Annotated in this window: 91 protein-coding genes; 43 read left to right on the forward strand and 48 right to left on the reverse strand. The window is 65.8% G+C overall.

Annotation, left to right across the window (positions count from 1 at the left end):
* Positions 1-308 precede the first annotated feature (308 nt).
* Positions 309-1,778, reverse strand: a complete 1,470-nt coding sequence (locus tag FQU96_RS22960; RefSeq protein WP_146543687.1) for a PAS domain S-box protein — start codon at positions 1,776-1,778, stop codon at positions 309-311.
* A 616-nt stretch (positions 1,779-2,394) separates the two neighbouring features.
* Between FQU96_RS22960 and FQU96_RS22965 the strand changes: the two genes are divergently transcribed.
* The 3 genes from FQU96_RS22965 (at position 2,395) to FQU96_RS22975 (ending at position 5,268) form a co-directional block, all read left to right on the forward strand.
* On the forward strand, positions 2,395-3,147 hold the full coding sequence (locus FQU96_RS22965; protein WP_146543688.1) for a Bax inhibitor-1/YccA family protein: 753 nt from the start codon (positions 2,395-2,397) through the stop codon (positions 3,145-3,147).
* A gap of 811 nt (positions 3,148-3,958) precedes the next feature.
* On the forward strand, positions 3,959-4,729 hold the full coding sequence (locus FQU96_RS22970; protein ID WP_146543689.1) for an SDR family oxidoreductase: 771 nt from the start codon (positions 3,959-3,961) through the stop codon (positions 4,727-4,729).
* Positions 4,730-4,749: 20 nt separating this feature from the next.
* On the forward strand, positions 4,750-5,268 hold the full coding sequence (locus FQU96_RS22975) for an SRPBCC family protein (RefSeq protein ID WP_255468444.1): 519 nt from the start codon (positions 4,750-4,752) through the stop codon (positions 5,266-5,268).
* Between the two features lie 105 nt (positions 5,269-5,373).
* Here the strand turns inward: FQU96_RS22975 and FQU96_RS22980 are convergent, their stop codons facing one another.
* Positions 5,374-6,525 (reverse strand): glycosyltransferase family 4 protein, encoded by a 1,152-nt coding sequence (locus tag FQU96_RS22980; RefSeq protein ID WP_146543690.1) that lies wholly within the window; start codon positions 6,523-6,525, stop codon positions 5,374-5,376.
* A 383-nt stretch (positions 6,526-6,908) separates the two neighbouring features.
* Here FQU96_RS22980 and FQU96_RS22985 point away from each other — a divergent pair, with 383 nt between their 5' ends.
* A complete protein-coding gene (locus FQU96_RS22985; protein WP_146543691.1) occupies positions 6,909-7,856 on the forward strand; it encodes a hypothetical protein in 948 nt (315 codons plus the stop codon).
* Positions 7,857-7,958: 102 nt separating this feature from the next.
* On the opposite strand, the gene FQU96_RS22990 is transcribed toward FQU96_RS22985, so the two are convergent.
* Complete coding sequence (locus FQU96_RS22990) at positions 7,959-8,264, reverse strand: hypothetical protein (protein ID WP_146543692.1); 306 nt, start codon at positions 8,262-8,264, stop codon at positions 7,959-7,961.
* 448 nt (positions 8,265-8,712) lie between these two features.
* Here FQU96_RS22990 and FQU96_RS22995 point away from each other — a divergent pair, with 448 nt between their 5' ends.
* The 3 genes from FQU96_RS22995 (at position 8,713) to FQU96_RS23000 (ending at position 10,097) form a co-directional block, all read left to right on the forward strand.
* Entirely contained in the window at positions 8,713-9,366 is a 654-nt protein-coding gene (locus FQU96_RS22995) for a Crp/Fnr family transcriptional regulator (RefSeq protein ID WP_146543906.1), read from the forward strand.
* Between the two features lie 295 nt (positions 9,367-9,661).
* Entirely contained in the window at positions 9,662-9,829 is a 168-nt protein-coding gene (locus FQU96_RS42245) for a hypothetical protein (RefSeq protein WP_178130665.1), read from the forward strand.
* A 13-nt stretch (positions 9,830-9,842) separates the two neighbouring features.
* On the forward strand, positions 9,843-10,097 hold the full coding sequence (locus FQU96_RS23000; RefSeq protein ID WP_146543693.1) for a GlsB/YeaQ/YmgE family stress response membrane protein: 255 nt from the start codon (positions 9,843-9,845) through the stop codon (positions 10,095-10,097).
* Between the two features lie 35 nt (positions 10,098-10,132).
* Here FQU96_RS23000 and FQU96_RS23005 read toward each other — a convergent pair whose 3' ends face one another.
* A complete protein-coding gene (locus FQU96_RS23005) occupies positions 10,133-10,909 on the reverse strand; it encodes a sulfite exporter TauE/SafE family protein (protein ID WP_146543694.1) in 777 nt (258 codons plus the stop codon).
* A gap of 258 nt (positions 10,910-11,167) precedes the next feature.
* Between FQU96_RS23005 and ybaL the strand changes: the two genes are divergently transcribed.
* Positions 11,168-13,006: a YbaL family putative K(+) efflux transporter gene (ybaL, locus tag FQU96_RS23010; RefSeq protein ID WP_146543695.1), complete on the forward strand. Its 1,839-nt coding sequence runs from the start codon at positions 11,168-11,170 to the stop codon at positions 13,004-13,006.
* Between the two features lie 414 nt (positions 13,007-13,420).
* Positions 13,421-13,609 (forward strand): hypothetical protein, encoded by a 189-nt coding sequence (locus tag FQU96_RS23015; RefSeq protein WP_146543696.1) that lies wholly within the window; start codon positions 13,421-13,423, stop codon positions 13,607-13,609.
* Between the two features lie 152 nt (positions 13,610-13,761).
* Here the strand turns inward: FQU96_RS23015 and FQU96_RS23020 are convergent, their stop codons facing one another.
* Positions 13,762-13,992, reverse strand: coding sequence for a hypothetical protein (locus FQU96_RS23020; RefSeq protein ID WP_146543697.1), 231 nt, complete (start codon positions 13,990-13,992; stop codon positions 13,762-13,764).
* A 43-nt stretch (positions 13,993-14,035) separates the two neighbouring features.
* Positions 14,036-15,664 carry a chaperonin GroEL gene (gene groL, locus FQU96_RS23025; RefSeq protein WP_146543698.1) on the reverse strand — a complete coding sequence of 543 codons (1,629 nt, stop codon included), beginning with the start codon at positions 15,662-15,664 and terminating at the stop codon, positions 14,036-14,038.
* A gap of 495 nt (positions 15,665-16,159) precedes the next feature.
* Here groL and FQU96_RS42250 point away from each other — a divergent pair, with 495 nt between their 5' ends.
* Positions 16,160-16,327, forward strand: coding sequence for a hypothetical protein (locus tag FQU96_RS42250; RefSeq protein ID WP_178130666.1), 168 nt, complete (start codon positions 16,160-16,162; stop codon positions 16,325-16,327).
* Between the two features lie 47 nt (positions 16,328-16,374).
* Here the strand turns inward: FQU96_RS42250 and FQU96_RS23030 are convergent, their stop codons facing one another.
* Positions 16,375-24,927, reverse strand: coding sequence for a GH36-type glycosyl hydrolase domain-containing protein (locus FQU96_RS23030; protein WP_146543699.1), 8,553 nt, complete (start codon positions 24,925-24,927; stop codon positions 16,375-16,377).
* A gap of 743 nt (positions 24,928-25,670) precedes the next feature.
* On the opposite strand from FQU96_RS23030, the gene FQU96_RS23035 reads away from it, so the two are divergent.
* Entirely contained in the window at positions 25,671-25,928 is a 258-nt protein-coding gene (locus FQU96_RS23035; protein WP_146543700.1) for a hypothetical protein, read from the forward strand.
* Between the two features lie 392 nt (positions 25,929-26,320).
* Positions 26,321-27,328: a C-terminal binding protein gene (locus tag FQU96_RS23040; RefSeq protein WP_146543701.1), complete on the forward strand. Its 1,008-nt coding sequence runs from the start codon at positions 26,321-26,323 to the stop codon at positions 27,326-27,328.
* On the opposite strand, the gene FQU96_RS23045 is transcribed toward FQU96_RS23040, so the two are convergent.
* Genes FQU96_RS23045 through FQU96_RS23065 form a run of 5 tightly spaced genes read right to left on the reverse strand, consistent with a single transcriptional unit; the run spans position 27,309 to position 32,003 of the window.
* Positions 27,309-28,643: an FAD-dependent oxidoreductase gene (locus FQU96_RS23045; RefSeq protein ID WP_218574832.1), complete on the reverse strand. Its 1,335-nt coding sequence runs from the start codon at positions 28,641-28,643 to the stop codon at positions 27,309-27,311. The genes FQU96_RS23040 and FQU96_RS23045 overlap by 20 nt on opposite strands.
* 3 nt (positions 28,644-28,646) lie before the next feature.
* Positions 28,647-28,955, reverse strand: a complete 309-nt coding sequence (locus FQU96_RS23050) for a ferredoxin family protein (protein WP_146543702.1) — start codon at positions 28,953-28,955, stop codon at positions 28,647-28,649.
* An 11-nt stretch (positions 28,956-28,966) separates the two neighbouring features.
* Positions 28,967-29,488, reverse strand: a complete 522-nt coding sequence (locus FQU96_RS23055; protein ID WP_146543703.1) for a hypothetical protein — start codon at positions 29,486-29,488, stop codon at positions 28,967-28,969.
* Positions 29,485-29,889, reverse strand: coding sequence for a nuclear transport factor 2 family protein (locus FQU96_RS23060; RefSeq protein ID WP_146543704.1), 405 nt, complete (start codon positions 29,887-29,889; stop codon positions 29,485-29,487). The genes FQU96_RS23055 and FQU96_RS23060 overlap by 4 nt, the downstream gene beginning before the upstream one ends.
* Before the next feature lie 8 nt (positions 29,890-29,897).
* Positions 29,898-32,003, reverse strand: a complete 2,106-nt coding sequence (locus FQU96_RS23065; protein WP_146543705.1) for a molybdopterin-dependent oxidoreductase — start codon at positions 32,001-32,003, stop codon at positions 29,898-29,900.
* Between the two features lie 106 nt (positions 32,004-32,109).
* Here FQU96_RS23065 and gcvA point away from each other — a divergent pair, with 106 nt between their 5' ends.
* Positions 32,110-33,021: a transcriptional regulator GcvA gene (gene gcvA, locus FQU96_RS23070; protein ID WP_146543706.1), complete on the forward strand. Its 912-nt coding sequence runs from the start codon at positions 32,110-32,112 to the stop codon at positions 33,019-33,021.
* Positions 33,022-33,037: 16 nt separating this feature from the next.
* On the opposite strand, the gene FQU96_RS23075 is transcribed toward gcvA, so the two are convergent.
* The gene (locus tag FQU96_RS23075; protein ID WP_146543707.1) at positions 33,038-33,952 is read right to left on the reverse strand and encodes a LysR family transcriptional regulator; all 915 of its coding nucleotides are present in this window, start codon (positions 33,950-33,952) and stop codon (positions 33,038-33,040) included.
* Positions 33,953-34,107: 155 nt separating this feature from the next.
* On the opposite strand from FQU96_RS23075, the gene FQU96_RS23080 reads away from it, so the two are divergent.
* Entirely contained in the window at positions 34,108-34,995 is an 888-nt protein-coding gene (locus tag FQU96_RS23080) for an ABC transporter substrate-binding protein (protein ID WP_146543708.1), read from the forward strand.
* 11 nt (positions 34,996-35,006) lie between these two features.
* Here the strand turns inward: FQU96_RS23080 and FQU96_RS23085 are convergent, their stop codons facing one another.
* Positions 35,007-37,028: a transcriptional regulator gene (locus FQU96_RS23085; protein ID WP_255468445.1), complete on the reverse strand. Its 2,022-nt coding sequence runs from the start codon at positions 37,026-37,028 to the stop codon at positions 35,007-35,009.
* A 135-nt stretch (positions 37,029-37,163) separates the two neighbouring features.
* Between FQU96_RS23085 and FQU96_RS23090 the strand changes: the two genes are divergently transcribed.
* Positions 37,164-38,012, forward strand: coding sequence for a class I SAM-dependent methyltransferase (locus FQU96_RS23090; protein WP_178130668.1), 849 nt, complete (start codon positions 37,164-37,166; stop codon positions 38,010-38,012).
* A gap of 94 nt (positions 38,013-38,106) precedes the next feature.
* Positions 38,107-38,937 carry an alpha/beta fold hydrolase gene (locus tag FQU96_RS23095; RefSeq protein ID WP_146543710.1) on the forward strand — a complete coding sequence of 277 codons (831 nt, stop codon included), beginning with the start codon at positions 38,107-38,109 and terminating at the stop codon, positions 38,935-38,937.
* Here the strand turns inward: FQU96_RS23095 and FQU96_RS23100 are convergent, their stop codons facing one another.
* The 5 genes from FQU96_RS23100 to FQU96_RS23120 all read right to left on the reverse strand — a co-directional run bounded on the left by FQU96_RS23100 (position 38,938) and on the right by FQU96_RS23120 (position 46,639).
* Entirely contained in the window at positions 38,938-40,458 is a 1,521-nt protein-coding gene (locus tag FQU96_RS23100) for a YdiU family protein (RefSeq protein WP_146543711.1), read from the reverse strand. It abuts the gene before it with no gap.
* 9 nt (positions 40,459-40,467) lie between these two features.
* Positions 40,468-40,785, reverse strand: coding sequence for a rhodanese-like domain-containing protein (locus FQU96_RS23105; protein ID WP_146543712.1), 318 nt, complete (start codon positions 40,783-40,785; stop codon positions 40,468-40,470).
* Positions 40,785-43,991: an efflux RND transporter permease subunit gene (locus FQU96_RS23110; protein ID WP_146543713.1), complete on the reverse strand. Its 3,207-nt coding sequence runs from the start codon at positions 43,989-43,991 to the stop codon at positions 40,785-40,787. The genes FQU96_RS23105 and FQU96_RS23110 overlap by 1 nt, the downstream gene beginning before the upstream one ends.
* 4 nt (positions 43,992-43,995) lie before the next feature.
* Positions 43,996-45,102, reverse strand: coding sequence for an efflux RND transporter periplasmic adaptor subunit (locus tag FQU96_RS23115; protein WP_255468448.1), 1,107 nt, complete (start codon positions 45,100-45,102; stop codon positions 43,996-43,998).
* Positions 45,103-45,409: 307 nt separating this feature from the next.
* Positions 45,410-46,639 (reverse strand): aminotransferase class V-fold PLP-dependent enzyme, encoded by a 1,230-nt coding sequence (locus FQU96_RS23120; RefSeq protein ID WP_146543715.1) that lies wholly within the window; start codon positions 46,637-46,639, stop codon positions 45,410-45,412.
* Between the two features lie 296 nt (positions 46,640-46,935).
* On the opposite strand from FQU96_RS23120, the gene FQU96_RS23125 reads away from it, so the two are divergent.
* From FQU96_RS23125 to FQU96_RS23135, 3 genes are all read left to right on the forward strand, one after another.
* Positions 46,936-48,180 (forward strand): efflux RND transporter periplasmic adaptor subunit, encoded by a 1,245-nt coding sequence (locus FQU96_RS23125; protein ID WP_146543716.1) that lies wholly within the window; start codon positions 46,936-46,938, stop codon positions 48,178-48,180.
* Entirely contained in the window at positions 48,177-51,284 is a 3,108-nt protein-coding gene (locus tag FQU96_RS23130) for a multidrug efflux RND transporter permease subunit (RefSeq protein ID WP_146543717.1), read from the forward strand. The genes FQU96_RS23125 and FQU96_RS23130 overlap by 4 nt, the downstream gene beginning before the upstream one ends.
* A gap of 192 nt (positions 51,285-51,476) precedes the next feature.
* Positions 51,477-54,584: an efflux RND transporter permease subunit gene (locus FQU96_RS23135; protein WP_146543718.1), complete on the forward strand. Its 3,108-nt coding sequence runs from the start codon at positions 51,477-51,479 to the stop codon at positions 54,582-54,584.
* A gap of 14 nt (positions 54,585-54,598) precedes the next feature.
* Here the strand turns inward: FQU96_RS23135 and FQU96_RS23140 are convergent, their stop codons facing one another.
* Complete coding sequence (locus FQU96_RS23140; RefSeq protein WP_146543719.1) at positions 54,599-55,519, reverse strand: LysR family transcriptional regulator; 921 nt, start codon at positions 55,517-55,519, stop codon at positions 54,599-54,601.
* A gap of 187 nt (positions 55,520-55,706) precedes the next feature.
* Here FQU96_RS23140 and FQU96_RS23145 point away from each other — a divergent pair, with 187 nt between their 5' ends.
* From FQU96_RS23145 to FQU96_RS23160, 4 genes are all read left to right on the forward strand, one after another.
* Positions 55,707-57,989, forward strand: coding sequence for an aconitate hydratase (locus FQU96_RS23145; RefSeq protein ID WP_146543720.1), 2,283 nt, complete (start codon positions 55,707-55,709; stop codon positions 57,987-57,989).
* Positions 57,990-58,193: 204 nt separating this feature from the next.
* Positions 58,194-59,216 (forward strand): sugar ABC transporter substrate-binding protein, encoded by a 1,023-nt coding sequence (locus FQU96_RS23150; protein ID WP_146543721.1) that lies wholly within the window; start codon positions 58,194-58,196, stop codon positions 59,214-59,216.
* A 3-nt stretch (positions 59,217-59,219) separates the two neighbouring features.
* Positions 59,220-60,722 (forward strand): sugar ABC transporter ATP-binding protein, encoded by a 1,503-nt coding sequence (locus FQU96_RS23155; RefSeq protein ID WP_146543722.1) that lies wholly within the window; start codon positions 59,220-59,222, stop codon positions 60,720-60,722.
* Positions 60,723-60,725: 3 nt separating this feature from the next.
* The gene (locus FQU96_RS23160; protein WP_146543723.1) at positions 60,726-61,760 is read left to right on the forward strand and encodes an ABC transporter permease; all 1,035 of its coding nucleotides are present in this window, start codon (positions 60,726-60,728) and stop codon (positions 61,758-61,760) included.
* A 188-nt stretch (positions 61,761-61,948) separates the two neighbouring features.
* Here FQU96_RS23160 and FQU96_RS23165 read toward each other — a convergent pair whose 3' ends face one another.
* The gene (locus tag FQU96_RS23165) at positions 61,949-63,661 is read right to left on the reverse strand and encodes a DUF3987 domain-containing protein (RefSeq protein WP_146543724.1); all 1,713 of its coding nucleotides are present in this window, start codon (positions 63,659-63,661) and stop codon (positions 61,949-61,951) included.
* A 303-nt stretch (positions 63,662-63,964) separates the two neighbouring features.
* On the opposite strand from FQU96_RS23165, the gene FQU96_RS23170 reads away from it, so the two are divergent.
* Complete coding sequence (locus tag FQU96_RS23170; protein WP_255468449.1) at positions 63,965-64,246, forward strand: type II toxin-antitoxin system Phd/YefM family antitoxin; 282 nt, start codon at positions 63,965-63,967, stop codon at positions 64,244-64,246.
* A 240-nt stretch (positions 64,247-64,486) separates the two neighbouring features.
* Here FQU96_RS23170 and nth read toward each other — a convergent pair whose 3' ends face one another.
* The 5 genes from nth to FQU96_RS23195 all read right to left on the reverse strand — a co-directional run bounded on the left by nth (position 64,487) and on the right by FQU96_RS23195 (position 72,802).
* Positions 64,487-65,248, reverse strand: a complete 762-nt coding sequence (gene nth / locus FQU96_RS23175; protein ID WP_146543725.1) for an endonuclease III — start codon at positions 65,246-65,248, stop codon at positions 64,487-64,489.
* 116 nt (positions 65,249-65,364) lie between these two features.
* The gene (locus FQU96_RS23180) at positions 65,365-68,712 is read right to left on the reverse strand and encodes an error-prone DNA polymerase (protein ID WP_146543726.1); all 3,348 of its coding nucleotides are present in this window, start codon (positions 68,710-68,712) and stop codon (positions 65,365-65,367) included.
* Complete coding sequence (locus tag FQU96_RS23185; protein ID WP_146543727.1) at positions 68,709-70,649, reverse strand: DUF6504 family protein; 1,941 nt, start codon at positions 70,647-70,649, stop codon at positions 68,709-68,711. The genes FQU96_RS23180 and FQU96_RS23185 overlap by 4 nt, the downstream gene beginning before the upstream one ends.
* Positions 70,561-71,286 carry an ImuA family protein gene (locus FQU96_RS23190; RefSeq protein ID WP_146543728.1) on the reverse strand — a complete coding sequence of 242 codons (726 nt, stop codon included), beginning with the start codon at positions 71,284-71,286 and terminating at the stop codon, positions 70,561-70,563. The genes FQU96_RS23185 and FQU96_RS23190 overlap by 89 nt, the downstream gene beginning before the upstream one ends.
* A 328-nt stretch (positions 71,287-71,614) precedes the next feature.
* Positions 71,615-72,802, reverse strand: coding sequence for an acyltransferase (locus FQU96_RS23195; protein ID WP_146543729.1), 1,188 nt, complete (start codon positions 72,800-72,802; stop codon positions 71,615-71,617).
* A gap of 160 nt (positions 72,803-72,962) precedes the next feature.
* On the opposite strand from FQU96_RS23195, the gene recQ reads away from it, so the two are divergent.
* Positions 72,963-74,828: a DNA helicase RecQ gene (gene recQ / locus FQU96_RS23200; RefSeq protein ID WP_146543730.1), complete on the forward strand. Its 1,866-nt coding sequence runs from the start codon at positions 72,963-72,965 to the stop codon at positions 74,826-74,828.
* Positions 74,829-74,972: 144 nt separating this feature from the next.
* A complete protein-coding gene (locus tag FQU96_RS23205; RefSeq protein WP_146543731.1) occupies positions 74,973-76,196 on the forward strand; it encodes an LLM class flavin-dependent oxidoreductase in 1,224 nt (407 codons plus the stop codon).
* A 36-nt stretch (positions 76,197-76,232) separates the two neighbouring features.
* On the opposite strand, the gene FQU96_RS23210 is transcribed toward FQU96_RS23205, so the two are convergent.
* Genes FQU96_RS23210 through FQU96_RS23225 form a run of 4 tightly spaced genes read right to left on the reverse strand, consistent with a single transcriptional unit; the run spans position 76,233 to position 79,516 of the window.
* On the reverse strand, positions 76,233-77,210 hold the full coding sequence (locus FQU96_RS23210) for a tripartite tricarboxylate transporter substrate binding protein (protein WP_146543732.1): 978 nt from the start codon (positions 77,208-77,210) through the stop codon (positions 76,233-76,235).
* 3 nt (positions 77,211-77,213) lie between these two features.
* On the reverse strand, positions 77,214-78,146 hold the full coding sequence (locus FQU96_RS23215; RefSeq protein WP_146543733.1) for a 3-keto-5-aminohexanoate cleavage protein: 933 nt from the start codon (positions 78,144-78,146) through the stop codon (positions 77,214-77,216).
* Between the two features lie 21 nt (positions 78,147-78,167).
* On the reverse strand, positions 78,168-79,064 hold the full coding sequence (locus FQU96_RS23220; protein WP_146543734.1) for a CoA ester lyase: 897 nt from the start codon (positions 79,062-79,064) through the stop codon (positions 78,168-78,170).
* On the reverse strand, positions 79,061-79,516 hold the full coding sequence (locus FQU96_RS23225; RefSeq protein ID WP_146543735.1) for a MaoC family dehydratase: 456 nt from the start codon (positions 79,514-79,516) through the stop codon (positions 79,061-79,063). Before FQU96_RS23225 ends, FQU96_RS23220 begins: the two co-directional genes overlap by 4 nt.
* Positions 79,517-79,706: 190 nt before the next feature.
* Between FQU96_RS23225 and FQU96_RS23230 the strand changes: the two genes are divergently transcribed.
* Complete coding sequence (locus FQU96_RS23230; protein ID WP_218574833.1) at positions 79,707-80,159, forward strand: MarR family winged helix-turn-helix transcriptional regulator; 453 nt, start codon at positions 79,707-79,709, stop codon at positions 80,157-80,159.
* Between the two features lie 67 nt (positions 80,160-80,226).
* Complete coding sequence (locus tag FQU96_RS23235; protein WP_146543737.1) at positions 80,227-81,222, forward strand: tripartite tricarboxylate transporter substrate binding protein; 996 nt, start codon at positions 80,227-80,229, stop codon at positions 81,220-81,222.
* Positions 81,223-81,404: 182 nt separating this feature from the next.
* Here the strand turns inward: FQU96_RS23235 and FQU96_RS23240 are convergent, their stop codons facing one another.
* From FQU96_RS23240 to FQU96_RS23270, 7 genes are all read right to left on the reverse strand, one after another.
* Entirely contained in the window at positions 81,405-82,184 is a 780-nt protein-coding gene (locus FQU96_RS23240; protein WP_146543738.1) for an enoyl-CoA hydratase/isomerase family protein, read from the reverse strand.
* A gap of 120 nt (positions 82,185-82,304) precedes the next feature.
* Positions 82,305-83,633: a TRAP transporter large permease gene (locus tag FQU96_RS23245; RefSeq protein ID WP_146543739.1), complete on the reverse strand. Its 1,329-nt coding sequence runs from the start codon at positions 83,631-83,633 to the stop codon at positions 82,305-82,307.
* Between the two features lie 7 nt (positions 83,634-83,640).
* Positions 83,641-84,156 (reverse strand): TRAP transporter small permease, encoded by a 516-nt coding sequence (locus FQU96_RS23250; RefSeq protein WP_146543740.1) that lies wholly within the window; start codon positions 84,154-84,156, stop codon positions 83,641-83,643.
* A gap of 154 nt (positions 84,157-84,310) precedes the next feature.
* Positions 84,311-85,327 (reverse strand): TRAP transporter substrate-binding protein, encoded by a 1,017-nt coding sequence (locus FQU96_RS23255; RefSeq protein WP_146543910.1) that lies wholly within the window; start codon positions 85,325-85,327, stop codon positions 84,311-84,313.
* 74 nt (positions 85,328-85,401) lie between these two features.
* Positions 85,402-86,049, reverse strand: coding sequence for a MarR family winged helix-turn-helix transcriptional regulator (locus FQU96_RS23260; protein ID WP_146543741.1), 648 nt, complete (start codon positions 86,047-86,049; stop codon positions 85,402-85,404).
* 148 nt (positions 86,050-86,197) lie between these two features.
* Positions 86,198-87,133, reverse strand: a complete 936-nt coding sequence (locus tag FQU96_RS23265) for an N-carbamoyl-D-amino-acid hydrolase (RefSeq protein WP_146543742.1) — start codon at positions 87,131-87,133, stop codon at positions 86,198-86,200.
* A gap of 2 nt (positions 87,134-87,135) precedes the next feature.
* Positions 87,136-88,368 (reverse strand): Zn-dependent hydrolase, encoded by a 1,233-nt coding sequence (locus tag FQU96_RS23270; protein ID WP_146543743.1) that lies wholly within the window; start codon positions 88,366-88,368, stop codon positions 87,136-87,138.
* A 51-nt stretch (positions 88,369-88,419) separates the two neighbouring features.
* On the opposite strand from FQU96_RS23270, the gene FQU96_RS23275 reads away from it, so the two are divergent.
* Together FQU96_RS23275 and FQU96_RS42255 are read left to right on the forward strand one after the other, a co-directional pair.
* Positions 88,420-89,172, forward strand: coding sequence for a nitroreductase family protein (locus FQU96_RS23275; protein ID WP_370461386.1), 753 nt, complete (start codon positions 88,420-88,422; stop codon positions 89,170-89,172).
* A gap of 16 nt (positions 89,173-89,188) precedes the next feature.
* Positions 89,189-89,338: a hypothetical protein gene (locus tag FQU96_RS42255; RefSeq protein ID WP_178130669.1), complete on the forward strand. Its 150-nt coding sequence runs from the start codon at positions 89,189-89,191 to the stop codon at positions 89,336-89,338.
* On the opposite strand, the gene FQU96_RS23280 is transcribed toward FQU96_RS42255, so the two are convergent.
* Positions 89,339-92,479 (reverse strand): peptidoglycan-binding protein, encoded by a 3,141-nt coding sequence (locus FQU96_RS23280; protein ID WP_146543744.1) that lies wholly within the window; start codon positions 92,477-92,479, stop codon positions 89,339-89,341.
* A gap of 177 nt (positions 92,480-92,656) precedes the next feature.
* On the reverse strand, positions 92,657-93,517 hold the full coding sequence (gene phhA / locus FQU96_RS23285; protein ID WP_146543745.1) for a phenylalanine 4-monooxygenase: 861 nt from the start codon (positions 93,515-93,517) through the stop codon (positions 92,657-92,659).
* Between the two features lie 138 nt (positions 93,518-93,655).
* On the opposite strand from phhA, the gene FQU96_RS23290 reads away from it, so the two are divergent.
* Positions 93,656-94,153 carry an Lrp/AsnC family transcriptional regulator gene (locus FQU96_RS23290; RefSeq protein ID WP_146543746.1) on the forward strand — a complete coding sequence of 166 codons (498 nt, stop codon included), beginning with the start codon at positions 93,656-93,658 and terminating at the stop codon, positions 94,151-94,153.
* A 41-nt stretch (positions 94,154-94,194) separates the two neighbouring features.
* Here FQU96_RS23290 and FQU96_RS23295 read toward each other — a convergent pair whose 3' ends face one another.
* The 4 genes from FQU96_RS23295 to FQU96_RS23310 form a co-directional block, all read right to left on the reverse strand.
* On the reverse strand, positions 94,195-94,806 hold the full coding sequence (locus FQU96_RS23295) for a gamma carbonic anhydrase family protein (protein ID WP_146543747.1): 612 nt from the start codon (positions 94,804-94,806) through the stop codon (positions 94,195-94,197).
* A gap of 10 nt (positions 94,807-94,816) precedes the next feature.
* Positions 94,817-95,335: a MarR family transcriptional regulator gene (locus FQU96_RS23300; protein WP_178130670.1), complete on the reverse strand. Its 519-nt coding sequence runs from the start codon at positions 95,333-95,335 to the stop codon at positions 94,817-94,819.
* Between the two features lie 271 nt (positions 95,336-95,606).
* Positions 95,607-96,566 (reverse strand): threonine dehydratase, encoded by a 960-nt coding sequence (locus tag FQU96_RS23305; RefSeq protein ID WP_218574842.1) that lies wholly within the window; start codon positions 96,564-96,566, stop codon positions 95,607-95,609.
* Positions 96,567-96,687: 121 nt separating this feature from the next.
* On the reverse strand, positions 96,688-97,692 hold the full coding sequence (locus FQU96_RS23310; RefSeq protein ID WP_146543750.1) for a hypothetical protein: 1,005 nt from the start codon (positions 97,690-97,692) through the stop codon (positions 96,688-96,690).
* A 135-nt stretch (positions 97,693-97,827) separates the two neighbouring features.
* Between FQU96_RS23310 and FQU96_RS23315 the strand changes: the two genes are divergently transcribed.
* Positions 97,828-98,997, forward strand: coding sequence for a M20 aminoacylase family protein (locus FQU96_RS23315; RefSeq protein ID WP_146543751.1), 1,170 nt, complete (start codon positions 97,828-97,830; stop codon positions 98,995-98,997).
* A gap of 51 nt (positions 98,998-99,048) precedes the next feature.
* Positions 99,049-99,807 carry a hypothetical protein gene (locus tag FQU96_RS23320; protein WP_146543752.1) on the forward strand — a complete coding sequence of 253 codons (759 nt, stop codon included), beginning with the start codon at positions 99,049-99,051 and terminating at the stop codon, positions 99,805-99,807.
* Positions 99,808-99,965: 158 nt separating this feature from the next.
* On the opposite strand, the gene FQU96_RS23325 is transcribed toward FQU96_RS23320, so the two are convergent.
* Positions 99,966-100,400, reverse strand: a complete 435-nt coding sequence (locus FQU96_RS23325; RefSeq protein WP_146543753.1) for a VOC family protein — start codon at positions 100,398-100,400, stop codon at positions 99,966-99,968.
* Positions 100,401-100,508: 108 nt separating this feature from the next.
* Entirely contained in the window at positions 100,509-101,321 is an 813-nt protein-coding gene (locus tag FQU96_RS23330) for a helix-turn-helix domain-containing protein (protein ID WP_146543754.1), read from the reverse strand.
* A gap of 670 nt (positions 101,322-101,991) precedes the next feature.
* Between FQU96_RS23330 and FQU96_RS23335 the strand changes: the two genes are divergently transcribed.
* Positions 101,992-103,809 carry a glucan ABC transporter ATP-binding protein/ permease gene (locus FQU96_RS23335; RefSeq protein ID WP_146543755.1) on the forward strand — a complete coding sequence of 606 codons (1,818 nt, stop codon included), beginning with the start codon at positions 101,992-101,994 and terminating at the stop codon, positions 103,807-103,809.
* Positions 103,810-103,869: 60 nt separating this feature from the next.
* On the opposite strand, the gene uraD is transcribed toward FQU96_RS23335, so the two are convergent.
* Positions 103,870-104,418 (reverse strand): 2-oxo-4-hydroxy-4-carboxy-5-ureidoimidazoline decarboxylase, encoded by a 549-nt coding sequence (gene uraD / locus FQU96_RS23340; RefSeq protein ID WP_146543756.1) that lies wholly within the window; start codon positions 104,416-104,418, stop codon positions 103,870-103,872.
* Between the two features lie 152 nt (positions 104,419-104,570).
* On the opposite strand from uraD, the gene FQU96_RS23345 reads away from it, so the two are divergent.
* From FQU96_RS23345 to FQU96_RS23355, 3 genes are all read left to right on the forward strand, one after another.
* Positions 104,571-105,587, forward strand: a complete 1,017-nt coding sequence (locus FQU96_RS23345) for an ABC transporter substrate-binding protein (RefSeq protein WP_146543757.1) — start codon at positions 104,571-104,573, stop codon at positions 105,585-105,587.
* Between the two features lie 95 nt (positions 105,588-105,682).
* A complete protein-coding gene (locus tag FQU96_RS23350; RefSeq protein ID WP_146543758.1) occupies positions 105,683-106,486 on the forward strand; it encodes an ABC transporter ATP-binding protein in 804 nt (267 codons plus the stop codon).
* A gap of 166 nt (positions 106,487-106,652) precedes the next feature.
* On the forward strand, positions 106,653-107,429 hold the full coding sequence (locus tag FQU96_RS23355) for an ABC transporter permease (RefSeq protein WP_146543759.1): 777 nt from the start codon (positions 106,653-106,655) through the stop codon (positions 107,427-107,429).
* A gap of 21 nt (positions 107,430-107,450) precedes the next feature.
* On the opposite strand, the gene FQU96_RS23360 is transcribed toward FQU96_RS23355, so the two are convergent.
* Positions 107,451-107,678, reverse strand: coding sequence for a hypothetical protein (locus FQU96_RS23360; protein WP_146543760.1), 228 nt, complete (start codon positions 107,676-107,678; stop codon positions 107,451-107,453).
* Positions 107,679-107,742: 64 nt separating this feature from the next.
* Positions 107,743-110,136 carry a transketolase gene (locus FQU96_RS23365; RefSeq protein ID WP_146543761.1) on the reverse strand — a complete coding sequence of 798 codons (2,394 nt, stop codon included), beginning with the start codon at positions 110,134-110,136 and terminating at the stop codon, positions 107,743-107,745.
* Between the two features lie 122 nt (positions 110,137-110,258).
* Between FQU96_RS23365 and FQU96_RS23370 the strand changes: the two genes are divergently transcribed.
* From FQU96_RS23370 to FQU96_RS23395, 6 genes are all read left to right on the forward strand, one after another.
* Complete coding sequence (locus FQU96_RS23370; protein WP_146543762.1) at positions 110,259-110,741, forward strand: Lrp/AsnC family transcriptional regulator; 483 nt, start codon at positions 110,259-110,261, stop codon at positions 110,739-110,741.
* A gap of 136 nt (positions 110,742-110,877) precedes the next feature.
* Complete coding sequence (locus tag FQU96_RS23375) at positions 110,878-111,966, forward strand: helix-turn-helix domain-containing protein (protein WP_146543763.1); 1,089 nt, start codon at positions 110,878-110,880, stop codon at positions 111,964-111,966.
* A gap of 87 nt (positions 111,967-112,053) precedes the next feature.
* Positions 112,054-113,691 carry a mucoidy inhibitor MuiA family protein gene (locus tag FQU96_RS23380; RefSeq protein ID WP_146543764.1) on the forward strand — a complete coding sequence of 546 codons (1,638 nt, stop codon included), beginning with the start codon at positions 112,054-112,056 and terminating at the stop codon, positions 113,689-113,691.
* 8 nt (positions 113,692-113,699) lie between these two features.
* The gene (locus FQU96_RS23385) at positions 113,700-114,176 is read left to right on the forward strand and encodes a DUF3592 domain-containing protein (protein ID WP_146543765.1); all 477 of its coding nucleotides are present in this window, start codon (positions 113,700-113,702) and stop codon (positions 114,174-114,176) included.
* A gap of 188 nt (positions 114,177-114,364) precedes the next feature.
* Positions 114,365-114,616, forward strand: coding sequence for a hypothetical protein (locus tag FQU96_RS23390; protein WP_146543766.1), 252 nt, complete (start codon positions 114,365-114,367; stop codon positions 114,614-114,616).
* Between the two features lie 149 nt (positions 114,617-114,765).
* Positions 114,766-115,218 (forward strand): hypothetical protein, encoded by a 453-nt coding sequence (locus tag FQU96_RS23395; RefSeq protein WP_146543767.1) that lies wholly within the window; start codon positions 114,766-114,768, stop codon positions 115,216-115,218.
* Positions 115,219-115,343: the final 125 nt, after the last annotated feature.

The raw sequence follows: 115,343 nt of genomic DNA on the forward strand, positions 1-115,343 counted from the left end.
CCGGTAGCTCGTCAGGCTCATAACCTGAAGGCCGCAGGTTCAAATCCTGCCCCCGCAACCATTCCACTCCCGCATCCGCAAAAGCCGTTCCCCACAAAGGAACGGCTTTCTTGCGTCCGCTGATTTGCGCTCGAAGCCGGTGGCCCCCCGGGAACATTTACGTTTCGCCGCTTTGCGGCGATCGTCACCGGCAGCACCTCTCATCGATAAGTCCGCAACATGGCGAAGCCGCAGCGGACAAGAGCGTCAAACTAATTTCTCGTTGCCTATGCTCGGCGGAAATCTGCTGCCTTGTCGAAGCGCCTCATTCACGCAAGCACGCAGAGCGGCACGATGATGTTGATACTCAAGCCACTCGGCGTCCATTCACGCGCAATTTTGCCTCTGAGCTGGCCGGCAACGGTGGCTTGTATCAAGCGGCTCCCAAACCCTTCGTTGTGCAATGTTGAGTCAGGTGACGGACCGCCATGTTCTCGCCATACAAGGTCTAGCTTGCCGTCCTCGATAGACCATTCAACATCAATGCGCCCATTCGGCGATGACAGTGCGCCATACTTGGTTGCGTTGGTCGCGAACTCGTGCAGAAGGAGGGCAAATGCCGTCACGGCACTACCACGGATTTGTACGTCAGGCCCCTTTGCGGCAAAGCGATGAGGTACGTTCCCCGGAAGGGCGTAGGGCGAAGCATTTATGTCGACGAGGGCATGCAGCGTCGTCGCTTTGTCGGCTGTCGAAGCACGGGATAGATCATGTAGTGTAAGGTCATGGGCGCGCGACAATGCCCCGAGGCGGGACTGAAGCGCTGCCGCCATATCTGCAGGCGTCTTCGCGTAACGCGCGGCCAGCGTCGCGAGGCTGCTCGAAAGCGCGAATACATTCTTGACGCGGTGATTGATCTCTCGCAGCAGCAGCGTTTGCCTCTCCTGAGCGCGTTTGCGTTCGGTAACATCCCGGGCGATTATCGAAGCACCCACAACTCGGCCAAAGGCGTCTCTGACAGAGGAAACCGTCAACGAAATCTCGACCAAACTTCCATCCCGGCGGCGACGGATCGTATCGAAGTTGCTGACATGCTCACCGAGCCGCAATTTCTCGAGGATGGTCTCCTCCTCGCCAAGGCGATCCGACGGAATGAGAATTGTCACGGGCTTGCCGATCACGTCGTCAGCCACATAGCCGAATAAACGCTCGGCGCCCGCATTCCAACTTACGACGATGCCATTCGTATCGTTGCTGATGATGGCGTCGTCGGATGACGTGATAATCGCAGCGAGTTGCTGCGCGGCGTGTTCGGGAAGGGGGTGCTGTCCTGGAGCTGGAATCGCCAGTTGGAGATCCGATCTCTCGTCTCTGCGGTCTGTGACGTCCGTGAAACAGTTGATGGCCCCTTGGACCTTTCCGAGATTGTCCACTATCGCTTCGATATTTACGAGAATCACGATGCGCGAACCATCGGGCCGTTCGACGACGACCTTCTGATCGATCACGGGTTCGCCTGAGCGCAGAACATCCGCCATCGGACATTCCGCGTGCGGAAGCTGACCACCATCGGGGCGATAGAGACCATAGGATCCGCAGAAGCGCTCCTCTGGGTTGTCGAGGTTCGGTCTGCGACCCCACAGTTCGGCCGCTCTCCGGTTGAAACGGATAAGTCGGCCCTCCCTGTTGCAAACGTAGATTGCTGCGTCGAGAAGGTCGAGAATACGGTCAGGTACGTCGAGACCATGCTCGACGCCGACCACACGCAAACGCGGAGGACCTGCGATAGAAGTCGTCATCGATGTTCTCCTGGGCAAATCCGCACAGTCGGCAGAATGCCGTTCGCAACCTATGGCTTCTTGTGTCGGGGCCGGCTGCTGCCGCGCGCGGCTTCGCGCACCACCGGCGACTGCTTGAGTCGCGCCGCTCAGAATCCATACATGCACGAATTGCCGCGGCGCACGAGTCTTCATTAGTGAGGTGGTGCAGTCGAGTGTTCAAGAGCGAACAGGACAGGTTCGTTACAGAAAATACCCGTCGCACGCATGGGCGTTGCGACGGGTGTGAGTGGGACCACGTCAGGGGAGAACCTGACGCACTTCTATTAGTGCTTGGCGTTATCTTGCGCTGTCCAATTTTGGACAAGTCACGTCAAAGCGCAGAGCGAGTCCGCAAGAACGCGCGTTGCTGTCGAGCTCAACTATGGTTCTCGATACTCATCGACAAATGCCGCGATCTCCGGCAGCTCCAAGCCGTAGTTGTAGATGCCCCGGGATCAGCCTGGCCACACCTCAACCAGGATGACGTCGCTATGTCTGATTCCGACAGGCATGCTTGATTAAGTTGCCGTGGGTGCCCACGTGTGAGTGTCCTCGTCGAGGTTCCCCTGAACGAGGCCCCCCCGGAGGCGAGCACATGGCGGACGAAAGTATCAAGATCGCCCACCGCGGTGGATCGGTCGCGGCTGATCAGGCTGCATTCGATGCGGGCCTGCGTGGCCACATGGTGCGGGTCTACAATTACTTGGCTTCGGGGCTTGCCCTCTCGGGCATTGTAGCTTTCGCACTCTTCAGTTCGCCCGATTTGGCGGGTATTTTTTTCGAGGTGGCGCCAGACAATCGCGTCACCGGCCTTAATATACTGGGCTGGATCGCAATCTTCGCCCCTCTTGGCCTTCTTCTGCTGACCTCGTTCCGCGCCGCGCAAATGGGGGTGACGTCGCTCCTGGCGATCTACTGGTCAATCACGGCGCTGATGGGCGTTAGCCTATCGTTGCTTTTGTTCACCTACACGGGGGCATCGGTTGCGCGGGCGTTCTTCGTGACGGCAGCTGCGTTCGCGGCACTCAGTCTCTATGGCTACACCACCAAGCGCGATCTCACGGCCGTAGGTAAGTTCCTCTTCATGGGCCTGATTGGGCTGGTTCTGGCCAGTATCGTCAACCTGATCTGGCCGTCCGGTGTAGTGAGTTTTGTCATCTCTGCCGCTGGTGTCCTGATTTTTTCCGGCTTGATTGCCTTCGACACGCAGAAGATCAGGCAGCAGTATTCCGAGGCTTTGGGCGGCGAAGCGATGCGCAAGGTCGCGATCTTCGGCGCGCTGAGCCTCTATCTCGATTTCGTGAACCTGTTCCAGTTCCTCATGAGTTTCATCGGCCAACGACGCTGACCGACGTTCGATGGCGCTCCGCGTGTCCCACCAGACTCATCTGCGGATGAGGATCGGCTGCTGACGCGGGTCCGGCCATCGTGCGGCTGTTTGTTCGGCCAGGTACAAGCCCAGAAAGCCGGATCCCAGCATCAGCCCCAATATGACTATGATCGTCAGTCGCTGTGTGCTCATCGGATAGCTCGCCGTCACCCGGGAACGGTACGCTCGCAACCTTCTGCGAGAATGGACGGTCGGCAGCACCGGCGCTGTCCGGTTTTGAACAGTGTCGATTGCAGCGGCTTTCACGATCTTCGTCTGGAAGCTGGCGATCAGAAAACAAGGCCACGCGGGGATTCTCGCCAAAAGCACATCACTATCGGAGCGCGCAGCGCACGTTGCTGCGAGCTGTCATCCGCGATCGGGGGGGCGGCCCCGACGTTCCGAGTATCAGCTGTGTGTGCGGTTTTGAACTGCTCATCGCGACCGGAGCCAATAGTGTGCAGCTGGCAAATCCGATCCGAGACGTTGCGGCGTCGACATAAGTCTCCGCATTCGACTGACCGGCAATAGAGGTTAAGACGGATCCGGTCGCAGAGCGAATCACCCGCGTTCTTGCTTCCTGCGTAACCGCTTTTTGACCGCTGAACGTGTCCGATCGTATGTGCTGCATTGAACGGCCGGTCGCCCTCGGATCCGACAATCGTGTGGATTACCGGTTTACGGTTTTCGGTGATTACGAACTCTCGCCCGAACCGGAAGGAGTGAGGTACGCCATGACGTGCATATCTATTGCCGCGATGGCCATTCGGTGTGCTCAGGAGGATTTGTGATGACGGCACTTGCCAACAAGATCGCCATTGTTACGGGAGCAAGCTCCGGAATTGGGCGCGCGACCGCGCTGTTATTCGCGCAAGAAGGCGCGAAGTTGATCGTGAGTGCGCGACGTCAGTCTGAATTGAAGACGCTGGTCACCGAGATCGAGGCAGCTGGGGGCCGTGCCATTGCCGTCGCCGGCGATGTGAAGGACGAAACATTGGCGGAAGAACTGGTTCGCACCGCCACCAGTCGTTTCGGGGGCCTCGATATTGCATTCAATAATGCCGGCATTATCGGTGATATTGGGCCGATTTCTGATTTGTCCTTGGCAGGTTGGCACGAAACGCTCGACACCAACCTCACCAGCGCGTTTCTGAGCGCGAAGTACCAAATACCCGCGATGATGGCGCGAGGTGGTGGCTCGCTCATCTTCACGTCCTCGTTCGTCGGCTACACGGTCGGTATGCCCGGCATGTCGGCGTACGCGGCCAGCAAAGCGGGATTGATCGGTCTCACGATAGCCCTCGCCGCTGAATTCGGCCCTCAGGCAATTCGGGTAAACGCGATCCTGCCCGGCGGCACGGATACGCCGGCGAGCATTACGAACGCACCGGGAGCCGGTCCAGAAGTGCTGGCGTTCGTCGAGGGTTTACATGCCCTGAAGCGCATGGCGAAGCCCGAAGAAATTGCGCGGTCAGTTCTTCACCTCGCGTCGGACGCCTCGAGCTTCATTACGGGCACGGCCCTTCTGGTCGACGGCGGCGCGTCGATCAGCCGGAGCTGATCGCGGTAACCGAATGGCGCATGCGCCGGGAAACGGCGGATGCGCCACCCACCCAAGGCACGCCAATGTACAGAGCTTACTACAGCAGCGTCCTGGATCACCCGGCAACCGAAGTCTGGAGTCTGGTCCGAGACTTTGACAACTATCCGCGCTACATCCAAGGCGTCACCGAGAGCGTCATCGAAGATCACAAGCGTGGTGACGAAGTTGGCGCCGTGCGGTGCTTCCGCTATGGCGGTATCTGGATACGTCAACGCCTGACGGCTCATTCCGACGCCGACCGCTCCTTCACTTATGCCGGCATGGAGCAGTTTCACTTTCCGATCAAGGAATTTGCCGACGCTCCTGCTGCTGTCGATTACCAGGGCACGCTGCGGTGCACGCCGATCGTCGATGGCGATCGCACGTTCGTGGAATGGTTCGTGGAGTTCAAGAGCGCGCCCAGCGGTGCCGTGCCATGGACCAATCTCCTCGTGGAGCTTATTGCACAATGGGTCGATTCCCTGCGTCGTGCGCTTGCCGGTGCTCATCATCACTAAAGGATGAGTCGCGATCGTCTGTCATCGAGAACGCAGCGAGGGATGACGGCTATGGTCCGTAACAGGGACTGAGCGAGGTTGGTGCCGATCGCATGAAGAGTTCTTTCATCTGGCGATGCTACCGCCGTCAAGGTTGGCGCTGTTTCGCGGCTCCTGCAGGAGCATCGGCGATCGGGGGCTCTTGGTGGTGAGGAACGGCGTGGATCTCCGTGCACCAAGCTGTCGCTCATAGACGGTAACGTAGTCCGTCGCCATTCGCCGGCTGGTGAACCGCCGTTCGAAGCACCGTCGAACGGCCGTGCGATCCAGACGCACTATGTCCGGCAGCGCCGCGACAGCCTGGTCGACCGTCTCGACGATCAGGCCCGTGACACCGTGATCGACAACCTCTGGCACTGAGCCGGCATGAAACGCCAAGACCGGCGTGCCGCAAGCCATGGCTTCGATCATCACCAGGCCGAAAGGCTCCGGCCAAGATATGGGAAACAGCAGCGCTGCGGCTTCGCCGAGAAAGCGCTCCTTCTCCCGCTCGTTGATCTCGCCGATGAATTCGATGTCCGGTTGTTTCAGCAGGGGCGCTATGCAGTCGCAGAAATAGGCACGGTCGGCTTTATCGACCTTCGCCGCAAGTTTTAAGGGCAGGCCTGCCTTACGCGCAATTTCGATCGCCAGATCAGGACGCTTCTCAGGCGCCATGCGACCCAGGAAAGCGAGGTACCCTCGGCCACGCCCATGCCGATCCTCCCCAGATGAAAAAGTTGGCCGATACAGATCCACCGGCAGGCCGTGATGAACAGTAGCGACAAAATGGGCGGTCGGTATCGGCCGCCGTTGGGCATTCGAGATCGATACGAGCGGCAGGTCCGGGAACGCGCTGTACAATGGCGGTAGTTCGGGCAAGTCCTGCCGTCCATGCAGCGTCGTGAGCACGCGATCCGCGTGCGACCGCATCAGAGGGTAGTGCATGGCATCGATATGGAAATGCAAGATATCGAATTCGCCTAGACGCTGCCGTACCCGGTCTAGCATGATCATGTAATAAGGAAGTGGGTCATGCATGTCCGGCCTGAGGCGCAGAGCTTCGGAAACAACTGGCACCAGTTCGGCTGTGGTGATCGACGTGCCGCTGGCGAAGAGCGTCACGTCGTGGCCCAAGGCGACCAACTCCTCCGTAAGATACGAGACGATGCGCTCTGTTCCCCCGTACAGCCGCGGCGGCACGTCCTCAATGATCGGAGCAATTTGCGCAATACGCATCCTCTTCCCTTTCGCGTTCAGCACCGACTATTGCCACTGGTTTCAAAGAATCCCGAAGTAAAAAAGGTGGCGTCCGCCGTCGAATTAGCTGATGGCGCGGCTGGCGATAACACCATCGCCCCTCAGTGGGAATCGTGACCCCTCCGGTGAGCGGGATGTGCCTTCAATGTCGTGGGACCTGTCCAGCGCCGGCTGAACTTGTAGCGGGACACAGGGCAACGGACTGTCCGGAATAGGACAGTTCGAAGCACGTCGATCCGCTACGAATACCATCCGATCGATCTCAGTCGCACGCGTTCCGACGAATGGGCTGCAGGCCTTGGCTGGTATCGGTTTTGATTTCCCCGTCGTTACGCGCAATGCACCTCTATGGAGCAGACACCATGTATGCGGTCGTGATCCGCGTTACTCTGGTTACGCTGCTCGGAGCGACGAGCGCACCGTCTGTGGCAGCATCGGTCCATCTTCCGGTCGACTCGATGTCGGGCCTGCCGGAAACCAGCAAGACGCACCTCGATCCTGGCAGTGTGCGTGTGCAGGTGGAAATGCAGGATGGCCGAATCCGCTTGTTGACCGCGGCGATCGAGGCTGCGGTCCTTGCCAGGCGGTTTGAAGATGCCGACCGCCTTATGATCGAGGGTTTGACGCGCTATCCCGCGTATGAGGGATGGGCCGACTATCGGCACCGGTTGGCTGCCGCGCGTCAGCGCGATGAGCAACAGGAGCGCGAACAGAGCAATCGGCGTGAACAGGCCAAAGCGCTGGTGAGCGAGGCGTATCGGATGGCAGCGCAGGGCAACTACAATCGCGCTGCCGCTATTTTAACCGATGCCAATGAATTGGCACCGGGTTTGCCGGGCATTGCTGTCGCGCGGGCGGATATCATACGCCAACGCATCGATAGCCAACGCCAAGGCGACCGTCTACGCCAAGACGGCGAAATCCGCGATATTGCTACCGCCATCGAGGTGGCGATTGCAGGTAACCGTATCGCTGACGCAGAGCGCATTGTGGCCGAGGCGTCCCGGCACCATACCACCCATCCGGGCTGGGACAGCCTGCAGCGTCGGGTGGCCAATGCCAGGCAGGCGGCAGATACCGAAGCGACCGCTACCAAGCCGATTGACGAGCTGGCTAAAGAAAATCGACAGCTCACGGCGCGGGCTTGGGAGTTACTGACACAATACCGCGAGGCGATGGCCCGCAACGATCTCGACACTGCTGAAAGGGCCGTCATTGAGGCGGAGGGCATCGGCGGCGGGTCAAGCGAGGTGGTTGCTGCGCGCGCTGAATGGGCGGCGGCCAAACGCAGGGAACACGGCAAGGACTGAGCAGGACCACTGCTGCACGCTGCCCCCGAGATGGTTGGCGATCGAGACTGAAGTTGGCGCTCGCCACAGAACACATCTGGCTTTGGTCGCGAAACGTTCCCTCTATTGGGCGGCTGCTGCTGTCTTTGCGCGGCCGGCGTTCACTAACCAGCCAAGGGCCGCTTGTGCGTGGCGGAGATCAGCAACGGCGGTTCGCAAAGCTTCCGACAAGCTCTGGAGGTCGTCATCCAGCTTGAACGTATCGAGGTTCGCCGCCTCGACACGTTCCTGCAAGGAAGCTAACTCGGTCGTCAGCTTTCTCAGCAGTGTGCGCTGTTTCAGCGGGAATGTACGCAAGCATCGGTTCGCGCCGGGCAGAGCGGTCATCGTGCCCCGACTTTCCTCGTCTGGCCGGAACTGCACGGACACGACAGATCCTCCCTTAGATTAGGTCCACCGGTACGCCACCGGACGAAACTGATACGTTAGAGGTCATGATTTTCATATCTGACTGGAGCGCTATCGACTGTCCAGTTTGAGACACTTGGCGTCGGCCGCGTCGATGCCGGCGCTTGCGGATCGCTGCGATGGCGAAACTCCGGCAGGTGCAACCAAAGTAGTGTGCCTGATCGCGGTAACCGCAAGGAGTGGTATGGTCTCGATCCGGGGGACCGACAGGCGTTATGGAACGGAATAGCGGTGCAAGCTAGGATACGCAACGCCAAGGCCACTGCCCTGACCAGTGGAAAGGTGGACTCCAGAGAATCGAGGGAGGCTGATCATGCCCCGCAAGGCGTCCGGCAAGGCCCGGCCACCTCGGAACACCGGGATAGCAGTGGTGGGAAGTGCCGCAAGGGCAGCGAGTACCGGTATGCCCATGGCCGCGGCGAAAGCCGGTGGTTTTGACGCACAGCAATTCCTGGCATCGGTTGGATCCGGGCGGTCCAGCATGAGCCACAAGGCTAAGGACATCGTCTTCCAGCAGGGTGATCCCGCCGATGCTGTTTTCTATATTCAGAAGGGCAGGATCCAGCTCACTGTCGTGTCTGAGCATGGCAAGGAGGGAATAGTCGCGATTCTAGGCCCAGGAGATTTCTTCGGCGAGGGATGCCTGGCCGGCCAGCCTCTGCACATGGCGTCAGCCGGTGCGATGGCGGCCTCGACGATAGTCAGGATCGAGAAGGAAACGATGATCCGCATGCTTCATGAACAGCCGGCCCTGTCGGAGATGTTCATGGCGTTCCTGTTATCGCGCAACATCCAGATCGAGGCCGACCTGGTCGATCAACTGTTCAATTCAAGCGAAAGGCGACTCGCCCGCCTTCTTCTGCTATTGGCGAATTTTGGCAAGGAAGGAAAGCTGGAGACGGTAATACCGAGGATCAGCCAGGAGATACTGGCATCCCGCATTGGAACGACGCGTTCGCGGATCAACTATTTCATGAACAAGTTCCGCAAGCTCGGCTTCATCGAGTACAATGGCACCTTGAAGGTGCATTCCTCGCTATTGCGCGTCGTCGTGCACGACTAGCTGCACATCGCTTGCCCCGATCGAGTGACACCGGGCAAACGTCACGCAGGTTGCCGTGGCATCCGTCGGACAGGCCGCGTTGGAACACAGTTCGCCGACGACGGGCGTACCACCGTCAACCGTGCTCAAATGCAACGATCTGTTCATAATTGAACAGTGAGCGGTATGTCCTGCTGATACATCTATGGTCCGAGGGTAGGCACTTCGTTTGACTTCGGCATCGGGTTGTACAACCAGCCGTGAAGGTCGCCTCCTGCGTAGATAGCGGAATGCCGCAGCACCACCGGAGATTGTCATGGTCGAGATCACGCAAGGTAGGCGTAACCGCAGCCTGTACTTTGTCGCCGGCGTCGTGGCAGTGGTTGTCGGAATCCTCACATTCCTTTTCTTCAACGGCCCGCTCGGTAGCCCACAAGAGCGCGGAAGCACCATAGGTGTGCCGAAGGCGCAATTGCCGTCATAAGGAGGCAACCGCCATGTCTGTAGAAAGCCTTTTCGTCATGCTGATCGTCGGCCTTGTTGCCGGCTGGGTGGCCGCGACCTTCATCAAGGGTGGCACTCTCAACCTCGTCGGCAACGTGGTTGTTGGGGTTGTGGGTGCGTTCATCGGCGGCTTGTTGCTGCCCACATCGGAGACCCGCATTGGTACTGGTTTGGTCGCCGCGATCGTCAGCGCCACCATTGGCGCCATGGTGCTTCTAACTCTTGTGAGATACTTCAGGCGGACCTGACAGGTTTCCGCATTGCCATCGGGATGGCCGCCTGGCTACGAAGCGATGAGCCGCAAACCAATCAGGGTCAACATGCTGGCCAGCACGGGGAACAAGAAACGCTCGGAAATGCGATTCGCAAAATGGCTACCGATAATGATACCGGGCAAAGATCCAAGCAATAAGGCGCCGACAATGTACCACTCCACGTTACCGATCAGCCAGTGGCCGAAACCCGCCACCAGGGTCAGGGGCACAGCATGTGCGAGATCGGAACCGACAATACGAATGGATGGCAGGCGTGGGTAAAGAAAGAAAAGAATGGCCACACCGAGGGCGCCGGCACCGACCGAGCATAGCGATACGAGCCCTCCCAGGATCGCGCCGAGGATGACTGTGATGGTGCCGGCATAGCGTGTTTGCGTCGGGTTATCGGCACGGGCCAGAGCATAGTCACGAATACGGCGGCGGAAAAAGATCGCCATGCCCGCGATGATCAGGGCGATCCCGATCGTGATCGAGATGATCGCAGCCATCATCGGACTTTGCTTCGGTATTTGGGACAGAGTCCAGATCGTAAGCACGGTGGCGGGAACAGATCCGGCCGCCAGGAGTCCAGCGACTCCCCAGTCCACATTTCCCTTTCTGGAATGAATCGCCGTGCCTGCGGATTTCGTCATCGCAGCGAACAGCAGGTCCGTTCCCACGGCCGTGAGGGCAGGGACGCCGAAGACCAGCATGAGCAGTGGGGTCATCAATGAACCACCCCCCATGCCGGTCATGCCGACAATGACGCCGACGCCAAACCCGGAGAGTGGATAGAGCCAGTCCATGATCGCTATCCTCGTGTGGTGTTCCGATCGTGCCTGAGTTTGGCGATTCAGGCCCGATACCTGATGCCGGCGCATTCTTCGTGATCTTGCTTGCGTTCGTGCGGCGAGTTCAGCGAAGACGTAGGACACCAAGCCGGTAGACGTCGGTCGGATAGAAGTATTGATGCATGGCGTCATCGCTTCTGCCACAAGAGCGCACACGATTGCCCGCCGCGAGCGCACATTAACAATTGCGGTCACGACGACGCCTGGAGGCTCATGCCGCACGACACGTCACTGCTTGCCACCGTCGTATTGGGGCTCGCGCTTGCGGCCTGTGGCGGTTTCTTGGCGCGCAAGCTGCGCCTTCCGCCCCTTGTGGGATATCTCCTGGCCGGTGTCGCCATTGGTCCTTTCACACCCGGTTTCGTCGGGGAGGTGAATCTGGCGGGTCAGCTTGCCGAGATTGGCATCATTCTTCTCATGTTTGGCGTCGGCCTCCATTTCTCGATCGAGGATTTGCTGGCGGTGCGACGGATCGCTCTGCCGGGTGCGCTTGCACAGGTCATGGTGGCAACAGCCATTGGTACCGGCGTCGCGCTGATCTGGGGCTGGAGCCCAGCCGCGGGCGTCGTGCTCGGATTGGCGTTGTCATGCGCAAGCACGGTCGTCCTCCTGCGGGCTTTGGAGGATCGCAGTGCGCTCGACTCGGTCAACGGCCACATTGCGGTAGGCTGGCTAGTTGTCGAAGACCTGGTGATGGTCCTTGCCCTGGTGCTCCTGCCCGCGATAGCAGGTCCATTGGGCGCCGATGCCCATGGCCTGGCCGCACGGCTGGCTGGTGGTAGCATTGGGTTGGCGTTTTTATTCACGATCGGCAAGGTGGCAGCGTTCATCGCGCTCGTATTCCTGGTGGGAACGCGAGTTGTTCCCTGGGCATTGGCGCAAGTCGCCCGAACTGGCTCACGGGAACTCTTTACGCTTTCTGTCCTAGCGCTCGCGCTGGGTATTGCTTTTGGCTCGGCAGAACTCTTCGGAGTATCTTTCGCGCTTGGAGCGTTCTTCGCGGGCGTGGTCCTCAGCGAATCGGACTTCAGCCATCAAGCGGCGGCAGACTCGTTGCCTCTCAAGGACGCTTTCGCGGTGCTGTTCTTCGTTTCGGTCGGCATGTTGTTTGATCCAACGGTATTGGTGCGCGATCCCCTGTCGGTCGCCGCCATCGTGCTTGTGATCGTATTCGGCAAATCGCTGGCAGCCTTCGCCATCGTGCTCGCCTTCGGTTATCCGCTGACGACAGCTCTGACCGTCTCGGCAAGCCTAGCCCAAATCGGGGAGTTCTCGTTCATTCTGGCCGGGGTGGGCATTGCACTCGGTGTCCTTCCCCCGGCGGGCCGCGATTTGATTCTAGCAGGCGCTCTACTCTCAATCACCGTCAATCCGATCGTGTTTGCAGCCATTGATCCTCTCACGGCGTGGCTTCGCAGGCGGCCGCGCTTGCTTGCGCGTCTCGAGCGACGCGGGAGTAGGTTAGCCACCCTGTCCGAAGGGAAGCGTGGCTCAGACCAGCAGGACCATGCTGTGATTGTTGGGTATGGTCGGGTAGGCGGCGTTCTTGGCGAGGCACTCAAGGCGCAAGGTTTGCCGTTCGTGGTGGTGGACGAGAACCGGCGACGTGTCGAAGAACTCCGACGTCGAGATATCGCTGCCGTGTATGGAGATGCGACGGCAGCGGGTGTACTGGAAGCTGCCGGCGTTGATCGTGCGCGTTTGCTCGTCATCGCCGCTCCCAGAGGATTTCAAACACAGCGTATTATTGAACTTGCGCGACAAATAAACCCGCAAATCCGGACGGCAGTTCGCACTCACAGCGTGGGTGAACTCGCGCACTTCGAGCGACAGGGCGTGGGTATTGCCATCATGGGCGAGCGCGAGATCGGGTTGGGACTCCTTGACTATGCACTCCAGAGCTTCGGTTTCTCCGAAGAGAGAACTCATTCTGTTGTGCAGCAAGCCCGAAAGACCGGTGAAGGAGGAGCGTTCGAACGACGTCCAGCCGCGGGACTGTCAAGTACATCTCCCGAATTGCAACCGCGTCAGGAAAAGAGCGACATTCAGTGAATTCTTTGAGTGAGGCTAGCGGTAGTTCGGCGCAAGCCGCCGAGTGCGGGTACTCATCTAACCGAACAGCGGTTTCCACCAATCTGCGCTCATCATCACCAGCAACACGATCGCCCCAATTGCGAACATTGCTGCGATGATCAATCCCTGGAGATTTCTGGACATGGCTTCGCCTTCATGAGGACCAACGTGGAAGGGCTGTGTAAGTTTCCCAGCGGCCGCGGAACATAAATGGCGTCTTTCTGAAGTGTTCAGAAAGGGACAGCGCGGTGCCGGTGGATGGGACTAAAGGGTGAGTATCCATGCCATCTGTGGCTCAGAGCCTTCACGAGGAAGCCCTTGCTCCTCCATTGCCGCGATATGGGCCCTCACACATCTCGATCTCACCTGTAGGTAAATCGAAGGAGATCGCAAATGGCGAAGATTGATAAGCGCGAACTTCTGATCGTCGACGCATACGTCGAAAAGTACCGGCTCTCGCCGGCCGAGATGGGAGAGATGTGGCTTTCCATCGGCCAGCTCTCCAGAACCCTCGGTGAAGTTATCGACGAGTTGAACTCGCAACATCGAGCGGAGAAGTCGAAAAAGCTATTCGGTGACTGAGCCATCGAGGTGATATGTCTGTTTGAGGAAAACCCCTGTCCCAGCAGCTCTGATTCCTCCACCGTCGCGATCGCGCTTGCCAGATCGATCGTCAGATCGTGATCGTCGCTTTATGGTAAGGACGAGTCTCCTTGCGAAGGAAACCAGCTTCGCTACATATCTGTCCCGATTGCGCCTTGCTGCAGGAGTACTTTGTCGCCTGCCTCCGTCAGGCGTATCGCGCCAGTGTCCTCGTCGATCTCGATGAGGTGCCGCTTCTGAAGATCGCCGACAATTTTCACGAAGGTGCGGCGGTCCATGCGCAACCGTTTCAGACAGTCCTCTGCCTGGGCGACAAATGGGTCCGCAGCGTCGCGGATCGTTTCGAGGACGCGGCGTTCCATGGTGAGGCCTTTCTTGATGTGTCCGGACAATTCGCCGATGGGTCTAGTGGTAACCCGCGTGGCCGCCTGGCATGGCCGGAGCTGCGTCGTTCTGCGGCCGCTCGGCAATCATGACTTCAGTGGTGATCAGTAAGCCGGCGACCGACGCCGCGTCCTGAAGGGCGACACGAACAACCTTGGCCGGGTCGATGATGCCAGCTTCGATCATGTTCACATAGCGCTCGGTCTGGGCATCGAAGCCGCTGTTCGGGTCTTTCGCTTCCAGCAGCTTGCCGACGACGACAGATCCATCGACCCCGGCATTTTCAACGATCTGACGTAGCGGCGCCTCGAGGGCGCGCAGCACGATGGTGATGCCGGCGCGCACATCTGGATTGTCGCTGGTGAGCTTGGTGAGGGCAGCCTTGGCGCGCAGCAGTGCGACACCACCGCCCGCGACAATGCCTTCCTCGACTGCCGCGCGCGTGGCGTTCAATGCATCGTCAACGCGATCCTTCCGCTCCTTGACCTCGATCTCGCTGCCGCCGCCGACACTGATCACGGCAACACCGCCAGCGAGCCGCGCAAGACGCTCCTGAAGTTTCTCCTTGTCATAGTCCGAAGTCGTCTCCTCGATCTGCGCTTTGATCTGAGTGATCCGGGCCTCGATGCTCTTCTTCGTGCCGGCGCCATCGACGATGACCGTGTTGTCCTTGGAAACGGTCACCTTCTTGGCTTGGCCAAGCATGTCCAGGGTGACGTTTTCAAGTTTGGTTCCGAGATCCTCGGAGATGACCTGGCCACCGGTCAACACCGCGACATCCTCCAGCATGTCCTTGCGCCGATCGCCGAAGCCTGGCGCCTTGACGGCGGTGACCTTCAGGCCACCGCGCAGCTTGTTGACGACAAGCGCGGCGAGCGCTTCACCTTCGATGTCCTCGGAGACGACAAGCAACGGCTTGCCAGCCTGGACGATTGCTTCGAGTACGGGCAGGAATGTCTGGAGATTGGCGATCTTCTTCTCATGGAGAAGAATGTAAGGGCCCTCGAGTTCGCTCACCATTTTCTCGGCATTGGTGATGAAGTAGGGCGAGAGGTAGCCACGGTCGAACTGCATCCCCTCGACGACCTCGAGTTCGGACTCGATTGATTTCGCCTCCTCGACGGTAATCACACCCTCGTTGCCGACCTTCTTCATCGCTTTTGCGATCATGTCGCCGATCTCGCGTTCGCCGTTGGCAGCGACGGTGCCCACTTGCGCGATTTCCTCCGAGGAGCGGACTTTCTTGGCACGCCTGGCGATGTCCTTCACCACCTCGATGACGGCGAGATCGATGCCGCGCTTGAGGTCCATCGGGTTCATGCCGGCGGCCACCAGCCTGGCGCCTTCCCGCACGATCGCCTGCGTCAAGATGGTGGCAGTCGTGGTACCGTCACCGGCGGCATCGTTCGTCTTGCTGGCGACCTCGCGCACCAGCTGGGCGCCCATGTTCTCGAATCTGTCCTCGAACTCGATCTCCCGGGCGACGGTGACGCCGTCCTTTGTGATGCGCGGGGCGCCATAGCTCTTGTTGAGAACGACGTTACGGCCCTTGGGGCCAAGCGTCACGCGGACCGCATTGGCGAGGATCTCGACGCCGCGCATCATCTTCTCGCGGGCATCGGAGGAAAAGCGTACGTCCTTGGCTGCCATGACATCATATCCTTGTGTTGAGAATCGACGGCGCCGAGCGTCGGACTGTGCGGAATTTCATCAGGACGCACGTTCAACTGCCATGGCCGGACCGACGGGTTGCTTTGGCAACCCGTCGCGCTTGGCACTCTTCGTGGGAGACTGCTGATTTGGGACGGCCGCTGCAGCGTTTCAAGGCGGTGCTACGGAATGGCAGTGGTTTTCTCACGTGTGTCCAATGCTCACTGATCGATTCCTGGATGTCGCGCAACGCCGCCGTTGATGGATGCCTCCATGCCCCGCACAACAGGCAACACTAGAGGTTGTGACAGATCGCGACTGTTCTGTTTGGGACACTGGTTCTCGACGCTGCGGCGTCACATAGCATTCAGGGCGCGCCGTGATGACCGCTCACGGTGACGTCGTCGTTGGCTCGGAACAGTGAGTTTCGGCTGATGGCACGCTTGGCCAGAGTACCGATGACGCCGGCCTTCAATCCATCAAGAGGAGTATCCCATGCTTGAATTCGACAAACGACAGATGGAACAGCTTGTCGCCGCCATTCTGGCGAGTGGCACGTCCGATCCGGACGGGTCGAGCTGGAATATGCTGGTGGAGCGCTATCGCAACATCTTGTCGCAGGTTCGTCAGCATCCGCAGGGAGCCGACGGAGATACCCCTTAGCGCGCCGGTTCACCTGCAGTGGCCGCTTGCGATGCAAGGCCTGCCGATCAGCCCAGTGTGATCCGGACAACGTGTGAGATGCCGTCGTCGCTGAGCGGTAGGCGCAAGGGTCTATCCGCGATCAAGCGGCCGTCCTGGCTGGCTGCAACGATACCCCGGCTGACATGATCGGGGTTATCGACCCGGATTTCGTAGTACGCAGAGCCGTGTCGTAGCATGATCTCGAAACTCGGCCAGAGCTGCGGAATGCAGGGGTCGATGCGCAGCGTCGCATCCTCCATGCGCAAGCCGAGGATGCTCTCGATTCCGGCACGCTGCATCCAGCCGGCCGAGCCGGTGTACCAGGTCCAGCCGCCACGCCCGACATGGGGTAGAGTGCTATAGATGTCGGCGGCAACCACGTACGGCTCCACCTTGTAGCGATGAACGTCCGTGCGCGTGCGGGCATGATTGATGGGGTTGAGCAGCGAGAAGAGACGCAGCGCCTTGTCCCCTTCGCCGAGCGCTGCGAATGCCATCACTGACCACAGCGCGGCGTGGGTGTACTGCCCACCGTTCTCGCGGATTCCCGGCGGATAGCCTTTGATGTAGCCGGGATCGACCGCGGCCTTGTCAAAGGGAGGCGCAAAGAGCAGCGCCAGTCTTTCTTCGGCGTGGATCAGTTCGTGCTCGACGGCCGCCATGGCATCGGCGGCGCGCGTAGCTTCCGCGGCGCCCGAGATCACAGCCCAGGACTGCGCGATGGAATCGATGCGGCATTCCTCGTTCTTCGACGAACCGAGCGATGTTCCGTCGTCGAACCAGCCTCGCCGGTACCAACCGCCATCCCATGCTTCGCTCTCGAGTGAGGCACTGAGGGCACAAGCGTGAACCCGCCATGCGCTCGCGCGCGCAGTCTCGTCGCGCCGATCGGCAAGGGGTGCGAAACCCGTCAGCACCGTGTGCAGGAACCAGCCCAGCCAGACGCTTTCCCCTTCTCCCTTAGCGCCGACACGATTCATGCCGTCATTCCAGTCGCCGGTGCCGATCAGGGGCAGGCCGTGCCTGCCCCTTGCAAGGCTCTGATCGATGGCGCGGGCACAGTGCTCGAACAGGGTAACCTTGTGGTCGGAAGTCGTCGGCTGGAAGAAGCTGTCGTGTTCATGTGCCGCGAGCTTCTGACCTTCCAGGAACGGGACCAGTTCGTCGAGTATGGCCGCATCGCCTGTCACGAGAACATATTGCGCAACCGCGCAGGCGAGCCACGCCCGGTCGTCCGAGATTCGCGTGCGTACCCCCTGGCCGGAATGCGGTAGCCACCAGTGCTGCACGTCGCCTTCCACGAACTGGCGCTCGGCGGCGCGCAAGAGGTGCTCGCGCGTCACTGCCGGGCGTGAGGAGGCAAGCGCCATGCCGTCCTGAAGTTGATCACGGAAACCGTAAGCCCCGCTCGCCTGATAAAACGCAGAGCGAGCCCAGATGCGGCAGGCGAGTGTCTGATAGAGCAGCCAACCGTTCAGCATGATATCCATTGACCGCTCGGGCGTCTTCACCTGGACCGCGCCCAGGACGTCATTCCAGTACCGGTTGACCTCGGACAACACTGCACCGAGATCGGCCGCGCGATAGCGAGTGATCAGGTCCCGAGCGGCCTCCGTACTTGCGGCGTCGCCCAGCAGGAAGACGAGCTCGACGGCGCCGCCAGGAGGCAGTTCGATCGGCCCTCGCAGCGCGGCGCAAGGGTCGAGACCGGCTCCAACGTTCTTGGATAGCGGTGCTGTGCCGGCCAGTGCCGCCGGGTTGGCCAGTGCTCCGTTGCGGCCAATGAACTCGCGCCGATCGCCCGTCCAGTCCATTTGGTGTCCGCCGAAATCCGCAAAGGCGACGCGCGACCCGAAGGCGGGATTCCACGGATTGCGCCCGAACATCGCGCCTGTGGCAGGATCGATTTCGGTCATCACAAAGGGAACTGACGCCGCCCGCGACGGCCCCAGACTCCATTCCGCGTAAGCGGTCACCGAAAGGCGCCGGGCGCGGGCCGACGTATTGCGCAGTTGTAGACGCGAAATCTTTACCGAGTCGTTGATCGGGACATACTGGAGGAGATCCGTTGCGATTTCGTGTGCAGCATACTCGAAGCGGCTATACCCGCGGCCATGCCGCGCGACATAGGTCCCGGTCTCGTTGCGGATCGGTAGTGCCGTCGGGCTCCACAAGTCGCCGGTGTCATCGTCGCGCACATAGAACGCCTCACCTGGGCGATCGGTCACGGGGTCGTTCGACCACGGCGTAAGCTGACGTTCGCGGCTGTTGACCGACCATGTATAGCCGCTGCCCTCGGTCGCTACCTGGAACCCGAAGCTGGGATTGGCGACGACGTTGATCCAGGGCATCGGCGTTGACTGCCCAGGGCCGAGGATCGTTACATATTCCCGTCCGTCATCTGCGAAACCGCCGAGACCATTGAAAAACTCGAGCGTCGGCACAGGCGGTACGACCGGGGACGAAACGGCTGGAACGTGTTTCGGTACGAAACGGTCGGACGGAGAGGCGGGCGACACCCGTTCCAGCTGATCGGAGAGGCGACCCCGTGCGCCGACGAGCACCACCCGCGCGACGGATGCGAGCAGGGCTCGGCTTTCCACTGACATCAGATCGGCCCGCAGCACGAAGACGCGGCCAGGCGGCAGTTCGACGCCGGTCTGGGGCCGTGACCGGCTGGTGCGAACCAGGGTTTCGATCGCAATCTGCAGGTCCTGGACGTAGGAGGATGCGCGCTCGTTCAGGATTACGAGATCGACAGCCAACTGCTTCATGCGCCAGTACTCGTGCGCCTGAAGCAGTTGGCGTGCGATGGTGAGTTCCTCCGTGTCGGCAATGCGCAGGAGCATGATCGGCAAATCACCGGAAATCCCGTGCGGCCATAGTCCTGGCTGCGCGCCGATGCCGCGTCGGATCGTATCGGAGGACGGCCGCAACGCCGACGTGGCGTAGAGAAGGTGTCCCGCCAGCTGTTGGAACAGGGCGGCTTCCCCCTGGGCAATACCGAGGTGATGGAGCTGAACCTGTGCCTGGCTCCAGGCCAGCGTGGCGGCACGTCCGAAAGCGGTGACGTCGCGGTGCTTGTCGACAGCATCGAGGAGAGCCTCGCGCGACGCGGCGATGAGCGTCCAGAAGGTGATGCGCACGGTGGCGCCCGCTGCGATCAGCAGGCGGCGGCGCAAGGCGAACACGGGGTCGAGTACAATGCCGACCGTATTGGAGAGCGGCCGTCCGTCGAGCAGCGCGTTGGGCATGTGGACCCCGCAGCCGCGGCCGAGGAAGCGGGCCCTGTCGGTCTCGACCTCCATCTTGCCGACGGTTTCACCATCGACGACGGCAAGGTGCGCGGCCCAAATTTCCGGTTCATTCGGCGCACGCCGCCGCCGGGTCGCCAGTATAGCGCCGACATCGGCGAGATACTCGGTCTGGACGAACAGCTTGGAAAAGGCCGGATGCGCTACGTCGGCGGCCTGCGGCGCCAGCACGAGTTCGGCATAGGACGTGACCTCAACCTCGCGTACGCCAATGCCGGAATTCGAGATCGAAACACGACGGACCTCACCGTCTTCTTCCGGCGATACCAGCACTTCGAGTGTTGTCGTCAGCGTGGCATCGCGGCGCACGAACTCGGCTCGGCCCTCACTGAATACGACATTGTAGTCATCTGGTTTGGCACCGATCGGCTGAGCGGTCGCCGACCACACGTCTTCGCTGCGAACGTCCCTGAGAAAGATATATGAGCCGCTGTCGTCGCACGTGGCATCGTCGCGCCACCGGGTCACGGACAGATCCTGCCAGCGGCTGTAGCCCGAGCCAGCGGCCGTGAGCATCACCGCATAGCGTCCATTCGAGAGCAGGTGCGTCGTGGGGGTAGCGCCATGCGCGCTGGTCAGACGTCGGCCGCCGGGTTGCTCGATCTCGTGGGCTCGGACGGTGGACTTCGCCTCCGCAGCCCACGGACGGACCACCGCCACGTCGCGTGGCGTGCGCTCCTGCAACAGCAATTCTGTTGCTTGAATCATGGGGTCGCCGTGGAAGCGCGCCCGCATGGCGCCATCGAGCAGGGTGTCCGCGATAGCGACGATCGACATGCCCTGATGATGGGCCATGAAAGCACGTACGATCGCGACCTTGTCGCCCCCCGGAACCCGGATCGGGGTGTAGTCCAGTGCCTCGTAGAAACCGTAGCGACCGCGCGCGCCAATACCGGTGAGCCGCTCGAGGTTTCGTGCCGCCGCCCGCGGATCGACCATGCTCGCGAGCGCTGTAGCATATGGCGCGATGACGATGTTCTCTCCCAAGCCGCGCTTCAGTCCGAGATCGGGGACGCCGAAGTTCGAGTACTGGTAGGTAAACTCCAGATCGCGGGCGTTGTAGGCGGATTCCGACATTCCCCAAGGGACACCGAGCTTGGCTGCATGATCGATCTGCCGTCGCACGATCAGGCGGCTTGTTCGCTCAAGCAGGCTGCCGGCCGGCGCGCGCATGACGAGCGATGGCATCAGGTACTCGAACATCGATCCGGACCACGAAATCAAGGCCGCACCGTAGGCAACCGGCATAGCGGCACGACCGAGATGGAACCAGTGACGGGCTGGCACATCGCCCTTGGCGATCGCCATGAAGCTTGCAAGGCGCGCCTCGGAGGCGAGGAGATCATAGCAGTTCGTGTCGAGGGCCCCCTCCGGCACCCGGTAGCCGATCGACAGCAGTTTGCGGTCACGGTCGAGCAGGAAGCCGAACTCCATTTCCAGTGCGGTCGCTCGGGCGGTCTCTTCAAGAACCGACAGCCGTACTGTTGCGGCGCCATCTGGATCGACTGAAGAATCAAGATCCTGACAGTGAGTCTGGATCGCTTTGCGGACGGCTTCGGCCCAGAACATCATGTCCGCACCGGCGTCGTCTCCGCGTTCGGCCGCCAGCGTGCGGGCAATATCGGCCAAGGTCTCGGCCTGGGGGCTCAATCTCGCAAGCCGTCCCGCAATGTCTTCGCCGGCCGCGGACGTGCGGCGGAGGTCGTCGGCAAACCTGGCGTGCGCATCGTCGAACTGATGCCAAGTTACTGTCTGCGTTCGCCGTCCGTCGCGCAGAAGATCTGCTTCCGCGCTAAAAAGGTCGAGAGCATCCTGGATACCAGCAAGGCGCAGCGTGGGGGTGGCAGGCGCCAGGCGCCACGCCTGGCATGCATTGGCGAGCGCGATCAGATGCCCGGCCAAATTACCGCTGTCCACGGATGAGATGTACGGAGGGTCGAGCGGCCGCAGATCACGCGTATCATACCAATTGTAGAAATGGCCGCGGAAACGCGCCAGGCCGCTCATGGTTGAAAGCGTTGCCTCCAGTCGCTCGATCGCCTCTATGGTACCGATCCAGCCAAAGTCACGGGCGCTCGCAACCGAGAGGAGATAAAGGCCGATATTCGTCGGCGAGGTGCGATGCGCGAGCACAGGAGCCGGGTCCTCCTGGAAATTGTCAGGCGGCAGCATGTGATCCGTCGCCGTCACAAAGGTCTCGAAGAACCGCCAGGTGCGGCGAGCGGTCAGCCGCAAGGCGCGGGCGTCGCCGGCCGACACGCTGAGCCTGCCCGCGACCATCGGAGACAGGCTCGTCCAGCGCGCGATGGCCGGCGAGGCGATCCACAGTGCGGCGAGCGGTGCAGCCAGGGACCATGTACCCTGTTCCGACAGGCCGGCGACGACCACCGCCAGAGAACCGATAAACGGCGCGCCGGCCATCCTCCGGTAGAAGGCAGCGAGGTTGAGTTGCGGGCCGACCGTCGCCTGCGCTGCCGGAAGCCATTCAAGCAAGTGCCTGCCGGTGACCCACAAGCGGACCAGCGTTCGTGCGATCGCATCGCCCATCAACCACGCCTGGTGCGCGAGAAAGACGACCGTGAGAGCGGACAAGGTAAGGGCAAGCCAGAGATCACTACCGAGTGCGCGGAGGTGGCTGCGCACCGTGATCCCGGCATGGCGCGGCACAACGGCGCCAATGACGGGAATGAGGGTTGGCAGCATGATTGTCGTGAGGACGAACGTGGTCCAGACAAATGCGACGTCGAACCGCACGGTCCATCCCGCGAGCAGTGCGAGGACGGCGGCGGGTGCCGACAGCGTGCGCCGGAGATTGTCGAGCATCTTCCAGCGGCCAAGCGCTGAGAGGGCGCCATTCGCCGGGTCCGTACGTGAGCCCCGTCCAAGGATCCACGGCAGCAGCTGCCAGTCACCGCGGGCCCAGCGATGGTGCCGCAGCGCGGCGACGTCGTAACGGGCGGGGAACTCCTCGACGACCTCGACATCGGAGGCCAGCCCGGCGCGGGCAAATACACCCTCGAACAGGTCATGGCTCAGCAGCGTCGATTCCGGCACGCGACCAGCGAGGGCAGCCTCGAAGGCGTCGATGTCGTAGATGCCCTTGCCGGCATACGAACCTTCGCCGAACAGATCCTGATACACATCGGAAACGGCGGCGGCGTATGGATCGATGCCGCTTGTGCTGGAGAAGATACGCTGGAACAGCGATCCTTCGCGGCCGACCGGCAGCGAGGGCGTAACTCGCGGCTGCAGCACGGCATACCCTTCAATGACCCTGCCGCCGCCGGCGTCGAGCCGAGGTCGGTTGAGCGGGTGCGCCATCTTGCCGATCAGTCTGCGTACTGTGTCGCGCGGCAGCCGGGTGTCAGCGTCCAGCGTGACGACATAACGGACACCCGTGGGCACTGCGGGCGGCTGCCCGCCTGGGCTTAGGAACGTCGTATCAATCGCGCCACGCAGCAGCCGGTTGAGTTCGTGCAGCTTGCCGCGCTTGCGCTCCCAGCCGATCCATCGTGCTTCGCCGTCGTTTCGCATCCGCCGGCGATGGAGCAGCAGGAAGCGGACGCCACCGGGTGCCGGGCCGTGACGCCGGTTGAGGCGAGCGATACCGTCCACGGCTGCTGCGAGAAGAGGTTCGTCGTTCGGTGTGCGTTCGGTGGTGGCATCAACCCAGTCGGACAGCAGTGCGAAATGGAGATCGCCCTCCGGACTCGCGAGGTAGTGGATCTCCAACCGCTCGATCTGCTCCTCGATAGCCTCCGACGTGGTCAGCAATGTTGGTACCGCCACGAGAGTACGCAGGTGCGCAGGGATGCCATTGCGCAGCTCCAGTGCCGGCAGAAGTGATGCGCCGACGCCTCGCGTCACGCCCCGATTCACCAGCGCGATCGCCGCATCGATGGCGGGGATCGCCCCAAGCGCACCGAGCAAGGCGACCCATGGGCCCGCCACCCCCATCACAGCGAGCACGAACAGCGGCAGGGCGAGGAGGACGGCGGCCACAAGGGCAATGGCGGTCACGTATCCGCCGACGCCGAAAGCCCGGTACAGGCGGCCCGGCCATGTGTACCACGGCGGCCGAAAGCCGATCTTTGCCTCGAAAGCGCGACGTCCTCCCGCCAGAAGATAGAAGCCAGGATCACCCCGGCGAGCGTCTGTCATGCCCGATGTTTCGGCTGAGACATCCTTTGCCGCCAGAACGGCACCGTGCGCAATGTCGAGTTCCGTGCTGTTCGAATACCGAGCCAGCGCCTCGATGGCTTTGCGGTAAAGATCGCGCGTTGGGAAATCCATCGTCTGAAAGGCGCTGCCGGCGGCGAGCACGCCATCGACGAGGCTGGTGCGTTCGAATAGCTCTGTCCAGTCGACATCCGAGATCAGGCGCATGCTCGTGATGATGTTCCGCACCGTAACAGTCGCGGCACTCTGCCTTTGGTGCTCGTCACGTACGATTGCATCGGCCGTCACGCCTTGCATTGCCAATCGCTGGTCAAGCCAGGTCAGGGCAGGGGTGATCGTTGGATCCTGGTCGCGCAGCCTGTGAACGAGTTGAACGGCGAACGCGTCCACCAATGGTGTGCGATCGTGGTCCGCGAGTACGGCTGGCGCCGCTTCGGCGTCGCGTCCGCCGGTGCCCAGCAACCGGTCGGCCCGGTTGTCCGCCTCCTGACGTGCGCCGCCGCTCTGTACGATCCGTTCGGCGATGCGCCTGAGGTTCTCGACCAGTACGATCCTCAAGGTGATCGAGGCGGCCCAGAGCTCACCAATCGTCAGCGGCTGGATCTCCTGGTAGGCGCGCACAAAGCGGCAAAACATGTCAGGGTCAAAGCGGCTGTCGGTGTGGGCGACAAAGGCCCAAGCGATGCCGAACACGCGAGGGTATCCAGCGAAAGGTCCAGCCGCCAACTTCGGCAGCTGCCGATAGTAACCCGGCGCCAAATCAGACCGGATCTTGCGGATCTGCTTCTCGACGAGATGATAGTTGTCGATCAGCCACTCCGCGGCGGACGTCGTGGCGCGTCCAGCGTCCACTGCCATGGCGATACTGTGGTAGCAGTCGAGCAGCACGACGCCGTTGTCAGCCAACCGTTCCGCTAGCGGACGACGCTTGGCCGGCTTCGAACCGACGGCCTGAGCGATCGCCAGACTCCGGGCGTGTTCCTCGAGACGCTCAATGCTGAAAAGCTCCTCGCGGATCGCCTCGGCGCTGTCCCAGGGCGACGCCGAGGACACGCGACCGAAGGCGCGGGCAAAAAAACCTGTCAAAGCAACCCTTCTGTCGCGCCTTGCGCGTGCTGAGCCTGCCGGCTCGCGGCGTCGCACGCTTGACTATTCAAGGTCGACGTCTTCGCGCGGCACCGTAGCATCAACAGACGTCGGCGGCCACACGCGATCGGCGTGCCAGGTGTTGCCGGGACTATGGATCGCGCGAGACGGTGCGAGTGGCCGCGCGAGATGTGGAATGGCCGGGCCAATGCGAGAAATACACAGAACTTTCGAAGGGGCCTCGCAATGTGTAGTTCAGTCCCCATGTATGTTGGTGCAATCGCCGTCCCGGCTGTACCTGGCCAGCCAGCCTGTCGTTAGATTCCTCTCCCGGCGCTTCGAGCGGCGATTGTTGTAGCCGGGACCGCTGGTAACCGGGGGACCCACACTGGCGAACGTGCCTGCAATTGATCTGACGGGACGCTTGTCTTGACATTGTGATTGGTTGCCGCCCGCCGTGCGCTTCGGCCGGGTTCCCGCGGCAGCGGGATACCCTCATCAACGATGGAAACAGGTCGTGGCGGAAAGGCCATGCGCTCTCACCCTCAGCACGGACGGGAAAACACATGCGACTTCCACTCGGTATTACTCCAATCCGCCCCGCCTGCGGGCGGTGCGGCGCCAAAACGATGTTCACTGGCCGGCATACCCATCCCAGGAGAGGGATGCCGTGGGAGTTGCAGACCTTTGTTTGCACGGCATGCTCCGCAGAAACCGTGCGACATGGCAGCGACGATGCGAACATGCTGGCATCAATCGATAGCAGCAATATCGCTCAGGCCCCCATCGCCTGGACTGTCGCGTATGATGCACACACGGCGGTGGTAAGTGGCGAAACCTACCGGATCATCGCATATCCGAGCGCTTCTCCCCTTGCAGGCAAGTATGGTTGCTACTGCGACGGGCGATACGTCGGCCTGAGAGAAGATCTGGTGGAGGCCAAAGCATGGTGTAGTGGGCTGTCCGGGATCCGCGACAGCACGAGCGTCCAGCCGGCCTGACAAGCACACCGTAGCCAAGACTCAAGGTCTGCTGGCATCCGGCCAGCGAACGCACCAGCAAACATCGCGATCGGATATGACCATACCGGTGCGACACCCTCGTAACACCACCATCGTCCTGAAAAATGCAACTGCTGTAGTAAGTTGAGATCGCCGTATGGCGACGGTTCGGGCCACGTGATTGCGTGTTCTCGCAACCAATCAAAAGCCGTTCCTGAAATGGAACGGCTTTTTGTGCCGGCAGATCTTGCGCCCCCTGCTACAGTTGAGCTGCGGCCCCGTTGGGCGACGCGCGCGACGACCGACCTGTTTCTCTTGGCGTTGGCCAGAGGCAGCGAATCCCGCCGGACGTTCAGCGCGCCAGGCCGCGTCACAGGGGAGATGCTCAAGCCATGGTCAAGACGGTGCTCTACGCGGAGAAGCTGTACGACAACGACAAGGTCGAGCGCGAGGTGTTTGGCGCCGACGTGCGCGTGGTGTGGCACAACGTTGCCAACCTGTCGCAGCTCGAGGCGCGCGATTGCGCCGACATCGACGGTTTGATGGTGATGCGCCATGCCGTCACCGCCGAACATTTCGCCAAGTTCCCCAAGCTCGCCTGCGTCGTGCGCATGGGTGTCGGCTACGACAAGATCGATCGTAAGGCGGCCGCCGCGCGCCAGGTGATGGTGTGCAACGTGCCGGACTACGGCACCACCGAGGTGGCCGACCATGCGCTCGCACTGGCTCTGTCGCTTCGCCGCGGCATCGCGCTGCATCTCGAAGCGCAGCGCCGGCCGCAGCCCGCGCCGTGGAGCTACGTGCGCGATCCGCTGCTTCGCCGCAACGGCGTGCAGACCTTCGGTATCGTCGGTCTGGGCCGCATCGGCACAGCGGCGGCGTTGCGAGCGAAGGCTTTCCAGTTCCGCGTCATCGCCTATGACCCGTACATGCCGAACGGCACCGAGCTCGGCGTCGGCGTCGAGCGCGTGCGATCGCTCGAGGCGCTGATGGAGCAGACCGACACGCTGTCGATCCACGCGCCGCTGACACCGGAAACACGCGGCATGATCTCGCGCGCCATGCTGGAGCGCATGCCGAAGGGCAGTATCGTGGTGAATACCGCACGCGGGCCGATCGTCGACGTCGAGGCGCTCGCCGACCTCCTGAAGCGCGGGCATCTCGCCGGCGTCGGGCTCGACGTCCTTCCCGTGGAGCCGCCGGTCGAACCTATTCCCGAGCTCCTGCGTGCCTACCGTGCGCGCGAAGCATGGTGCGAGGGGCGTCTGATCATCACCCCGCACTCTGCCTTCTTCACGCCCGAGGCCTGGGAGGACACCAGGCGCAAGGCGGCTGAAACCATGCGCGCGGCGCTGGTCGGGCCACGGCCGCAGAACGTCATCACGCCGGAGATGTTCTGACACCAGGCGCGTGGCGGGACAGGGCGCAGTCGAGCATCTCTCGGACTCGCGTGAACTTTTCGCGCGGCTTGCCGTGCCGTGTACCCTGAGTCCTTTCGGCAGCATCGATGTGGAGCCAGTCGTCGAACCCGACGACCTGCGTGCGGGCGCTTAGAAGGCGCATGAGCGCCCCGCTCGGCAGGAGGTCGCGTCGCATCAGCGCCGGGCGATCCGCCAGCACGGCGTCGATCGTGGCATTGCTGTCGCCGCGATTCGTTCCGATGGTGCCGCTTGCCCCGCGTTTGATCCATCCGACCACATAGCGGCCGGGAACTGTCGCGCCATCTTCCGCGATCACGCGTCCGTCTCGATGGGGAATGACCCCGGTCGCGCGGCAGAACGGAACCCCCGGCACGGCGACACCACCAAAGCCCGCACTGTACAGCAGGAGATCGCACGGTTCCAGGTAAGGCTCTCCGACGAGGTGTGGTCGGCGCAAGTGCACCGCCTCCAGGCGGTCGGTGCCGATCAGAGCGACAGGCGCTTCAAGGAAGCGGATGACGATTCGTCGTCCGTTGGCCGGCGAAGCCTTGGCCTGCAGCTTATGCAGGCTTTCGACGATTCGGCGCTGATTTTCTGATAAGGCCTGTGATTCGCCAGCGATGGCCTCAAGCTCCTTGACCTCGATCGCCCAGCCTTCGAGATCACCCAACGCCTTCAACTCGGGCAGAGAGAACTTCGCCTGGGCTGGACCACGGCGACCGATCAGGGAAATCTGCCGCAGACGCGAATCCTTGATCGCCTCGAGAGCGTGGTGGGCAATATCGGTGCCGCGGAGACGATCGGCAGGGGAGGCCAGGATCCGGCAGACATCGAGGGCGACGTTGCCATGGCCGATGATAGCCGCGTTCTCGCCGGAGAAGTCGAAGGCGAGATCGCGCTGGTCCGGGTTGCCGTTGTACCAGGCCACGAAATCGAAGGCGCTGTAAACGCCGTGCAGTGTCTCGCCCGGGATGCCGAGCGGCCGTGGCTGCGCGGCCCCGGTGGCCAGCACGATGCCATGGTAGTGGCGCGACAGCTCCTCGACCGTGACGTCGACGCCGATCGCGACATTGCCCAGGAAGCTCACGCGATCTGACCGGGCAATGCCCTCGAAGACGAGTTGGACACGCTTGGTCTTCTGGTGATCGGGCGCGACGCCCGATCTCACCAGGCCATAGGGCGCCGGCATCCTGTCGAACAGATCGACAACGGCTGTCGGATCACGCTCCAACAGGGCCTCGGCAGCGTAGAATCCGCTGGGCCCGCTGCCGACGACGGCGATCCTGAGACTCATTCCTTACGCGAGTCCCAGGTCTCGACGCCGGATCTCAGCGTCCGGCAGCGGGTCGATCTTGAAGCGAATGACCGGCAGTGTCTTCGCCTTGTCCTCGTTGATCGCAATCCAATGCCGCTTGTCATCAGGCAGGTCGTCCTCGTCGTAGATCGCCAGGACCGGGCATGCCGAAAGGCATGCCCGGCAATCGATGCAGGCGGCGGCGTCGACGAACACCATGTCGTCGTCGACATGGAAGCAGGCGACGGGGCATACCGCGACACACTCGGTGAAGCGGCACCGGCGGCAGTTGTCGGTAACGACGACAGGCATCCCGCGGCCGCCTAGTAGCGGCCCGGCTGCAGCCAGGTACCGAGATAGGAGTCGAAGTCCCCGCCGCGCTTCAGGACGAGGTCGATCCAGGCTCGTTTCTCGTGCTCGATCACGACCATCTCCCAGATGCAGGCCATCGCCTTGCCGTCATAGATCTCGAATTTCGTCGGGTCGTCGACGGGCGCGCGCGCCAATGCCTCGCAGCAGATGACGCCATAGGCCCACCAGTTGAACACCAGCCAGTTGGCCTGAAGTCCCTGGTGAATGATCGCAAAGCCGCAGCTGTAGTGGTTGCCCTCCGTCTCTGCCTCGGCCAGCCGGACCAGCACATGACGCTGCGCCGCTTCCGCAACGCCCGTGTCCAGCACGTCGGTCTCCGGCCTGGCGAGATCGTGGGTGATACCGTAGGCCTTGATGCGCCATTGATCGCTGCGCCAGAGCCCCACGGGAGAAAACAGGCGCTGCCGGTACTCGGGAAGCGCCGGTGCGGCCGGCCGCTCGGCGGCGAGGGATGGGGAAGCGAGCGCGTTCATGGGGTTACCTCCGTTGATGCCGTTTTGGGCCAGGCCGAGAAGCTTGCGCGCCATGCCGTGAAGAGCCCGTCGCGCACTTCCAGGATCTCGATGCCGAAACCCTCCATCTCGGCGCCGGTGGTGGCGTCGCGCCACGCGGCGGTCCAGGAGGAGGCGAACCGGTCGGGCCCGAGCACCTCGAGTTTCTTCGACAGGCGGTAGTCACGCAGATTGGCAAAGCGACGCTCGAGCAGCGCTTTCAGTGCCGCCTTGCCGTGGACGCGCCCGACGCCGGCGTAGAAGACGTCGGCATCCTCGGCGAAGCCGCGGACGATCGCGTCGACATCGCGATTGCCGAAGAGGATCTCGTAGCGCTTGAGATCGGCGACGACGTCGGTGTGTGTGAGAGACTTGGCATCCATCGTGGTTGTCACTCCGCTGCAACAGGGCTGGGCAAAGGGTTGATCGGCAGGACGTCGACGCGGTTGTCATGGAACACGGCGCCGTGCCCCATATCTGAATCGCGCTCTTCCACCGTGGCGTTGACGTTGGTGCCGCCGGACACGAGCTTGGGCCAGTATCCCTTCGGCGTGACGGCAACACCCCGACGGACCGTGTCGGTGATCTCGGCCTGGGCGACGAAGGCACCACGGTCGTTGAAAACCCGCACCGGACTGCCGTTGGCGATCCCGCGTGCGGCCGCATCGTCGGCGTGGAGCGAAACCTTGATCGGTCCGGCCTTGCGCAGCAGGTCCGGCTTGTTGGCGAACATGCTGTTCAGGAAGAAGTGCGACGCCGGGCTGATCAGGACCAACGGGAAGCGTGCGGCGGTGCTTTCCGAGGTGACCTCGCGCGGCGGCGTGTAGGCCGGCAGGGGATCGAGGCCGTCGGCGGCGGCGCGCTCGGAGAGAAACTCGATCTTCCCGGATGGCGTCGGAAAGCCGAACGGATAGGCCTTCGCCGGGCGGGGATAGTTGAGCCGCAGCCAGCCCTGCTCGCGCAGGCGTTCGAGCGTGATGCCCTCGACGGAGGGATGACCGGAGTCGAGGATGCTGCGGACCAGCTCCTCGTCGGTCGCGAACAAGGCAGGATCGGTCAACCCCAGCGCCGCAGCCAGGCGCCGGAAGATTTCCGTGCTCGGCAGGCACTCACCCTGCGGGCGTACCGCAGGCTCGTTCAGGTGGAGATAGAGATGGCCGTAGGCGTTGTGCAGATCGGTGTGCTCCGGCTGCATGGTCGTCGGCAGCACGAGATCGGCGAAGTCGGCCGTGTCGGTCTTGAAGTGATCGATGACGACCGTGAACAGATCGTCGCGCGCCAGACCCTTGCGCACACGGCCCTGGTCGGGGTTGCTGGCCGCCGGATTGGCACCCAGCACCACCAGCGCTTTCACCGGTGGATCATCGAGATCGAGCAGGCCTTCGCCCAGGCGGGTCATGATCAGCGTGCGGGCCGGTTTCGCCCGCAGGTCAGGCCTGAGGAACGCCTTGATGTTTCCGCCGAAATACGCGCCCGTCGAGTAGACCGCGCCACCACCCAGATGCCGCCAGTCGCCCGTAACGCCAGGGATCGTCATGATCGTCCGCAACGCCATGCCGCCGCCGGCGTGACGCTGGATGCCCATCCGCGTGAGGATGGCGGTCGGCCGTGTCCGGGCGAGGCGCTCGCCGAGGCTGCGGATCTGCGCCGCCGGAATGCCCGTGACCTGGGCGACGCGCTCCGGCGGGAAGGCGAGGATGCGCTCGCGATAGGCGGACCATCCGATGGTGTTCTCGGCGATGAACGCCTGGTCCTCCGCCCCCATCGTGACGACGACGTTGAGGAGGCCGAGCGCCAGGGCGGCATCGGTGCCGGGCACGATCGAGATATGCTCGTCGGCCCGCGCTGCGGTACGCGATCGAACGGGGTCGATGACGACGAGGTGGGCGCCGGCCTCGCGTGCCTGCGAAATGAAGCGCCAGACGTGATTGTGCGTCGTCAGCGGATTGGCACCCCAGATCACGATGAGCCGGGCGTGTGCGAACGCTTCGGGATCGAGGCCGTGGCGCGATCCCATAGTGTAGGCTGTACCGTGGCTTCCGGCGTGGTGGCAGATCGTCGGTTCGTGGTGGGACGCCCCCAGCGCATTCCACAGGCGACCGCCGACGCCGACGATGCCCTGCAGGAAACCCATGGAACCGCAACCGGCGTACGGCCAGATCGCCTCGCCGCCATGATCCTCCTTGATCGTGGCCAGGCGATCGGCGAACGTCGCAATGGCTTCATCCCAACTAATGCGCTCGAACGCTCCGCTTCCCTTCGGTCCGACCCGCTTGAGGGGGTGGAGGAGCCGGTCCGGCGCATGCATGTGCTCGATGTAACGGTCGACCTTGGCGCACAGATTGCCGCGCGTGAAAGGGTGGTCGGCGGTACCTCGGATGCCCACCGCAACGCCGTTTTCAACGATAATTTCCCAACTGCACGTGTCGGGGCAGTCGAGGGGGCAGGTTCCGCGGGCGATGGAGCGGTCGTGTGTCGGACGTTCTGAGCGGGTCATTGCCGGGCACCGGGTCCTTGTGGCTGGCGCCGTGAATAGATACAAACGGGCAGAACCCGACAAACGACAAATTGACAGTGACAAGTTTAGCTGAACTAAACTCCCTATGGCTTACGATCTCCCTGCGCTGAGCGCGCTGCGCGCCTTTGAGGCGGCGGCGCGGAATCTCAGTTTCAAGCATGCCGCCGAGGAACTCCACGTCACGGCGGGCGCGATCAGTCAGCAGATCAAACGCCTGGAGCAGGAACTCGGTGTCGCGCTGTTCGTGCGAACGCCGTCGACGATGCTGACGCCGCAGGGACAGGCCTATCTCGCGGTGATACGACGTGCCTTCGAACGCATCTCCGAAGTCACGACGGGTTTGCGCGACGAAAGAAGCCGGCGCGCCCAGTCGGTCACGGTCAATCTGCTGCCGGGACTGGCGACGAAGTGGCTGATCCCGCGGCTCGGCCGGCTGCGCAACCTTCATCCCGATCTCGATGTTCGCATATCGACGTCACGCGAGCTGGTCGACTTCACCCGGGATGATGTCGACATCGCCATCCGGCATGGGCTCGGCATCTATCCGGGTCTGAAGAGCTGGAAGCTGTTCATCGAGGACATGGTGCCGGTGTGCAGTCCGTCGCTGTTGAAGACGGCGCCGCTTCGCGCGCCATCAGACCTGCGACAGCACACCCTGCTGCATGATCAGGACTGCCGCGATTGGGAATTGTGGCTGCGTGCCAACAAGGTCGAGGGAATCGATGCGACCCGCGGCCTGCGCTTCAGCGACGACGTCATGATGCTCGCTGCCGCAGCCGAGGGCCATGGCGTGGCGCTTGGACGATCGTCGCTGATCGCCGCCGATGTCGCCTCGGGGCAACTCGTGCGGCCGCTGAAGCTGAAACTCACGAGCAGCTTCGCCTACTATGTCGTCTGCCCGGAAAGGAATGCGAACATCCGAAAGATCGCGCTCGTACGCGATTGGCTGCTGTCGGAGGCGAAGACCTTCCAGATCCGCGCGCAAAAGGAACAATGACGTATCCCGGATCGCGTTACGAAGCGCCGAACAGGTCGTGGATGGCGGCGCGGAACCAACGGTGGCCGCGATCGTGGTGGAAGCGTTCATGCCAGAACTGGCTGATGTCGAGGCGTGGCAGGTCGATGGGCGTGCGGAAAACCGCGAGATCGAGGTCCTTCATCAGGTAATCCGCCAGCCGCGCCGGCATGCTGGCGACAGCGTCGGTTCGGCTGGCCACGAAAGCGGCGGTGATGAAGCTCGGCATGCGCACCAGCACGCGATCGGCGTCGAGTGCGTCGGCAAAGGCCTGCTCGATCATGCGATGGGCTGCGTGCCCGGTATGAGACGACGTCACCATGACGTGACGCTCACGGAGAAACGCATCGGCCCGCACGAGCTTTTCCCGGCGCGGATGGCCCCCGCGAACGACGCTCACATACTTGTCGATGTAAAGGCGCTGGCGCCGGATGGTCGGCGCCGCGGCGGGAAACACGCCAATGGCGACATCCGCCTCGCCCGCTTCGAGACGGGCACCGAACTCCCGCGAGTCGAGCGGGACGGCCCTGAGCCGCAATCCGTGACCTGTCCGTTCAAGGTGGCTGATCAGAGGCGGCACAAATCGCACCATCCCGACCTCCGTCACCAGCAGCGAGAACTCACGGCGTGCTGACGCCGGATCGAAGGCCCGCGCCGTGGATCGCATGGTGTCTGATGTGGCCAGCAGCGCCTGCAACGGCTGGACAAGTGCGATCGCCTTGGGAGTCGGCTGCATGGCCAGGCCGACGCGCACCAGAAGCGGGTCGCTGAAGTGGGCTCGCAGCTTGCCCAGGGTCTTGCTGATCGACGACTGGGTGGTGCCGAGGATGATCGCAGCACGGGTCAGGCTGCGCACCTCGAGCAGCAAGGCGAGAATGCGCAGGTGTCGAAGCCCGATGTCGTCGTCATTCATGACGTCATGTCGAGGGTCCGGTTGCCCACCATATATATTCCATACTGGAATTGAGTCTATTCCGGCAAGCCGATGGCGTCGAGCGCTCACCGCGCCCAGAGTCCCATTGCTCACGATGTCAGGTGATCGATCGTCCTGATAGGAAGGAGATCCTCGTGAAGAATCAGAAATTCGTCATCCAGCCGCACTTCCGGCTCCAGGAATGGGTCGCCCAGGAGAAGGGGTACTTCAGCGACGAAGGCCTCGACTACGTCTTCCAGGAAACGATCCGCTCGACCGACGGCAAGCTGCACGACCAGGCCGGCCAGAAGTCGGGTGCCTACCAGGAATTCGAGAAGGGCCGTACATCCGATGTGAACTGTGCCTGCCATTGGACCGTGAACGTCGCGGCGTCGAACGGTCACGGCAAGCTGTGGGGTGACGTCTATTCCGTCGCTCCAGCCGGCATCTTCGTGCCAGCCGACTCGGCTATCCGCCGTCCGGAGGATCTTGCCGGCGTGCCGGTTTCCGTCGGCTACCAGTCCGGCAGCCACTACGCGACCATCCAGGCACTGGAACAGTATCTGGCGCCCGACAAAATCAACCTGTCGTTCACGGAAGGCATGCTGTTCAAGCGGCTGGACAACCTGCTTGACGGCAAATCGCAGGCCTCGACGCTGTTCAGCGGCCCGTACTATCTCGCCGAGCAGCTTGGCTATCGCAAGGTCATCGACACCACCTTCATGATCGCGTCGATGATCACCGGCAATCCGGATGAAGAAGACCTCAAGCGGTTCCTTCGTGCCCTCAAGCGCGCGCAACGCGACATCGATCTGCGGCCCGAACGCTACACGCGCTATTACAAGAACGAGTTCCCCGACCGCTATCACGCCATCATGGACACGCGCCGCTGGGGGGCCGGCGAGCGGATCGTATTCGAGCCTTACACCGAGGAAGCGTTCGCCCAGTCACGCGACTGGATTGCCGAGCGCCAGATCTTCGATGGCGGCAGACTGCACATGGGCTCGGATCGCTACGACGAAGCCGTCGTCCGGCTGACCTGATCGTCGCGGAGTCATCCCATGCCGATGCGCCGGGCGCCGGCGCGGAACAGGGCCGCGTCGTCCGGTGCAAACCGCATCGCGGTGAGGAAGTCGCTCACATGGTAGGCGGGCGCCATCTTGCGGATGGCGACCGCGTAGGCACGCGCTTCCTCGATACGGTCGGCCAGCGCCAGGCAGTAAGCGGCAATCGCCAGGATATGCGCATGGGCGTTGGGCCGTGCCGCGGCCTTGACGCCCCAGCCGGCGGCGTCCTCGAACTGGCCCAGGCGCACCAGCGCCATCGCGCGGGCGCCGAGCATGCCGAACAGCAGAGGGTCGAACGGGCTCAGATACCGCGAATGGTCGGCGGAGCGGATGGCCGACTGCGGATCACCGGCCTGCGCCTGAACGAAAGCCAGCGTGTAGTGGCCCATCGCGAAATTCGGGCTCAGCTCGAGCGCGCTTTCCAGCTCGGCGACGGCGTGATCATGGCGACCTTGCAGCCATAGAGCGCGTCCCATCGCCCAGTGGGCCGTCGGATCGCGATCGTCGACCAGGAGACTCTGCCCCGCCATGGCCATCGCCCGGTCGATTTCCGGGGCCCGGTCCGTCCAGCCCTGGAACGCGTTCTGGAAGTGCGTAAAGGAGAGCGCCGCGTACGCCCGCGCGAACGTGGGGTCCAGCCGCACCGCGGTCTCGAAGAAGTGCTGGGCGCTGTCGTTGTCGGCCTTGTTGAAACGGTACATGTGCCACAGGCCGCGGTGATGCGCTTCCCAGGCATTGAGCGAGTTGGGCGGCCGCAGGATGGCGCGGTTGCGCTCCAGGGTCTCGATTTCATGAGCGATGGAGGCCACGATCCGGTTGCCGATTTCGTCGAAGACCCGGAGCGAGTCGTCGGCCGCGTGGTCAAAGACCTCCGCCCAGACGATGCGTGCCGTACGGGTTTCGGCAAGTTCGACGGCGATGATGACTCGTCTGCCGTCGTGCCGTAGCCAGCCGCTCGCGACATAGTCGACGGTCAACAGCCGGCCGACGTCCTGCGACGCGACGCTGCGGTCCCGCAACGCAAAGACGGTGCCCTGCGCGATCACGAACAGGCTTCGCAGCTTGGCCAGTCGCGTGATCACATCATGGGCCAGGCCATCGCCGGGGCCGCCGGGTACCGCCGTTGCCACGTCGCGGTCCACGAAAGGCAAAACGGCGATCGATGCCTGACGCCGGGTAGACTGCTCGACGTCTTCTTGGTCATGAGCCGCCGTGGTCGCGTGCACGGAGGCAACCCGCGGCGCGTCGTTCTGTGCTCTGGCAGCACGCCACGCCCGGCGAACGGGCGCGGGATCGAGACCTTCCGATTCAAACAGGCGGACGGTCGCGGCCACGTGCTCGTCGCCCTCGCGCAAGCGTCGGCATCGCGCCAGGGTGTTCAAAAGGGCCTCGTGCACGCGGCGATCGAAGGGCGCGCGTTGTCGCCACGCTTCGAGGTGCTCGAAGGCTTCGTCATCGGGAACACACCCGACCAAACATTCCAGGACCGCGGCGTGGCAACTGCGAAACCGATGGCGCTGTGCCACGAGCCAGCCGGTGAAAGCCGGGCTGCGGTCGATCTCCAGCCCTTCAAGGAAGTCCTGGGCCAGCTGTGCGGACAGCGCCCGCAACCGCTGCGGCGCCAGCGTCTCAAGGCCGGCCTGGACGGCTTTGTTCACGCCGATCGCATCGATTGAGCAGCCCGCGAGGTCGAGCCTCACGGTGTCGGCATGGGTGGTCACCCTGCATCGGCCCGGCGTGTCGATGAGCCCCCTCAGTTTGCTGAGGCACCAGCGCAGTTCGCCGCGCGGATCGTTGGGGGCGTCCCACAGGAGGTCGCAGAGCTGGCTGCGTGTGACCGCGTGGGGAGCGAGTAACAAATAGGCGAGCAAGGCACGCACCTTGCGCGATGCCGGCAGTGCCAGCGGGGCGCCGTCACGGCTGACGGTCAGGGGGCCCAGGAGACGGACCTGCAAGGACGCGCCGCCGTCGATGTGGTCGGACGGATGCGAATCCACGGGGACTTCCATGCTGCCTCCCACGCTCGCTTCCATGGGGGCCCGCCATGCTGGGAGCAAGGTCATGGCACGGCTGCCATGCCGGCTGTCGTTTGCACGGGCAAGGCGACAGCATAGCAGGAACCCTTGCCCGGACGGAGTGCGATCATGGTGTCATCCGCCGCCGCAACAGTGCCAAGCCATCCAGCCGGCTCGATCGATCTGGAGGCGCTCAAGGCCCGCCAGCAGGGGGCATGGTCGTCCGGCGACTACGCGATCGTCGGCACGACCCTGCAGATCGTCGGCGAGGCTTTGTGCGAGGCCCTTGATGTCCGTGCCGGGCAGACAGTGCTCGACGTGGCGGCCGGCAACGGCAATGTCTCGCTCGCCGCGGCACGCCGGGGGTGCGATGTGATCGCCACCGACTACGTGCCGGCGCTGCTCGACCGCGCCCGCGAACGGGCCCAGGCCGAACGGCTCAACATCCAGTTCCGCGAGGCTGATGCCGAGGCGTTGCCGTTCCCGACGGGCAGCTTCGATGCCGTCGTCTCGACCTTCGGGGTCATGTTCACGGCCGATCATGACCGCGCTGCCGCCGAGCTGGTCCGCGTCTGCAAGCCCGGCGGCAAGATCGGCATGGCCAACTGGACGCCGGAGGGCTTCATCGGCCAGCTGTTCAAGACGATCGGCAAGCACCTGCCGCCGCCACCCGGCGCCAAGTCGCCGGCGTTGTGGGGAACGCCCGCACGGCTTGCCGAGATGTTCGAGCCGCAGGCGGCATCGATCAAGGCGGAGCGCCGGCATTTCGTGTTCCGGTATCGCTCGCCGGAGCAGTGGCTGGACGTATTCAGGAACTACTACGGACCGGTCCTGAAGACGTTTGCGGCCCTGCAGCCGCCGGCACAGGCAGCACTTCAACAGGATCTCCTGTCGCTGGTTGGGCAGTTCAACCGCTCCGGAGACGCAACCATGGTGGTCCCGGGTGAATACCTCGAGGTCGTCGTCACGCGTCGGTGACGCTGTCGCACGGCCGTCAGTACCCGACTATTGCCAAATGGGAGTATCGCCGCGGGCATGCCGCGGCGATCTTCCCCCCGTACAGGGACGCATCATGATCGACGATGAACGGGGTCGTATCGACTACGACGAAGGTGGCGAGGGACCGACGATCGTCCTGGTGCCCGGCTCCTGCAGCACCGGTGCGGCGTGGCGACCCATCGTCGCGCAGTGGCAGGGCGGCTTTCGCTGCGTGACAACCAGCCTGCTTGGCTACGGTGGCACGACCGAGCGCCGAACGCCCCAGGACAGCGATATCGCCCGCGAAGCCGAGATCGTTGAAACGGTCATCCGACAGGCAGCGCGCCCGGTGCATCTCGTCGGTCATTCGTTCGGCGGCCTGGTTGCGCTCGCCGTCGCGCTGCGCAAGCGGGTGGCGCTACGGAGCCTGGTGATCGTCGAGGCGCCGGCTGCCGAACTGTTGCGGCATGCGGGACAGCACGAGGACTATCGTGCGTTTCGCACGATGACCGATGCCTATTTCGAGGCGTTCGGCGCCGGCGACAGCGCGGCGATCGAGACCATGATCGATTTCTACGGCGGCGCCGGCACCTTTGCCGCCTGGCCGCCACGGGTTCGCCGCTACGCCATCGAAACGACGGCGGTCAACATCCTGGACTGGGCCAGCGCCTATGGTTTCGAACTGACACCGGCAGCTCTGGCAAAGGTCGATGCGCCCGCCCTGGTCTTGTGGGGCGCTATCAGCCACCCGTCCGTGCAGCGCGCCAACGCGTTGTTGAGTCGATATATACCCAATGCGTCGGGTATTCCGATCGCGGGGGCGGCGCACTTCATGACGTCCACGCATGCCCCTGACGTGGCCGGTGTCATCGCGCAGCACGTGGCGCGCATGGAACCGGCGCACCGTCCGATGGTCGATGCGTGATCAGGTGCCGCAGAACGTCTGCTGCACCACCTCGTGCGGCTCTGGCGGCTGTGCGTAGTGCGCCAAGCGTGGCTGGTCGTCGTACGGCTGCGCGAGAACCGTGAGCAGTTCTTCCAGCGGCTTAAAATCCTGGTTGGTCTGCGCCGCGGCGATCACCGCCTCGACCCGATGGTTGCGTGGGATGAAAGCCGGATTGGCGGCGCGCATGTCGGCCTGGATGGCGGCGGCCGCGCGGCCTTCCCTGGCCAGCCGCTGTCGCCATTGCACTGCCCACGCATCGAACGCCGCCGGATCGGCGAACAAGCTGCGCACGGCTGCCATGGCGGTCGGGTCATCATCGACACAATCGCCCAGGCGCCGGAACGTCAGCGTGAAGTCAGTCGACTGTGCGGCCATCACGGTCAGGAGCTCCTGGGCCAGCGCCATGTCGCCATCGTGCGCCTGCGCCAGGCCAAGCTTGCGCCGCAAGCCGGCCAGCCAGGCCGACTCGAACCGGGCCGGGTACGTGTCGATCGCCGCCTGCGCCGTGGCGACAGCGGCGTCCTCGCTGTCGCCCAGCAGCGGCAGCAGCGCTTGCGCCAGGCGCACGAGGTTCCAGTGCGCAATGCGTGGCTGGTTGCCATAGGCATAGCGGCCACCGGCGTCGATCGAGCTGTAGACGGTCCCCGGGTGGTAGGTGTCCATGAAGGCACAGGGGCCGTAGTCGATGGTTTCACCCGCGATCGACATGTTGTCGGTGTTCATCACGCCATGGATGAAGCCGATCAACTGCCAGCTGGCGACGAGTGCCGCCGTGCGCTCGATCACGGCATCGAGCAGGGCGCGATACGGTTGCGCTGCCTGCGGATAGAGCCTGTCGATCACATAGTCGGCCAGCAGGCGAACGCCGTCCACGTCGCCGCGGCTGGCGAAGAACTGGAACGTGCCGATCCGGACGTGACTGCGGGCCACGCGCGTGAGCACGGCGCCCGGCAGCAATCCCTGGCGGAAGATCTGCTCGCCCGTGGTCACGGCCGCCAGCGAGCGGGTGGTCGCGACCCCGAGGGCAGCCATCGCCTCGCTGATGATGTACTCGCGCAGCACCGGGCCCAGCACGGCACGGCCGTCGCCCGAGCGAGAGAAGGGGGTGCGTCCGGCACCCTTGAGCTGGATGTCATAGCGTACGCCCTGACGATCGATCACTTCGCCCAGCAGCAATGCGCGGCCATCACCGAGCTGCGGCACCCAGTTGCCGAACTGATGCCCGGCATAGGCCATGGCCAGCGGGTCGGCACCCAGCGGCAGCCGGTTGCCCGCGAGGATCTCGACACCCGATGGTGCCGCGAGCGCCTCCGGGTCAAGGCTCAGCGCCTGGGCCAGCACGCGGTTCAGTTTGACGAGCTGCGGTTGGGGGACCGGCGTCGGCGCCAGCCGTGCGAAGAACCGGTCCGGCAGGCGCGCATAGCTGTTGTCGAACGGGAACAGCGCGACGGGCGATGATCCAGCCGGATTCGTGGGCGCAAGGGCAGGGGCGTCAACCATAGGAAAGACCTAGTACCGCGGCATGTCGGAATCAACCAGCCGGGCCCACGCGTCGATGCCGCCGGCGAGGTTCACGGCGTTGTCGAAGCCGTTGCGCTGCAGGAATGCCGTCACAGTGGCGCTGCGCACACCATGGTGGCAGAGGACGACCAGCGGCTGGTCCTGTGGCAGTGTCTCCAGCTGTCCCGGGATCTGCTGCATGGGGATGCACAGGCTCCCCGTGATGACGCAGATCGCCACTTCCGGCGGCTCGCGCACGTCGAGGACGACGTGCGGCGTGCCGTCATGGCGCAGTCGTGCCAGGGTGGCGACATCGATCTCCGACATCACGGGCCGCTCGGCTGAGGTTGGGGTGCGTCCGCGTCAGGTGGTGGCGGCGGTGCATCGTCGGATGCTGCAGCCTTCGGCGGCCGTTTGGCGAACAGGCCGCGCACCACGACGTAGAAGACCGGAGTGAAGACGAGGCCAAAGAACGTCACGCCCAGCATGCCGAAGAACACCGCGGTGCCTAGCGACTGACGCATCTCGGCGCCGGCACCCGTGGCGATCGCCAGCGGCACGACGCCGAGGATGAAGGCGAAGGACGTCATCAGGATCGGCCGCAACCGGGTGCGGGCGGCCTCGACGGCGGCCGTGAAGCGGTCCTGTCCCTCGGCTTCAGCCTGGCGTGCGAACTCGACGATGAGAATGGCGTTCTTAGCCGCCAGGCCCACCAGCACGACAAAGCCGACCTGAACCAGGATGTTGACGTCCATGCCGCGCAGGAGAATGCCGCTAACGGCCGCCAACAGGCACATTGGTACGATCAGGATCACCGCCAGCGGCAAGGACCAGCTTTCGTACTGCGCTGCCAGCAGCAGAAAGACGAAGACCGCGGCGGCCACGAAAACCAGCAGGCCGGAATTGCCCGCGAGCTTTTCCTGCAGGGCGAGTTCGGTCCACTCGAAGCTGAAACCGTCGGGCAGTTCACTGGCGGCCAGGCGCTCCATGGTTGCCAGTGACTGGCCGGTCGAGCGGCCAGGCGCCGCAGTGCCCTGCAACTCGGCGGCGGGATAAAGATTGTAGCGCGGCACCCGGTAGGCACCGGTCAAATCGCGGAACGTGGCGACGGCGCCGATCGGCACCATCTCACCGGCGTCGTTGCGCGTCTTGAGGTTGGCGATGGCGTGCAGATCCTGGCGGAACTGGCCATCGGCCTGGGCCGTAACGCGATAGGTGCGGCCCAACAGATTGAACTCGTTGACGAAAGATGAGCCGACATAGATCTCCAGGGTCTCGAATACACGGCTGGCCGGTACGCCCAGGATCTCGGATTGGACTCGGTCGATATCTGCGTAGATCTTGGGTGTCCGCGTGTTGAAGAGCGAGAACAGCCCCGCCACGTCGCCCGACTGCGCAGCCGCCTGGCTGAGGGCCTGCACCGCCGCGGCCAGCGCCTCCGGTCCGCGGCCGCGCTGATCCTGGACCATCATCTTGAAACCGCCGGCGTTGCCGATGCCGCGCACCGACGGCGGTTTGATGACGATGATGAACGCCTCCTGGAAGGCGCCCAGCCGCCGCTGCAACTCGGCCATGATCTGATCTTGGGTGATGCCGGTCTTGGCTCGTTCCTCGAAGCTCTTCTCCACCACGAAGATCGCGCCGGCATTGGAGGCGTTGGTGAAGGTGGCACCGTCGAAGCCGGCGAAGGCGGCCAGCGACTCCACCCCGGGGATCTGCATGATCTCCTTGGCGGCGCGGCGCACCACCTCGTCGGTGCGGCCCAGCGACGCGCCCGGCGGCAGCTGGAACACAGTGATCAGGTAGCCCTGGTCCTGTTGCGGGATGAACCCGGTCGGTGCCCGCCCGAACTGCCAACCCGTCAGACCCAGCAGACCGACATAGACGGCGAGCACAACCGCGGTGAGCCGGACCAGCCGCGCCGTCGTGCGGCCGTAGAATGATGCGAGGCGATCGAAGCCGCGGTTGAACCAGTCGAAGAAGGCGATGAACGGCCGCGTCAGGGGTGACGGCGTCGCATGGGCCTGGTGCGGCTTGAACAGGATGGCGCACAGCGCCGGGCTCAGGGTCAACGAAACAAAGCACGAGATCAGAGTGGCGGCCGCGATGGTAACGGCGAACTGGCGGAAGAACTGGCCGGAGATGCCGGGGATGAAGGCGGCCGGGATGAACACCGCCGACAGCACGATGGCGATGGCGATCAGCGCGCCCCCGACCTCGTCCATGGTTTCGTGCGCCGCGTCGCGCGGGCTCATGCCGTTGCGCAGGTTGCGCTCGACGTTCTCGACCACGACGATGGCGTCGTCGACCACGATGCCGATCGCCAGCACCAGGCCGAACAGTGACAGGTTGTTGAGCGAGAAGCCCATCGCCGCCATCACCGCGAAGGTGCCGATCAGCGAGATCGGGATGGCGATGATCGGGATCAGCGAGGCGCGCCAGGTCTGCAGGAACAGGATCACCACCAGCACGACCAGCACCACGGCCTCGAAGATGGTGTGCACCACGGCGTCGACCGATTGCTGGATGAACTCGGTCGGGTTGTACTTGATGTCGTAATGGAGGCCGGGCGGGAACGACTTCGCGAGCCGCTCCATCGTCGCCTTCAGGCGGCCGGCGGTCTCGAGCGCGTTGGAGCCGGGGCGCTGGAAGACCAGGAGCGGCAGAGCCTCGCGCTGCTCCAGGTAGCCGTTGGTCGTGTAGTCCTGGGCGCCCAGCTCAACCCGCCCGATGTCGCGCACACGGGTCACGCGGCCATCGGGATCGTTGCGCACGATGATGTTCTCGAACTGCCGCGGATCCTGCAGACGGCCCAGCGCCTCGATGTTGAATTGGAACGCCGAAGGCCGCGGTATGGGCGGCTGGTTCAGCACGCCGGCCGAGACCTGCACGTTCTGGGCCCGCAACGCCGCTACCACTTCGCTCGCCGTCAGGCCGCGCGCGGCGATGCGATCGGGGTCGAGCCAGATCCGCATGGCGTAGTCGCGGGCGCTGAACACGCGCACGTCGCCGACGCCGTCGAGGCGGGCTAGCACGTCCTTGATCTGCAGGGTGGCGTAGTTCGAGATGTAGAGCAGATCGCGGCTGGCATCGGGCGAGCTGAGATGGATCACCATCATCAGGTCGGGCGAGCTCTTGCGCACCGTCACGCCGATGCGGCGCACCTCCTCGGGCAGGCGCGGCTCGGCGATGGCGACGCGGTTCTGCACCAGCACCTGCGCGGTGTCGAGGTTGGTGCCCAGCGTGAAAGTGATCTGGATCACGAGCTGGCCATCGCCGGTCGCCTGGCTCGAGACATAGAGCATGTTCTCGACGCCGTTGATCTCCTGCTCGATCGGTGTTGCCACCGTGTCGCTGATCACCTGGGCGGAGGCGCCGGGGTAGGAGGTGCGCACCTCGATCGTCGGCGGGGCGATATCGGGGAACTGCGCGACCGGCAGCGTGAAATACGCCGCACCACCGATGATGGTGATGAGGACGGAGAGAACGGTAGCGAAGATCGGATGGTCGATGAAAAAGTGCGTGAACCGCATGACGTCATCCCGGCCGACGTTCGCCGGCACCTTTGATTTCGCCCGGCTGCGTCGTGACCTTGGCGCCGGGGCGTGCCCTTATCAGGCCGTTGATGATCACGCGATCCTCGGGCGTGAGGCCGGAGCGGATGATGCGCAGGCCGTCGTAGATCGGACCCTGGCGCACCATCTTCGGCGACACCACGCCTTCGGCGTTCACCGTCATGACGATCTTCTGGGACTGGTCGGTCAGGATGGCGCTGTCGGGAATCAGGAGCGCCTTGTAGGGCTCGGAGCCCGGCAGGCGAATGCGGCCGAACTGTCCCGGTGTCAGGAAGCCATCGGCATTCGGAAAGACGGCGCGGGCACGGATGGTGCCGGCGCTGCGGTTCACCTGGTTGTCGATGAAGTTCAACTTGCCTTCGCGTGGCCAGTCGGGCTCATCGCGCAGGCGGGCGAAGACGGGGATGGAATCGCGGGTCGATTGCAGTTTGCCGGACTGCACCGCGCGCTGATAGGCGATGAAGTCGCCTTCGCTCATGTCGAACACGAAATAGATCGGATCGATCGACACGATGGTGGTGAGCAGCGTGTTGCCGCTGCCCGAGCCGCCGCTGACCAGATTGCCGTCGCTGACCTCGCGGCGGCCGATGCGGCCGCTGACCGGCGCCAGGATGCGGCTGAATTCGAGGTCCAGCTCGGCGGTGCGTACGGCTGCCTTGGCGATCTCGACCGCCGCGGTGGCCACGCGCTGCTCCTGCTGGCGTTCGTCGTAGGTGCTGGCGGCGACGAAATCGCGCCCGCGCAGTTCCGCGGCACGCGCCAGCTGCCGGGTCGCCAGGTCGACACGCGCTTCGGCCTGGGCGAGTTGGGCACGCGTCGAGGCCAGGGTCGCTTCGAAGGGGCGTGGATCGATGACGAAGAGCAGGTCGCCCTTCTTCACGATCTGTCCTTCCTCAAAATGATGCGACTGCAGATAGCCGCTGACCCGCGAGCGCAATTCGACCTGTTCGACAGCCGCAAATTGGCCGGTGAATTCGTCGTATTCGACGACCTCGCGCTGCAGGGGGACTGCCACCGTGACGGCCGGCGGCGTTTGCGGTGCCTGGGCGCCCGCGCTGCCGGGAAGCATCGCTCCCAGCAGCAGGCCTAGCGCGCCGAATGTGGATCGCCATGCGGTACGGCGTGGCTGTGGGGAAACCCTTGGGTCGCGTCGCGCCATCAAGGTTGCCTCGCTATCTGCCCAAAAGATCATCGGGGCACGGCGCAATGCGACAGCGGCGTTACGACAGGCATCGACGTCAGGCTTCGCGGCATACCACCTCCATTTGCGGCAAGCAACAAACCGGGGTGGGGCATCTGGCGGCCATGGCGGGCCTCGGTCATGTCGTCGTTCCTTGGATCGTGCCGGACGCAGGTAAGTTGCGTCCATGCGCCGTTCAATAGGTGGCTGCATGAGCAGTGGTAATGGGCTTGTCGGCTGTCCTTATCGCCCAGGCGACGTCGGCGAGATAGGCATCGACCACCGGCTCATGGGTCAGGTTCAACATCAGGTGAATGCCCATCGGCTCGGTCAGGTAGCCGACCAGCCAGCCTTTACTGGCCAGTCGCTCACCGATCGCCCGGATGTCGTGGGTCTCGGAGCCGTAGGCGAGGATGCCCAGTTCGGGGCGGCCCCAGATCGTGAGTCCCAGTTTGCGCAAGCCTTCTTCGTGGGCGCGCCGGGTGGCCAGGATGCGCTCGGTGACGCGCAGATATCCCGCTTCGCCGAGATAGTTCATCACGGCCCAGGCGGCGGCGATCGCACCGCCGGGGCGGGTGCCGACCAACGTGTTGGTGAGGTAGCGGCCGCGCGGCCAGTTGTCGAAGTCGTAGGCCATGAAACCGAAGGCGTCGGCGTCGCGGAAGAACAGGGTCGAGGCGCCCTTGGCCGTGTAGCCGTACTTGTGCAGGTCGGCCGAGATCGAGGTGACGCCTGACACGGCGAAATCGAAGTCGGCGATCGGCGCGCCGAGCTTCTTGGCGAACGGCGCGATGTAACCGCCGACGCAGGCATCGACGTGCATCCACAGGTTCTTCTCGGTCGCCAGCGCGGCGAGCGCTGCAATCGGATCGACGACGCCATGCGGATAGGCCGGCGCCGAGCCCACGACCATCACGGTCTGCGGCGTGACGGCGCCACGCATGGCCTCGACGTCAGCGGTGAAGTCGGCCCCGACCGGCACGCGCACGGTGTGCAGACCCAGGAAGTGCGCCGCTTTGTCGAAAGCGGGGTGGGCGGTGCGCGCCAGCAGGATCTCCGGCGTGCCGGTGACGGGCCTGGCCTGGCGGGCCCAGTCGCGCGCGGCCTTCACCGCCAGGAAGATGCTTTCCGTGCCGCCGGTGGTCATCGCGCCGCGGCCGGCATTGCCGCCGTTCAGGAGGCTGAGCCCCATGCCGACGACCTCGCTTTCGAACTTGGCCAGGCTGTGGAAGGCGCGCAGGCCCAGGCCGTTCTCCGAGAAGAACATCTGGTAGGCCTTTTTCGCCACCTCCAGGACGTCGTCGCCGGCGTAGTGGATGTAGACGGCGGCGCGACCGTTCACCCAGTCGACATCCTTCGCCTTGGCGGCCTGCATCTGCTGTTCGAGTTCCGCCCAGCCCACACCCTGTTCCGGCAACCGATGCATGGTCGATCTTCCTTTTCACACCAGTGACGGCCAATGCCGCGACAAAGTCATCATCTGCGCGTCCCCTGCGCAGGGCATGCGGGGATGGACCGGCCGGTCCGTCCGTACTGTGCCATAGAGGGCGAGATCGGGGACATCACCTTGAAACCCATACGATTTGTAGGCCTAGTTCCCAGCCGCCCGATCCTGGCTGGTCCAAATCCCAGTGCCGCCGCAGGGCGATTCTCGGCTATGAAGAACCAAAGGTCGGGCCTCGACGCGGTCGAGGGGAGGGGCGGTCGAAACGCTTTGCACTCATGATCAAAAAGCTTGTTCGCCCCCTGGTCCTGGTCACCGTCCTGGTGGTCGCCGCCGGCGCGGTGGCCATCGCGGTCATGCCGCGTTCGCAACAGCAATCCCAGCGTCCGACCGGGCGGCCAGGCGGTGACAGGCCGGTGCCGGTGCTGGCGGCGGCTGCCAGCGTCGCCGACGTGCCGGTGTACCTGGACGGCGTCGGGACAACCAAGGCGCTCAATACAGTCACCGTCCGGCCCCAGGTCGAGGGCAAGCTGATCAAGGTGCTCTTCAAGGAGGGTCAGGACGTCCAGCGCGGCTATGTGCTGGCCGAGATCGACCCGACCACCTACCAGGCCCAGCTCGACCAGGCGGTTGCTCTGAAGGCCCAGCATCAGGCCCAGCTCGCCAATGCCAGGATGGACGTCGAACGGTATGGGCAGCTGGCAAAACTGAACGCCGGCTCGCAACAGCAGGCCGACGCGGCGCGTGCCCAGGTGGCGCAGCTGGAAGCGCAGATCAAATCGGACGACGGGGCGATCGACAACGCCCGCGCCATCCTGGCCTACACCAAGATCGTGGCGCCCATCGACGGCCGCACCGGCATCCGCCAGGTCGACGAAGGCAACATCGTGCGCGCCTCCGACACGACCGGTATCGTCGTGATCACACAGATCAAGCCGATCTCGGTGTTGTTCAGCCTGCCGCAGCAGGTCCTGGGCCAAGTCAACAAGGCGTTCGGCCAAGGTGCCTTGACCGTCGAGGCACTGGGTGCCGACGGCCGCACGGTCATCGACCGCGGCATCCTGCAGGTGGTCGACAACCAGGTCGACCAGACGACCGGCACGGTTCGCCTCAAGGCCGAATTTCCCAACCCCGACCTGCAGCTGTGGCCGGGCCAGTTCGTTGCCGTCCGCCTCCTGGTCTCGACCCTGAAGCAGGTGGTGGTCGTGCCCACGGCCGCCGTGCAGCGGGGTCCCAACGGCACGTTCGCGTTCGTCATTCAGCAAGACAGCACCATCGCGCAACGGCCGGTGAACGTATCGCAGCAGGATGAAGCCCGGGCCGTCGTCACGAGCGGCCTGCAGCCCGGCGAGCAGGTTGTGACCAGCGGCTTCTCACGGCTGACCACCGGCGCGCGCGTATCCGTCTCGCAATCCAACGATGATGCCGCGCGACCGGTCGAACCGCGCCGACCCGGCATCGGACAGTCCGAGGGTGGCGACGGACGCCGGCGCTCCGGCGGTAGCGGTGGCGCCAAGCCATGAGCGTCTCGGCGCCGTTCATTCGACGGCCCATCGCCACATCGCTGCTGGGCATTGCCATCATGCTGGGCGGTGCCCTGGGGTACTGGTGGCTGCCGGTGTCGGCGCTGCCACAGGTCGATTTCCCGACGATCCAGGTGACGACCCAGCTGCCGGGTGCCAATCCCGACACCATGGCAGCCCTGGTGACGGCGCCATTGGAACGCCAGTTCGGGCAGATCTCCTCGCTCACGATGATGACGTCGTCGAGTTCCTACGGCGTCAGCCAGATTACGCTGCAGTTCGACCTCGGGCGTGACATCGACGCGGCGGCTCAGGATGTGCAGGCCGCCATCAATGCCGCCGGCTCGACACTGCCCCGCAACCTGCCGTATCCGCCCACCTACCAGAAGGTGAACCCGGCCGATGCGCCGATCATCACCCTGGCGCTGACGTCCGAGACGCTGCCGTTGCGCCAGCTCAGCGACATGGCCGACACCTTGCTGGCGCAGCGCCTGAGTGAAATCACCGGTGTCGGTAACGTGTCGATCCAGGGCGGCGTGCGGCCGGCGGTCCGCATCCAGGCCGACCTGACGCGCCTGGCCGGCTACGGCCTGGGCATGGAGGATCTGCGCGCGGCCATCACCGGCGCCAATGTCGCCGGCCCGAAGGGCGCGCTCGACGGCGCCCATCAGTCCTATACCATCGCCGCCAACGACCAGATCGCGGCGGCGCAGGCCTACCGTTCGGTGATCGTTGCCTATCGCAACGGGGCGCCGGTGATGCTGTCGGACGTTGCCGACGTCATCGATGGCCTGGAGAACAGCAAGGTCGCCGGCTGGTATCAGGGCACGCCGGCTGTCGTGATCGCCATCCAGCGCCAGCCCGGCGCCAACGTCATCGCCACCATCCAGGGTATCCTGCACGAGCTGCCGCGCATGGAGCGGGCCATGCCGGCCGGCATCCGGCTCGCCGTCGTGCAGGACCGCACGCACACCATCCGCGCCTCGGTGCACGATGTGCAGTTCACACTGATGCTGAGCGTCGGGCTGGTCGTGCTGGTGGTCTTCATTTTCCTGCGCACCGTGCGTGCCACCATCATCGCCGGCGTCACCCTGCCGCTGTCGCTGGTCGCGACGTTCGGCGTGATGTGGTTTTGCGGCTTCAGTCTCGACAATCTGTCCCTGATGGCGCTGACGATCGGCACCGGCTTCGTCGTCGATGATGCCATCGTGATGATCGAGAACATCGTGCGCCACCGGGAGGATGGCAAATCGCCGTTCGACGCTGCGCTGCGCGGTGCGCGTGAGATCGGCTTCACGGTGATTTCGCTCACCGTGTCGCTGATAGCGGTCTTCATTCCGTTGCTGTTCATGACCGGCATCGTGGGACGCATGTTCCGCGAGTTCGCATTGACACTGACCATCGCCGTGGTGGTCTCTGCCATCGTCTCGCTCACCCTGACGCCAATGATGTGCAGCCGCCTGTTGTCGGCCGGGCATGGCGTGGCGTCGCAACAGGCTCCCGGGGCGATCGGGCGCTGGATCGAGCGCGTCGTCGATTTCTATCATCGCAGCCTGATGTGGGTGTTGCGACACAGCGCGCTCACGCTGCTGGTGACTTTGGCCACGCTGGTGGCGACCGTCTGGCTTTATCTCGTGGTGCCCAAGGGCTTCCTGCCGCAGCAGGACACCGGCCTGATCACGGCGGTGGTCGAGGGCGGCTCGCACGTGTCGTTCACCGAAATGCAGCGTCTGCAGGCGACGGTCGAGGAAGTTGTCCGCAAGGATCCGGACGTCACCGGCGTCGTGTCGGTGGTGGGTGTGAGCCCGGTCAACCCGGCGCCCAATGCCGGCTCGCTGACCATCGCCCTGAAGCCGCGCAATGAACGGCGGGCGGTGGCCAGCGAGATCGTCGAGCGCCTGCAGCGGGTGGTCGCCGCGATTCCGGGTGTCACGGTGTATTTCCAGCCGGCTCAGGACATCCAGATCAGCACCCGATCGAGCCGGGCGCAGTTCCAGTATACGCTGGTGGGTACCAACCGCAGCGACGTCACCACGTGGTCGCAGCGGCTGGCCGAACGGTTGCGCGCGGCACCGATCCTGCGTGACGTCGCGCTGGAGGCGCAGGACGGCGGCTTGCGCGCGTTCGTCCAGGTCGACCGCGAGATGGCCGGCCGCCTGGGCGTGTCGATGCAGGCCATCGGCGACACGCTGTATGACGCGTTCGGCCAGCGCCAGATCTCGACCATCTACGGCCAGGCCAACCAGTACCGCGTGATCCTCGAAGCCATGCCGCGCTTCCAGCAGGATCCCACGGCGCTGGCCAGCCTGTACGTCACCTCGTCGGCCGGAACCCAGGTGCCGCTGGGTGCCTTCGCACGCGTTGAGCGCATCACGGCGCCGCTGGTGATCAGCCACCAGGAGCAGTTCCCTTCGGTGACGATCAGCTTCAATCTGGCACCCGATGCCTCGCTCAGTGAGGCGGTGGCGCTGCTGACGGCGGCCGGGCGCGAGGTCGGGCTGCCGGAGACGGTGACCGGCAGCTATTCCGGCGACGCGGCGGAGTTCGCCAAATCGCTGGCCGGCGAGCCCTGGCTGATCCTCGCCGCGCTGGTGACGATCTATATCGTGCTGGGCTTCCTGTACGAGAGCTTCATCCATCCGTTCACCATCCTCACGACGCTGCCGTCGGCCGGTGTCGGCGCGCTGCTGGCGCTGATCGTGTGCGGGCAGGACCTGTCGATCATCGCCCTGATCGGCATCGTGCTGCTGATGGGCATCGTGAAGAAGAACGCGATCATGATGATCGACTTCGCACTGGAAGCCGAGCGCAAGGAACGGATGTCGCCGCACGACGCCATCGTGCAGGCCTGCCTGCTGCGCTTCCGGCCGATCATGATGACGACCCTGGCCGCCCTGTTCGGCGCTCTGCCCATGGTGTTCGAAAACGGCACCGGCTCGGAGCTGCGCTTTCCGCTGGGCATCACCATCGTCGGCGGCCTGCTGCTGAGTCAGGTCCTGACGCTCTACACGACGCCCGTCGTCTACCTGGCGATGGAGTCGCTGCGGGTCCGCCTGGGCGGCCGCCCGCCGATGGTGGCGCCGGTGCGCCAGAGCGCGGAGTAGGGCCGTGGGACGGTCTCCATCACCTACCTTCCCCCGCTCGCGGGGGAAGGTGCCCGTTTCGGTACTTCGACGCTTTGCGTCGAAGTACCTGAGGCGGATGGGGGGCGTTTCCCCGCACTCGGTCGTTGGGAAGCAACCCCCATCCGGCGCTGCGCGCCACCTTCCCCCGCGAGCGGGGGAAGGTATCAAGTCATGAACATCTCCGGGCCGTTCATCCGCCGGCCGGTCGGCACGACGCTGCTGGCGATCGGACTGATGCTGATCGGCATCGTCGCCTACCGGTTCCTGCCGGTCGCCAGCCTGCCGACCATCGACCTGCCGGCCATCCGGGTGTTCGCCTCGCAGCCCGGCGCCGACCCCATGGTGATGGCATCGACGGTGGCGGCGCCATTGGAGCGGCGGCTGGGCAAGATCGCGGGCGTTACCGAAATCACGTCCTACAGCATCCTGGGATCGACCTCGATCACGGTGCTGTTCGACCTCAACCGCAACGTCGACAAGGCGGCGCGTGACGTGCAGGCGGCGCTGAACGCCGCTCTCACCGATCTGCCCAGCACGTTGCCCAATCTGCCCACCTTCCGTAAGTCCAACCCCAATGCGACGCCGATTCTGATCCTGGCGCTGACGTCCGACACACTGTCGCCGAACGCCGTCTTTGATGCCGCCGACTCGGTGATCGTCCAGCGCATTTCCCAGGTCGCCGGTGTCGCCGACGTCACGGTGAGCGGCGCCGATCAGCCCGCCATCCGCGTGCGGCTCGATCCGGGCAAGCTCGCCGCGATGGGATTGGCGGCAGAGGACGTCCGTACCGCCATCGTGAACGCCAACGTCGTCGTCCCGGTCGGCGTCTTCGACGGCCCCGAGCGGGCCGAGACTTTGGGGCTGAACGACCAACTGCGCTCGCCGGCGGCCTACGGCAATATCGTGGTGCGCACCGCCAACGGCGCCATCGTGCGGCTGTCCGATGTCGCCACGATCGAGCAGTCGACGCGCAACAGCCGTTCGGCGGCATGGTTCAACAAGCAGCCGGCGATCCTCCTCAACATCACCAAGCAGGCCGACGCCAATGTCATCGAGACCGTCGATAGCATCCGCGCGCTGCTGCCCGAGCTGCAGCGCTGGGTGCCGGCCGGCATCAAGATCTCGATTCTCTCGGACCGCACCACGACCATCCGCGCCAGCGTCGATGACATGCAGCTCACCCTGGCCGCCGCGGTTGCCCTGGTGATGATGGTCGTCTTCCTGTTCCTGCGCCGCGCCGCGGCGACGATCGCGGCCGGCATCACCGTGCCGCTGTCGCTGGCCGGCACCCTGGCGGCGATGTGGCTGGTCGGCTTTTCGATCGACAACCTGTCGCTGATGGCGCTGGCCGTGTCGGTCGGTTTCGTGGTCGACGACGCCATCGTCATGATCGAGAATGTCTTCCGCAATCTCGAGAAGGGGATGTCGCCGCTGCGCGCGGCGCTGGCGGGCGCCCGACAGATCGGCTTCACGGTCGTGTCGATCAGCGTGTCGCTGGTCGCCGCCTTCATCCCGCTGCTGTTCATGGGCGGCCTTCTGGGTGTGCTGTTCCGCGAGTTCTCCGTCACGTTGATCTTCGCCATTGCCATGTCCGCGCTGGTGTCGCTGTCGGTCACGCCGATGGTCTGCGCCCATTTCGTGCGGGCTGGGCCCAGCAAGACGGCGACCTGGCTGGACCGTGCCGTCGAACGCGTTCTGTCGGCGATGGTCGACGTCTACGCTGGCAGCCTGAAGTTCTTCCTGCGCCACCGCATGATCGCCCTGCTGGTGGTGTTCGGCACGCTGGCATTGACCGTCCAGCTCTACATCAAGACACCCAAAGGCTTCTTCCCGCAGGACGATACCGGCCTGATGTTCGGGTTCACCGAGGCGTCGACCGACGTCTCGTTCGGCACCATGGTCGATCTGCAGCAACGCGTCGTCGATGTCATATCGGCCGATCCCGCCGTCGACGGCGTCGGCTCGTGGCTGGGTGGCTCGGCGTATGGTGCGTCGAACAACCAGGGACGGCTGTACATCAGCCTGAAGCCCTTGGCACAACGCAGCAACCTGCCGGCCGCCCGGGTCGCCGATCGCCTGCGGGGCAGGCTGGAAAGAATCGCCGGTGTCCGGACGTTCATGTTTCCCATCCAGGACTTGCGGGCCGGCGGCCGCAGCTCCAAGTCGCAGTACCAGTTCACCTTGTGGAGCGACGATATCGACGCCCTGTCGCAGTGGGTGCCGCGTGTCGTCGATCGGGTCTCGCAGGTCCCCGGCCTCACCGACGTCACCACGGATCGCCAGGCCGCCGGCCTGCAGGCCAACATCGTGATCGATCGTGCCACGGCCTCGCGCCTGGGTGTGCGCATCCAGGACATCAACAACGCGCTGAACAACGCGTTCGCCCAGCGCCAGGTGTCGACGATCTACACGCAGCGCAACCAATACCGGGTGGTGCTCGAAGTCGGTGCCCAGTTCCAGCGCGACCCCGCCGATCTGGAGCGCGTCTACGTGGCGGCAGCCGGCGGCATCCAGGTGCCGCTGTCGAGCGTGGCGCGGTTCGAGCGCGCGCTGGCGCCGCTGGTGGTCAACCATCAGGGCCAGTATCCCGCCGTCACGATCAGCTACAATCTGGCGGCCGACACCAAGCTGGAGCCGGCGACGGCCGCCATCCAGCAAGCGGTTGCCGAGATGCATTTGCCGTCGGCGATCCGCACCGAGTTCGCGGGCGACATCAAGAATTTCGCGGCCAGCGCCAGCGCGCAGCCGCTGCTTCTCCTGGCGGCCTTGATCGCGGTCTATATCGTGCTGGGCGTACTCTACGAGAGCCTGGCGCATCCCCTGACCATCATCTCGACCTTGCCGTCGGCGGGATTGGGCGCGCTGCTGGCGTTGCAGATAGCCAACGCCGAGCTGACGGTGATCGCCTTGATCGGCATCATCCTGCTGATCGGCATCGTGAAGAAGAACGGCATCATGCTGGTCGACTTCGCGCTCGACGCCGAGCGCCGCCGCGGACTGAGCGCCGAGCAGGCGATCTTCGAGGCCTGCCTGGAACGCTTCCGGCCGATCCTGATGACGACCATGGCCTCGCTGTTGGGCGCGGTGCCGCTGCTCGTCGCCAGCGGTCCGGGTTCGGAGATACGCCGGCCCCTGGGCCTGACGATCATCGGTGGCCTGATCCTGTCGCAGATCCTGACGCTCTACACCACGCCCGTCATCTACCTCTGGCTCGACAAGCTGCACCGCCGCCTGTGGGGCGCCCGCCAGCCACCGATGCGGACGAGAGCGGCGTCGTAGCCGACGCTTTCCCACTACCTGGCAGAGGGCGCATCGAACGTCCGCGCCGTCTGGCGGACCAGGTCGAGGAAGCGGCGCACCGGTGGCGCGGTGTCGTGGCGGCGTAGCGCCAGTCTCAGCGGAGCGCTGGGCGCCGAGCCCTTGAGGCGGCGATAGGCGACGCCGTCCATCTGCATGCGCTGCAGCGAGGCCGGCACGATCGACACGCCGAGGCCGGCGGCGACCAGGTTCAGCGTCGAGACGATCCGCGGCGCCTCCTGGCCGACACGCGGGCTGAAGCCGCTGGCGTGGCAGGCGGCGATGATCGCATCGTAGAGTCCCGGCCCGGTGGGGCGGCGATAGACGATGAAGGTTTCCGCCGCCAGGGTCTTGAGCGCCAGTGCCTCGGTCTTGCTGCCGCGCGCCAGCGCATGGCCCTGCGGCAGCGCCACCAGCATCGGCTCCTCCAGCAGCGGCGTGACGGCGATTCCCTCCGGATTGGCGACCGGTGTGCGGATGAAGGCGGCATCCACCCGCTCGCCGCGCAGGCCCTCGATCAGCTCCGTGGTGCCGCTCTCTTCCAGGGTCAGCGACACCAGCGGATAGCGATCGCGGAAGGCACGGATCACGCGCGGCACGAAGGGGTGGAAGGGCGCCGAACTGGTGAAGCCGACGCAGATCCGGCCCTGCTCGCCGCGCGCCGTGCGTCGGGTGGTGGCCAAGGCGTGATCGATGTGGGCCAGGATGGCGCGTGCATCGGCCAGCAGGGCATGACCCGCCGCCGTGGGTTCGACGCCGCGCGGCTTGCGCCGGAACAGCTGCACGTCCAGTTCGCGCTCCAGCGCGCGGATCTGCTGGCTGAGCGGCGGCTGCTGCATGCCCAGCTTTTCCGCCGCCCGCGTGACATGCCCCTCCTCGGCGACGGCGATGAAATACCGGAGGTGACGCAGTTCCATGTGCCATATCCATTCGATATCGATTTTGCATTAACCATATTATGGATCGACTGCTGTGGGAAGCATACGAGTCCTGGGAGCGCGGGCGTCCCGCCCGCATCTTCGGCGAAAGCTTGCTTTCGCCAGGCGCGCACGGCGCCGAGACATGAGCGGGCGAGACGCCCGCGCTCCCAGGAGGAGGCAGGTGATGGTCGAGATCGAGGCGACGCCGCGGATGGCGGCGAGGCTCTATGCGGCGATGGCGGAAAGGTTGGCGGTGGTGTGCCGGCGGTTGGGCCGGCCGCTGACCCTGGCCGACAAGGTGCTGCTGGGTCACCTCGATGATCCCGAAGCGCAGGACCTGGAGGCTGGCCGCAGCTACCTGTCGCTGCGGCCCGATCGCGTCATCTTCCAGGACGTGCTGGGCCAGAGCGCCATGCTGCAGTTCATGCAGACGGGGCGCGATCGGGTCGCGGTGCCGACCACGATCCATTGCGACCACCTGATCCAGGCCCGCACCGATGGGGCGGGCGATCTGCGCGCATCGCTGGACGAGAACCAGGAGATCTACGACTTCCTGCGCTCGGCCGCCGCACGCTACGGCTGCGGCTTCTGGGGACCCGGCGCCGGCATCATGCACCAGGTGGTGCTGGAGAATTACGCCTTCCCCGGCCAGCTCATCATCGGCACCGACTCGCACACGACCAATGCCGGCGGTCTGGGTGCCTGCGCGGTGGGTGTCGGCGGTGCCGATGCTGTCGAGGTGATCGCCGGTCTGCCGTGGGAGGTGCTGTATCCGCGCCGCATCGCCGTGCACCTGACCGGCAGCCTGAGCGGCTGGGCGGCGCCCAAGGACGTCATCCTCCATGTTGCGGGCCAGCTGACGGTCGCCGGCGGCACCAACGCCATCGTCGAATACATCGGACCGGGCGCGCGCAGCATCAGCGCGACCGGCAAGGCCACGATCACCAACATGGGCGCCGAACTCGGCGCCACGACCTCGATGTTTCCGGCCGATGCGCGCATGGCGCGCTATCTGCGCGCCACCGGCCGCGCCGCACTGGTGCCGCTGATGGAGCAGTACCAGGACATGCTGGCACCCGATCCCGCGGTCGAGGCCAATCCCGAAAAGTACTACGACCGCGTGATCGCGCTCGACCTGTCGACCTTGGAGCCGCATGTCGTGGGTCCGCACACGCCCGACCGCGCGCGGCCGATCTCGCAGCTGGCAGCCGAACTGCGCGATCCCGCCAATGCCTTCGTCGATCGCATCACCACGGCGCTGATCGGCAGCTGCACCAACTCGTCCTACGAGGACATGAGCCGCGCCGCCGATGTCGCGGCGCAGGCGCGCCGGCATGGCATCGCTGCCGCGGCGCCGCTGCTGGTCACGCCGGGCTCGGAACGGGTGCGCGCCACCATTGAACGCGACGGGCAGATGCAGGCGCTCAAGGACTTCGATGCCACCGTGCTCGCCAACGCCTGCGGTCCCTGCATCGGGCAGTGGCGGCGGGCGGCGACCGATAGCGCCCAGCCCAACACCATCGTCACCTCGTTCAATCGCAACTTTCCGCGGCGCAACGACGGGCAGGCGACGACCATGAACTTCATCGCCAGTCCCGAGGTCGTCACGGCGCTTGCCGTGGCTGGTCGCCTGTCGTTCAACCCGCTCACCGACACGCTGGTCGGGGCCGACGGCAAGCCCTTCTTGCTGGCGCCACCGCGGCCGGCGCCCGATGTGCCACCCGGCGATTTCAGTGGCGGCCATGCGGCCTACGTGCCGCCGCCGCGTGATGGCACGGCCGTGACGCTGAGGATCGCCGCCGACAGCGAGCGGCTGCAGCGCCTGCAGCCGTGGCCGGCGTGGGACGGTCGCGACTTCCGCGACATGCCGGTGCTGGTGAAGACCCGCGGCAAGACCACCACGGACCACATCTCGCCGGCCGGTTCCTGGTTGCGGTTCCGGGGTCACCTCGATCGCTTCAGCGACAACATGTTCTCGGGCGCCATCAATGCGTTCAGCGGCGCGGCCGGCAGGGGACGCAATGTCATGACCGGCGAGACCGACCAGCCATTTGCCGCGATCGCCCGCGCCTACAAGGCGGCAGGCATCAAGTGGGTCGTGATCGGCGATCACAACTACGGCGAAGGCAGCAGCCGCGAACATGCTGCGCTCTCGCCGCGCCTGCTGGGCGGCGTGGCGGTGATCGCGCGCAGCTTCGCGCGCATCCACGAGTCGAACCTGAAGAAGCAAGGCCTGCTGGCGCTGACGTTCGACAATCCGGCGGACTACGATTTCATCCGGGAAGATGACCGCATCAGTCTCGTCGGACTCGACACGCTGACGCCCGGCCGCGCTGTGCGGTGCGAAGTGGCGCGCGCCGATGGAACCGCGATGGTGATTGCGCTGCGCCACTCCTTCAGTGCGCCGCAGGTGCGGTGGTTCCGCGCCGGCGCGGCGTTGAACCTGGTCGGCAACAGGGCGGCGTAGATCAGTCATGCCTGGGAGCGCGGGCGTCCCGCCCGCTTCTTTCTTGATGATCGGCGCTGACGCGCCGAGGCGGGCGGGACGCCCGCGCTCCCAGGCAAAGTCTGCTTTCGCGTGCAAATACGCCTGCCGATACCCGCTTCGTTGACTTTGCTCCGGTCGCGGTGAACGATCCTCCCTCAACGAACGCCAAAAGGGAGAGAAACAATGTCGACCGACGACTCCTTGCCCACGACGCGGCGCGACTTCATGCAGATAGCGGCCACGGCCGGGCTCGCGACTGCCCTGATCGGCGGTGTCGATGTCGCGCAGGCGCTGGCGCAGGTGGTCGGCCGTTCGGAGAAGCCGCTGAAGGCGGCCTTTTCCAACGCCGGCTTGCAGGCGACGTGGTGCGCCCAGGGCAAGCAGGCGGCTGAGTGGTGGGGCAAGCTGTTCAACGTCGAGGTGACGTGGTTCGACGGCCAGCTCGATGCCGTCAAGCAGCGCGCGGCGGTCGACAACATGGCGTCGCGGAAATGGGACTTCGTCGCCATCCAGGCCTTCGGCATCGGCACGCTGACGCAGCCGGTGCAGAAGATGATCGACGCCGGCATTCCCGTGATCGACATGGATACGCTGATCGCGCCGCTGGAGCAGATCAACGTCCATTCGTTCCTGGCGCCCGACAACGAGTTCATGGGCGGCGCCGTGACACAGGCGCTGGCCACGGCCATGGGCGGCAAGGGCAAGATCATCATGACCCAGGGCGCGCTCGGCCATACCGGTGCGCAGGGCCGCGCGCGCGGCTTCCAGTCGGTGATCAAGCAGTATCCCAACATCGAGGTGCTCGACACGCAGCCCGCCGACTGGGACGTGACCAAGACGGCGCGGCTGTGGGAGACCTACCTGACGAAGTACCCGCAGATCGACGCGGCGTTCTTCCACAACGACGACATGGCGCTGGCGGCCTACAACATCATGAAGGCGCGCAATCGCACCAACATCCTGATCGGCGGCGTCGATGCCATGCCGCCGGCCATCCAGGCGGTCAGCGACGGGCGCATGTTCGCCACCGTGCGCAACCCGTCCTGCCGCATCCATGGCGGCGCCATCGTCGCCGGCGTGGCCGCCGTCACGGGCGGCGAGAAGACGGGCAAGGGCATTCCCAAGCATGTCATCACCGACGGGCCCGTCGTCACCAAGGCGAACGCGGCGGGCATGCAGTGGATGCAGGATCATTTCCTGATCTGAGCCGTGCCTGATCCGAATACGCCGCTGCTGGAGCTCATCGGCGTTTCCAAGTCGTTCGGCGGCGTGCAGGCCCTGCGCGACGTCGACTTCACCTTGCGCGCCGGTGAGATCCACGGCCTGGTCGGCGAGAACGGCGCCGGCAAGAGCACGATGATGAAGATCATCGCCGGCGTGCACGCCGACTACGCCGGCCGCTTCCTGCTCGACGGGCGCGCTGTGCACTTCCGCTCGGCACGCGATGCGCATACGGCCGGCATCGCCATGGTGCATCAGGAGCTCAGCGTCGCGCCCGACCTGTCGGTGGCCGAGAACGTCTTTCTCGGCACCCAGCTCACCAACCGGCTGGGCATCGTGCAGTGGCGACGCATGGCGGAGGAGGCCCGTGCGCAACTGGCGCGGCTGGGCGTCGATGTCGATCCGCGCCAGCAGATGGGCGCCCTGCCGATCGGCGTGCAGCAGCTGATCGAGATTTCCCGCGTGCTGTTCTCGGGCGCCCGCATCATCATCCTGGACGAGCCGACCTCGGCGCTGTCGCCACCCGAGATCGCACGGCTGTTCACGGCCCTGCGCGGCCTGCGCGCGAGCGGTGCTAGCATCGTGTTCATCTCGCACTTCATCGACGACATCCTGAACGTGTCCGATACCGTCACCGTGTTCCGCAACGGCCAGAAGATCATGACGGCGCCGGCAGCCACCTCGACCAAGAACGGGCTGATCCAGAGCATGATCGGCCGCGGCCATGCCGAGCTGGAGGACACCTATACCAGCGACATCCGCCTGGCGCCGCCGATCGACAGGCCGGTCATGCTCGAAGCGGCCAACCTGCGCCTGGGCCGCAGCCTGCGCGACGTGTCGCTTGCGGTGCGTGCCGGCGAGGTGCTGGGCATCTATGGCTTCATGGGCTGCGGCCAAGCCGAGCTGGCCCGGGTCCTGTTCGGCAAGACGAAACCCGAGCGCGGCACGATTCGTGTCGATGGCCGCCGATTGCGCGGGGGCGGCACGGCGAGCGCCCGGCGCGCCGGCATGGCGTTCGTGCCTGACAGCCGCCGCTCGATGCTGTTCCACCAGGAGCCGGTCTACAAGAATACCTCGATCAGTATCCTGGGCCGCCTGTCGCGGCTGTTCCTGAAGCCGGCGCAGGAGCGCGCCCTGGCGGCGCGCCAGATCGAGGCCCTGCGGATCCGGCCGCCGCGCGTGGATGCCCTGCTGGGCGGGCTGTCGGGCGGCAACCAGCAGAAGGTCGGGTTGGCCAAGTGGCTGACCTATCCGCCCAAGGTGCTGGTGCTGTGCGAGCCGACGCGCGGCATGGATGTCGGCGCCAAGGACGAGGTGGTGAAGATCGTGCGCGGCCTCAAGGAAAAAGGGCTCGCGATCATCATCGTGTCCAGCGAGCCCGAGACGGTGCTCTCCATGGCGGACCGCATCGTGGTGCTGCGCAAGGGCGAGCTGGTGCGCGAGTTCTGCGATGAAAACGTCAGCAAGGACCGATTGCTGGAGGCGGCGTAAGCCATGACCGACGATGCCAAGGGCGCTTCGGTGCCGCCGCCGCGGGCGCGACAGGGGCTTGCCGCCATCCTGCGCAACCAGATGCGCAACATCGCGCCGTTCCTGACCCTGATCGTGCTGACGGCGTTCTTCGCGATCGTGAGCCCGTCGTTCGCGACCTGGGGCAATTTCGGCAACATCCTGACCCAGGTCTCGGTGACCGGCATCATCGCCGCCGGGCTCACGTTCGTGATCCTGTGCGCCGAGATCGACCTGTCGGTGGCCAGCATCGCCAACGCCACCGGCATCGCGGTGGCGTATTTCACGCTGCAGGACTCCTACGTGAACATCGCCAACGTGCCGGTGCCGGGGTGGCTCGCGATCATCTTCGCGCTGATCGCCTGCAGCCTGCTGGGGGCCGTGAACGCCGCCGGGCTGGTGATGATCGGCATCCCGTCGTTCATCATGACCCTGGCCATGATGCAGATCGCGGCCGGCATCTCGGCGCTGCTGGTGCGCGGCCAGATCGCCTACAAGGTGCCCAGCCTGATCACGTTCCTGGGCTCGGGATCGGTGGCGGGCATACCCTGCATCGTGCTGGTTGCCGCTTTCATCCTGCTGCTGAGCCATGTCGTGCTGACCTACACGCGGTTCGGCCGCTATGTGTACCTGGTGGGCAGCAACCGCGAGGCGGCCGAGAATGCCGGCCTGAACGTGAAGCTGATCCTGGGCGCCGTGATGGTGATCTCGGCGATGTGCGCCGGCATCGCCGGCATGCTGGGCGTGGCCCACTTCGGCAGCGCCCAGCAGAACGAGTTCGACACCTACCTGCTGGACTCGATCGCCGCCGTCGTGGTCGGCGGCACCAGCCTGTTCGGCGGCCGCGGCGGCATCGGCAACACCGTCGTCGGCCTGTTCGTGCTGGGCGTGCTGAACAACGGTCTCGACCACGTCAACATCGACAGCTTCCTGAAGATCCTGATCCGCGGCCTGATCCTGCTGATCGCGCTGATCATCAACGTCTACGCCCAGCGCCTGCGCGAGGCGGCGGCCGATTGAGCGGCCGCCGTCCACAAAGCGTCCACGAGGAAGGGCCGGCAGAAAGGGCAGATACGGCCAGAAAGTCGGATCGTGACGTGATCCCAGGGCCTTGGACGCCAGAACTCAGCATGGCCAACCGGCGGCAGAAAGCGGCCAGTTACGGCCAGAAAGTCGCCCGCGCATGACGGCACCTGTGTTTCCGTCTTTCATGTCCGTCTCTTTGACGCTTTCTGTGCAGGCTCGTCATCGGGCGTTGCGGGAATTGCGGAAAGGGCCTCGGCGCGCGGAAGGCCTGTGTCGTCGTCACGCGTGCGGATCGCCGGATTGACGATCCAGCGCACGGCCGGACGTCCAACACCGTCGGGTTTGGTTTTGACCTGACGCAGCCATCCCGAAGCCACCAGCGCCAGGGCGGTGCGCTCGGTTTGCGCTGCTTTGCGTGATCCTCCCAATGCCTTGCGGCGCAACGTCTCGGGCGATACGGCCAGGAGCTGCTCGTGCCGCAGCCAGCGCAGCATGCGCCGGGCGTCCTGCCGATGGTCGTTGCCACCATCGCGACCGCCGACGGCGCGCGCGTGCGGCCACAGATAACCCCACCAGAGATCGGCGGCGCACTGGATGGACCACGCCGACACCTGAGCCGGTTCCGCCGTGACGGCCGGCCGTGCCGCCCAGTCGAGGAAATCCAGCACGCCCGCCAGTCGCAGGACGACGCTGGCACCCTTGCCCCACCAGGCGGCATCCCAGCCGCTGAGATTGCCGGCCTCGGCATGATGCTGGTGCCTGAAATCGTCGAACGATGTCAGCGCCGCCGCGGCGAGCGGCACCTCGCGCGGCACATCCGGCAGGTCGCGCAGCCGGGCCAGCGCCTGCAGCGCCGCATCGTTGATCGTTTGCGGCACGGCGGCTAGCGGCTGGAACGGCGGCGGCTCGGGCCAGGTGAACAGGAACCGCGACGTCAGGTCGTGGCTGTCCACCAGCGCCGGTGTGATCTGGTCAGGCCGCAACGTGCCCAGGATCGAGACGGCAGGGTTCGCAATGTGGGCGGTCGCTTCGCCATTGTGGCGCAGGGTCCAGTCCGCGCCCGACCAGGCCGACTGCCAGAACGCCTGGATGTCCGCCGCCGCGCGCGCGATGTCGTCCAGCCAGCCGCCGCCTGTGTCGCACGCCAGCAGCATGCCGCGCGGCGTGCCGCGCAGGACATCGGCCATCGCATCGAGGCGGGCGTCGCTGGCAAGAAGCTGGCGCCGTCGCGGCGCGTCATAGACCGGCTTCGCCGGCGGCGTGCGATCGCTGCGCCGGGCGGCGAGCACGGCGCTCGGCCAGCGGTACTGAGCGGCAGCGAAATCGGCGTTGTATTGATGCACGGCTGTCGTATGCGCGACGGCCAGCGCCGTATCCAACGCGCGGAGCAGGCGCAATGCCGTGTTCATGGCCGGTGTCTTGCCTGACGACGCCGGCCCGACCAGCGCCGTCCACAGCACGCAGGGCTCCGACCAGACCGGCGACGGCGCCACCCGCCGCGCGCTGCCGATCAGGCTCGCCGCCGCGCTCAGCAGCGACAGCGCCACGTGATCGGTCGATGCGCAGGCGCCACGCGCGGTGGTCGGCACCCACTGTCCCCAGAACGGCGGCAGCACGTCGAGGGGAAAGTCCGGCAGATCCTGGCGTCCTTCGTGCAGCAGGGACATATCGGGCGTCGGCCAGATGCCGGGGCGAAGGGGTACCTTGATGCCGCGGGCCTTGTGGCAGGCATCATCCGGGATGGCCGGATCAGCCGGTGCGGGGCCGGGCGGTGAATTCTGATCGATGGGCTCGGACCCGGTATCGGGCGGCGGCGTCGCAGACGTATTCGCCGCCGCCGGCGGTGGGTCGTCGCGGAGCTGAAGAGTCGGTTCGGCGAAGTCGTGCGCGGTCATGGGCGGCCACCCAGGTCTGTGGAAGCGATGTGCTTGACGACAGAAACCGGCGATCCCGCCAGCACCGCCGAAGCGGCGTCTTCCGTCATGCCCGGGAAAGACCCTCTGAGCATGTCCCAGCGGCGGGAACGCTATCGCAGCGTAGATATGTCGAAAGGTGCGACACGCGCAACGGAACGAAACTCGACACGTGAAAAAGATTCTGCCGCCGGTTTCGGTGGCGCGGGGCGAAATTCGAGGGTGTGCCGCGGTGCACCCGCACCGCTCGTGAGTTGCTGCTGAGTCGTGTCACAGCTTGTATAAATGAACCCGAAAGCCGAACTGACGCGATTGGGCGGGGCGACGAACATGACGGCGAGCACCTGGACGATTACTCAAGCGAAAGCGGCGTTTGGCGACGTCGTCGACAAGGCTCAGAAGGATGGCCCCCAAACCATTACGAAGAATGGTCGGGCCGTCGTTATCGTCGTCCCTGCCGATACGTGGGAGAGACGGGCTTCTCGTCGAGGAAATCTGGCCGAATTCTTCGCAGCATCCCCTCTGCGTGGTTCCGGTCTGAAAGTCGCGCGGATGACCAGTCGATAGCTGAGAGCTTGGAATTTTTATCCTTCTCCTGGAGGCAGGGCGATCGCATATGCCCCCGCACGACCTCATCCTGAGGAGCCGGCGTCTCGAAGGATGAGCTGCAGTCTCGATCGGTCGTTCCAGCTGTTGTCGCAACATATGTGCGGTTGCCCACCCTTCGAGACGCGGCCCTGCGGGCCGCTCCTCAGGGTGAGGTTGGTGGCATATGCGATAGCTCTACCCTCGCTCCCGCATACGCATTCAATGCCGCGTCGCGTTGTGGGGGCAGTGGTCGCGCAGCGGGCAGCGGAAGCAGGCGGGGTGTTCGTAGGCGCAGATCCGCTGGCTGTGCAGCTTCATCAGCCAATGGAACTCGAAGAGATCGTCGGCGTCCCAGTCGGCGGGCACCAGCCGCATGAAAGCCTCGAAGCCGCTGTTGTAGTCGGCATTCGCCGGTACCAGGCCCAGCCGCTGGCCGACGCGCAGCAGGTGCGTGTCGACCGCCAGTACGCGCTTGCGCAGAAGGCTCCAGTTCAAGGTCGTGGCGGCGACCTTGGGCCCGGCGCCGGGCAGGGTCATCAGCCAGGCCATGGCCGTATCCTCGGGCCAGCCCTGCAGGAACATGAGATCGAGGCTGCCGGTCTGCGCCACGATCGTGTGCAGAGCGCCCGGGATGTATTCGGCCTTGCGCTCGTGGTGCGTGACGGCGCGGATGGTCCTGGCGATTTCGGCGATGGGGGCGTCGATGACCGCGGTCCAGGATTTGTAGCGGTAGAGGAGGCGTCTGAAAGCGGGAAACGAAACCTCATCGCGCGTCTTGGTGCTGAGGATCGCGTTGATGAGCTGGTCGATGGGATCCGGCCGTTCGATGGGGCGCTGCGGTCCGTAGAGCGCGAGCAATCGGCGGCGGATGAGCACGAGCGGGGAGCGCGGGCCTGCGGCCCGCTCATGAGGCGGGCGGGATGACCGCGCCTCCAGGGCATGGTGATCGAAGCTGAAGGCAAGCTGGCTGGCGGGAATCATGTCGAGTCTCCTGAATGCGATGCGGTTGTCATTCCGAGCGCAGCGAGGAATCTTTGGCGATCCGGGGTTTCTGTGGCGGAAAGATCCCTCGCTGCGCTCGGGATGACAGAGATGGTTCAATGGAAGTCGCGGCTTCGCAGCAGCCGGGTTGATGACGGGTCGATCGGGAGTGCCGCCGGCATGTCGCCGACGCGCAGCAGGGCGAGGCGATCGCTGAGGTCGACGAATCGCTCGGCGACGACATGGATCACGATGCCCTCGCGCTGGATCTTCCCGCGCACCAGCAGCAACTGCGCATTCATCACGATCCGGCGGTTGGCCTCGAAGACATCCGGCCAGACCACGGCGTTCACGATGCCGGTCTCGTCCTCCAAGGTGAGAAAGATCACGCCCTTGGCGGTGCCCGGCCGCTGGCGCACCAGCACCAGGCCGGCCACCGACACACGCTGTTCCTTCAGCCGCTCGTCCCAGTGCTGGCGACTGGTGATGACACCCATGCGTTCGAGTTCGGGGCGGAAGAAGCTGCAGGGATGCGCCTTCAGCGACAGGCCGATCGTGCCGTAGTCCTCCACCACATGTTCGCCCGGGGTCATGGTCGGCAGGGCCACCGGCGCCTCGTCGAACAGATCGCCGGTGCGCGACCAGGTGAGCAGCGGCCGGGTCGACGACGTCGCCTTGGCCGCCTGGTTCTGCAGGGTGCCGCCGTCCAGGCCCTTGACCGCCCACAGTGCCTGGCGCCGATCCAGTCCCAGCGAGCGGAAGGCGTCGGCCTCGGCCAGGCGCTGCAAGGTGGCGATCGATACGCCGCTGCGGATCCAGAATGCCCGCAGGCTGTCATAGCCCTGGCCGCGGTTGGCCATGATGGCCTCGGCCTGCTTGTCCGACATGCCGTCGACCAGGCTGAAGCCCAGGCGCAGGGCGCAGCGTTTCACCTCTCCCTGCCGGGGAGAGGTCGGCGCGTTAGCGCCGGGTGAGGGGGCCGTGGTGCGCTCAAGGTGCATCGCCTGCGGCTTCGACGCCCCCTCACCCGGCACGCTGTCGCGTGCCGACCCTTCGGCTGCCCTCAGGGCAGGCCTCTCCCCGGTGGGGAGAGGTTCATCGGCCGGCTCCAGCGTGCAGTCCCAGTCGCTGAAGTTGATGTCGGGATGGCGCACCTCGACGCCGTGGTCGCGCGCATCGCGCACGAGCTGGGCCGGCTGGTAGAAGCCCATGGGCTGGCTGTTCAGCAGCGCGGCGCAGAAGACGTCGGGGTGATAATGTTTGAGCCACGACGAGACGTAGGCCAGCAGCGCGAAGCTGGCGGCGTGGCTTTCGGGGAAGCCGTATTCGCCGAAGCCCTCGATCTGGCTGAAGCAGCGCGCGGCGAATTCATGCTCGTAGCCGTTGCGGACCATGCCGTCGATGAACTTGTCGCGGAACGTATAGATCGTGCCGTTGTGGCGGAACGTCGCCATCGCCTTGCGCAGCCCGTTGGCCTCGTCGGCCGTGAAGCCGGCGGCGACGATGGCGATTTCCATCGCCTGTTCCTGGAAGAGGGGGACGCCCAGGGTCCTGCCGAGAACGCCTTCCAATTCTTTCGACGGAAATTCCACCGGTTCAAGCTTGTCGCGTCGGCGCAGATAGGGATGCACCATGTCGCCCTGGATCGGGCCGGGGCGCACGATCGCGATCTCGATGACGAGGTCGTAGAACTCCTTTGGCTTCAGCCGCGGCAGCATCGACATCTGCGCCCGGCTCTCGATCTGGAACACGCCGATCGTGTCGGCTTTCGACATCATCGCGTAGACATCAGGGTCATCGGGCGGCATGGCGAGCGTCAGCGTCTTGCCGTAATGGCGTTCGACGAGATCGAAGCTCTTGCGGATGCAGGTCAGCATGCCCAGCGCCAGCACGTCGACCTTCATCATGCCGAGCTCGTCGATGTCGTCCTTGTCCCACTCGATGATGGTGCGGTCGTCCATCGCGGCGTTGAGGATCGGCACGCTCTCGTCGAGCCGCTCGCGGGTCAGCACGAAGCCGCCGACATGCTGCGAGAGATGGCGCGGGAAATCGAGCAGGGTGCGTGCGATCCCGATGGCCAGCCGCAGCTGCGGGTTGGCCGGGTCGAGGCCGACCTCGCGGATGTGGCTGTCGGGGATGTCCTCGCCGCTGCCCCACATGGTGTTGGATAGCGCCGCGGTGACGTCGTCCTTCAGGCCCATGGCCTTGCCAACATCGCGGATCGCCATGCGCGGGCGGTAGTGGATCACGGTCGAGCAGATCGCGGCACGCTCGCGGCCGTAGCGCGTATAGAGATACTGGATCACCTCCTCGCGCCGTTCGTGCTCGAAGTCGACGTCGATATCGGGCGGCTCCCTGCGCTCGGCCGAGAGGAAGCGCTCGAACAGGACCTGGGTCTCGTTGGGATTGACCGAGGTGATACCCAGGCAATAGCAGACGGCGCTGTTGGCGGCCGAGCCGCGGCCCTGGCAGAGGATTTCCTGGCTGCGGGCGTATTTCACGACGTCATAGACGGTCAGGAAGTAGCGCGCATAATCGAGATGGCGGATCAGCGCCAGCTCCTTGAACAGCAGCGCGCGCACCTTGGCCGGCACGCCCTCGGGATAACGTTCCGCCGCCTTCTCCCAGGTCAGTTCCTCGAGATACTGCTGCGGTGTCTTGCCCGCCGGCACCGGCTCCTCGGGGTATTCGTAGCGCAGCGAGTCGAGCGTGAAGTCGATGCGGTCGGCGATGTCGAGAGTGCGCGCAACGGCGTCGGGATACTGCGCGAACAGGCGCGCCATCTCGAAGCCGTTCTTGAGATGACGTTCGGCATTGGCCTCCACCCGAAAGCCGGCCTCGACGATGGTGCATTTCTCGCGGATGCAGGTCAGCACGTCGGCCAGCGCCCGCCGATCGGCGGCGTGGTAGAGCACGTCGTTGGTGGCCGCCAGCGGCGTGCCGCAGTCGGCGGCCAGCGCGGCGAGCATGCCCAGGCGGCGGCGCTCATCGCCGCGATAGAGGAAGCTGGCGCCGAGATAGACGCAATCGGGTGCCGCGGCGGCCAGTGTCGCCAGGCGCTCAGTGAAATCAGGCGACAGCTCCCGCGGCGGCATGACGATGAAGATCTGGCCTTCCTGGGTGTCGCAGACCTCCTCGAACGACAGGTGGCATTCGCCCTTCGGCGCGCGCCGGTTGCCGGTCGTCAACAGGCGGCACAGACGCCCATAGGCAGCGCGGTCGGTCGGATAGCAGACCGCCTCGAAGCCCTCGACCGTGACCAGACGGGTGCCGACCAGCAGCTTGATGTTTTCCTTCCGGGCCTGGGCATGGGCGCGCACGACGCCGGCCATGGTGTTGCGGTCGGCGATGCCGATCGCCTTCAGCCCCAGCGCCTTGGCGCACATCACGATCTCCTGCGGATGCGAGGCGCCGCGCCGGAAGGAGAAGTTGGTCGTGGCGGCGAGTTCTGCGAAGCCGGTCATGGGAAGACTCCGTGGATGAACCAGGTGGGTGACGCTTGGCTTGACGTGGGCGCGGGACTGTCATCCCGAGCGGAGCGAGGGATCTCCTGGGCGGTCCGCACGCTGCCGAAAGATTCCTCGCTGCGCTCGGAATGACAGCCTGCGGCGGTGGTGCTGGATGGTTCCACCGCAAGGTCCTTCGCTCCGCTCAGGACGACGAGAGGGCCTGGCACGGGCCTCGGAGACTCTGCTCCCTGGCCATAACGTCCGGCGCGGTAGAGCCAGAAGCGGCGGCCGGCGGTGTCCTCGACGACGTAGTAGTCGCGCTCCGGCGCGTCCTGGCCGGGGTGCCACCATTCCGGCGCGATGCGCTCGGGACCATCGACATGCGCCACGTCGTGCTGCACGCCGCGCCAGCGGAAGCGCCGCGGGGGTCCATCCGGCACGCTGGCCAGGACGTCGTCGTCGGTCTGTTCCGGCACCGCCAGCAGCAGGGGCGGCCGGGTGCCGAAGGGCGCCTTGTGCCGCCAGTCCGCGGCGGGATGCTCGGCGGCGGGCAGCGCCACGACGGCGCGTTCGGGAATGTAGCTCTGGCGGGGGTGCAGGCGGCGCACGGTGCCGGCGCCCAGACGATGTTCCAGCCTGTCGATCAATGCGGACAGACCCGTGGGTTCGCCGGCATCGTCGGCGATGCCCAGCGTCGCCTGCCGTTCGGTGATGCGATCGGCCGTCAGCACGTGCAGGGCGGCGGCCTCGAAACCGAAATCCGCCTCCAGTCCCATCGGCAGACGTTCCAGGCGCATCGCGATCAGGCGGATGATGTGCTGTACGGAGCGGCTGGGTGCGGCCAGTCCGATCTCCAGCGCCAGCACGTCGCCATCGAGGCGGAACAGCATCAGGCGCAGGACGCGCACGCCGACGGCATCGCGCTCGAGATCCGGGATCAGCGTGTGCAGCAGGCGGGTCGTCGCTTCGACGACATGCGATTGGGTCATGATCGCCTCGGCGAACACCGCGTGTGCGCGATAGCAGGGCGGTGGTTCCAGCGGTGACAGCGGTTCGGGTGCACGCCCCAGTGCCTGGTCGAGGCGCGTCAGCAGCGCCGTGCCGAAGCGCGCCGTGAACGGCGCGCGCGGCTGGCGCATCAGTTCGCCGATGCGGCGGAAGCCCAGGCGGCTGAGCGTGGCCTGCGCCTCGTCATCCAGGCGCAGCGCCGCCAGCGGCAGGTCACGCAGCGCATCGCCCTGTTCGCCGGGCGGGACGATGATATGGCCGCGCACAACCTCATCCTGAGGAGCCGGCGCAGCCGGCGTCTCGAAGGATGGGCTATAGTCTCGATCCGTGGTTCCTGCTGTTGTCGCATGTGTGCGGTTGCCCACCCTTCGAGACGCTCGCTGCGCTCGCTCCTCAGGGTGAGGTTGATGCCCTATGCGATCGCTCCACTGCGTGGAGGAGAGAGAAAACCGGGCCATGGCCCAGGCGGTGCCGGCGGTGTCGGCGACAGCCAGGCGCGGATGCAGTCCGAAGCGGTGCAGGCGGCGCGCGAGATCGGTCAACAGACCAGGCTCGCCGCCGAACAGGTGGGCGCAGCCGGTGATGTCGAGGAACAGGCTATGGCCGCCGTGACCGCTCCACGGCATCACGACCGGCGTGTAGCGCAGGCACCACAGCGCGAGCCGGCGCAGGGCGGTGTCATCGGCGGCGGGATCGGCATCGCGCGACTGCAGGTCCAGCACCTTGGAGCGGGCGTTGGACAGCAGGTCGCCCACCGCCAGGCCGCCGCGCCAGGCCGCCCCATTGAGCGCGACGATGCGGGCGCCACCGGCGCCTGAAGATACGAGAACGAGGGGGCGTCCCGGATCGACGGTGTCAGACGGCGCGGCGGACGGCTTGGCGGCGGCCCGCAGCAGGCGTGCGATCGGCCACGACTTCAGCCAGACGCAAACGATGCGCGACATGATCCCACTCCAAGGTCCAGTGGCCGGGGCGGCCGTTGCGGCAGCGTTCGAGCGATGCCTGCCAGCGCCAGTGCGCGAAGGCATCGAAGCGGTCGCGGCTGGCCGGCGCGGCGGCGATGCGCCAGCGCGTCGTGGCGGCGCTGGTGGCGGTCGCCGACGGCGGCCGCTGCAACAGCAGCGGCGTGCCGGCGGTGGCCGCGGCCAGGTTCAGCCGGCGGCTCATGGTGAGGTCGAGGTTGCTTTCGACGGCGCCGGCGACGACGGCTGCGCCCGCGTCCGACCGCAGGATCTCTTCCACCGCCCATAGCGCATCCTTGCCGGCGCGCGTGCGCACCAGCAGCAGGCGGCCGACATCGAGGCCGAACGCCTGCAGACCGTGGCCGTAGGGCAGGCCGAAATCGGCGGCCTGGCGCGACACGACGAGCACGGCAGGGCCACGGCGCGCCTGCACGGCGCCAGCCATCAGGGCGAGGATGAAACCGAACGATGCCGGCGTGTCGCCATGCGCCGCCGCCAGCACCTCGTGCAAGGCGCCGCAGGGCAGGCCGGGGCCGGACAGGTGGCGGTGAATCTCAGGCAGGCCCAGCGGCAGGTACGACGGCGGTGCGCCGTGCCAGGACGTCTCCAGTCGCGCCATCGCCTGGCGCAGGGTGTCGACGTTCCTACCCTCCCCAGCTCTGCTGGGAAGGTGCCCCGCTTCGGCGTCGAAACGTCGGTGGGCGGAGGGGAGGCGACGTGGTCCTTGTAATGAAGACTCCGTCAGTTCCCCTTCCGGCCCTCGGCCACCTCCCCCGCCTGCGGTGGGGGAGGGAGCAAAAAGGGAAAGGACGTTGTTCCGAGGAGCCATGACTCCTTCTTAAGAACAAAACATGAACAAGTCAATCGACAAGAATCCATTTCTTCTTATTTATCAAAGACTTATCAATATATCGTTAGTCGGAGGCCCTCGATCCCCAATCTGTAGTTCAGGCCCGGCCCAACCGTCGGGCCCAGCGGCGGCTGGGGGCTTCGACGCCGTAGTAGGCGAGGCCTGCGATCAACAGCAGCGCGGCGTAGATCGTGGGGATGGTGGCGGCATGGGCCCAGGCCGCCGGAATACGTGCCTGCAGCCAGTCGAACAGCCCATCGCGCGGTCCGATCAGGTAATCGTGCAGCAGGTAGAGCGAATACGATACGACGCCCAGCCAGTAGATCGGGAAACTGCCCAGCACCTGTCCGATGCGGCCGCGGTTGCCGTAGAGGCCCAGCACCAGCGGTGCGAACAGGGGATAGACGACGAGGTCGTGCACACCCAGCGCGAAGCCGCTCACCAGCAGGACGATGACGATGCCCAACGTCACATCGTGCGAAACCCAGGCCAGTACGCGCGGCAGGCGGACGAGGCGATAGGTCAGCAGGCCCAGCACGAAGCCGCCGAAGCAGCGCAACAGCGGCTGGATGGTGGTGCCGTCATAGGCATCGAGCGGACCGCTGTGATAGGCGCCGTCCAGCGTCGTCAGTCCGACCGTACCCAGCATGAGAGCCGCCACGCCCAGGGTCGCGATCAACGCGGTGCCGGCGCGGCTGAACAGCGCCACGCCCACAAGGACGGGGAAGGCCAGGTATGCCGCCCACTCGGTGCTGATCGACCACGATGGCCCGTTGATGCTGCGCGTGATGCCCCATGACTGCATCATCAGCAGATTGGCCAGCAGGTCGCGGGCCGGCGTGGGCAAGCCGACGGCAGGCGCCGGATTGTCCGGCCGCAGATGGCCGTAGGCCAGCAAGGTCATCAGCACGGCACCGGCGACCAGCACGAGATAGAGCGGATAGATGCGCGCCAGGCGTCGCATCAGGAATCCCAACCAGCGGCGAACATTCCAGCCGCCGGCAAAAAGATGCGCGTAGTTCAGCGCCAGCACGAAGCCGCTCAGGATGAAGAAGACATCGACCCACAGATAGCCCTTGCCGATGAAGCGGCTCAGCGCCGGCTGCGCGATGGCTGACGGTGGATAGTAGTGATAGGTCGTCACCAGCACCGCCGCGACGCCGCGCAGGCCGGTCATCGCCTTGATCTCGGCGCCGTCGGGGCGTGACGAACGATCGTGCGTCGCCGGAAGAGATTGCGCAGGCTCTGCGGCGGCTTGACCGCGCGACACGGCGTCAAACGTCATGATGAATGCAGGTGCTTTCAAGTAGAGGGGAGATTTTCGGCACAGCCGGTTCAACGCTGGATGTCGCGGCGCGGTGCCATGGCGTCAACGCCCGGGCTGTGACCATGTTGCGGCGGCTTTCAGTTGCGATTTCTGCTGAACGCCTGCACAACCGGGCGCCATGGATGATGCCGTTGCCAAACTCGCAGTGCCGATTCCGATCGACGCGGCGCGAGCGCTGCTCAAGAGCGTGTTCGGCTTCGACGCCTTCCGTCCCGGTCAGGAGGAGATCATCCAGGCCGTGCTGGGTGGCGAGGACGTGCTGGCGGTGATGCCCACCGGCAGCGGCAAGTCGCTGTGCTATCAGCTGCCGGCGCTGGTGATGGGCGGTCTTACGGTGGTGGTCTCGCCGCTGATCGCGCTGATGCGCGACCAGGTGCGCCAGCTGCGCGAATACGGCATCGCGGCGGCCAGCCTGAATTCGAGCAACGACATGGAGCAGAATCGTCAGATCCACGACCAGCTGATGGAAGGTTCGCTACGCCTGCTCTATGTGGCACCTGAGCGCCTGATGCGGGCCGACACGATCGGCTGGCTGCGCGACGCCGGCGTGCGCCTGCTGGCCATCGACGAGGCGCATTGCGTCTCGCAATGGGGGCACGATTTCCGGCCCGAGTACCTGGCGCTGGGCCGCATCCGCGCCGACCTCGACGGCGTGCGCACCGTGGCGCTAACGGCGACGGCCGATGCGCCGACGCGCAGCGACATCATCGAGAAGCTGTTCGCGACCGGGCCGCGCACCTTCGTGCGCAGCTTCGATCGCCCCAACCTGCGCCTGGCGATGGCGCCCAAGGGCCATACGTCGCGCCAGGTGCTGGATTTCGTCGCCGCCCACAAGGGCATGAGCGGCATCGTTTACTGCGTGTCGCGCAAACGCACTGAGGAATTCGCCGAACTGCTGACCGGCGCCGGCTATCGCGCGCTGCCCTATCACGCCGGCATGGAGAAGCTGCAGCGCGAGGCGAGCCAGGACGCCTTCCTGCAGGAAGATGGTGTCATCATCGCCGCCACCGTCGCCTTCGGCATGGGCATCGACAAGCCCGACGTGCGCTTTGTCTGCCATGCCGACCTGCCGCAGAATGTCGAGGGCTATTACCAGGAGATCGGCCGCGCCGGCCGCGACGGTTTGCCGGCCGACACGCTCACCCTCTACGGGCTCGACGACATGCGCCTGCGCCGCGAGTGGATCGAGCAGGCCGAGGTTTCCGACGAGCGCAAGCGCATCGACCGCCAGCGGCTCAATGCGCTGATCGCGCTGTGCGAGGCACCGCGCTGCCGGCGCCAGACCCTGCTGGCCTATTTCGGCGAGACGTCGCAGCCGTGCGGCAACTGCGATCTCTGCATTCATGGCGTCGAGAGCTTCGACGGCACCGTCGATGCGCAGAAGGCGATGTCAGCGATCGTGCGTACCGGCGAGCGTTTCGGCACCGAGCATCTGGTCAACATCCTGACCGGCAATGCCACCGAGGCGGTGCTGCGCTACCGGCACGAGATATTGCCGACATTCGGCGTCGGCAGCGTCCGCAAGGCGGCGGAATGGCGCTCGATCTTCCGTCAGATCTACGCCGCCGGCCTGATCGCACTGGATATCGTCGAACATGGCCGCTGGACGGTCACCGACGCCGGCTGGCGCGTGCTGCGCGGCCAGGACCGCATCGAACTGCGCCAGGACGTGCTGGCGCCAGGCAAGGGAAAGCGCGGCAAGAAGGCAGCGATGGCGGCGGCGGCCGACAGCGCCGACGCCGATCCGCAGCTGCTGGCGGCGCTCAAGAAGCTGCGCACCGCGCTGGCGCGCCAGCAGCAGGTGCCGGCCTACGTGATCTTCCCCGACCGTACCCTGATCGACATGGCGGTCCGCCGCCCGACCTCGATGGCCCAGATGCTGGAGGTCGACGGCATCGGCCAGGTCAAGCTCGAACGCTACGGCGCGATGTTCTTCGACGTCGTGCAGCAGCACGCGCGGGGTGGCCAGGGCGAGTCTTCATAGACACCTGGGAGCGCGGGCGTCCCGCCCGCTCATGCCTTGGCGCTGCGCGCTCCCAGGTGATGCATGTCAGGTTGGCGTGGCGTGCACAGCGCTGGGGCCGCGCCTTCTCTATCGTGATCCGGTGGAACCGACGGAGCACCGGGTATGAAGTTCGGCATCTTCTATGAGCTGCAGCTGCCGCGGCCCTGGCAGGCGGGCGATGAACACCAGCTCTATCTGAACGCGCTGGAGCAGATCGAGCTGGCCGACCGGCTGGGCTACGACCATGCCTGGCAGGTCGAGCATCATTTCCTCGAGGAGTACTCGCACTCGCCGGCGCCGGAGTCGTTCCTGGCGGCGGCCAGCCAGCGCACCCGGCAGATCCGGCTGGGCCACGGCATCGTGCAGCTCACCACCAACCACCCGGCGCGGGTCGCCGAGCGCATCGCCACCCTGGACCTGCTGTCCAGCGGCCGGTGCGAACTCGGCATGGGCGAAAGCGCCTCCATCACCGAGCTCGAGCCGTTCGGTGTGTCCATGGAAAACAAGCGGGAGATCTTCGAGGAGGCGGTGCGGGCCCTGATCCCGATGTTCAGGGACGGCCCCAGCGAGCACCACGGCAAGCACTTCGACATGCCGCTGCGCATGGTGGTCCCCAAGCCGCTGCAGAAACCGCATCCGCCGCTGTGGGTCGCCTGTTCGCAGCTGGAGACGCTGGCCAAATGCGGCGAATGGGGCATGGGCGCGCTGGGCTTCCAGTTCGTTTCCGCCGACGCCGCGCATGCCTGGGTGCACGCCTACTACAACGCCTTCGTGAAGCGGCAGAAGAAGCTCGCCGACTACCAAGCCAATCCCAACATCGCCCTGGTGTCGTTCTTCATGTGCGCCAAGACCGATGAGGAGGCGCGCGAACGCGCCGACGGCGATACCTTCTTCCAGTTCGCCCTGCGCTTCTACGGCCAGTCGGCCGACCGCAGGCGGCCGCCGGCCGGTACGGTCAACATGTGGGACGAGTACAACAAGTGGAAGAAGGCCAACCCTGAGGCGCACGCGGCGGCGTTGCGCGGCGGCCTGATCGGCTCGCCCGACACGATCCGCCGCAAGCTGCGCCGCTTCCAGTCGTCCAACATCGATCAGGTCGTGCTGCTGAACCAGGCCGGCCGCAACACCCACGAGCACATCTGCGAGTCGCTGGAGCTTTTCGCCCAGGAAGTGATGCCGGAATTCCAGGCGGCGCATCCGCAGCTGCTGCAGTGGAAGGCGCAGGTGCTGAACCGCGAGATCGCGCTGGAAGAGATCGACACGACGGCGTTCACCGACCGCTACGGCGGCACGATGACGTCGATCTCGCCGGCAGCCGACGCACGGCGGACACAGGCGGCAGAGTAGGGTTAATACCTCCCCCAACGGAGTTGGGGGAGGGAGTCACTCCTTCTCGATCTTGGCGACCTCGACGATCTTCGCCCATTTCTGGGTTTCGCTGGTCACGAAGCGGGCGAGTTCATCGGGGCTGCTGGGCCAGGGCACGCCGCCGATCTTGCTGAAGTAGTCGGTGGCGGTCTGTCCCGAAATCGCGGCCAGCGCCTCGCGGTTGAGGCGGGCGACGATATCGGCCGGCGTGCGCGCCGGCGCGAAGGCGCCGATCCAGGCCGAGAGCTCATAGCCCTGCACGCCGGTCTCGGCGACGGTCGGCACGTCGGGCAGTGCCGCGACACGCTCGGCACTGGTCACCGCCAGCGGTCGCACCGTGCCGGCCTGGATCATGCCCAGCGCCGATGACGGGTCGGCCGGCACGACATCGACCTGTCCGGCCAGCAGATCGGCCAGGGCCTGCGGCGTGCCGCGATAGGGCACGTGCAGCATGTCGAACGCCATCATCGCCTTCAGCAGTTCGCCGGTGCCGCGGCCGATCGTGTTGCCGGTACCGAACGTGAGCTTGCCCGGCCGGCTGCGCGCCGCCGCGGCGAGATCGGCCACGCTGCGGATCGGACTGTCGGTGCGCACCACGAACACCACCGGGATGCGCATCAGGCGCGCCACGGGCGTGAAGTCGCCGACGGGATCGTACGGCAGCTTCTTGTAGAGATTGACGTTGGCCGAGTGCGTGGAGTTGGTGGTGATGAAAACGGTGTAACCATCGGGCGCGGCCTGGGCCACGGCCTGGGCGGCGACGATGCCGTTGGCGCCGGGACGGTTGTCGACCACGACCGGCTGGCCCATGGCCTCGGCCATGCGCTGGCCGACGAAACGCGCCAGCCCGTCGCTGGCGCTGCCAGCGGGAAACGCCACGACGAAGCGCAGCGGCCGCGACGGATAGGATTGCGCGGTCGCGCCGACCGGGACGAGGCCGCTGCCGGCCAGCAGGCCGGCCAACACCTGGCGCCGCCGCGCGGTCGCGCTCATGACTCAGAATCCGACATCGTGTGCACCCTTGGTCTGCAGGATCGCGCGTGCCTCGGCGGGATTGGCGACCTCCAGCGACAGCTCTTCGATGATACGGCGGATCTTGGCGACCTGTTCGGCGTTGGAGGTGGCGAGCCTGCCGCGCCCGGCATAGAGGCTGTCCTCCAGGCCCACGCGCACGTTGCCGCCCAGGATCGCGCTCATGGTCACGAACGGCATCTGATGCCGGCCCGCGGCCAGGACGGAGAGGTAGTAGTCGTTGCCGAACAACCGGTCGGCGATGGTCCGCATGTGCAAGAGATTCTCCGGATCGGCACCGATGCCGCCCAAGATGCCGAAGATACATTGCAGAAAGAACGGCGGCCGCGCCAGACCGCGATCGGCGAAATGCGCCAGGTTGTACAAGTGTCCAACGTCGTAGCACTCGAACTCGAAGCGGGTGCCGAGATCGCCCAGCTCCTTCAGGCCACGCTCGATCTGCGCGAAGGTGTTCGACAGGATGAAGTCCTTGGTCATCTCGAGATAGGGCTTCTCCCAGGCGTGCTTGAACGTCTCGACGCGCCCGCCGGCGCCCGAGATGTTGAAGTTCAGCGAGCCCATGTTCATGGACGCGACCTCGGGCTTGGCCCATTTCGCCGCCGCCAGCCGCTCGTCGAGCGACATGCCGAGCCCGCCGCCGGTCGTGATGTTGATGATGGCGTCCGACTGCTGCTTGATGCGCGGCAGGAACTGCGCGAACAGCGCCGGGTTCTGGTCCGGCTTGCCGGTCTGCGGATCGCGCGCATGCAGGTGCAGCATCGATGCGCCAGCCTCGGCCGCCGCCACGGCATCGCGCGCGATCTCGTCGGGCGTGATCGGCAGATGCGGCGACATGCTGGGCGTGTGGATCGAGCCCGTCACGGCACAGGTGATGATGACCTTGTTGGAGCGTCGCATGTCGGGTCCTCCGTGCGGTCTTCAGCGATCGGCGTAGATACGATGCAGGGCCAGCACGTGCTGCGCCTGCGTCAGGTGCGGAATGTCGAGCATCTTGCCGTCCAGCCCGATGGTGCCGGCGCCCGGCGCGGCGGCAAAGGCGGCGATCACCCGCTCGGCGAAGGCGACGTCCTGCGGGCTCGGCTTGAAGCTCTCGTTGATGGGCGCGACCTGGTCGGGATGGATCGCGATGCGGCCGGTGAAGCCCTCGTGCCGGGCCGCGATCGAACTGGCGCGCAGGCCGTCGCTGTCGCGGAAGTCGACATGCAGCGTCTCGATCGGCTGCACGCCCGCGGCCTTGGCCGCCAGCAGGCAGAGCGAGCGCGAGAGCCGGTAGGTCAGCGCCCAGTTGCCGGCGGCGTCGAGGTTGGTGCTGGCGCCCAGCGCCGCGGCGAGATCCTCGGCACCCCAGGTCAGGCCGAACAGCCGCGTCAGGTTGGCGTCGGCATAGGCACCGAGCGCGAAGGGTGCGCGGGCCGTCTCGGTAGCGACCGGCAGGATGCGGATGGTTCCCGCCGCGATGCCGCTGCGCGCCTCCAGCGCATCGAGGTAATGCGACAGGCGCTGCACGACGGCAGGTCCGTCGGCCTTGGGGATCATGATGCCATCCAGGCCACCGGCCACCACGGCGGCCACATCGGGCAGCCCCTCCGGTGTGGTGAGCGGGTTGATGCGCACCCAGAACTGCGGGCGCCGCTCGGCGCGCGGCTGGCTGAGGACGTTCGCCACCGCCTCGCGCGCCAGCGGTTTGCGCGCCGGCGCCACGGAGTCCTCCAGGTCGAGGATCAGGGCGTCGGCGCCGGACTGCAGGCCCTTGGCGAGCTTGCGCTCGCTGTCGCCGGGCACGAACAGGAAGGAGCGGATCGGGGCTGCGGTCACTTTGGTGCCTTCATCATCAGGCCGGAGCGCTTGCAATGGGCCACCAGCTCGTTCTTCTGATTGTAGGCCCGGTGCGCGAAGATCACGATGCCCTGGGTCGGCCGCGATTTGCTCTCGCGCATCTCGAGCACTTCCGTCTCGACCCGGATCGTGTCGCCGTGGAACAGCGGCTTGGGAAACCGCACCTCGTCCCAACCCAGATTGGCGATGGTGGTGCCCAGCGTGGTCTCGCCGACCGTGATGCCCACCATCAGCCCCAACGTAAAGCCGCTGTTGACGATGCGCTGGCCGAACTCGCTCTGGGTCCGGCAATACTCCTCGTCGATGTGCAGGTAGGCGGGATTGTGCGTCAGCGCGCTGAACCACACGTTGTCGGACTCAGTGATCGTGCGCCGGATCGCGTGCTTGAAGATCTGGCCGACGTGGAACTGATCGTAATAAAGACCTGCCATGGCGTTACCCTCTTTCAGTCGTCCATCTAGTATGGTTCCATACCATTATGCCGAAAGGAAGCGCGAGTTGAGCCCCACCCGTCCCGCCATCCGAAATGATGGTTCCGGTTCGGAGCCCGCTGTCGAGCCTGTTGCCGCGACGCGGCACCGGGATGTGCGGCTGGGGTTTCTCATTCATGACGTATCGCGGATGCGGCGCAGCGCCTTCGACCGCCTGATGCGGCCGCTGGGCGTCACGCGGGCGCAATGGTGGGTGATCGCGCACCTCTCGCGGCAGGACGGCATGACGCAAATCCAGCTTGCCGACATCATGGATGTCGGCAAGGCCAGTCTCGGCACGATTGTCGATCGCCTCGAGACGGCTGGCCTGGTGGAGCGGCGGCCCGATCCGGTCGACGGGCGCGCCAAGCGCGTCTTCATGACCCGCAAGTCGCGGCAGCTGCTGAAGACGATGCAGGACTTCGAACGGGTCTTCAACGCCCGCATCCTGCGCCGTCTCTCGGACGCGGAGCGCAACGCGCTGGTGCGCATGCTGTCGCTGATCCGGGCCGACCTGGTCGGCTTCGCCGAGGAGGGTACCGGCAGCGGCCCGGGCCGGCCGGCTGGTGGTGAGCCCCGGCCGCGGTCGCGCCGTCGCCGGTAGTCACCGGCCGGGCAGGCACATCCGTGCGCATTTGGTATGGTATGATACTATCTCAAGGGAGGCATTCATGGTGACGCGGGCGAGAGGACGGCGGGCGGTTCTGCGGGCTGCCGGCGGGATGGCGGCGGCATTCCTGGGCGGGACAGGCGCACGGGCCCAGGCGCCCTGGCCGAGCAAGCCGATCCGTGTCCTGTCGGGCGGCGCACCCGGCGGCGGCAGCGACATCTTCGTGCGCATCCTGGAGGGCCGGTTGCGCGACAAGCTGGGCCAGCAGCTGTGGATCGACAACAAGCCCGGCGCCGGCGGCATGGTGGCGGCGGAGATCGCGGCGCGCGCCGCACCGGACGGCCACACGTTCTTCGTCAGCAACCTGGCCACCAACGGCATCGGCGTGTCGCTGTACAAGCGCGTGCCGTTCGATCCGGCGACCGATCTGCCCGGCGTGGCGCGGATCGCGACGCTGTCCAACGTGCTGGTCGTGCGTGCCGACAGCGGCATCGCCTCCGTGGCCGACCTTGTCGCCCACATCCGCAAGCATCCCGACAAGGCGTATTTCGGTTCGGCCGGCGCCGGCACCTCGGCGCATCTGTCGGGCCTGCTGTTCGCCCAGCGCCTGGGCCTTGCCGTCACGCATGTGCCCTATCGCGGCACGGCCGCCAACCTCGCCGCCCTGCTGGCGGGCGAGGTGCTGTTCTGCCTCGACAACCTGCCGGTCTATGCCCAGCACGCGCGGCAGGGCACGCTGAAGCTGCTGGCGGTGAGCGTCGCCAAGCGCCTGGCGGATCTGCCCGACGTGCCGACCCTGCAGGAGGCGGGCGTGCCGGATTTCGATGTCTCGTCGTGGTACGGCCTGTCGGCCGCGACCGGCACGCCACGGCCCATCATCGAACGCATGAGTGCCGAGATCGTGGCGGCGCTGGGCGAGCCCGACATCATCAAGCGGATCCGCGACGTGAGTGCCGAGCCGGCGCCGCTGGGGCCGCAGGCCTACGATGCCTTCATCCGCGCCGAGGTCGAAAAATGGAAGCCGGTGGTGCAGGCCTCGGGTGCCATGGTGGAATAGTACCCGGAATCACGAGTCCTGATACAGCTGTCATCCCGAGCGCCCCTTCGACAGGCCCAGGAGAGGGATCTTCTGCAAGGGACGCACGGGTGCGCCTGCATCGAAAGATCCCTCGCTGCGCTCGGGATGACGATCCTGAATCACACTCTAGCGACAGGCGGTAGTAGGCGCGACGGCGCGGCTCACCGCCCGCTCCATTGCGGTGCGCGCTTTTCGAGGAACGCCGCCATGCCTTCGCGGAAATCGGCGCTGGTGTAGCACATGACCACGAGGTCATCGCCGGCGCCGGGCGACATCTTTTCGCCGATACGGCGCAAGGCTTCCTTGGTGGCGCGCAGGGTGAGCGGCGCATGGCTCGCCAAGGTCCGCGCCAGCGCATCGGCGCGCGCCATTAGCGTGGCGTGATCGGGCAGCACTTCGCCGACCAGGCCGATCGCCAGCGCTTCGGGGGCCTCGACCAGGCGGGCGGTGAAGATCACTTCCTTGGTCCGCGCCAGGCCCATCAGCGCCACCAGCCGTGCATAGTTGGCCATCGACAGGCAGTTGCCCAAGGTGCGCGCGATGGGAAAGCCGAAGCGGGCGCCGGCGGCCGCGATGCGCAGATCGCAGGCGGCGGCGATCGCGGCACCGCCGCCGGTGCAGGCGCCCGAGATCGCCGCGATGATCGGCACCCGGCAGCGCTCCAGCGTGTCGATCACGCGGTCGATGCGCGCCTCGTAGGCGAGCCCATCCTCGGCGGTCTTGAAATCGCGGAACTGCGCAATGTCGGTGCCGGCGGCGAAGGCCTTGTCGCCGGCGCCCGTCAAGACCAGCGCCTTCACCGCCGAGTCGGTCTCGATCTCGCCGCAGATCGCCGCCAGCCGCTCGTACATGGCGAAGGTGAGCGCATTGCGGGCCTGCGGCCGGTTGAAGGTGATGCGGCCGATCCCGTCGCGGACGTCGTACAGCAGTTCGTCAGTCATATTTGTCCTCGCGTGGTGGGTCGGCCGCTTCATGGTGAGCTTGTCGAACCATGAAGCGTTCGCACGACCGATGGTGCGAAGCCTTCATGGTTCGACAAGCTCACCATGAAGGCTTCTCTATCACATGTGCGAGGGCAGGTAGGTGGCGATGATCGGGAAGATGATGAGGATGACCAGCCGCAGCAGGTCGGTGATCACGAAGGGGATGACGCCCTTGAAGATGGTCGCGAAGGACACGTCGGGTATGACGCTCTTGATCACGAACACGACCATGCCGACCGGCGGGTGGATCAGGCCCAGCTCGACCGTCATGACGATGATGACGCCGAACCAGATGGGATCGAAGCCCAGGGCCATGATCACGGGAAAGATGATCGGGATGGTGAGGATGATCATGGCCATGGCGTCCATGAGGCATCCCAGGATCAGGTACATGACCATGATCAGCGCCAGCACGCCGTAGCGGCCCAGTCCCAGGCTGGTGAGGAAGGCCGTCACCTTCTGCGGCGTCTGCGTCACGGTCAGGAAATAGCCGAACAGCAGGGCGCCGATCAGCACCGTGAAGACGGCGGCCGCGGTGCGCGTGGCCTGCAGCAGCGAGTGACGGATATTCTTGCGGTTCAGCCGGCGGCGCACCACGCCGATCAGGAAGGCGCCGCCGGCGCCCACGCCGCCGGCCTCGGTGGGGGTGAACAGGCCGCCATAGAGGCCGCCGATCACGAAAATGAACAGCAGGACGGGCGCCCAGATGTCGCGCAGCGCCGCGAGGCGCTCGGACCACGACGCGCGCTGGCCGGTCGGCAGGAAGTCCGGCCGCACGAAACCGATCAGCGACACGGTGGCGATGTACATCAGGATGGCGAGGATGCCGGGCAGGATGCCGGCGATGAACAGCTTGCCGATGTCCTGTTCGGTGATGATGCCGTAGACCGCCAGCACGGTCGATGGCGGCAGCATGGCGCCGAGCGTGCCGCCGGCGGCGATGACGCCGGTGGCGAACGACTGCGGGTAGCCGTAGCGGCGCATCTCGGGATAGGCGACCGTCGAGAAGGTGGCCGCCGTCGCCACCGATGAGCCGGAGATCGCCGCGAAGCCGCCGCACGACACGATGGTGGCGATGCCCAGGCCGCCGCGCAGATGGCCGAGCATGGAATTGGCGGCGCGGAACAATTCGCGGCTCATGCCCGAGGTCGACACGAAGGCGCCCATCAGCAGGAACATGGGGATGACGCCGAACGTGTAGTCGGTCACCGTCCGCATCGAGGTCTGGCCGACCAGCTTGAAGGCCGCGGTCGAGTTCACCAGGTAGCCGAAGCCGGCAACGCCGACGAGGCCCATGGCCATGCCGACCGGCACGCGCAGCAGCATCAGCACGAACAGGACGATGAAACCGATGATCGCGACCGTATCGCTGCTGAGCGTCGGAAGCCCTTGCCACCACTCGATCATGTGACTCTCACTCGGCGGATTTGGTCGACGCTTCTTCTTCCGCGATCGCGTCGGGCTGGAACACCAGGCGATAGGTGCGCACGGCGATCAGCAGCACGGCGGCCGCGTCGCCCAGCCAGGCGACGGCGAAGAACGGCCAGTTCGGCAGCCGCAGGTCGAACGTCAGCACGTTGTCGTTGTAGGTGCTCGTCACCTTGTCGAACAAGGTGATGGTCTGGACGGTGACGACGAACAGCAGGACCAGGGTGGCGAAGACGTCGATGACGCGCTGCCACCTGGGGCTGGCATTGGCCCACACCAAATCGACCGTGATGTGCGTGCCGCGATAGCTGGTGGCGGCGATGCCCCAGAAGATCAGGATGCCCAGCAGCAGACGACCGAAGTCGTAGCTGTCGGGGATCGACACGGCGAAGAAGTAGCGCAGCATGACGGAGATGAAGATGTCGGCCGCAACGATGCCGACAAAGATCGCCGCCAGCAGCTCGATGGTATCGATGAATCGATCCATGTGCTTGCGATGCACGTCCGGCCTCCGTCGGTAGTGGCACGAGGGCTTGTGGTTCCACCACGGCTGTCATCCCGAGCGTAGCGAGGGATCTTTCAGCGGCTTCGGATCATCCGCCGATAAAAGATTCCTCGCTGCGCTCGGAATGACAGTTCCTCGCGGAAGAAGCGGCTCAGTAGGCGGCCTTGAACTTGGCCAGCGCTTCCTTCAGTTCCTTCATGGCCGCGTCGGGGTCGACACGAGCCTTGCGGACGCCGTCGGACCAGTTCTTGTGCAGCGGCTCGGCCGCCTTGCGCCACTCGGCGAGCTGCTCGGCGCTGATGCCATAGACCTCGTGGCCGGCCTCGGCCTTGATCTTGCCGCGGCCGGCGGCCTCGAACTCGGCCCAGGGGGCGGCCACCTTCAGGGCCCATTCGTTGGTGCAGTGATCGTCGATCACCTTCTTCTGGGCGACCGACATCGAGTCGTAGCGCGACTTGTTGATCACCCAGGCGAACGTGGTCACGTAGAGCGGCACGTCCATGTGGTACTTCACCACCTTGTCGATGCCGAACAGCGGCACCGAGCCCCACGGGAAGGTGACGGCGTCGGCGACGCCCTTCTCCAGCACGTCGCGCACCTCGGGGGCGCCGGCCTGCACGTTGGTGCCACCCAGCTGGGTGACGAACGCGGCGATGGTGGCGTGCGCCGGGCGGATCTTCATGCCCTTGATGTCGCCCGGCACCATCACCTTCTTGGTGCGCGAATGCACGGCGCCGGGATCGTGCACGAAGCCCAGGCAGAACTTCACGTCCTTCATCTCGGCCGCGGCATACTTGCGGTACCAGGCGTCGAGCGCCTGCGAGCCGCCCTTGGCGTCGGCCATCAGGAACGGCAGTTCGCCGGCGCCGATCACCGGGAAGCGGCCGGGCTGGTAGCCGGGATTGATGTAGGTGACGTCGGCGATGCCGTCGCGCGCCATGTCGTAGTGGTCAAAGGCCTTGCCGAGCTGCTGCGCCGGGTAGACTTTCGACTTGATGCTGCCATTGGAGGCCTTCTCGATCGAGGCGCCCCAATCTTCCATCGCCTTGTGCAGCGGGTGCGATGGCGGCACCCAGTGCGAGAGCCGCAGTTCGATCGGCTTGTCCTGTGCCGCCGCGCTGCTGGCGAAACCCAGCGCCGCCAGGGCGCAGAGCGTGATTGTCCGCATCTTCATCCTTGTTTCCCTCCCATGCGTCGCCCGGCGTTGCGTTGCCGGCCGATCGTCCCTTGGCCAGATGTCGTCTACACCCTCACCCGCGGCCGTCTGCCGCCACTGGTTGTGGAGCCCCTATCCCCGGCGCCCGGTTTCGACCGGGCGCGCGCGGGGGTCCGTGCCGTCCGGACGGACGGCAGCACATCTTCGTCGGCCGTGTCACCGACCAGTTCGGTGGCGATCCGCCGCAGCAGCCGGATCAGGCGCGGTTTTTCGGCGGCGCCCACGATGCGGTCGAGGCTGCGGTCATGTGCCTGGGCGTGGCGGGCCAGCTCGGCCAGCACGGTTTCACCCGCCGGCGTCAGGTTCAGCGCGTAGGTCCGGCGGTTGGCGGGCAGCCGTTGGCGCAGGATCAGGCCGTGCCGTTCCAGCGCGTTGAGCGCCGGCGTGAGGCTCGACTTGTCGCGGCCATCGGCGCGGCTGAGCGCCGTCTGGCTGATGCCGGGGTTGTGCTGGATCAGCGTCAGCACGGCAAACGTGCCGGGGCTGAGCTCGGTCTGGCCGACGCGCCGGGCGAACGCCTGAAACGACGCGTTCTGCGCCTTGCGCAGGTGGAAGCCGATGAAGTCGGCCATCGGCCCGATGCTGACGGCGTCCACTGTCCGCGGCCGATCGGCCGGCGGCGGTCCGGATTTGCCCGGGCCGGCGCGCCGCGGCAGGCCGTTTGCTTTCGCCATCTCGCGTCCTCTGACAAGGCGGACAGGGTCCGATAGTGACCAGAAGATAGTTTTATGTCCAACAATTTCCTGGGAGCGCGGACGTCCCGCCCGCTCATGTCAGGCAAAGCTTTCGCCTGAGCGGGCCAGAGGCCCGCGCTCCCGGGAGTCACGGTGGCGGCACGGCGCCCGTGCGCTCGACGATCAGGCCGTAGGCCTCGGGCCGGCGGTGCTGGGCGAAGTTGAAGATGCCGCTGGTGTAGCTCTTGCCGGCATCGAGATCGCAGCGGTGCGCGATCAGTTCGTCGCCGCTGGCGGCGGCGCGGGCCACCACCTTGCCCGAGGGCGCGATGATCTGGCTGTCGGCCAGGCTCGGCACGCCTTCCTCGGTGCCGCCCTTGGCGACGCCGATCACCCAGGTGCCGTTCTGGTAGGCGCCGGCCTGCATGGAGAGCTGGTTGTGGAACCAGGTGTGTTCGTCCTGATCCGGTGCCGGCGGGTTGTGCAGCGGCGTGTTGTAGCCCAGCATCACCATCTCGACGCCCTGCAGGCCCATGACGCGATAGGTTTCCGGCCACCGCCGGTCGTTGCAGATGCACATGCCCATGATGCCGCCAAAGGCGCGGAACACCGGGAAGCCGAGATTGCCGGGCTCGAAATAGCGCTTCTCCAGGTGCTGGAACTTCCGCTGCGGCTCGTGCTCGGCATGGCCCGGCAGGTGCACCTTGCGGTACTTGCCGACGATGCGCCCGTCACGCTCGACCAGGATCGCGGTGTTGAAATGCCTGATGCGGCCATCCTCGTGCGCGAGCTCGGCGTAGCCCAGGCAGAAGCCCAGCCCCAGCCGCTTGGCCTCGGTGAACAGCGGCGCCGTTTCGTTGCCGGGCATCTCGCGCTCGAAGAAGGCGTCGATCTCGGCCTGGTCTTCCATCCACCAGCGCGGGAAGAACGTGGTGAGCGCCAGTTCGGGGAACACCACCAGCTCGCAGCCCATGCGGCTGGCGTCGCGCAGCAGCGCGATCAGCCGCTCGACGACGTCGCGCCGGGTGTGGCGGCGCTCGATCGGCCCGAGCTGGGCGGCACCGACGGTGAGATGGCGCGGCATGGTCAATCCTCGGCCAGTTCCAGCATGACGTCGAGCAGCACGGCGGCGCCGGCCTCGAGGTCGGCCGGCGTGGTGTATTCGGCGACGTTGTGGCTGAGCCCCTTCACGCTGGGCACGAAGATCATGCTGGTGGGGCACAGCCGCGCCATCATCTGCGCATCATGGCCGGCGCCCGACGGCAGGCGCAGGGTGCTGCGCCCATGCGCCTGCGCGATGCGCTCGACCCGGTCGACCATCGTGGTGTCGAACACGACCGGCTCGAGGCGCGCCAGCCGGCGGCGCTCGATGGTGACGCCCTCGGCCTGGGCAGTATCGTCGATGAAGGCAAAGACGCGGCGCTCGGCTTCCTGCAGCAGCGCCTCGTCGGTGTTGCGCAGATCGACGGTGAAGCGCGCGTGGTTGGCGATCACGTTGATCAGGTTGGGGCGCAGTTCGGCGACACCGACCGTGCCGACCTGGGCGCCACCCATGTCGCGCGCGACCTGGCGCACGAAGCTTGCGGCGGCGGCGGCAACATAGCCCGCGTCGTGACGCAGGCGCATCGGCGTGGTGCCGGCATGGGCCGAGACGCCGGTGACGATGAACTCGTACCAGGAGATGCCCTGCACGCCGGTGACGGCGCCGATGGTGATGGCGGCGTCCTCGAGGATCGGCCCTTGTTCGATGTGCAACTCGATGAAGGCGCGCGGCCGGATCGCACCGGTCGGCGCCGGACCGCGATAGCCGATGCGTTCCAGCTCGTCGCCCAGGCGCACGCCCGCGGTATCGGTCGCGGCATAGGCCTCCTGCAGGCTGAACCCGCCGGCATGCACCAGGCTGCCCATCATGTCGGGCTGGAAGCGGGCGCCTTCCTCGTTGGTGAAAAAGGCGACGCACAGCGGATGACGCGTTCGCACACCGACCGTATCGAGCGCCCGGCAAACCTCCAGGCCGGCCAGCACGCCATAGTTGCCGTCGAAGCGGCCGCCGGTGCGCACGGTGTCGATGTGCGAGCCGGTCATGACCGGCGGTCCGTCCTCGCGGCCGCGGCGGACGCCGAAGACGTTGCCGATGGCATCGACGGTGATCGCGAGATCCAGCGCGCGCATCCAGGAAACGACAAGGTCGCGCCCGTGCTTGTCCTCGTCGGTCAGGGCCAGGCGGGCGCAGCCGCCGCCGTCGATGGCGCCGATGCGCGCCAACGCGGCCAGTCGCGCGTGCAGGTGGAGGCCGTCGATGGCGGGTCGTGCCGTCATCGGTCGATGGGGGTGGGAATGAGCATGGCAGCGACGCTAGCGAGGCGCGCCGTGGGGCGCAACCGTGTGCTTGGTGGCGGCGCTGATCTTCGCCTTGCCGACGACCGGGCCGCGGGCCATAAGCAGCGCATGAAGCGTGACTTTCCCCACCAGCCTCTGCAGTTTCGCGAATATCCGCTCGAGGAGATGCGCCGTCGCGCCCGCGCGTTCGCCGACGACCTCAACCACCGACGCACGGTGCGGGATTTCAGCGACCGGCCGGTACCGCGCGACCTCATCGAGACGGCGATCGAGACGGCCCGCCACGCGCCCAACGGGGCCAACCACCAGCCCTGGCATTTCGTGGCGGTGTCCGATCCGACGCTCAAGCGCAAGATCCGCGCCGCCGCCGAAGCGGAAGAGAAAGCGTTCTATGGCGGCCGCGCGTCGGAAGAGTGGTTGGAGGCGCTGAAACCGCTGGGCACCGACTGGGAAAAACCGTTTCTGGAGATCGCGCCCTGGCTGATCGTGGTCTTCGCCGAGCAATGGGGTCATTGGCCCGACGGGCGGCGGCGCAAGAACTACTACGTGCCGGAATCCACCGGCATCGCGTCGGGCTTCCTGCTGGCCTGCCTGCACCACGCCGGGCTCGCGACGCTGACCCACACGCCCAACCCGATGAGCTTCCTGGGCGAGAACCTGGGCCGGCCCAAGAACGAAAAACCGATCATGATCGTGGTCGCGGGCTATCCGGCGGCGGACGCCGTCGTGCCGATCCACGCGGTGCAGAAGAAGCCTGCCCGCGACGTGGTGACGTTCCTATGAACGCCGTCGTGGCACGATGAGCAAGAACGCCTTCATCGTCATCGTCGGACTGACGATGCTGGCCTCGGCCATTACGGTCTACTACCTCTACGGCGCCATCCCCGGCGTGATCGTGCTGGTCGCCAATTCCTTCCTGCTGCGCTGGATCCGGCACAACGTGAAGTGACTACTGCGTGGCGGGCGGTTTCATGGTCTTGGCCTGCGCCACCGAGACATCGTCGAACAGCGCGGAGTCGATGGCGCCGGTAACGGCAAGGCCGTGCGCGGCCTGGAACTCCCGCGCTGCCGTGACGGTGCGTGGACCGATGACCCCATCGGCGGGGCCGGGATTGAATCCCAGCGCGCGCAGGCGACCCTGCAACTGGACGATCTCGTTGCCCGACAACGGCCGCGCATCGCGCGGTGCCGGCCGCGGCGGGGCCGGTATCTCGGCCTTGGGTTGCACCGCCGCCGATGGTGCGGCGGGTGGCGGCGTCGGCGCGGAGACCGGTGCCGTGGCCGTCGTCGGCAGCGCGGGCGCGACGGACGGCGTCGACGCCAGCCACTGATCGCTGTACTGGCGCCACAGCCAGGGTGATGTCGCCGCGATGGCCATGGCGATCACCGTCAGCGCGGCAGCCCAGCGCCATGCCCGTCCGCTCAGCACGCTCGCGACCGAGGGCGGTACCGACAAGAGGGACGGCCGCACGCGCACCGATACGGTTTCGGCCGGCGCGGCATGGCGTTGATGGCGCCGGGTCGCGACCGACGTGCGCACGTCGCCGATATACGTGGTGACCGCCGCCAGCCCCGCCGCGCCGAGCCGTGCCGACGTGTGCAGGCCGGTGCGGGTGCCGGCGGCCAGCGCGCCGACCGTGCGCGTGGACGTGTGCAGGCCAGCCCGACCGCCGGTGACGAGCGCGTCGAGCGTGGAGCGCGCGGCGGCCGACAGCTTCACAGACGCACGGGACGCCGCTGACGGCGTCGCGCCGGCAGCGCCGATCGGCGGCCACGCCGGAACCTGGATCAGCGAGACCGGTTCCGACCAGTGCTGCGCAGCCTCGTCGTCGGGCGACAGGCGACGCGTTGCCGGCGGCTGTTCGATCGGCGGCCAAACGGGAATATGCAGTTGCGACAGCGGCTCGGACCAATGCGCGGCATCGTCATCGACGATCGGTTCACGCCGGTGTGCTGTCGGCGCCGCGGACGCCGGCGCTTGCGGTGGCATCACCGGTGCGCGCGGCGTGTTGCCGAGCTGGGTGGGCGCCACCATCGGCATGACCGGTGATGCAGCGGCGTCCGAACGGACCGCTGGCGGCGAGGGTGTCGCGGGGGCCGGTGCCGGATCGTGCACCGGCTTCGGTGCGTCTTCCGGCGCCGGGCCGACAGCGCCATCGACGGGCGCGAGGGCGGCCGGCGACGGATCGATCAGAATCGGCGCCGGCATCACGTCGTCTTGCCCGGTCACGGGTGCCGCTGTCGGTTCGTCCGGCACGGTCCGTCCGGCGTCCTGGTCCCAGATTGGATCGTGGTCCGGGGCGCGTGCAGATGGCGCCTCGGCCAATCCCTCCGGCGGTATGGCGTGCTCGGCAACCGGTGGACCCGTGTCGGGGGTCAGTTGCGATGCGTCCAGTGGTATCGGTGGACTGGCTTCAGCTGCCGGTGCAATCGGTGCGACCGGCGTCAGGGCCGTTTCTGCAGTAGCATCAGGTTGCGGCCGCGGCTCTTCCAGGGCTTGTTCCGCGTCCAAGACTGGTGTGGTCTGCTCTGAAGGCGCTACGGCTGGCTCGACGGGTGCCGTGATCGGCGGCGCCGTGATCGAGGGTGTAACCGGCACCGCGTCCACCGTCGAGCGCGGTGCATCCTGTGGAACCGGTGGGCCGGCATCCGGCGGCGGCGCGGCGTCGGCGGCCGTTGGCGCCAGTGCGGTGGGGTGGGGCTGCTGCGGTTCTGGCGCCGGGACCGGCGGGGCAACCACGCGCTCGATGGCGTCCGGCGCGGCCTGCGCCGGCGACGCGGGCTGGTCGACAGGTCTGGCAGCAGAGGGCTCGGGTGCGGTGAAGGGGTCCTCGGTGGTGACCGACAGTCCGCGGGGGAGCGGCACCAGCCGGACGTCGGCGCGCACGGGGCGTCCGCCGGACGGCGGCACCATCGGCGAGACCGACGCCAGCTTCAACTCGGGCGGCGCCGGGCGAACGGGATCCGATGCCGGCGGCTTGTCGGCAACCGCGGACACGCGGGGGCCCGACGCTGGGGCAGGCACCGGTTGTGGCGTGGGTGGCGGTGACGGCGCAGCCACAATGGTCGGTGGCGGCAGGGTGTCGAGGTAGGCATCGAACGCGTCGACGAAGGCCTGGCACGCGGCAGCGTTCTTGAACCGATAGGCCTGGTCGAAGCCCGTCGGCAGGGTGACCACCAACTCGCCGTTGGGCGGTGCGACGCGCGCGGAGATGAAGAGGTCGCGGACGTCGTGCACGCCGCAGCCGCCGACGCGCCCGACAACAGCGACGAACCACGGGAAGATGAACAGTTCCTTGTCGTGACCATGCTGCAGGCGCAGCGGTCGCGTCGGGCTTGTCATCAGATCGAGCGCGGGCTGCGCCAGGCGGTTCTGAAGCCGGTCGCCATCGCGCGGCGGTGCTGCGCGCGTGCGGTCGGCGGTACTCACCGGCTGCAGCCCGTCGAAGCGTCTGGCGAGCTCGGCGAACAGCCCCTGGGCACGGCTGCCGGTCTCGAAGTCGGCATCGACGACCGTATCCAGAAGCTGGCTGTAGAGGCCGTCCAGGTTGTCGACCAGCGCGCTCAGCCGTTCTTCGAGGGTCTCCTGCGAGCGGCGCGTGAGGAGTCCGATGACCGGCCAGTCGCGGCGCTCCAGGCTGCGCTCGGCCTCGCGGATCTGGCGCTCGTGCTCCTCGATCTCGCGGCGCAGGTGGGTGCGCTGCAGTTCGATCTGTCTGACCTGTGCGGTGAACGCGGCGAGGTCGAAGGGCAGGCGCTCCTTCGGCGCCGCTGGCGGTGCCGGCGCCTTGGGCTGTTGCTTGGGCGGCGGCGGCGCCTGTGTGCGTGGCGGCGGTGGTGGTGGCGCCTGTGTGCGTGACGGCGGCGGTGGCGCCTTGCGCTCGCGCTGCTTGGCAAGCGTGGTGCGCGGATCAGGCCGCCGTGGCGGCGGGATCGGCGTCGGATCGGGCGGGCCGAGGTGCAGGATGCGACCGCGACGCCCGACCTTGGTCTCGCCCGGACTGTCGCTCGCTGTCGCGGTGGCAGCCGGGCCGAGATTGATCCGTGCGCCCGGAAGCGGTTTTTCCCGATCGCTGGACCTGAGCACCATGCCTTTGCCTCTCACGGCCAAATGCCGCGCTCGGCAGACCTGTCGAAGAGGCGAAATGGCCTGGATCGCGCCACCGAGCACAGCCGCGCAACGATGACGAATAGCCCAGCCGCCGATGCGGTACTCGGGGTCTTTCTGTGTCCGCGTCGACGGCAGTCTGTGGACTTGTCGCGCCGATCAGGCCGCTTGCGGCAGCGTCGTGGCGACGATGGGGCGTTCGTGTGGCAACACGGTTCCGGTGGCGATTTCCGGCTGCTGTTCCAGCGCTGCGTAGAGCGAGGGGAAGTCGACCTGGGTCGCCGCGAAGAGCTGGCGGAAATCGTCGAGGACGAAGTAGGTGCGCTGCAGCTTGTCGATCTCGTAGGCCGTGCGCATCACGCGCCGGGCATCGAAGGGGATGCGCGCCGGCACCGATGAGCCGATCGCATATTGTGTTTCCGTGGCCGACGAGATGATGCCGGCACCAAAGACCTTGAGGCCGCCGGCGCTGCGGATCAGGCCGAATTCGACCGTGTACCAGTAGAGCCGCGCCAGGCGATGCACGTTCGCCGGACCGGCCTCGACGCCGCGCTGGCCGTAGGCCTGCATGTAGTCGGCAAACACCGGATCCGCCAGCAACGGCACATGGCCGAAGAAGTCGTGGAACAGGTCGGGCTCGACCAGGTAGTCGAGTTCGTCGCGGCGCCGGATCCAGACGGTCACCGGAAATCGCCGGTTGGCCAGGTGGCTGTAGAAGGCGTCATCGGGAATGAGTCCCGGTACGCCCACCACGCGCCAGCCGGTGCGGCGCTGCAGGGTTTCGCTCACCCGCGCGAAATCGGGAATGCGCGCGTCGATGTCGAGCTGCGCCAGGCCGGCGAGAAATTCCGGACACCCGTGCTGTTGGGCCAGGCCCGACTGCCGGCGCAGTAGCGTGCGCCAGATGTCCTGCTGCTCGGCGTCATAGGTGGCCGGGTCCTGGGCCACGGTCCAGTCGGCGGCCATGCGGGTGTAATCGCCGCGCAGGCCGTCGGTCGGAAGGGCAGGTGACTCGCTCATGGTGGCGTCCGCAGTCCAAATGTTGTTGCCATATAAATACGCTAGGAGAGCGGAGCGGATCCCTGCAAAGACAGGTCTGTTGGTGGCAAAATGAAGTGAAATATGCTATAGTATGCGACTTATGGAGAGAATATCGCTATGACAGATCTGGATGCCATCGACCATCGCATCCTCACCGAACTGCAGCGGGATGGCCGGCTGCCGATCGTCGAACTGGCGGACCGGGTGGGATTGTCGGCAACACCCTGCCTGCGTCGCGTCAAACGCCTCGAGTCCGACGGGGTGATCGCGCGCTACGCCGCCCTGGTCGACACCAAGCGGCTGGGGCGCGGCGTGCAGGCGCTGGTCGAGGTCACGCTGGAGGACCACTCGGAGGCCGGCGTCGAGGCATTCGAAACGGCGATCCGCCAGCGGCCGGAGGTGGTCGCCTGCTTCGCCGTGACGGGCGAGATGGATTTCCTGATGCTGGTGCATGTCGCCGACCTCGACGCCTACAGCGCCTTCGCCCTGCGCGCGCTGCTGCGCATGCCGGGCGTCAAGGGCAGCCGCTCCAGCTTCATCATGCAGACGATCAAATCCGACCTGGCCTACGCGCCGCTGCCGCCACCGGTGCAACCCGAGGTGCGCCGACGGTAGCGTTGCCATCATCTCCGCGCAGGCGGGGAGGAGGGATGAGCTCATGTGTTCGTCATCTCGACATCCCTCGCGTGGCGGCGCAAGGCGCGCGTGTAGCGGGGCATCACGTCGGGCATCATGGAATGGCCGGGCGGCGGGCGGCTGACGCCGAAGACATAGCCGGGAAAATCGAGGGTCTGCTGCACCGCCCAGATCGCATCGTGCTCGTGCGATGATCGGATGGTGGGCGGATCGCCGACGGCGACCCAGCCGATGGGCACGACGGAGTCGGGCGGCAGAACCGTGCGCAGATGCACGATACCGTTGATGCGCACCGTCGAGCGGGCACCGATGCGCGCGCCGTTGAAGACGCGCGTGCCGGCGGCGAGAAACACGTCGTCATCGACCGTACAGCCGACGGCATAGGCTTGCGGCCCTATCAGCACGTTGTTGCCGACGGTAAGCGAATGACGCGCCGTGGCGCGCACCACGGCGTTCTCCATGACGACGCAATGGGTGCCCAACCGCAACGTGCCGCCGTCGGCCGTCAGTACGGCACCGAACAGGACCGCCGTGCCGTCGCCGATGTCGACGTCGCCGCAGATGGTGGCGTTGGGGGCGATGTAGACGTCGCGCCCGATGCGCGGGCGCTTGCCCTGGTGCTCGATGATCATGGGATCTCCTTCACAAGGTGGGGCGCACGAACGGGCCGTCGATGGCGGTCGCGGCCGTGCCTACTGGGCATTGCCGCCCGCGGCATAGTCCGTGATCGCAGAAGCGGCAGATGCGCCGCGCCGCGGCGCGCCCTGGTGTCAGTGCCGCGAGCAGGGACGGCAACGCCGCTTCCAATCCAACACGTTCGTCGGTCTTTAGCGACTTCAGTGCCCGCCCGATCACCGCCAGCCTGTGTGCCTGCAGAGCCTTGGCGCGGCGCCGGCCGGAGGGGGTGAGCGCCAACGGCACGGCGCGGCCCTTCTTGTCGAGCCGCCGCACGAGGCCTGCCGCGGCCAGGTCGTCGACCAGCCGAACGGCGGCCGACTGCGACAGGCCGACCACGGACGCCAGTTCCTGGGCACCCATGGGTTCCCACTGCGCCACGGTCAGCAGCGCCGCCACGGCGCTCGGCGACAGGTCCGGCACGTGCAGTTCGTCGGTGATCGCAACCGCCAGCGCGGCCAGCAGGTTGGCGGTATATATATGCATGCTGCATACATACATAAACGCCGAGCAGGACGCAAGGTTGCCGGATTCGCGTTCTCCCCTCACGTTCATCCTTGTCCCGCGCGGCAGGGCGCTCGCGCCCGCGGGTGTTGGCTCAAGCCAGAGCAACACACGCTGGGGGCGCGCCACTCTGTGGCGCGTCATGCTCATGGCTATTCGCCGAGATGACGCGATCAGCATCGCCATGCCGGTAGTGCAAGCCATGACGCGCCACAGAGTGGCGCGCCCCCAGCGTGTGGCCGTACTGCCGCGGCTAGCCGTCCGCCGTCAGGATCTTGGCGTAGAGGGGGCGATCGATGTTGCCGCCCGACAGGATCAGGCCGACCTTGCGGCCGCGCATGGCGTCGCGTTCCTTGAGCAGCGCTGCCAAGGGGCAGGCGCCGGCGCCCTCGACCAGCTGATGCGTGTCCTCGTAGTAGATGCGCATGGCCGCCTTGATCTCGGCATCGTCGACCTGGACGATGCGATCGGCGTGGCTGCGGATGATCTCCAGCGCCTGCCCATCGGGACCGCGCACGGCTACGCCGTCGGCGAAGGTGTCGGCGCTGTTCGTGGCCACCACCTTGCCGGCGGCGACGGACAGCGCATAGGCCGGCGCGCCAGTGGAGACGACGCCCACCACCTTGGTGCGGAGGTTGAGTGCGCGACAGGCGGCGATCACGCCGCAGATACCCGAGCCCAACCCGATCGGCACGTAGACCGTGTCGAGGTCGGATGCCGCACGCATGAGTTCCAGTCCGTAGCTCGCCACGCCGTGCACGAGGTCCATGGTGAACGACGGCACCATCTCCAGGCCACGGTCGGCGGCGAGGCGCGCGGCGGCCTCCTTGGCCGAGTCGAAGTCGTGGCCATGCTCCAGCAACTCGGCGCCGAAGGCGCGCATCGCGGCATTCTTCTCGACCGAGTTGCCGTGTGGCACCACGATCGTGGCATGGACACCGGCACGCGCGGCGGCGAAGGCGATGCTTTGGCCGTGATTGCCGCGCGTGGCGCTGACCACACCCTTGACCTGCGGGCGCTCGCGCTTCAGGCGATCCATGTAGACCAGCCCGCCGCGGACCTTGAAGGCACCGATCGGCGTATGATTCTCATGCTTGACCCAGATCTCGCAGCCGGTCCGGCGCGCCAGCAGCGGCCAGGCATATTGCGGCGTCGGCGGCATGGCGGCGTAGACGATCCGCGCGGCGGCATCGAGTTCGGCGAGGGACGGCAGAGCGACCATGGCATGACCTCCGGTACCGGACTTACCCGCCACCGCCGGGGACAATCAACCGCAACCTTGTACAATCATCGCCACGGTCGTCCCCTCCCGAGACCGCCAGGGGCAGGGCACGTTACGGCACATCGTACAGGCGCACGTCGCTGTCTCGCGCTTCGATGGTGCGGACCACGGCCATGCGCTTGCTGTCGGGCGACCAGGCAAGCCGCGTCCCGACCTCGCCGTTGAGTTCGACGTGAGCTCGTGGCTTCGGGTTCTCCCCGGCCCCGTCGAGGTCGAAGATCTCGATAATGCTCATCTTGCTCAGCAGGTCATAGACGACGGCAACGCGACGGCCATCGGGAGACACCGACATGAACCTGACGTTCCAACTGAGCTGCCGCGCGGCCTGATAGGACGGCAGCGGATGGGGCAGAACGATGGTTCGCGTAAAACCACAGGCGCGGGTCAGGCCGTCCTGCTCCTGATCGTCGACCATCGCCGTTGTCGGCAAGGAGGAGGGTGCCCGCAGAAGCGTTTTGAGGTCGCGGCTGGCGATCAGGTTCCGACCGTGACCGACGGCAGCGAAGCATCGGGCCTGCGGCGGTGCCACCACCGATAATCCGTGTGGCGCTGCCATGTCGGCCTGTACGCGCCCGTTCAGGGATCCGAAGGTGATCGAATCGCCGGCTGCGGAAAAAACCACGTCGAAGCCCGGGTCGTACTGCCGGCTGGGGATTTCCGCCAGCATCGTGCCCTTCGGCACGGAGAGGACGCGGATCGCATCGTCCAGGCTCCACACGGCAACCCGGTCCGCCGTCGGCGCAATGGCGACGAGCGGAGCGTTGAGCTCATTCGAGCCCGACAGCGGCAGGCGCCATTTCACCTGGAAGTCGGCCGTCGCGAGACCGACCAGGACCTTGGGCGCTTCGAACGATGGCATATGGACGAGAATCAGCGTGCCGTCGGCGGCAAGCCCGATGTTGGAGTACGCATAGGGCTGGAGGTCGCCTGCCAGCTTCAGGGCGCTTGTGCATCGCACTGCGGCTGGGCTGCTGTCGCGCGCCGGGCATGTCGCCTCGTCGGCAATGACGGCGCGCTGCTGCGACCATAGCCAGCCGCCGACCGCCAGAATCACCACTGCAAGGCACGGCAGAAGCCAGCGCCAGACCGTCCGCCATGTAATGGCTGGATCTCCCCATCGAATGCCTGCACGGTAGCGTGCCCGGCGCCCTATCCCGTAGGATGAAGGCATTGGTGTGGTGGAGATGATGGCATGCCCGTGATCGGCCGTATCCTTGAACTGCAGGAAGAATTGTCGCGCATCCGCCGCGACATTCACGCTCACCCCGAGCTTTGTTTCGAGGAGCAGCGGACGTCGGATATCGTCGCCGCCAAGCTCGCCGAGTGGGGGTGCGAGGTGCACCGCGGGCTGGCCAAGACCGGCGTGGTGGGCACGCTGCGGCGCGGCAACTCGACCCGGTCCATCGGACTGCGCGCCGACATGGATGCGCTACCGATGCAGGAGGCCAACGACTTCGCGCATCGTTCGACCAACGAAGGCCGCATGCACGCGTGTGGGCACGACGGGCACACCACGATGCTGCTGGGTGCCGCCAAGTATCTTGCCGAGACGCGCAATTTCGAAGGCGCCGTGCACTTCATCTTCCAGCCCGCCGAGGAAGGCGGTGGCGGCGGCCGGGTGATGGTCGAGGAGGGCCTGTTCGAGAAGTTCCCGTGCGATGCCGTGTTCGCCATCCACAACAAGCCCGGCATCGGCATCGGCCAGATCGCGACGCGTCCGGGACCGCTGCTGGCGGCGGCCGACCGGTTCGACATTCGCATCAATGCACGCGGCGCCCATGCCGCCTACCCGCATCTGGGCATCGATCCGATCGTGATCGCCTCGCAGGTGGTGATGGCGCTGCAGGGCATTGTCAGCCGCAACATCGATCCGGTCGACTCGGCCGTCGTGACGGTTGGCTTCATCAAGGGCGGCTCGGCCTACAACGTCATCTCGCCTGAAGTGCACCTGGGCGGCACCGTGCGCACCACGACACCGGCCAACCGCGACATGGTCGAGCGGCGCATGCGCGAGATCTGTGCCGGCGCCGCCGCCATGCACGGCATCGAGATCGGCATCGATTACCGCCACGGCTATCCGCCGACGATCAATCACGCCGACGAAGCGGCCTTTGCCGCCGACGTTGCCGCCGAGGTGTGCGGCGAGGGCAACGTGCAGCGCAACATCCGCCCGGCCATGGGTGCGGAGGATTTCTCGTACATGCTCAATGCCCGGCCCGGCGCCATGGTGTGGCTGGGCAACGGGCCGGGCGAGGGCGGCTGCATCCTCCACAACCCGCGCTATGACTTCAACGACATGGCAATTCCCTTCGGCTCCAGCTTCTTCGCGCGCCTGGCCGAGCGGTTCCTGGCGCCGCAGTAACGCCCTCAAACCGGGCGTGGATGAGAACGCTCGCGACTGGCGGGGCGATCGATGGAACAGGCCCAGTTCTGCGGCGACGATGAGCTTGGCTATGACCGTAGTCGAACGCCGTTTGCGGCCGGTCGGGGGCTTGCACTCGACGAGGCCTACCGCCTCGCCCACCTTCCGTTGATCGCACCAGGGCATCCGGACGTCATATCCGTGCGCGATGGCGCCTATTATGATCGGGGCCGCCATCCCAAGGTGTTTTCGCTGGTTTTGCCGGTTCCCTGGCACGCCCTGTCGGCATCTCCGGCGTTCAGGGAACTCGAGGCGGATCTTCGCGTTGCGCCCTTTGCACCCAAGATCGCGTGGCAGCTGATGCCGCAGCGTCGGGACCGGCTGCACGCGACCGTCTGTGGATCGCTCGCCGTCGGTCAGGACGCTCCGCCGCCGATCACGTCGGCCCAGCGAACGGAATTGACCAGCCTCGGCCCCGTTCACGTCGAACTGCGGGGCCTGTTTTCAGGCAACGTCAACGTCGGCCGCTTGTATTTGCGCGTGTACCCTGAGCGCCGGAACGGACAAAACGTGCTGCGCCAGATCCAGCGTGTTCTGGGCCGGCGGGAGACGGACCTGTACGTCGTCGGCCTCTATAACCTCACCGACAATCTCAATGCAGGTGAAGCGTCGGCGCTGGCTGAAATGCTCGAGCGGTGGTGGAGTCGCTCCATCCTCCGTCTCACGGTCACGCATCTTTGGCTGCTCTGGGCCATGGACGACCTCGTTCTCGATGGCGCCGTCGCCGAGGACATACTCCTGGTCCCATAGGATACTGGTGCGCGTTTGCGTGAGACCGCGGCTTCTCGGTTCCGGCGTCTTCGCACGTTCGGCCGAGCGGTTCCTGCCCGTGGTTGCGCGCCAATACCGGCTATCGCTCGCACGTTGGGTCGCGATGACAGCCGTATCAGTGACCAGCGATGTCACGGTCAATCCTGTTTGGTGTAGCGCCGCTGCATCTCGTCCGGCTCGACCTGTTCCAGGGTGTGGCCGATGAGCCAGTCGTAGCCGAAGGGATCGCGCACGAGGCCGGATCGCTCGCCGTGGAAGTGATCCTGCGCCGGGCGAACGATGCGACCGCCGGCGTCGACCGCCGCCTGGATGACCGCGTCGGCATCGTCGACGTGGATGTGAAGCAGGATGGGGACCGTCGCGCCGGGCTTGGGCGCGACGCAATCGTATTCGGGAAACTCGTCCGATATCATGACAACGGCATCGCCGAAGGCCAGCTCAGCGTGGCCGATGCGGCCGCCCGTTTCGACCAGGCGGAACTTCTCTACCGCGCCAAAGGCCTTGATGTAGAAGGCGATCGCTTCCTCGGCGCTCTTGGCGCGCAGATACGGGTACAGCTCGTGGATGGCCATGGCTCTTCCTTTCAACGATCCGTCTGACTGTCGCGGATCCAGCCGGCAGTGTCCGCCGCGGCGGCATGCGCGTCTTGAAAGGATTTGACCGGTCCCGGCAGGGCAAGCTCACAGCGGTACGTGGTGCGCGGAGCCGGCAGCGAGACGCCGATAGCGATCGGGGGACATCCCCGTGAACTCCCGGAAGTCGCGGTTGAGGTGCGGCTGATCGGCATACCCCGCGGCAGCGGCGACATCGGCCCACGATGAGGCCGGTGCGTGCGAGAATCTCTCAAGGACGCGTCCGAAACGGACGACGCGGCCGTAGAGCTTGGGCGTCAATCCAACCGCTTCGCTGAAAAGCTTGATGAAATGGCGATGGCTGTGGCCCGTCCGCGCGACGATGCTGCCGACGTCGCTGGCATTGCCCAGGGCTACAAGGGCGTCGGCAATCGCGGGATGAATGCCGCGGATCCGCCGTACCCGCGCCGCGAGTGCCGCTTCCATGATGTCCAGGCGCGCGTCGGCGGATCCGGCTTCACCGAGACGGTCGCGCAAGGAGCAAGCGGCAGAACCCCAGACGGCATCGAGCGGCGTGTGGACGCCGGCAAGTTCGTGGGCGGGAACGCCGGCCACGAATTGTGCGGCGCCCGGCCGAAGCAGGATCCCCACGGTCGGGGCGGGGTTCGACAGATCCTTGATGTAGGCGCAAGCCCGAGCCCCACTCAGACTGGCGCAGCCGACCGTGTAGCCCACGGTATCCCGGGCATGTGCAAAGAGACGTAGCGGCTGATCGCCGAGCCGGATCGCGATATGGACGGCACCGGTCGGCAGCACCATCTCACGGCGCGGCTGGCCGGTCGTCGGCACGGCAGGGTCCGAGGCCCAGAGCAGTTCTACGAAGGGGCTCAAGGCGGCGCGCGGGCGGCGACTGACAATCATGACGTCACACTTCTGATGGCGATGGCGGCTCGTCAAGTCGGTTCGGTTCGCCGGGCGCTGTCTGTCCCGACAGGAGACGTTCGGACGGCGCCGGGTTCAAATCGCCCGGCGTTTATCGGGTGAATGCAACATAGTCGTCGATGATGAAATTCGCACCATCATGATCTTGATAGGTGAAGGGGGCTTGCGGTTTGCCGTCCGCGGTCTCGACGGCACAGATGCAGCTGAGGCGATAGGGACCTTCGTGCTGCTCATCGCCCGTTCACGAACAAACACTGGCGTTCGTGTTGGGACCACCCGAGATGACCTCCAGATCCGGTTGGCGTGAGGCTTTCCGGAGAAGGGGCAGCACCTGCCGAGAGGGCGCGCAGGCCGGCATCAAATTCACGGGCTGAACATTGCCTCCGGCATCCGTCTCGACCAGGAAGCGCCAGTGCCCCTGTTCGAAGCGCATGGGCAAGGGTTCGGTGTGTTCCCTGCCGGCCCGGGAAGCCCTGACCGCACCGGACAGCAGAGCGATGGGCGCAACGGCGGAGCGACAGCGCAGGTTTCAAGCGGCACTTCGACGGCAGGAAAGGATCAGCACGCTGCAACGACACGGCGGCGGAACCATGACCCATGGTGCAACACCGCCCTGTGTGCTAGCACGATCATTCATGATGAGCCGCGCATGAGCTTTCTGTCGATCTACGCCCGCGTCCTGCGGCAGCTGGCGCCCGAGCGGTGGCTGGCGATCGGGCTGGCGGTGGCCAACATCGCTGTCGCTGCGTTGCAGTTTCTCGAGCCGGTGCTTTTCGGCTGGGTCATCGACACGCTGAGCGGTGCCGCCGGCCGGCCGGCGGCCGATGTCTGGGCCGATGCCATGCGCATCCTCGGCCTGTGGATCCTCATCGGCATCGGCGGCATCATCGCCAACGCCGTTGTGTCGCTCTATGCCGACCGCATGGCCCATCGCAACCGACTGACGGCGATGGCGCGCTATTTCGAGCATGTGCTGTCGCTGCCGTTTGCGTTTCACAACGCGCAGCATTCGGGCCGCCTGCTGAAGATCATGCTGCAGGGCATCGATCATCTGTTCGGTCTGTGGCTCAATTTTTTTCGCGAACACCTGGCGACGACCGTCGCGTTGTTCGTGATGCTGCCGCTGTCGCTGTTCATGAACTGGCGGCTGGGATCGCTGCTGATCGCGCTCATCGTGTTCTTCGCCGTTGCCAACGCATGGATCGTCTCGCGCACGGACCGCATGCAACGCGAGGCGGAGGAATACCATTCCCAGCTCGCCGGACAGGCCGGCGACGCCCTGGGCAACGTGCATCTGATCCAGAGCTTCGTGCGCCTCTCGCACGAGACACGCATGCTGCACGAGACGATCCGCAGCCTGTTGTCGGTCCAGTTCCCGGTGCTGAACTGGTGGGCGGTGTTGAGCGTCATCACGCGCGCCGCCGCGACCGTGACGGTGCTGGCGATCTTCATGCTGGGCACATGGCTCTATCTCAACGGCCAGGCATCGGTGGGCGAGATCGTCAGCTTCATGGGCTTCGCCACCCTGCTGATCGGGCGCATGGAACAGGCGTCGAGCTTCGTCGCCCGCGCCTTCTTCGAGATGCCGGCGCTGGCAGACTTCTTCAACGTTCTGGAAACCGAATCGACGATCCGCGAAAAGCTGGGCGCCCAGGAACTGGGGCGCGTGTCGGGCGCGGTCGAATTCGACAATGTCAGCTTCTCTTATGATGGTCGTCGCCCGGCGCTGCAGGATTTCAGCCTGAAGGTCGCGCCCGGCACGACGGTCGCGCTGGTCGGCCCGACCGGCGCCGGCAAGAGCACGTCGATGGCCCTGCTGCACCGCATGTGGGATCCGCAGTCCGGCGCCATCCGGATCGATGGCGTCGATATCCGCGATGCGACCTTGGCCAGCCTGCGGCGCAACATCGGCGTGGTCTTCCAGGACAACACGCTGTTCTACCGCTCGATCGCCGACAACCTGCGCGTGGGCAAGCAGGACGCCACCGACGCCGACCTGGTCGAGGCGGCAAAGATGGCCGAGGCGCACGACTTCATCGAGCGCCAGAGCGACGGCTACAACACCCATGTCGGCGAACGCGGCATCACATTGTCGGGCGGCGAGCGCCAGCGGCTCAGCATCGCGCGGGCATTGCTGAAGAATCCGCCGATCCTGATCCTGGACGAGGCCACCAGTGCGCTCGACGCCGTCACCGAGGCCAGGATCCAACGCGCGCTGAAGACCCTGATGGCGGGGCGCACGACATTCGTCATCGCCCATCGCCTGTCGACCATCCGTGATGCCGACCTTGTCGTCGTGTTCGAGCGCGGCCGCGCGGTCGAGATCGGCAGCTACGATGCGTTGCTGGCGCAGGGCGGTGCCTTCGCCGCGTTGGTGAATACCCAGCAGGCCGGCCTGCTGCAGGGCACCGAGATCCGCCGCTTCCTCGATGATCCGGCCGCGGGAGATCTGCCGCAGCCAGCGTAGCCCTGGGAGCGCGGGCCTCCGGCCCGCTCATGTCTCGGCGCTAACGCGAACAGGCGAAAGCTAGGCTTTCGCCGCAGATGCGGGCGAGACACCCGCGTTCCCGGGGCCCCCAAGCAGCGCCTCCAGCCGGAAGCGGGTGATCAGGCCGACTTCGACCAGCGCGGTTTTGATCTCCGTGTTGCGGTCGTTGCGCAGCCGCGTTTCATAGGCTGCCAGGATCGAGTCCTTGGTGTGGCGCTTGACCGCGACGATGAAGGGAAACCCGAACGTGTCGCGATAGGCGGTATTCAGTCGGTCGAAACGGACGTACTCGGCTTCGCTCAACCGGTCGAGGCCGACACCGGCCTGCTCCTGGGACGAGTCCGCCGTCAGGGTGCCAGCGCGCGCGGCCTTGCCGGCGAGGTCGGGGTGCGCCCGCAGCAGCGCCAGCTGTTCGTCGGTGGATGCCGCCTGTACGACCCGCATCATGGCCTGGTGCAGCCCGTCGACGCCGTCGAACGGTCGCGCCGCCCAGGCACGTTCCGCCACCCAGGGTGAATGTTCGAAGACCGGTCCGAGCCGGGCCATGAAGGCGGCGTGGTCCAGTGCGTCGAGCGCCGTCGTCGTCATGGGGAGCCTTGTGGACAGTTCTTCGCGGCAGACATTGGCAGCATGTTTGCATGACCGTCGCGAGGCGGCTAGGTTGGCCGCAACGGCGCCGGATCAGAACGCACAACGGGGCAAGCGCCGGAGCTGGGGACTTTCGCGGGAGAACGTCGACGATGAGCATCACTTCGACCACGCGGCGCGCCGCCTTGGGCGCCCTGCTGGCCGCCGGGCTGGCATTGCCGGCGCAGGCCCAGACCTCCGTCAAGTTTACGCTGGACTGGGTGTTTCAGGGCCCGACCTCGCCGTTCCTGGTGGCCCTGGAGAAGGGCTACTACAAGGCCGAGGGGCTCGACGTCACCATGGACCCCGGCCAGGGCTCGGCCGGTGCGGTACAGCGCGTCGCCACCGGCGCCTACCAGATCGGCTTCGCCGATGTGAATTCGCTGATCGAGTACAACGCCAAGAATCCCGGCAAGGAAATCCTCTGCGTTTTCATGGGCTACGATTTCCCGCCCTTCGGCGTCTACGCGCTGAAGAAGAGCGGCATCAAGGGGCCTAAGGACCTGACCGGCAAGAAGCTGGGCGCACCGGTGTTCGACGCCTCGTTCCGCCTGTTCCCGGCCTTCGCCAAGAAGAACGGCATCGGCAAGATCGACCATGTCAACCTCACCCCGCAGCTGCGCGAGCAGAGCCTGGTGCAGGGCACGGTCGACTTCGTTTCCGGCCACTATTTCTCGTCGGTGCTCGATCTGGAGGCGCGCGGCGTCAAGCTCGAGGACCTGGTGGTGATGCGCTATGTCGACTTCGGCATGGACGTCTACGGCAACGGCATCATCGTCTCGCCCGAGATGATGAACAATCCCAAGGCTGTCACCGGCTTCCTCAAGGCCACGATCAAGGCCTGGAAGGAGGTCATCGCCGATCCCAAGATCGGCATCGCCGCCGCCAAGAAGCGCGACCCGCTGATCGATGACGCGCTGGAGGCCCGCCGGCTGGCGCTGTCGCTCGACACCAACGTGCTGACGCCGTTCGTCAAGACCAACGGCATGGGCGACGTCGATCCGGCGCGCTTCGCCCGCGCGGTGGTGGACGTCGCCGAGGCCTTCGGCCTGCCGTCGGCGCCGGACCCGGCCAAGGTCTTCACCAACAAGTTCCTGCCGCCACAGGCCGACCGCATGGTGACGAAGTAAGAACCGCTGTCATCCCGAGCAAAGCGAGGGATCTTGATCTTGTGTCGCACAAAGATCCCTCGCTGCGCTCGGGATGACAGTCTTCGGTACGCCCCATGAGTTCCGCTACCAACGCACCCGCTCTGGTCGATCTGCGCCAGGTGTCGCTTGCCTATCGCGTGGGCAAGGAGGAGACGCTGGCGCTGGCCGACGCCACGCTCAGCATCGCCAAGGGCGAGTTCATCGCCGTGGTCGGCCCGTCCGGCTGCGGCAAGTCGACCTTGATGAAGCTGGTGACCGGCTTGCTGCCGCCGACCTCGGGCGAGGTCCATGTCCGCGGCGAGAAGGTGGTGCGGCCGATCAAGGGTGTCGGCATGGCGTTCCAGAACGCCACCCTGATGCCCTGGCGCACCACGCGCGACAACATCCTGCTGCCGCTGGAGATCGTCGAGCCCCACAAGCGCCAGTTCCGGCGCAAGCGGGCTGAATACGCCGCCAAGGCCGACCGCCTGCTGGCGTCGGTGGGCCTGGGCGGATTCGGCGACAAGTACCCCTGGCAGCTCTCGGGCGGCATGCAGCAGCGCTCGAACCTGTGTCGGGCGCTGATCCACGAGCCCGAGATCATGATGCTGGACGAGCCGTTCGGCGCGCTCGATGCGTTCACCCGCGAGGAGCTGTGGGGCATCATGCAGCAGCTGTGGCTGGAGCGCCGCTTCACCGCCGTGCTGGTGACGCACGACCTGCGCGAGGCGGTCTATCTCGCCGACACGGTCTATGTGATGAGCCGCCGGCCGGGCCGCATGGTGATGGTGAAGCCCATCGACATCCCCCGTCCGCGGACGCTGGAGACGACGTTCGAACCGCACTTCGTGGACATCGTGCACGAGTTGCGCGAGCGCATTCACCAGGAGCACGCGTGATGGGATCGCAGAGGGAGACTCGCAGCGCATGCTTCGAGACGGCTCGCTGCGCGAGCCTCCTCAGCATGAGGTTGCGTGCTGCATCTACAAATACACCTCGCCCTGAGGAGCGCCCACAGGGCGCGTCTCGAAGGGTGGGGGGCCGCATGCTCTATCGGAACCACCCATGACCCCCGGCACCGAGCGCATCCTGCGCCTCGCCATGCCGTGGCTGGCGATGGCGGTGCTGCTGATCGTGTGGGAGGTGGCGGTCGTCGTCTTCGACGTCGCCGAGATCATCCTGCCGCGCCCCAGCCGCATCTTTGCGGTGATGGTGCAGCGCTGGGACATCCTGCTGGCGTTCTGCGGCGACACGCTGTGGACGACGGTCGTCGGCTTCCTGCTGGCGATCGCCGGCGGGCTGGTGATGGGACTGGCGATCGGCGCTTCGCCTTTCGTCTATGCCGGGCTCTATCCGCTGCTGATCGCCTTCAACGCCATCCCCAAGGTGGCGCTGGTGCCGATCCTGATGATCTGGGTCGGCGTCGGCGCCACGCCGGCGGTGGTGACCGCGTTCGTCATCAGCTTCTTTCCCATCGTGGTGAACGTCGCCACCGGGCTGGCCACCATCGAGCCCGAGATGCGCGACGTGCTGCGCAGCCTGGGCGCCACGCGCACCGAGATCCTGACCAAGGTCGGCATCCCGCGTGCCATGCCCTACCTGTTCGCAAGCCTCAAGGTGGCGATCACCTTGGCCTTCATCGGCTCGGTGATCTCCGAGACCGTGGGCGGCAACCGCGGCATCGGCTTCCTGATGCTGTCGGCCGGCGCGCGCAACGATGCGCCCACCACCTTCGCCGGCCTGTTCGCCATCGCCGTGATGGGCGTGATCATGTACGCCGTCTGCGCCCTGGTCGAAAAGCGCATGACCCGCTGGGCGTTCCGCGGTGAGCTGGTGACGTGATCCGGGGAACCTCCCGGAGCGCTATTTGAGCTGCTTCATCTCGTCGATGCGCAGGCCGTGTTCGGCGACGTTTTCGTCCGACAGCCAGTCGCCCAGCACGGCTTCCTGGTGATCGCCGACATTGGCGCGCTTCTTCACCTCGCGCAGTGCCTTGTCGGCGTTGTCGATGGCGATGGCGTAGAGCGAGCGGACCGGCAAGGTGCCGGGGCGCCCCTTGGTGATGACCTCGACTGTCCAACCTTTCGCCATGCCGCAGTCTCCCTTCGCGCCGATAGTGCGCTGGGAAGCCGGGTCGCTGTCAAGTCGCCAGCGGCTACCAGCTCTCGGCGACCGCCTGGGCGACGGCGTCGATGATGGCGGCCGAATCCAGGCGCAGGGCGCGGTACAGGTCGGGGATGTCGCCCGACTGGCCGAAGCCCTCGATGCCCAGCGGCACGGTGCGATGCGGCCCGACGCCGCCCAGCCAGGACAGGGCCAGCGGGTGGCCGTCGAGCACGGTGATGAGCCGCGCGTTGCGCCCCAGCGGCGCCAGCAGGCGCTCGACCGGGCTGAGCCCGTCCGCCGCCGTACGGCTGGTGGCGGCGCGGCGGTTGCGACGGCTCTTGATCCAGTCGCGGTGCAGGCGGTCGGCCGAGGTGATCACCAGCAGGCCGGCGCCGGCGAAGTCGCGGTTGACGCTGTCCCAGGCAGCGAGCGCCTCGGGCGTGACGGCACCCATGGCGACGATGGCGATTTCGGCGCCCGGCGCCGGTTCGCGTAGCCAGTAGCCGCCGTCGATGATGGCTTGCGCCAGTTCGGGTGTGAGTTCGCGCGCCGGCTGGTCGATGGGCCGGGTCGAGAGCCGCAGGTAGAGCGAACTGCCGTCGGGCTGCTGCAGGTGCTCCAGGCCGAAGCGCAGGATCGCCGACACCTCATCGACATAGGCCGGCTCGTAGCTCAACAGGCCGGGCTGACCGATGCCGATCAACGGCGCCGATACCGACTGATGGGCGCCGCCTTCGGGCGCCAGGGTAATGCCCGACGGCGTCGCCACGACGATGAAGCGGGCGTCCTGGTAGCAGGCATAGTTCAGCGCATCGAGCCCGCGGGCGATGAAGGGATCGTAGAGCGTGCCGATCGGCAGCAGGCGGGCGCCGAACAGCTCATGCGCGAGGCCGAGCGCGCCGAGCTGGATGAAGAGGTTGTTCTCGGCGATGCCGAGCTCGATGTGCTGGCCCGACGGATCCAGGCTCCAGCGCTGCGCCGACACCACCTTCAGCTCGCGGAACACGTCCTCGGCCTTGGTGTGGGCGAACAGCCCCTTGCGGTTCACCCAGCCGCCGAGGTTGGTCGATACGGTGACGTCGGGCGACGTCGTGACGATGCGCTCGGCCAGCGGACCGCCTGACGCGGCGATCTCGTCGAGGATGCGGCCGAAGCCGGCCTGCGTGCTGGTGCGGCGGTCCTTGGGCATCGGAAAGGCTGCCGGCACCGGCACCGCGGGGGCCGTGAGCCGCCGGGTCCCCTGGGCATGGAAGGGGGCTGCGTCGATGAAGGCCTGCAGGTCGTGCGGATCGACGGCAAGACCGGCGAAGCGATCCCACTCGGCGCCTCCAGGCACGCCCATCTGCTGCTGCCATTGCGCCATCTGCTCGACATTCATCAGGCCGGCGTGGTTGTCCTTGTGGCCGGCGAACGGCAGGTCACGGCCCTTGATGGTGTAGGCGATGAAGCAGGTCGGCCGGTCGTCGCTCACCTGCTCGAAGGCATCGAGGACAGCCTGCAGGTCAAGCCCGGCCAGGTTGGTCATCAGCGCATGCAGGCGCGTATCGTCGTGTGTCTCCAGGATGCGCCGCACGCCGGGGTATTGATTGAGATCGCGCGTCAGCGCCTCGCGCCAGGCGGCACCGCCCTTGTAGACCAGCGCCGAATAGAGCGAGTTGGGGCAGTCGTCGATCCATTGCCGCAGGTGCTCACCGTCCGGCTGGGCAAAGGCGGCTTCCAGGGTCTTGCCGTATTTCAGCGTCACCACGCGCCAGCCGACCAGCTCGAACATCTCGGCGACGCGGCCGAACAGGCGGTCGTTGACGACGGAATCCAGACTCTGGCGGTTGTAGTCGATCACCCACCACAGGTTCCGCACGTCGTGCTTCCAGCCCTCCAGCAGCGCCTCGAAGATATTGCCCTCGTCGAGCTCGGCGTCACCGACCAGCGCCACCATGCGGCCCACCGGGCGCTCCGGCGCCAGCTTCTTGAGCCGCACGTAGTCCTGCACCAGTGACGAGAACAAGGTCATCGCCACGCCCAGCCCCACCGAGCCGGTCGAGAAATCGACGTCGTCGGCATCCTTGGTGCGCGACGGATAGGACTGCGCGCCACCCAGCGCCCGGAAGCGCTCGAGCCGCTCGCGCGTCTGCTGGCCGAACAGATACTGGATGGCGTGGAACACCGGCGAGGCGTGCGGCTTCACCGCCACGCGGTCTTGCGGCCGCAACACGGCGAAATACAGCGCCGTCATGATGGTGGCGAGCGAGGCGCAGCTCGCCTGGTGGCCGCCGACCTTCAGCCCGTCACGGTTGGGCCGGATGTGGTTGGCGTGATGGATGGTCCACGCCGACAGCCACAGCACCTTGCGCTCCAGCGCCCGCAACAGCCGCAGCCGGCGCGCGCGCTCCGACTCGGTGGCCGGCGCCGTCGCGGCGAGCAGGGCAGGGGACGTATCAGGCATGGCGCTTCTCCGGGCGGCCGAAGACCGGAACCTACGCGCAGACGGCAGGGTAAGTCCTTGCGTTTCGACCCGAACAATATTTCAAATTGGAAGATTCTTCTTCCACAGCGATGGATCGAGCAATGGCCAACCCTGTTTCTGCACTGGACGGCATCGACCGCCATATCCTGGAAAGCTTGCAGCGCGACGGCCGGCTGAGCAACACCGACCTGGCGGAGAAGGTGGGCCTGTCGGCCTCGCCATGCTGGCGGCGGGTCAAGGCGCTGGAGGAGACCGGGATCATCAAGGGCTACGTCGCGCTGGTCGATGCCAAGGCGGTGGGGTTGCCGGTCAGCGTGTTCATGAGCGTGTCGCTGACGACCCAGGTGCAGAGCGCGCTGCAGCGCTTCGAGAAGGCCGTGCAGCAGCGGCCCGAAGTCATGGAGTGCTACCTGATGACGGGCGACAGCGACTACCTGCTGCGTGTCGTGGTGCCTGACCTCGAGGCGTATGAGCGTTTCGTGATGGATTTCACCCGCATCGCCGGCGTCGGCCAGATCCGCTCGTCCTTCGCGCTGCGGCCGGTGAAGCAGGGTACGGCGTTGCCCATGGGCCACCTGGGCTGAGCCGCGGAAAACGCCGCCCGACACCGCTCGCCAGCGGAATTTCCTTCGGCCTCAAAGAATTTTTTATGGGTGCGATCAGAAGATTAAACGTGACGCCAAACTGACGATGTTATAGTGATTATTCGCTCATTTGTTGGTGGCTGAGAATGAGGTGTGGGATGTCGGCAGGCGGGCCTCGCATGGATCGAATCACCTGCTCGATGCCGGCCGGCGTGCCATGAACACCGACGGTTTGGCCGCGATATCCCCGCCGGGATGGCAGCTCTTCAGCACCGAGGCACTGGCGCCGCGCGACCGGTTTCCCGCTTTCTGTGAAGAGATCATGCGCCGCCAGGTGGCGCTCGATGCCATCAAACGCAAGGAACTGCCGTTCGATGCCGTGATCGCCGCCAGCAATGCCGGGCAGGTCGATATCACGCGGGTTGCCACGTCGCAGGCGAGCTACGTGCGCACGCCGGCGTTGATGCGCGACGGCAGCGACGACCTGTTTGCCGTCCTGTGCCTGGAAGGCAGCATGCAGTCGACCCAGGGTGCCGATCCGGCCCGGATCGGACCGGGCGAGGGCATCATCTGCGACAGCGCCGAAATCGGCGGGCTGCAGATGGAAACGACCACCCGCTACTGGGCCATCCGCACGTCGCGCGCCAGCCTGACCAGCCTGCTGCCACCCGGCTATCGCTTCGGCGGCGCCGTGCTGAACCGCAACGGCCTGGCGCTGCGCCTGCTGTCGCAATACCTGGATGCGCTGTACCAGGCCGATGCGTCGAGCCGTGACCGCGCGGTCATGGGCGGGCACATGATCGACCTGATCGCCATGGCACTGGGCGCCGACAGTGCCGTGCGCCAGGGCGCCGAGTCCCCCGGACTGCGTGCCGCCCGGCTCGAGGCCCTGCTGCGTGCCATCGATGCGCGCAGCGGTGATCCGGGCTTGAACGCCGCATCGGTGGCGGCGCGCCTGGGTGTCACGCCGCGTTATGTCCACCTGCTGCTGGAGGAGACCGGGCTGACGTTCTCGCAGCATGTGCTGGCGCGGCGCCTGGAGAAGGCCCTGTGGCTGCTGCGCGATCATCGCCACGGCCATCTGCGCATCGCCGATGTCGCCGGCGAAGCCGGCTTCGCCGACCTGTCGTATTTCAATCGCAGTTTCCGCCAGCGCTTCGGCGACACGCCGTCGGCGGTGCGCGCACGCTTGCGTGGCCTCGAACAAGCGGACGCCGAGCGTTAGGCTGTCGTCTGCCTGTTCACTGCGGACCAGTACGCTTCACTCCTGTCCAAGACCGCGGCGCCCCGGGGCGCCTAACGAGGTTCCGCCATGCGTGCCGTCTTCGTCGCCATCGTCCTTGCCGCCATCGCCGGCCCCAGCCTGGCGGCCGATATCGAGGCCGCCTCGCGCGTCGACACCGTGACCGTGTATCCCGACGGTGCCAGCGTTACGCGACGGGCCAGCGTGACGCTGCCTTCCGGTGCCTCGACCATCATCCTCAAGGGCTTGCCGCCGTCGATCGATCCGGCGTCGATCCGTGTCGCCGGCGAGGGCTCGGCGGCGTTCGTCATCGGCTCGGTCGAGACCCGCAGCGTGCCGGGCGATCCGCGGCCGGTGATCGATGCAGCGCTGGAGGAGAAGCTGCGAGCGCTGCGCGACCGACGCGATGCCGCGGCCGCGCGCTTCGAGGCGACGGATCGGCGCCGGGCCATGATCCGGCGCTATGCCGAGGCCGGGCCTGAAAAGCTGTCGCCGGAAGCCAAGCCGCTGGATGTGGCGCAGTGGCCGGGCGCCTGGGATGCCGTCGGCAGCGCGCTGGCCAAGGCCAACGAGGACCTGCGGCTGCTCACGGTCGAGCTGCGCGGGCTGGATGAGGAGATCGCGGCGCTCGAGCGTGCCCGCCCGAAACCCCCAGCACCGGGCGCGCCGCGCCTGGATGTGAGCATCGCGCTCGAAGCGCCTGCCGCGATGACGGCATCCATGACGGTGACGTATCGTGTCACCGGTGCGCAATGGCGGCCGCTCTATGACGCGCGGCTGGATACCGGCGGCAAGGACCGCAAGCCGTCGCTGGAACTGGTGCGGCGGGCCGAGATCGTCCAGCGCACCGGCGAGCCGTGGACGGACGTCGTGCTGCTGGTGTCGACGGTCCGCGTCGCGCGCAGCGGCGGCGCGCCCGACCTGGCGTCATGGCGGGTCGATTTTGTGGCGCCGCCGGCGCTGGCCGGTCGCGCGCCGTCGGCCGCGCCCATGCCGGCGCCAGGACCGCGTTCAGCGGATGCAGAGCGCAAGCCGGCCGAAGAAGCGCCGGCCCAGGAGCAGGAGGCGCGGGTCGAGGCCGGTGCGTTCCAGGCGTCATTTGCCGTTCCGGGCCGTATCACCATTCCGCAGGATGGGTCGCCCAAGGCGTTCCGGATCTCCAGCAAGGCGGTCAAGCCGGACCTGTCGCTGAAGACCGTGCCGGTGCTGGATCCCACGGCCTATCTCGAAGCTGCGTTCGTCAATGAGGAAGACGCCCCGCTGCTGCCGGGCCAGGTCGCCATCCATCGTGACGGCATTTTCGTCGGTCGCACGGCGCTGGCCATGGTCGCGCCCGGCGACAAGGTGCGGCTGGCCTTCGGTGCCGACGACCGGGTGAAGGTGACGCGCGTGCCGGTGGCGCGGCGCGAGGAGGAACCCGGTTTCCTCGGCTCCAGCCGCAGCGACCTGCGCGAGTTCAAGACGGTGGTGAAGAACCTGCATGATTTCCCGGTACGGATTGCCGTACAGGACCGGGTTCCGGTCGCCGACAACACGGCCATCACCGTCGAAATGCTGTCGCGCACGACGCCGCCCACCGAGAAGGTGGTCGACGACAAGCGCGGCGTGATGGGCTGGACCTACGACTATGGGCCGGGCGAGCAGAAGGAGATCCTGATCGCCTATCGGCTGAAATGGCCGGCCGACCGCGACATCCGCCTGCGTTGAGGTGACCGATGGCAACGACACGTGCATCCAGCGCCGCTCATGCCAACCGGCCGCAGGTGTGGGCGATCCTGGTGATGGTGCTGGGCCTTCTGCTGATCGGCCGCGGTGCCTGGGACATGGCGCAAGCCATCACGTTTGCCACCGGCGGCGTCACCACGGAAGGCCGGGTGACCGGGGTCACGTCGGTCAACCAGGGTCGCGGTCGCGTCGCCTACTACGCGCGCGTCCGCTACGCCGTCGAGGGCAAGTCGATGGCGGCGACCACCGAGGACCGTGTCGAGCGCGACCAATACAAGATCGGTGACGTGATCCGGCTCAGCTACCTGTCGAGCGATCCGGCGCGGGTCAGGACGGCCGACACCGCGGGCAAAATCGGCTTCTTCGCCTGGCTGATCCTGGGCCTTGGTCTCGCCATCGGCGGCGGTGGCCTCTACTGGTTGCTGCGCATGCGACGTCGGCCTGACGTCGCCGTCGGCACACGGTGAAGGATCGGTTGAGCTGGCGGTTGGCTCGAACCCTGGGGGCGGTGGTGCGCGGTGCATCATCGCCGACCCTCTGCAATCCGCCGGCTCAACCGATCCTTCCTGCACTTCCGGCATAGAGCCGTTCACTCCGGCCCAAGATCCAGGGTGCTGCACGCATTAGACCGGCCTGGTTTCAACAGGAGGTCGATATGCGAACCGCACGCGTGGTGATCGCCGTTCTTCTCGCACTCGCGCCCGCGAGCGCTCTGGCGCAGAACTACATCTACTGCATCAATGACCGGATCGAAGTGGACAAGCGCAATCTCAAGAAGATGCAGGGCGATCGCGGCCATTCGACCATCTGCATGATCGGTCCGACCTTCGATTCGCGCTACGACGCCCTGGCGTGGGTCGAGAAGTATCTGCGCGCGAAAGTCGATGGCCCGTGCTCGTGCAAGTAATTGCATCGATGCGGTGCGGGAAAATCGTTCGCACGTTCACGCATGACATGGTGCCGTTCGCTCCGATCTAAGACACGCAGGTCCGTAGCACGTACACCGGCGACAACGCGCCAGTGAGCGTGCGCGTGTCTCGAATGGAGAGATGACGGATGCCATTTGATATTACGATCCTTCAAGATCAGGGGAAACTCACGGCCTGGGTCCAGGTCAGCCTGATATTCCGGGAGCGCAGGCCGCAGGGTGTAGTCATGTGTTCCATGGGGAACTGGACGCCGGTCAATGACTCGAAGTCAGACTCCACGGACGGTGAAAATTCCAAAGCTCAACGGGTGGGCAATACGATCGGCAAGCTTGGTTTGGGCGCATCGCGGACCTGGATATGGAATCCAATCAAGGCCGAGATGACGTTTTTTGAAAAGGATCCTCGTGCGGGCCGCGAGACGAGCCTTGTCACGCTGACAAGTATCATGGTGGTTGCCGACGCTGAAGCACGGGTGGTCGGTCTGAATACGCCCACTGGCGTTTCCATGACGGGCTCAAACATCATTGTAAAGGGGCGGATCCTATGGCGCCCCGGCCGCGAGAAAACGTTCCCGCGGTAACAGAACCTGATCGTCGAGACGGTATGGTCCGCAGCGGCGCGGCCTGTTGGCCGGGCGAAGATTGCGTCGCATTTCCCCGCCAGGGACTCTGCGCTATGGTGCATACACCCGCACCATGCGCAACC

The organism is Reyranella sp. CPCC 100927, from assembly GCF_007859315.1.
Taxonomy (GTDB): domain Bacteria; phylum Pseudomonadota; class Alphaproteobacteria; order Reyranellales; family Reyranellaceae; genus Vineibacter.

Bases quoted from the DNA above. Each gene is read 5' to 3' on its own strand.
- FQU96_RS22985 (WP_146543691.1), top strand. From the start codon at position 6,909: ATGTATGCGGTCGTGATCCGCGTTACTCTGGTTACGCTGCTCGGAGCG.
- FQU96_RS23190 (WP_146543728.1), bottom strand. From the start codon at position 71,286: ATGGCGCGACTGGAGACGTCCTGGCACGGCGCACCGCCGTCGTACCTG.
- FQU96_RS23300 (WP_178130670.1), bottom strand. From the start codon at position 95,335: ATGCATATATATACCGCCAACCTGCTGGCCGCGCTGGCGGTTGCGATC.
- ybaL (WP_146543695.1), top strand. From the start codon at position 11,168: ATGCCGCACGACACGTCACTGCTTGCCACCGTCGTATTGGGGCTCGCG.
- FQU96_RS23290 (WP_146543746.1), top strand. From the start codon at position 93,656: ATGACAGATCTGGATGCCATCGACCATCGCATCCTCACCGAACTGCAG.
- FQU96_RS23215 (WP_146543733.1), bottom strand. From the start codon at position 78,146: ATGCGACGCTCCAACAAGGTCATCATCACCTGTGCCGTGACGGGCTCG.
- groL (WP_146543698.1), bottom strand. From the start codon at position 15,664: ATGGCAGCCAAGGACGTACGCTTTTCCTCCGATGCCCGCGAGAAGATG.
- recQ (WP_146543730.1), top strand. From the start codon at position 72,963: ATGGATGATGCCGTTGCCAAACTCGCAGTGCCGATTCCGATCGACGCG.
- FQU96_RS42255 (WP_178130669.1), top strand. From the start codon at position 89,189: ATGAGCAAGAACGCCTTCATCGTCATCGTCGGACTGACGATGCTGGCC.
- FQU96_RS42245 (WP_178130665.1), top strand. From the start codon at position 9,662: ATGGTCGAGATCACGCAAGGTAGGCGTAACCGCAGCCTGTACTTTGTC.
- FQU96_RS23350 (WP_146543758.1), top strand. From the start codon at position 105,683: ATGAGTTCCGCTACCAACGCACCCGCTCTGGTCGATCTGCGCCAGGTG.
- FQU96_RS42250 (WP_178130666.1), top strand. From the start codon at position 16,160: ATGCTTGAATTCGACAAACGACAGATGGAACAGCTTGTCGCCGCCATT.
- FQU96_RS22960 (WP_146543687.1), bottom strand. From the start codon at position 1,778: ATGACGACTTCTATCGCAGGTCCTCCGCGTTTGCGTGTGGTCGGCGTC.
- FQU96_RS23245 (WP_146543739.1), bottom strand. From the start codon at position 83,633: ATGATCGAGTGGTGGCAAGGGCTTCCGACGCTCAGCAGCGATACGGTC.
- FQU96_RS23210 (WP_146543732.1), bottom strand. From the start codon at position 77,210: ATGAGCGCGACCGCGCGGCGGCGCCAGGTGTTGGCCGGCCTGCTGGCC.
- FQU96_RS23370 (WP_146543762.1), top strand. From the start codon at position 110,259: ATGGCCAACCCTGTTTCTGCACTGGACGGCATCGACCGCCATATCCTG.
- FQU96_RS23325 (WP_146543753.1), bottom strand. From the start codon at position 100,400: ATGGCCATCCACGAGCTGTACCCGTATCTGCGCGCCAAGAGCGCCGAG.
- FQU96_RS23120 (WP_146543715.1), bottom strand. From the start codon at position 46,639: ATGCATCGGTTGCCGGAACAGGGTGTGGGCTGGGCGGAACTCGAACAG.
- FQU96_RS23040 (WP_146543701.1), top strand. From the start codon at position 26,321: ATGGTCAAGACGGTGCTCTACGCGGAGAAGCTGTACGACAACGACAAG.
- FQU96_RS23045 (WP_218574832.1), bottom strand. From the start codon at position 28,643: ATGAGTCTCAGGATCGCCGTCGTCGGCAGCGGGCCCAGCGGATTCTAC.
- FQU96_RS23330 (WP_146543754.1), bottom strand. From the start codon at position 101,321: ATGATTGTCAGTCGCCGCCCGCGCGCCGCCTTGAGCCCCTTCGTAGAA.
- FQU96_RS23140 (WP_146543719.1), bottom strand. From the start codon at position 55,519: ATGGAACTGCGTCACCTCCGGTATTTCATCGCCGTCGCCGAGGAGGGG.
- FQU96_RS23035 (WP_146543700.1), top strand. From the start codon at position 25,671: ATGCTGGCATCAATCGATAGCAGCAATATCGCTCAGGCCCCCATCGCC.
- FQU96_RS23075 (WP_146543707.1), bottom strand. From the start codon at position 33,952: ATGAATGACGACGACATCGGGCTTCGACACCTGCGCATTCTCGCCTTG.
- FQU96_RS23105 (WP_146543712.1), bottom strand. From the start codon at position 40,785: ATGTCGGAGATCGATGTCGCCACCCTGGCACGACTGCGCCATGACGGC.
- FQU96_RS23125 (WP_146543716.1), top strand. From the start codon at position 46,936: ATGATCAAAAAGCTTGTTCGCCCCCTGGTCCTGGTCACCGTCCTGGTG.
- FQU96_RS23195 (WP_146543729.1), bottom strand. From the start codon at position 72,802: ATGACGTTTGACGCCGTGTCGCGCGGTCAAGCCGCCGCAGAGCCTGCG.
- FQU96_RS23170 (WP_255468449.1), top strand. From the start codon at position 63,965: ATGAACCCGAAAGCCGAACTGACGCGATTGGGCGGGGCGACGAACATG.
- FQU96_RS23015 (WP_146543696.1), top strand. From the start codon at position 13,421: ATGGCGAAGATTGATAAGCGCGAACTTCTGATCGTCGACGCATACGTC.
- FQU96_RS23315 (WP_146543751.1), top strand. From the start codon at position 97,828: ATGCCCGTGATCGGCCGTATCCTTGAACTGCAGGAAGAATTGTCGCGC.
- FQU96_RS23360 (WP_146543760.1), bottom strand. From the start codon at position 107,678: ATGGCGAAAGGTTGGACAGTCGAGGTCATCACCAAGGGGCGCCCCGGC.
- FQU96_RS23280 (WP_146543744.1), bottom strand. From the start codon at position 92,479: ATGGTGCTCAGGTCCAGCGATCGGGAAAAACCGCTTCCGGGCGCACGG.
- gcvA (WP_146543706.1), top strand. From the start codon at position 32,110: ATGGCTTACGATCTCCCTGCGCTGAGCGCGCTGCGCGCCTTTGAGGCG.
- FQU96_RS23390 (WP_146543766.1), top strand. From the start codon at position 114,365: ATGCGAACCGCACGCGTGGTGATCGCCGTTCTTCTCGCACTCGCGCCC.
- FQU96_RS23065 (WP_146543705.1), bottom strand. From the start codon at position 32,003: ATGACCCGCTCAGAACGTCCGACACACGACCGCTCCATCGCCCGCGGA.
- FQU96_RS23145 (WP_146543720.1), top strand. From the start codon at position 55,707: ATGGTCGAGATCGAGGCGACGCCGCGGATGGCGGCGAGGCTCTATGCG.
- FQU96_RS23225 (WP_146543735.1), bottom strand. From the start codon at position 79,516: ATGGCAGGTCTTTATTACGATCAGTTCCACGTCGGCCAGATCTTCAAG.
- FQU96_RS23085 (WP_255468445.1), bottom strand. From the start codon at position 37,028: ATGGAAGTCCCCGTGGATTCGCATCCGTCCGACCACATCGACGGCGGC.
- FQU96_RS23055 (WP_146543703.1), bottom strand. From the start codon at position 29,488: ATGAACGCGCTCGCTTCCCCATCCCTCGCCGCCGAGCGGCCGGCCGCA.
- FQU96_RS23395 (WP_146543767.1), top strand. From the start codon at position 114,766: ATGCCATTTGATATTACGATCCTTCAAGATCAGGGGAAACTCACGGCC.
- FQU96_RS23130 (WP_146543717.1), top strand. From the start codon at position 48,177: ATGAGCGTCTCGGCGCCGTTCATTCGACGGCCCATCGCCACATCGCTG.
- FQU96_RS23150 (WP_146543721.1), top strand. From the start codon at position 58,194: ATGTCGACCGACGACTCCTTGCCCACGACGCGGCGCGACTTCATGCAG.
- FQU96_RS23265 (WP_146543742.1), bottom strand. From the start codon at position 87,133: ATGCCGCGCCATCTCACCGTCGGTGCCGCCCAGCTCGGGCCGATCGAG.
- FQU96_RS22980 (WP_146543690.1), bottom strand. From the start codon at position 6,525: ATGCGTATTGCGCAAATTGCTCCGATCATTGAGGACGTGCCGCCGCGG.
- FQU96_RS23270 (WP_146543743.1), bottom strand. From the start codon at position 88,368: ATGACGGCACGACCCGCCATCGACGGCCTCCACCTGCACGCGCGACTG.
- FQU96_RS23095 (WP_146543710.1), top strand. From the start codon at position 38,107: ATGATCGACGATGAACGGGGTCGTATCGACTACGACGAAGGTGGCGAG.
- FQU96_RS23020 (WP_146543697.1), bottom strand. From the start codon at position 13,992: ATGGAACGCCGCGTCCTCGAAACGATCCGCGACGCTGCGGACCCATTT.
- FQU96_RS23050 (WP_146543702.1), bottom strand. From the start codon at position 28,955: ATGCCTGTCGTCGTTACCGACAACTGCCGCCGGTGCCGCTTCACCGAG.
- FQU96_RS23115 (WP_255468448.1), bottom strand. From the start codon at position 45,102: ATGCTTCCCGGCAGCGCGGGCGCCCAGGCACCGCAAACGCCGCCGGCC.
- FQU96_RS23320 (WP_146543752.1), top strand. From the start codon at position 99,049: ATGGAACAGGCCCAGTTCTGCGGCGACGATGAGCTTGGCTATGACCGT.
- FQU96_RS23110 (WP_146543713.1), bottom strand. From the start codon at position 43,991: ATGCGGTTCACGCACTTTTTCATCGACCATCCGATCTTCGCTACCGTT.
- FQU96_RS22995 (WP_146543906.1), top strand. From the start codon at position 8,713: ATGGCCGCGGCGAAAGCCGGTGGTTTTGACGCACAGCAATTCCTGGCA.
- FQU96_RS23355 (WP_146543759.1), top strand. From the start codon at position 106,653: ATGACCCCCGGCACCGAGCGCATCCTGCGCCTCGCCATGCCGTGGCTG.
- FQU96_RS23255 (WP_146543910.1), bottom strand. From the start codon at position 85,327: ATGCGGACAATCACGCTCTGCGCCCTGGCGGCGCTGGGTTTCGCCAGC.
- FQU96_RS23100 (WP_146543711.1), bottom strand. From the start codon at position 40,458: ATGGTTGACGCCCCTGCCCTTGCGCCCACGAATCCGGCTGGATCATCG.
- FQU96_RS23185 (WP_146543727.1), bottom strand. From the start codon at position 70,649: ATGTCGCGCATCGTTTGCGTCTGGCTGAAGTCGTGGCCGATCGCACGC.
- nth (WP_146543725.1), bottom strand. From the start codon at position 65,248: ATGATTCCCGCCAGCCAGCTTGCCTTCAGCTTCGATCACCATGCCCTG.
- FQU96_RS23000 (WP_146543693.1), top strand. From the start codon at position 9,843: ATGTCTGTAGAAAGCCTTTTCGTCATGCTGATCGTCGGCCTTGTTGCC.
- FQU96_RS23090 (WP_178130668.1), top strand. From the start codon at position 37,164: ATGGTGTCATCCGCCGCCGCAACAGTGCCAAGCCATCCAGCCGGCTCG.
- FQU96_RS22975 (WP_255468444.1), top strand. From the start codon at position 4,750: ATGCGCCGGGAAACGGCGGATGCGCCACCCACCCAAGGCACGCCAATG.
- FQU96_RS23260 (WP_146543741.1), bottom strand. From the start codon at position 86,049: ATGGCGAAAGCAAACGGCCTGCCGCGGCGCGCCGGCCCGGGCAAATCC.
- FQU96_RS23385 (WP_146543765.1), top strand. From the start codon at position 113,700: ATGGCAACGACACGTGCATCCAGCGCCGCTCATGCCAACCGGCCGCAG.
- FQU96_RS23345 (WP_146543757.1), top strand. From the start codon at position 104,571: ATGAGCATCACTTCGACCACGCGGCGCGCCGCCTTGGGCGCCCTGCTG.
- FQU96_RS23230 (WP_218574833.1), top strand. From the start codon at position 79,707: ATGCGGCGCAGCGCCTTCGACCGCCTGATGCGGCCGCTGGGCGTCACG.
- FQU96_RS23205 (WP_146543731.1), top strand. From the start codon at position 74,973: ATGAAGTTCGGCATCTTCTATGAGCTGCAGCTGCCGCGGCCCTGGCAG.
- FQU96_RS23335 (WP_146543755.1), top strand. From the start codon at position 101,992: ATGAGCTTTCTGTCGATCTACGCCCGCGTCCTGCGGCAGCTGGCGCCC.
- FQU96_RS23005 (WP_146543694.1), bottom strand. From the start codon at position 10,909: ATGGACTGGCTCTATCCACTCTCCGGGTTTGGCGTCGGCGTCATTGTC.
- FQU96_RS23135 (WP_146543718.1), top strand. From the start codon at position 51,477: ATGAACATCTCCGGGCCGTTCATCCGCCGGCCGGTCGGCACGACGCTG.
- FQU96_RS23240 (WP_146543738.1), bottom strand. From the start codon at position 82,184: ATGACTGACGAACTGCTGTACGACGTCCGCGACGGGATCGGCCGCATC.
- FQU96_RS23165 (WP_146543724.1), bottom strand. From the start codon at position 63,661: ATGACCGCGCACGACTTCGCCGAACCGACTCTTCAGCTCCGCGACGAC.
- FQU96_RS23160 (WP_146543723.1), top strand. From the start codon at position 60,726: ATGACCGACGATGCCAAGGGCGCTTCGGTGCCGCCGCCGCGGGCGCGA.
- FQU96_RS22965 (WP_146543688.1), top strand. From the start codon at position 2,395: ATGGCGGACGAAAGTATCAAGATCGCCCACCGCGGTGGATCGGTCGCG.
- phhA (WP_146543745.1), bottom strand. From the start codon at position 93,517: ATGAGCGAGTCACCTGCCCTTCCGACCGACGGCCTGCGCGGCGATTAC.
- FQU96_RS23235 (WP_146543737.1), top strand. From the start codon at position 80,227: ATGGTGACGCGGGCGAGAGGACGGCGGGCGGTTCTGCGGGCTGCCGGC.
- FQU96_RS23295 (WP_146543747.1), bottom strand. From the start codon at position 94,806: ATGATCATCGAGCACCAGGGCAAGCGCCCGCGCATCGGGCGCGACGTC.
- FQU96_RS23365 (WP_146543761.1), bottom strand. From the start codon at position 110,136: ATGCCTGATACGTCCCCTGCCCTGCTCGCCGCGACGGCGCCGGCCACC.
- FQU96_RS22970 (WP_146543689.1), top strand. From the start codon at position 3,959: ATGACGGCACTTGCCAACAAGATCGCCATTGTTACGGGAGCAAGCTCC.
- FQU96_RS23380 (WP_146543764.1), top strand. From the start codon at position 112,054: ATGCGTGCCGTCTTCGTCGCCATCGTCCTTGCCGCCATCGCCGGCCCC.
- uraD (WP_146543756.1), bottom strand. From the start codon at position 104,418: ATGACGACGACGGCGCTCGACGCACTGGACCACGCCGCCTTCATGGCC.
- FQU96_RS23060 (WP_146543704.1), bottom strand. From the start codon at position 29,889: ATGGATGCCAAGTCTCTCACACACACCGACGTCGTCGCCGATCTCAAG.
- FQU96_RS23180 (WP_146543726.1), bottom strand. From the start codon at position 68,712: ATGACCGGCTTCGCAGAACTCGCCGCCACGACCAACTTCTCCTTCCGG.